A 115,343-nucleotide genomic window follows, 5' to 3' on the forward strand; every position below is an offset into this window, starting at 1 on the left:
TTTTTGTCTGCGATTCCGTGCCTGCCTGGGGGCAGCTTGGCCACAGCGCCTGCCCACAACGCGGGCACGGCACGCCGGCAGCGGTCGTACCTGTCTGTAGAGCGCGCCGCCGCGCGGGCGTATCGTCATGGCTGCTGATGAAGGACGCCCCCATGCCGCTGAACTGCGTGATTCTCGACGACTACCAAAGCGTGGCGACATCGTCCGCCGATTGGCACCGGCTCGGCGATGCGGTGCAGATACGTACGCTGACGGCATCCCACACGGGCGATGCGCTGGCGGCCGCACTGCAGGACGCCGACATACTGGTGGTGATGCGTGAGCGCACGCCGATCACCGCCGAGCTGCTGGCCAAGCTCCCATGCCTGCGTCTGCTGGTTACCAGCGGCATGCGCAACGCCGCAATCGACGTCGCCGCCGCGAAGGCGCGGGGCGTGGTCGTGTGCGGAACCGACAGCCATCCCGAACCGGCCGTGGAACTGACCTGGGCGCTGATCCTGGGGGTGATGCGGCACCTGGTGCCTGAGGCCAACGCGTCGCGCAGCGACGGGCCGTGGCAGCAGACGCTCGGCCGGGACCTGCATGGTGCCCGGCTGGGGCTGCTGGGATTGGGCAAGATCGGGCAGCGCGTGGCGCGGATCGGCCAGGCATTCGGGATGCAGGTCAGTGCGTGGAGTCCGAACCTGGATGCCGCCCGTGCGCAGGCCGCGGGCGTGCACTTGGCGGCGTCCAAGCAGGCATTGTTCGCTGACAGTGATGTGGTCTCGCTGCACCTGGTGCTGGGTGAGCGCACGCGGGGCATCGTTGATGCGGCCACGCTGGCCTGCCTGCCGGCACACGGCTACCTGATCAACACCGCACGTGCCGGCCTGATCGATCAACACGCGCTGATCGAGGCACTGGCGCAGAAACGCTTCGCTGGCGCCGGGCTGGATGTCTTCGACATCGAGCCCCTCCCGGTCGGGCACCCGTTCCGCACGCTGCCCAACGTACTGGCGACGCCGCACCTGGGTTATGTCACCGCGCGCAATTACCGGGATTATTTCGGCCAGGCGGTCGAGAATATCGCCGCCTGGCTGCAGGGCGCGCCGAGACGCGTGCTGGACTGACGCCGATCAGGCCACCGCGGCGGGGCGGTACGCCTGTTCCTGATGACGGAACACGGCGACTGCCTGGGTCAGGTCGGCAGCCTGCGCTTCCAACAGCCGTGCGGCTGCACTCGCCTCTTCGACCAACGCCGCATTCTGCTGGGTGGCATCGTCCATCTGCGCCACCGTCCGGTTGACCTGATCGATGCCGGCAGCCTGCTCCTGCGAGGCCGAAGAGATCTCGGCCATGATGCCGCTGACACCGGCCACGCTGCTCACGATCTCGCCCATGGTCTGCCCGGCGTCCTGGACCAGGCGCGCGCCGTCGGTGACCTGCACTACAGAGGCATCGATCAGCCCCTTGATCTCCTTGGCTGCCTCGGCCGACCGTTGTGCCAGGCTCCGTACCTCGCTGGCAACCACCGCGAAGCCGCGGCCCTGCTCGCCTGCGCGTGCTGCTTCCACGGCGGCGTTGAGGGCAAGAATATTGGTCTGGAAGGCGATCCCGTCGATCACCCGCGTGATGTCGCCGATGCGGTGAGAGGCGGTCTGGATGGCGTCCATGGTGGTCACGACCTCGCTCACCACCTGGCTGCCGCGGGTGGCGACATCATGCGCGCCGTGCGCCAACGCACTGGCCTGGCGCGCGTGTTCGGCGTTCTGGCGCACGGTGGAGGTCAGCTCCTCCATCGAGGCGGCGGTTTCCTCCAGATGGGCAGCCTGGCGTTCGGTACGCTCGGACAGATCATCGTTGCCACTGGCGATCTCACTGGCGGCCAGCGAAATCGAGCCGGTGCACTGCTTGATCCGTTCGACCATCGCGGTCAGTTGCTCCGCCGTCGCATTGGCATCGCGCTGCATGGCCTGGAACGACCCGTGGAAATCGCCCCGCATGCGCTGGTCCAGATCGCCATCGGCCAGCGCCGAGAGCACCCGGCGGATCTCACCGACCGTGCCACCCACGCTGTCCAGCAGCTGGTTAATGCCGCCGGTCAGGCCGTTGAGGAAGCTCGCGCCTCCGTCCGTGGCCTGCAGCCGGCGATCAAGATCGCCCTTGCTGGCCGCCTCGACGATATCGGCCACGGCGTGTTCCAGCAGCAGTTCGTGGGTACGGTCATGCCATTCCACCGCGAAGCCCTGGCGCTGGCCCTTCGCATCGAATACCGGCGTGACAACCTGGGCGAAATGCACCGGGCCGATCCGCACACGCCCGTGATGGGTGGCCATCAACGTATTGAGGATGGCGCGGATGCGGTCCGGATTCGCATGGAAACGGTGAATGCTGCTGCCGACCAGGCGCTCGGCATCGAAGTCGGGGAAGGCCTCACGCAGGCTGGCCTGCTGGTTGCGCAGCAGGGTCACCACCGACTGGTTCACGTAGCGGATCACGTGGTCGTTGTCGGCGATCATCATTGCGGTGCGGGAGACATCCAGCGCCTGCCGGACCTGGGCGTCGTGCGTGTGTTCGACGCGATCACGCGCCTGCGCGCGTGCTGCCTCCGCGGCCAGCGAGAGCGCCCGCGTCTGTGCCTGCCGCAGTGCATTGCCCTGCTGCCGCATACGCAGCGCGAGCAGGCCCAACAGTGCGGCTGCGATCGCGACGGGAACCAGCGCCCAGGGTTGCCGCTGCCCGATCGCAGCGATCACGGCGGCGGCGAGCAGTACCCCTGCGGTGACCAGACAGGCCGCGTCAGCGGACGGCCCGGACATGCGCGTGGGCAGCAGATCGGGCGGGCGGGAGGAGGCATCGGGAATGGCGGTCATGGCGGCTCCAGAATCATCAGAAAGCGGAAAGCCCGCGGCGTGATCGCGCGCAGGCGGATGCCACACCCGTCACCGGCGAAGCGGTGGGTGCGGCAGCGGAAAGAAGCAGGGAGGCGCGCAGAGAGCACGCAGCGGAAAACGCCGCGTCGGCGGTGGCAATCACCGCCGGCATGGCCCGGTCCTGTGGGCGATGGCACGGCCAATCCGGCATTGCGACGACGTTCCCTGGAAGCCTGGGTGATGCGCGGCTTCGCAACGGCGGAGCAAGCGACGACAGTGCGGCCAATGAAGATCGGCCTGCATCATCGGTATCGGTCGCTGCCGGGATAAGTTGAGTGCGACCGTGTGTCGCACCGTGCAGGGCTTACCCGGCGAGGAAGCCCTGGATCACCTCGGCCACCACCTGGGGATGCTCCATGTGCAGATGATGCGTGCCCGGGAACACGGCCAAGCGGCCTTCGCGCAGCAGCGAGATGCGCTGGCTGCGCAACGGCTCCGGGTAATACGACTGCGCTGGCGTGGCGTAGATCACCTGGGTCGGGCATTCGATCGCGGTGAGCAGGTCGTCGATCTGTGCTTCGCTCAGGCGCATCGCGGTGGGCAGCATCAGGCGCTGATCGCTGCACCAGCTGAAACCCCCTTCAACAGGCTTGACGCCGCGCTCGACCAGCAGGCGCGCACACCGCTCGCTGAGCTGGTTGGCCATCATGCGGGCGCGGATCGGCGCGGCCAGATCAGGGAACACGCGCAGTTTGCGGGTGGGCAGCGCCCGCGCGGCACGCACATGCTCACGCAGGCGCTGTGCGGTTTCATTCTCCGGGCCCCGCAGGCCGCCGAGGGCCTCGATCGCGATCAGGCGCTCGACGCGTTCGGGGGCGGCCGCCGCGGTAAGGCTGGCAATGCCGGCGCCCATCGAGTGGCCGAGCAGCACGAAGCGGTCCCAGCCCAGCGCATCGGCGACGTCGAGCACGTGGCAGATCGCACCGGGCGTGTTGTATTGCGTGCCGGGCGGCAGGTGCGCGCTGTGGCCGTGGCCGGGCAGATCGATCGCCACCAGCGCCAGCGCCGGCAGCTGCGCCGCCAACGGTACGAAGCTGGCGGCGTTGTCGAGCCAGCCATGCAGCGCCAGAACACGCGTGCCGCCGGTCTCAGCCGACCGCAGGCCGGCCACGGTGCTGCCGGCAACCGGCAGCGAGAACGGCTGCAGCGTCATGCCAGCGCCGCGATGCTCAGCCGCGACAGCGCCAGTGCATGCGCCTGCGCGTCGTTGAGGCAGGGGATGTAGCGCATTGTCGCGCCGCGCTCGGCAACGGTCTCGGTAAAGCCCATCGCCACCTCTTCCAGGGTTTCCAGGCAGTCGGTGGCAAAGCCGGGGCAGACCACGTCCATGCTGCGTACGCCCTTCTCGGCCATCGCCCACAGGGTGGGTTCGGCATAGGGCTGCAGCCATTTCTCACGGCCGAAACGCGATTGGTAGGTCAGCTGCCAGGCATCGTCGGCCAGCTCCAGCGCTTGGGCGATCGCGTGGGCGCTGGCTTCGCAGCGCTGCGGATACGGATCGCCGGCGTCGGCCAGGCGCTGCGGAATACCGTGGAAGGAGAACACCAGCTTCTCGCCACGGCCGTGCTGTTCCCACCACTGGCGGATGCTGCCGGCGACGGCGGCGACCCAGTCCGGATCGACCGCGTAATCGCGCACCAGGGTCACGGTGACGCCGGGATGTTTCGGCTGCCACTCGCGCACCTGGTCCTCGATCGAGGCGGTGGTGGTGGTCGAATACTGCGGATACAACGGCAGTACCACGATCCGTTTCATGCCTTCGGCGGCCAGCCGGTCCAGCTCGGCCGGCAGCGCCGGGGCGCCATAGCGCATCGCATGGCGCACCCGCAGGTCGGGCATCAGGCCCTGCATGGCCTCGGCCAGCCGGCGCGTGTAGACCATCAGCGGGGAGCCCTCCGGCAGCCAGACCTGGGCGTACTTGGCGGCCGAGCGACCACTGCGCAATGGCAGGATCAGCCCGAACAGCAAGGGTTTCCAGAACAGCGGCGGAATCGCGACCACGCGCGGGTCGCTGAGGAACTCAGCCAGGTAGCGACGCACCGCCGGGGCGGTTGACGTCTCGGGCGTGCCTAGATTGACCGCCAGCACGGCGGTGTCGGGTGCGTCGAGCATGCCGCCATTCTCGCAGGTCTGCGCGATTGGCGGGATGGATTTGGATGATGAACGCGATCTGGCAGGCATATCGATAGCCCGGAATACTCATTGCCGATTCATCGCCGGCCTTCTAACGTCGAGAAGCGTATCGACCCCGGTCGTACCTGCCGCTATCTTGTATGAATCGACTTTCTGGAGCCCACCCATGCGCCGCCTCAGCCTTGTTCTGCTGATCTCCGCCAGCCTGCTGTCGACCCAGGCCATGGCCGGGCCACAGGAGGACCAGCGCGCCCGCAATGCCGTGCGCGTCCTGAATGAAATCCAGGACATCCCCGAGCAGGGGATTCCCGACAAGCTGCTCGACGAAGGTCGCGCGGTCATTGTCATTCCCGACACGATCAAGGCCGGTCTGGTGATCGGCGGCCGTCGCGGCCACGGCTTGATGTCCGTCAAGACGCCGGATGGCAGCTGGTCCAACCCGGTGTTCGTCAAGCTCACCGGCGGCAGCATCGGCTTCCAGGCCGGTGTGCAGTCTTCCGATGTCGTGCTGGTATTCCGCAACGATCGCAGCCTGGACAATCTCGTCAACGGCAAGTTCACCCTGGGCGCCGATGCCGGCGTCGCCGCCGGTCCGGTTGGCCGCAACGCTGCCGCCGCCACCGATGGCCAGCTGAAGGCCGAAATCTGGTCCTGGTCGCGTGCCCGCGGGCTGTTCGCCGGTGTGGCACTGGATGGCGCCGTGCTGCAGATCGACGATGCCGCCAACCTGGATGCCTACGGCAGCAACACCACGCCGCGCATGGTCTTTGAAGGCCGTGTCGGCGAGCCGCCGTCGGTGGACGTGGTCGCCTTCCGTGATCGCCTGGAGGAAGCCACCTATACCGCCCGCGAGAAGCGCGGCACCGCGGGCACTGCCCCGGCGCCGGCCGCTGCGCCGCGCGCCGCTGCCGTGCCGGTTCGACCTGAACAGGCACCGGCCCCGGCCGCCGCTGGCGCGACCACCGCCCCGTTGCAGTCCGTGCCGGCGCAACCGGCCCCGCAGCAGGGCTTCCAGCCGGTCGGCGACGGTGAAGTCCGTACCGAATCGCTGGACGGCAACTGACTTTTGTCACGCGCGCCGGCTTACCGCCGGTGCGCTATGCTCAACCGTCTGATCACTACGTAACGAGCGAGTCATGGGCAGTTTCAGCATCTGGCATTGGTTGGTCGTGCTGGTCATCGTTCTGCTGGTGTTCGGCACCAAGAAACTGACCAGCGGCGCCAAGGACCTTGGCAGCGCCGTCAAGGAATTCAAGAAGGGCATGCGCGACGAGGACAAGCCGAACGCGCAGCTCAGCGACAGTTCGCGTCCGCAGGACTCGACGACGACGTCGCAGACCGAGCACGACCGCGACCCGCGCTGATCCGGGCGGCTTGGCGTGTTCGATATCGGTTTCAGTGAACTGCTGGTCATCGCGGTGGTGGCCCTAGTGGTGCTTGGCCCGGAGCGGTTGCCCAAGGCAGCCCGCTTCGCCGGGCTGTGGGTGCGCCGTGCCCGCAACCAGTGGGATTCGGTGAAGCAGGAACTCGAGCGTGAACTGCACGCCGAAGAGATCAAGCGGCAGTTCGATGATGTGAAAACCTCGATGCGCGATACCGAGTCGCAGCTGCGCGCCAGTGGCGAAGCGGTGCGCCGCGAAGCCGAGCAGATGCGCCAGGACGTGGCGCGGCACGGCGATGACGTCGCCGCGGCTGCCGAGGACGAGCCGGTGATGACCGGCCCCGCACCGGGTTCCCCGGCCAGCGTGGCCCAGCATGTGGTGGCCACCGAGGGGGCCGAGCCGCCGCGCGATGCGATGGCGCCGCCGGGCATTGATGGCAGCGCACCGCGTGCGGACGTCCCGGCGGCTCTGCCGCCGTCGACTGACACCGCGCCGCCTACGCCTGCGCCTGTGCCCACGCCGCCGAACCACGAGGCACCGCGATGAGCGAGCATGAAAGTAACGAGAGTTCGCTGGTCGAACACCTGATCGAGCTGCGTGCACGCCTGGTGCGCGCGTTGATCGGCCTGGGCGTGGTGTTGCTGGGCCTGATGCCGTTCTCGCGGCAGATCTACACGATGATCGCCGAACCGCTGATCTCGCAGCTGCCGAACGGGCAGACGATGATCGCGACCAATCCGGCCGGCGCGTTCTTCGCGCCGTTGAAACTGACGTTCTTCGTGGCGGTGTTCATCGCCGTGCCGTGGCTGCTGTTCCAGCTGTGGTCGTTCGTGGCGCCGGGTCTGTATGCCCGCGAAAAACGCCTGGCGGTGCCCTTGCTGGCCTCGTCGGTGCTGCTGTTCTATCTGGGCTGCGCGTTCGCGTATTTCCTGGTGTTGCCGGCGGTGTTCCACTTCCTCACCACGTTCCGCCCGGAGGTGATTGCGATCACCCCCGATGCGACGGCGTACCTGGATTTCGTGCTGGCGATCTTCTTCGCCTTCGGCACCAGTTTCGAGTTGCCGGTGGCGATGGTGATCCTGGTGCTGCTCGGCTGGATCACGCCGCAGCAGTTCAAGGAAGGTCGCGGCTATGCGATCGTGGGCATCTTCGTGCTGGCCGCGGTACTGACGCCGCCCGACGTGGTTTCGCAGCTGATGCTGGCCATCCCGATGTGCCTGCTCTACGAGCTGGGCATCCACGCCGCGCGCTGGCTGGTGCCACGCCCGGGCGGGAAAGAGCAGCCGGAGTAAGGCACAAACAAAAACCCCGGCCAAGGCCGGGGTTTTGTCTGGATCAGGCCGCGAACACGTTGTTCGGGCCCGGCATCGGCGGCGGGGTCTGCGGCCCCTGCTGGCCGAACATCTGCTTCCACGCGGTGTAGATGGCACCGGCGAAGACCGGCATCACCACGCCCATCAGCAGCAGCTGCGCCACGAACAGCGCGAGCATCGTGCCGCCGATCAACTGCGCGATCAGCGCCACCAGCATGACGCCGAAGTAGATCGCAAACACCGCAACGAAGGCGAGCAGGAAGAACACCAGCATCGCCAGCACGTTGTGCAGGCAGGCGCGCAGGCTCAGGCGCATCGCCTGCAGGCCGTTGCGGTGCTCGAACATCACCTGCGGCGGCAGGGTGAACAGCGCCAGCGCCATGGCCAGGAAGGTGACCACCACCAGTGCCAGCCAGAGCAGGATGCGCATCGCCGGCAGGCTCGCCATCAATTCTTCGATCTGCGCCGGGTCCGGCTGCGCGCCGGACTGGCTGATCGCGTTGAGCTGCACCATCACCTCGCTCAGGTGCTGCAGGCCACTGCTGCCGATCAGCACCAGCAACAACACGCCCAGGAACAGGCCGGCCACCAGCTGCGGCAGCAGCGAGGCGAGCAGGTTCAAGGCGCGGCCTTCCTGCAGGCCCTGCAGCAGGTGCGACGGCTGCGCGACACGACCTTGGTCGACTTCGCGCACGGCCCAGACCAGGCCGCCGAAGAACAGCGGGCCGGCCAGTGCCATCAACAGCTGCGCCAGCGTGCTCAGCGCCGGGCTCACCATCGCCAGCGACATCACCAGCAACGCGGCCACGGCCCAGATCACGCCGAGCAGGCCCAGCGCCAGCGGCGCCTTGCGCAGCAGGGTGAAACCCGACACCAGCCATTCCGCGCCGGCGGAGGCCGGCAGCTTGCGAATCTCGCTCATAACATTCCGGGACAGGGGAGAAGGCGCGAACGCCCGATTGCGGTCGATTATCCCTGTTTTCCCGGCGCGTGACCTGAAGGCCGCCCGGCGCGGCGCGGACGCTGCGTTGCGCCCGGATGACGTCCCCCGCGCGGGGCTCAGGCGTTGCGTGCCTGGCGGACGAAACGGCGCAGCAGCTGGCGGGCCAGCGGCGCGGCGCTGACGTCGCGGGCGACACTGCGCGCGCAACCACCGTGCTGGCGGATGCACTCGGCGCGGGCGCGGACGTAGCCGCGCATGTGGTGGGTGGCGAACTCCGGATGGAACTGCACGCCCCAGGCGTGTGCGCCCCAGCGGAAGGCGTGGCAGTTGTCCTGCGCCGAGCGTGCCAGGATCGCCGCGCCCTCGGGCGCGCGAAGCACCGTCTGCAGGTGGGTGGCGTGGGCCGGGAAGCGGGCCGGCAGGCCGCCGAACAGCGGATCGTCGACTGCGGAAGGATCCAGCGCCAGCTCGATCGTGCCGGACTCGCGCCCGGCCGGGTTGTAGGCGACTTCGCCGCCCAGCGCGTGGGCGAGCAGCTGGTGGCCGTAGCAGATACCGAACACCGGGCGGTCGTCGTGGGCGGCTTCGCGCAGCCACTGTGCGCTGCGTTCACTCCACTCGGCGCGGTCGGTGACGTAGGCGGCCGAACCGCTGACGATCACGCCGGCAAAATCGCGGTGGCTGGGCAGGGTGCCGCCATGTTCGACATCGACCACCACGGTCTCGTCGGCATCCAGCCCGGCCGCGACCCGGATCCAGTGCGAAAACCGCCCGTAGCGGCGCAGCGAGGCGACGGGTTGGCCGGTTTCAAGAATCAGGAACGGGGCGGAATTCATCCGGGGGAGGCAGGACCGAGAGGACTTCCTCGATTGTAGTCAGCCCTGCCGCTACCTTTTCAAGCCCCGCGCGGCGCAGGGTTCGTACCCCTTCAGCACGTGCGGCACGGTTGAAGGCGGCCAGATCCATGTCCGCGCGGATGTGCCGGCGCAGGCTGGAACCCAATGGCAGCAACTCATACAGGCCCACGCGACCGAGGAAACCGGTGCGCCGGCAGTCGATGCAGCCGACCGGTGCATATGGCGTGGGCGCCTCAGGTAATGCCGCATCGGCATCAGTCAGCACCGCCCATTGCTCGGCCGAGAGCGCCGTGGGCACTTTGCAGTGGGTGCACAGGGTGCGCACCAGGCGCTGGGCCAGCACCCCGTTGAGGGTGGAGGCGAGCAGGTAATGCGGCACCCCCAGGTCGAGCAGGCGGGTGATCGCCGAGGGCGCATCGTTGGTATGCAGGGTGGACAGCACCAGGTGGCCGGTGAGCGAGGCCTGGACCGCCATCTGCGCGGTTTCCAGGTCGCGGATCTCGCCGATCATGATGATGTCCGGGTCCTGCCGCAGCAGGGTGCGCACGCCGCTGGCGAAATCCAGGTCGATGTTGGTCTGCACCTGCATCTGGTTGAATTCCGGCGCGATCATTTCGATCGGGTCTTCCACCGTGCAGACGTTCACCTCCGGCGTGGCCAGCCGCTTCAGCGTGGAATACAGCGTGGTGGTCTTGCCCGAGCCGGTGGGCCCGGTCACCAGCACGATGCCGTGCGGGCGCTCGACCAGGGCGGTCCAGCCGTCCGCCTCCTGCGGGCTGAAGCCGAGCTGGTCGATGCTCTTGAACGCGGCATCCGGGTCGAAGATGCGCATCACACACTTTTCGCCGAATGCGGTGGGCATGGTCGACAGGCGCATTTCCACTTCGCGCCCGCCTGGCGAACGGGTCTTGATGCGGCCGTCCTGCGGACGCCGGCGCTCGGCCAGGTCCATCCGGCCCAGCACCTTGATCCGGCTGACCACGGCGGTCATCACCGCCGGCGGCACCTCGAACACCTTGTGCAGCACGCCATCGATGCGGAAGCGCATGCGCCCCATGTCGCGGCGCGGCTCCAGATGGATGTCCGAGGCGCGCTGCTCGTAGGCGTACTGCAGCAGCCAATCCACGATGTGCACGATGTGCTGGTCGTCGGCGTTGACGTCGCCAGCGCGGCCCAGTTCCACCAACTGCTCGAAGCTGGGCAGGGTGCTGCTGGTCTCGCCGCGGACATCGCCACGGGCGCCGCGCACCGAGCGCGTCACCCCGTAGAACTCCATGGTGTAGCGGTGCAGGTCGAGCGGGTTGACCATCGCCAGCTCGATCCGGCGGCGGCTCAGGTGCTGCAGGTCGCGCAGCCATTCCTGGGCCAGCGGCTCGCTGGTGGCGACCAGCACGCGCTCGCTGTCCACCGCCAGCGGCAGGAAGCGGTGGCGGCGGGCATAGGCGTGGGACACCAGGGCGGTGACCGCCGAGACGTCGACCCGGGTCGGGTCCACCCGCAGGTAGCGCACACCCGCGCGCTGGGCCAGCCATTCGCTCAGGCGCTCCAGACCGAGCTCACCGCCGCCGTTGGCGCCCAGCTTCAGGTTGGCCAGCAGCACCAGCGGATGGACCTCGCTGGCGTTGCGTGCGCCCGGGGCGGAGAAGCGGATGCGCTCCAGATCGGCGGCGGCGACCAGGCCATCGGCGACCAGGGCGGCGGCGACCTGGTCGAAATCCAGGCGGCCGTGCGGCAGGGAGACGCCCCCCGCAGGGACGCTGGCAGACGCCGCAGGCAGGCGTGGATCCATCCTCCATTTCCCCAGGCACGGAAGGCCCGTGCGGTCGGTCGCTATACTAGCGCACCCCTTCTGCAGGCAAGAATCCGCCGCATGTCCGCGATCCCGAACGTTCCGATCACTTTCCAGGGCCTGATCCAGACCCTCAACCAGTATTGGGCGCAGCAGGGCTGCGTGCTGATCCAGCCGCTGGACCTGGAGGTCGGTGCGGGCACCTTCCACCCGGCCACGTTCCTGCGCTCGATCGGTCCGGAAAGCTGGAATGCCGCGTACGTGCAGCCCTCGCGCCGCCCGACCGACGGCCGCTACGGCGAGAACCCCAACCGCCTGCAGCGCTACTACCAGTACCAGGTGGCGATGAAGCCGAGCCCGGACAACATCCAGCAGCTGTACCTGGATTCGCTCAAGGCGCTGGGCATCGATCCGCTGGTGCATGACCTGCGCTTCGTCGAGGACAACTGGGAATCGCCGACGCTGGGCGCCTGGGGCCTGGGCTGGGAAGTGTGGTTGAACGGGATGGAAGTCACCCAGTTCACCTATTTCCAGCAGGCCGGCGGCCTGGAGTGCAAGCCGGTACTCGGCGAGATCACCTATGGTCTGGAGCGCCTGTGCATGTACCTGCAGAACTGCGACAACGTCTATGACCTGATCTGGACCTACGGTCCGGATGGCACCCCGGTCACCTACGGCGATGTGTACCTGCAGAACGAGATCGAGCAGAGCACCTACAACTTCGAATACGCCGACGTGGACGAAATGTTCCATCGCTTCGATGCCTGCGAAAAAGAAGCGCAGACGCTGGTCGATGTCGGCCTGCCGCTGCCCGCGTATGAGCAGGTCTGCAAGGCCAGCCATGCGTTCAACCTGCTGGATGCGCGCCGCGCGATCAGCGTGACCGAGCGCCAGCGCTACATCCTGCGCGTGCGCGCGCTGGCCCAGGCGGTGGCCAGGCTGTACGAGGCCAAGCGCCTCGAAGCCGTCGCCGCCAAGGAGGTGCAGGAATGAGCACGATGCAGCCGCTGCTGATTGAACTGGGTACCGAAGAACTGCCGGTCAAGGCGCTGCCGGGCCTGGCCCAGGCCTTCTTCGATGGCATCGTCGACGGCCTGAGCAAGCGGGGCGTGGCCATCGAACGAGGCGATGCCAAGCCACTGTCGACGCCGCGCCGCCTGGCGGTGCTGCTGCCCGGCGTGGCGGTGGAACAACCGGAACAGCACAGCGAAGTGCTGGGCCCGTACCTGAACATCGCGCTTGACGCCGAGGGTCAGCCGACCAAGGCGCTGCAGGGTTTCGCGGCCAAGGCCGGGATCGAGTGGACCGCGCTGGAGCGCACCAGCGATGCCAAGGGCGAGCGCTTCGTGCACCGCTCCACCACGCCGGGCGCGCGCACCGCGACGCTGCTGCCGGAGATCCTGCGCGAGGCGATCGCCGCGATGCCGATCCCCAAGCCGATGCGCTGGGGCAGCCACACCTACGGCTTCGCCCGCCCGGTGCATTGGCTGGTGCTGCTGCATGGCCCGGACATCATCGAGGCCGAGGTGCTGGGCCTGAAGGCCGACCGCATGAGCCGCGGCCATCGCTTCATGCATGACAAGACCGTGTGGCTCAGCGCGCCGGAGGACTACGTCGCTTCGCTGCAGGCCGCCTATGTGCTGGTCGATGCCGACGCGCGACGCGCACGCATCGTCGAGCAGGTCAACGCCGCTGCCGCGCAGGCCGGTGGCCAGGCACGCATCACCCCGGACAACCTGGAGCAGGTGGTCAACCTGGTCGAGTGGCCGGCGCCGGTGCTGTGCAGTTTCGAGCGCGAGTTCCTGGCGGTGCCGCAGGAAGCGCTGATCGAGACGATGGAGATCAACCAGAAGTTCTTCCCGGTGCTCGATGCCAGCGGCAAGCTGACCGAGAAGTTCATCGGCATCGCCAACATCGAGTCCAAGGACGTGGCCGAAGTGGCCAAGGGCTACGAGCGCGTGATCCGTCCGCGCTTCTCCGATGCCAAGTTCTTCTTCGATGAAGATCTGAAGCAGGGTCTGGAAGCGATGGGTGATGGCCTGAAGACCGTCACCTACCAGGCCAAGCTGGGCTCGGTGGCCGAGAAGGTGACCCGTGTGGCCGCCCTCGCCGAGGCCATCGCGCCGCAGGTGGGCGTCGAGCCGGTGCTGGCCAAGCGTGCTGCGGTGCTGGCCAAGAACGACCTGCAGTCGCGCATGGTCAATGAATTCCCGGAACTGCAGGGCATTGCCGGCCGGCATTACGCCGTGGCCGGCGGGGAGTCGCCCGAGGTCGCGCTGGCCATCGACGAGGCGTACCAGCCGCGCTTCGGTGGGGATGACATCGCACTGTCGCCGCTGGGCAAGGTGCTGGCCATCGCCGAGCGTCTGGACACGCTGGTCGGTGGCTTCGCCGCGGGCCTGAAGCCGACCGGCAACAAGGATCCGTTCGCGCTGCGCCGCAACGCGCTTGGCCTTGCCCGTACGGTGATCGAAAGCGGGTTCGACCTGGATCTGCGCGCGCTGATCGGTACCGCCATCGCCGGCCTGCCGGCAGGCGTGCAGCCCAGTGCCGAACGCAAGACCGAGGCGCTGCCGCAGGAGCTGTACGACTTCATCATCGACCGCCTGCGCGGCTACTACGCCGACAAGGGCGTGCCGGCCACGCACTTCAACGCGGTCGCCGAGTTGAAGCCGGCCTCGCTGTACGATTTCGACCGCCGCATCGATGCCATCGGCACCTTCGCTGCGCTGCCCGAAGCCGAGGCGCTGGCCGCGGCCAACAAGCGCATCCGCAACATCCTGCGCAAGGCGGAGGGCGAGATCCCGGGGATGATCGACCCGGCGCTGCTGGCCGAGCCGGCCGAAAGCGAACTGGCCGAAGCGGTGGAAGCGGCCATCGATGACAGCAACGCCAGCCTGCACCAGAAGGACTACGTGAGCGTGTTGAACCGGTTGGCGCGCCTGCGCCCGCAGGTGGACGCGTTCTTTGATGCGGTAATGGTCAATGCCGAGGATCCCGCGCTGCGGGCCAATCGACTGGCCCTGCTCAAGCGCCTGGGCGACCGCCTGGGCAGCGTGGCGGCGATCGAACACCTGTCCAACTGACGCTGCGGGGCAGGACGCCCCGAGGCTCACCAGAAGGCGCGACGGCTTCGGCGGTTCGCGCCTTCTGCGTTTTCAGGCGTGGCGCGTGCAGCGCTTCGTTCGCGCTGGGTGCGTCATGGGGCGTCGCGGACGGTTCTGTCCGACACCGTGCTGTCATCGATCAGGGCCGACACGACGCTGACGACTTTCTCGCGGAATTTAACGGCTTCTTCACCGCCGTTCTGAAACGGCCACGCCGATTTCGCATGCTCGCGATGGCCCGTTATGCTGTCGCCATGCAGCCAACGAAATTCGCCCTTCCGCTGATGTTCCTGTCCCTTGCCACCGCCTCGGTGGCACATGCACGGGGGACCATCGAGAAAGTGGACATCAAAGGATTGGACAAGGGCGACGATGCCGAGATGATCGAGAACATCGAGGTCTCGCTGTCCCTGTACGACACCATCGGCAAGCCGCAGGGCGAGTCCCGGCTGGAGTATCTGCTGTCGCAGGCCGAGCGCCAGACCCGTGAGGCGCTGGAGCCGTTCGGGTATTACAACCCGACCATCACCGTGGAAAGCCCGCGCGAAGGCGAGAACCTGCGCGTGGTGATCCAGGTCGAGAAGGGACCGCCGACCCTGGTCCGCCGCGAGCACATCGACATCACCGGCCCGGCCCAGCTGGACCAGTACCTCCAGGAAGACCTGGAGAACTTCAAGCCGCGCAAAGGCCAGCGGTTCGAGCACACCGAGTACGAAGCCAGCAAGATCCGGGTGACCCGGCGCCTGGCCGAGCGCGGGTATTTCGATGCCGACTTCACCCAGCGCCAAGTGCAGATCACCCGCGCCGAGAACGCGGCCGACGTCGATCTGACCTGGGACAGTGGCCGCCGCTACAACATGGGCGAGATCCGCTTCCATCAGGATTACTTCGTCGACAAGCTGTTCGACCCGCTGGTGTACTGGGACGAAGGCAGTTACTTCCACGAAGGCAAACTGGACCGCCTGCGCGAATCGCTGACCAAGCTCGATTACTTCAGCGTGATCGACATCCAGCCGCGCCCGGACCAGGCCGATGACAACGGCGATGTGCCGGTGGACGTCAACCTGACCCGCGCCAAGCGCACGATCTATACCGCCGGCCTGAGCTACGGCAGTGAGAGCGGCGCCGGTGTGCGCGGTGGCCTGGAGCGGCGCTTCCTCAACAGCCTCGGCCACAAGATGAACACCCAGCTCGACTATGCGCAGAAGCGCAAGAGCCTGGTCACCAGCTACCGCATCCCGGGCTTTGCCTGGCTCGACGGCTGGTATGCGTTCACCGCCAGCGCCTATGACGAGCAGACCGATTACATCGACCTGCGCAACTTCAAACTCTCGGCCAGCCGCAGTGGCGAGATCAACGAGAACTGGACCGCGATCGCCTCGATCAACGCCCTGCGTGAGCGCTGGCGGTATGCCTCCGGCACCGAGTTCACCGATGCGGTCTATAACACCTCCACGCTGGTCTACCCGCAGCTGGTGGCCGACTACGTCAACGTGGATGATGAGATGTTCCCGCGCCGCGGCATCAGCGGCAGTGCAACGCTGCGTGGCGGCGTCGAAGGTGCCGGCTCGGACACCAGCTTCGTGCAGGCCAACATGGTGCTGCGCTGGTATGTGCCGATCGGCGACAGCGACCGCCTGATCCTGCGCGGCGAAGGTGGCACCATCTGGACCAGCGATCTGGTCGCGATGCCGCCGAGCCTGCGCTTCTTCGCCGGTGGCGACCGCAGCATCCGCGGCTATGCCTTCCGCGAAGTCGGCCCGCGTACTGCACCACCGGACAAATACGCGCTCGGCGCGAAGAACCTGGTGGTCGGCTCGGCCGAGTATGAGCATTACTTCAAGGGCGGGCCGTGGGGTGCGGCGGTGTTCGTCGACACCGGCAGCGCGTTCGACAACACCATCGACCTGCATACCGGCGTGGGCTTCGGCGTGCGCTGGAAATCGCCGGTGGGCCCGGTGCGCGTGGATATCGCGCATGGCCTGAACAACCCGGATTCGCAGTTCCAGCTGTACCTGAACATCGGAGCGGACCTGTGAGCACGCCGACGCCGTCCGCACCTGCCACGCCGCCGCCGCCGCGCGTGCGTTTCTACCGCAAGCGCCGCTTCTGGGCGTGGTCGGGCTTCACCGTGCTCGGCCTGGTGCTGCTGGCCCTGCTGCTGGTGTACTGGCTGCTGCAGACCGTGGCCGGCCGTGATGTGCTGCTGGCCCAGGTGGTCGCGCGGTTGCCGGTCGGCGCCTCGCTCACCTGGAGCAAGGTGGATGGCCCGGTCGCCGGGCCGCTGGTGCTGCACGACCTGGACTTCCGTTACGACGACATCCATTTCACCGCCGAACGCGCCTACCTGGATCCGGACATCCGGCCGCTGCTGGGGCGCAAGCTGCAGCTCGATGCGCTGCAGATCAAGAACGCCACGCTGAACCTGGCCAAGAGTGATGAACCGTTCGAGCTGCCGTCGTGGCCGGACTCGCTGCCGCAGATTGAAATGCCGCTGGCGATCCAGGCCGACACCATCATCATCGATGGCTTCCGGATCACCCAGGCGCAGCAGCCGCTGATCGACATCGCCAAGGTGCGCGGTGGCGTGGAAATCGCCAATGGCGAATTCCGCGCGACCCAGCTGAAGGTCGACAGCGACATGGGCGATTTCCGCGTGGATGGCCGGTACCTGCCGCGCAGCGATTACGACACCGATATCACCATCGGCGCGCTGATGCCGGCCCCGCGCGGGCGCACCCCGGCGCGGCTGGGCCTGGTCGCACGCGGCGACCTGGGGCATATGGAAGTGGCGATCGCCGGCAATGCACCGGCGCCGCTGCAGGCCAGCCTGGTGTTCGATGGCCGCATCGACCCGGTGTGGAAACTCGCTGCGCGCAGCAAGGAACTGGACCTGGCGCTGCTGGTGCCGGGGATGGACGCGAGCACCAGCACGCCGATGGCGCTGGATGTGCAGGCCGATGGCAAGGGTGGCCAGGCCAATCTGCAGGGCAGCTTCAAGCAGGGCGACATCGCGGTGGAACTGGCGCCCTCCAAGGTGGGTCTGGCCGACCAGGTGCTGACCGTGTCGCCGCTGCAGGTGAAGGGCTTTGGTGGCCAGGCGCGGCTGGAAGGCATCGCCGATTTCACCGACAAGGAAAACGCGAGCCTGCGCTTCTCCATCGTCGCCAACGACCTCACCTTCGTACCCGCCGCCGATACCACCACCCCGGGCGCCGCTGCGCCGGTGCCGGTGACGCTGAAAGAAGCGCGCATGGGCCTGGCCGGCACGCTGAAGGCGTGGGCGGCGGTTGGCCGTGCCTCGGTGGAACGCGAGAAACAGGTCGCCGAGCTGCAGTTCGACGTGCGCGGCAATGACCAGGCCGCCGTGATCAAGCAGCTCCAGGCCAGCACCCCGGGCGGTTCGCTGGATGTCACCGGCCAGGTGGCCTGGGCCCCGCAGCTGGATTGGGACGTGGCCGCCAAACTGGCCGGCTTTGATCCGGGCTACTTCGCACCGGGCTGGGACGGCAAGCTGTCCGGCTCGTTTGCATCGAAGGGCCGCCAGTTGCCGCCGCCGGCCGGCAGTCCGGCCGGTACCGCTGGCAGCTACGAAGCCACCGTCGATGTGCCCGGCATCAAGGGCACGCTGCGCAAGCGTGCGCTGGATGCACAGGGCAAGTTCGCGCTGCGCGGCGAGCAGGGCGAGGGCAACCTCCGGCTGGCGCTGGGCAACAGCCGCCTGACCGCCAAAGGCTCGGTGGGCGACCGCCTGGATATCGATGCGCAGCTGGAGCCGGTGCAGTTGGACGACCTGCTGCCCAACAGCAGCGGCAGCCTGCGCGGCCACGTGCTGATCAAGGGCGCGCGTACCGCACCGGACATCACCGCCGATCTGGTCGGCAGTGGCCTGCGCTGGGACGACTGGAGCGCCGAGGCGATCAGCATCCAGGGGCGCCTGCCGTGGCGGGGCGACAGCGGCACGCTGGCGGTGCAGGGCAGCAAGATCCAGGTCGGCATGCTGCTGGACACGCTCAACGTGAATGCCCGCGGCAGCCTCTCCCATCTGCGCCTGGATGCACAGACGAAAAACGAGCTGGGTACTGTCGCGCTGGAAGGCGGCGTGCGCCAGCAGGGCCAGGCCTGGCGCGGTGATCTGACCGCGCTGCGTATCGCACCGATCAAGGGCGATGCCTGGAGCCTGCGCGCGCCGGCCACCTTCAGCGTGCAGGGCACTACCTTCACCCTGAGCGATGCGTGCCTGGGTGCCGCCACGGGCGGCGCGCTGTGCGCCAGTGCGAACTGGCCCCGCGAAGGCCTGCTGGTGCGCGGCGATGCGCTGCCGCTGGCGCTGGTGCAGCCGTGGCTGCCACCGCAGTCCGGACGCCGCATCTTCCTGCGCGGTGAAGTGAATCTGGATGGGCGCATCCGGCCGCGCGGCAACGCGTGGGAAGGCAGCGCTTCGGTCACCTCGCGCGAAGGCGGGGTACGCCTGGGCGACAACGCGCGTGGCGAGCTGGTGCGCTATGACCAGTTCTCGGTGAACCTGGAGATGACCCCGCAGCAGATCAACGCCAAGCTCGGTGTCGGTTTCCAGGGTGACGGCTTCGTCGATGCCAAGGTGCAGACCGGCTGGGATGCCAACGCGCCGCTGACCGGCGAGCTGTACATGAACATCGCGCGGCTGTACTGGCTGGAACTGTTCTCGCCCGACATCGTGCGCCCGACCGGCCTGATCGAAGGTCACGTCAGTCTGCGCGGCACGCGTGGTACGCCGTCGTTGGGCGGTGAGGCGACGCTGAGCAAGTTCAACGGCGAGTTCCCCGCGCTCGGCCTGACCTTTGCCGAAGGCAAGGGCAGCTTCACCGCGCAGCCGGATGGCTCGGCCAAGATCAGCGCGCAGGCCAACTCCGGCAAAGGCACGCTGTACGTGGATGGCGGGCTGTCGTGGTTCGGCGATGCACAGCCACTGCAGCTGCATATCCACGGCGAAAACGTGCTGCTGGCCAACACCAGCGAGCTGCGCGTGATCGCCAACCCGAACCTGGACTTCACCCTGGCCGGCAGCGCGATGCAGCTGCGCGGGACCGTGCACGTGCCTGAAGCGGATCTGGACCTGGAGCGCCTGGACCGTGGTACCTCGGTCTCCGAAGACGTGGTGGTGCTGGATCCGGTCGATCCGGAAGAGGGCCCCAGCTCGCCGCTGGACATGGACCTGACCGTGAGCCTGGGCGACAAGGTCAAGATGGCCGGGTTCGGCCTGAAGGGGGCGCTGACCGGCAAGATGCAGGTGTGGGCACGCCCCGGGCGTGAGATGACCGCCAACGGCGGGCTGGAAGTCAGTGGGCGCTACAAGGCCTACGGCCAAGACCTGACCATCACCCGCGGCAACTTGAACTGGAACTACAACGCGGTCTCCGATCCGCGCATCAACATCCGTGCCCAGCGCGCCGTCGGCGATGTCACCGCCGGCATCGACGTGACCGGGCGGGCGCAGTCGCCACGTGTGGATGTGTGGTCGGAACCGGCGATGTCGCAGTCCGAAGCACTGGCCTATCTGGTGCTGGGACGCAGCCTCACCGGTGCCAGCAGCGACCAGGCCCAGCAGGTCAACGCGGCCTCGGCGGCGCTGTCGGCCGGCAGCGGCCTGCTCGCCTCGCAGCTGGGCGCCAAGCTCGGCCTGGACGACGCCGGCGTGAGCCAGTCGCGCGCGCTGGGTGGCTCGGTGATCGGCTTCGGCAAGTACATCTCGCCCAAGCTGTACATCGGCTACGGCGTCTCGCTGGTCGGCAGTGGTTCGGTGCTGACGCTGAAGTACCTGCTGCGCCGCGGTTTCGACGTGGAGCTGGAATCTAGCACGGTGGAGAACCGTGGATCGCTGAACTGGCGGCGGGAGAAGTAAGCCACGGCCGACGGTCCAGGCGCCCCTGACCATCGGCCGTTGCCCTGCCGGGCCTCAGTGGCTAAGGTCTCTGGCTGTTCTGACGTACCGGATGTGCCCATGTCTTCACGCAAACCCCTCACCGCCGCGCTGGCGCTTGGCCTGACCCTCGCCGCCGGCGCCCATGCCGACGAAGGCATGTGGATGCCGACCCAGCTGCCGGACCTGGCCAAACCGCTGAAGGCGGCCGGCTTCAAGGGCAACCCGGGCGACCTGGCCAACGTCACCGCGCCGCCGCTGAGTGCGGTCGTGCGTGCCGGTGGCGGCACCGGTTCGTTCGTCTCCGACGACGGCCTGCTGCTGACCAACCACCATGTGGCCATGGGCGTGATCCAGTACAACACCTCGCCCGAGCACAACCTGATCAACGAGGGCTTCATCGCCACCGGCCGCAGCGATGAGCGCGCGGCCAACCCCGATTTCCGCGTGCTGGTCACGGTCGGGTTCGACAAGGTCACCGATGAAGTGCTGCGCGATGCGCGCGGCAAGACCGGGCGAGCGTACTTCGATGCGGTGGACCGCGCCAGCAAGCAGCTGGTGGCTGACTGCGAGAAGGAAGGCAACATCCGCTGCAGCGTGGCGGACATGTACTACGGCACCGATTTCTATCGCATCCGCCAGCTTGAGCTGAGCGATGTGCGCCTGGTCTACGCGCCGCCGCGCGCGATCGGCAATTACGGCGATGAGATCGACAATTTCATGTGGCCGCGCCACACCGGCGATTTCACCCTGCTGCGTGCCTACGTGGGCAAGGACGGCAAGCCCGCGCCGTACAGCGTGGACAACGTGCCGTACCACCCGCCAGCACACCTGAAGATGGCGATCGACGGCCCCAAGACCGGCGATTACGCCATGCTGGCCGGCTATCCGGGCATCACCTACCGCCATCGTACCGCCGCGGAATTCGCCAGCCAGATCGATGCCGTGCTGCCGCGTCGCGTGGCGGTGTTCCAGCAGATGATCGACACCATCGAAGCGGCCAGTGCAAAGGACGCGCAGGCACGCACCCGCTACGCCTCGCAGCTGCAGTCGCTGAAGAACAACCGCAAGCGCGCCGCTGGCGAGCTGGAAGGCCTGCTGCGCAGCGATGCCAAGGCGCAGCGTGCCGCCGATGAGGCAGCGATGCTGCAGGCCACCGACGCGAAGTACCGGGGCGACATCCAGTCGCTGCTGACCTCGCTGTCCGGCGGTGCTTCGGTGGGCGAGCGCGATCTGCTGCTGGATCTGCTCGCGGCGCAGAGCCAGCTGCTGCGCTCGGCGCTGACCCTGGAGCGCCTGCGCATCGAATCGGCCAAGCCCGATGCCGAGCGTGACACGGGCTACCAGCAGCGCGATCTGGCCTTGATCGAGGGCGTGCTCAAGCAGGTCCAGCGCCGCTACGATCCGGCCATCGAAAAAGCCCTGCTGACCACGCTGCTGACCCGCTACCAGCAGTTGCCCGACGCGCAGCGCGTGCCCGCGTTCGACGCGGCCTTCGGCCGCACCCCGGCCGCGCTCGCCAAGACCTTGGACACGCTGTACGCCAACACGCACCTGGGCGAGGAAACCGAGCGCCTGTCGCGCTTTGCCGCGGCGAAAGAGGGCAAGGCGCTCGCACGCGATCCTTTGATCGATCTGGCTGGCCCGCTGGTCGCCGCGCAACTGCGCCTGGATGACGAGCGCAAGACCCGCGAAGGCGAGCAGCTGCGACTGCGCCCGGCGTACATGCAGGCGCTGTTCGCCTGGCGTGCCAAGCAGGGCCGCGCGGTCTACCCGGATGCGAACCGCACGCTGCGCATCAGCTACGGCAAGGTCGAGGCACTGTCGCGGCGTGATGCCGTGCATTTCGACCCGGTGACCACCGTGGCCGGCATCGTCGAGAAAAACACCAACGCCTATCCGTTCGATGCGCCCAAGCCGCTGCTGGACGCGATCGCCAAGGGTGATTTCGGTTCCACCGCCGATCCGGTGCTGAAGACCCAGACGGTCAACTTCCTGACCAACCTGGACACCACCGGTGGCAACTCCGGCTCGCCGGTGCTCAACGCCAAGGGCGAGCTGATCGGCCTGAACTTCGACAGCAACTGGGAGTCGGTCAGCGCCAGCTGGTGGTTCGACCCGCGCTTCAAGCGCGCGGTGCACGTGGACATGCGCTACCTGCGCTGGCTGCTGGCCAAGGTTTACCCGGCGCCGGAGCTGCTGAAGGAAATGGGCGTTCCGGCTGAGTAAAGGACAGGGCCGGTCACGATCCACGGTCGTGACCGGCAACAGCCGTTTCCAAGCGGTGGCATCCGTCGATCGGGGTGCGGCCGCTATCGCATTTGGCTCGTTTCCGGGGGGCAGCTAGACTGCAGGCCGGTGAAGGGAGGCAGCGGTCACGTGACGGCAGACCAGGACAACCGCGGCGGCGCGCAGCTGCCAGCGGCACACAAGGAACTGGACGGTTTGACCGTCTGGGTGGTCGAGGACGACCCGGAACTGCTGGCCCTGATGCTCGATGACCTGCAGTGGCGCGGTGCCGCGGTGCGGGGCCTGGGCAGTGCAGAGGCGCTCTACCGCGCGCTGTTGCATGATCGCTGCGATATCGTCGTGCTCGATGTCGGCCTGCCCGGCGAAGACGGGTATACGGTGGCCAGCCACCTGCGTCAGGCCGCCGATATCGGCATCGTGATGTTGACCGGGCGTGGCAGTCCGCACGACATGGCGCATGGCCTGACCCAGGGGGCCGATGTGTACCTGGTGAAACCGCTGGACCTGGACGTGCTGGCCGCCGGGCTGCTCAGCCTGCGTCGTCGCTTGTCCGCAGGGCGCCCGGCCGTGCAGACCGTCACGGAGGTGCAGCGGGCCTGGCAGCTCTCTGCCGATGGCTGGACGCTGCAGTCGCCCACGCAGCAGACGCTCGCCTTGACCGCCATGGAGCGTGCTGCACTCCAACTGTTGTTCGACGCGGCGGGTGAGCCGATCACCCGCGAGCGGCTGATCGAACGCATCACCGATACCCCTTGGGACTTCGACCCGCATCGGCTGGACGTGCTGGTGCATCGCCTGCGCGCGCGCGTGCGTGCGGCCACCGGCGCGGAACTGCCGATGCGCGCCCTGCGTGGACAGGGTTACCTGCTGACCGCCTGACCCGGCGTTTCCCCGTGTGAGCAAGTGTGAGCCAGCGTGAGCGGGCGGCACTGACTTGCCGATGCTGCACCACCACAATGCGCCCCGCCTGAGCGTGCCAATGACGACAGTCGTGCACGGTCAGGTCGCATCACGTCACGGGAGCGCAGTGCGTTCCCTCTGAAAGCAGCAGAGACCGGAACAGGGGAACAACGCATGTCCAGCCATAGCGATCGCGCAGCCATCTGCGCGGCGGTGACGCCGTTCGAGCGCGCAGACACATCCGCCCGCCTGGGCTGGTGGCGCGCCACCCTGGCGACCCTGTTGCTGGTCCTGCCGCTGTCTGCCCTGGCGATCGATCTGCAGATCACCGATTTCTCCGATACCGGTTACGACCCGGTACCGGCGGGCACCACGGTGATCTACAACATCAAGGTCGAAAACGGTGCCAACGACAATGCGGCCGGCAGCGTCACGATCATCGACCTGCCGGTCGGCACGGCGTTGGGCAGCCCGGCACCGGCCGGTTGCAGCGCCTCGCCCGGCAGTGCCGGCGCGACCCGCGTGGTGTGCACCAACCCCACCTTGACCGCGTCCGGCGCGCCGTACCAGTTCAAGCTGCCGGTCACCACGCTGCAGACCCAGCCGGCCACGATCAGCCTGCATGCAGCGATCGGCTTCGCCGCCGCACTGCCGCCGGCGACCACGCCGATCGTGACGCTGCCGGGCAATGACCCCTTCTTTGCCGGTGACACCAATACCGGCAACAACATCTCCAACCAGACCACGACGATCCAGGCCGCTGCCGATCTGGAACTGAGCAAGTCCGCCACGCCCGACCCGGTGATCGGTGGCGGCGAAATCACTTACACCCTCACCGTCAAGAACAACGGTCCCAGCACCACCACCGGCTTCCGGGTGGTGGACACGCTGCCACCCAACGTCACGCTGGTCGGTACGCCCAGCGGTGCGGACTGGAGCTTCAGTGCGCAGGACGGCACCTACAACGGCACCCTGGCCGTGGGCGCGAGCGCGAGCTATCAGTTCCGCGGCAAGGTCAACGTCGGCACCGGCAACATCGTCAATGCCGCCGTGGTCAATGCCGGCTCGGTACCCGATGCGGTGCCGGACAACAATGCCGCGCAGGTGACCACCGCGGTCACCGCCGGTGCCGACCTGGCGATGTCCAAGTCGGTCTCGCCGGCCCCGGCGGCAGCCGGTTCGGTGGTGACCTATACCCTGACCGCGCGCAACGATGGCCCGAGTGCGGCCACCGGCGTAGTGGTGACCGACGCGATGCCGGAAGGATTCGTGATCACTGGTGGCGTGGCGCCGGCCGGCTGGACCTGCATCAGCAATGCCGGAGCGAGCGTACGCACCTGCACCTTGGCCGGCAGCTTCGCGCCGGGTGCGCAGGCGATCATCACCATCACCGCGCAGGTGCCCTCGACCGGTACCAACAGCAGTGGGGTGGTCAGCAATACGGCAGAGATCCGTGCGGCCACGCCGGACCCGGTGCCGGGCAACAACAGTGGCACCGTCGGCCTGACCGTCATTCCCGATGGCGCCGACCTGCGCATGAGCAAGTCCAAGGCCCCGCTGCTGGTGCCGGTGTGGAACGGCACCGGCGTGCGCAGCGACAGCATGATGACGTCCACGTTGGGCGTGCAGAACCTGGGGCCGCGCACGGTGACCAGCAATCTGCAGGTGGTCGATACGCTGGCACCCGGCGAGGAGTGGGTGGATGCCAGCGGGCAGCCGATCCTGCCCGGCACCTCGGTGGTCGTGGGGCGGTGGAGCTGCAGCGTCGATCGTGTCTGGGCCGTCGGTCGGGCACAAACGGTGACCTGCACCCTGGCCACCGGCTACCCGGTGGCTGTCAATGCCAACGCGCCCGCACTGGCGCTGCAGACCCTGGCGCGCACCGCCGGGGCGCTGCGCAACGACGCCTGCACCGGTGGCAGCGGCGGCTCGCTCGAGCCGGGTACCGCCGGCGGCATTGATCGCGACCCGAACGACACCAATGACTGCGCCGGTGGCGAGAGCCGTGTCACCGACGACCGTGCCGACCTGTCGATCACCAAGCAGACCAACGCGACGGGCGAGGCCGACAACATCATCCGCAACAGCGACGCCTCGGTGAGCTACACGCTGACCATCCGCAACGGCGGCGCAGCCACGACTGGCGTGGTGGTGAACGATCCGATCCCGGGCTTCGTCAACGGGATCACCACGGTGACTGCGGACGCCACGCCGGCAGGCTGGACCTGCCGCCTGATTGGCAGCGCGTGGGTGTGCGATGCGGGTACCACGGTGCTGGGCCGCAACGAGACCGCGGTCGTAGGCTTTACCGTCAACCGCGGCCTGTTCGACAGTCAGAACCAGCCGGCCGGCACGTGCGGCGGTCAGCCGCTGCTGCCGGGTCGCTTCTGCAATACGGCCGGTGTCCGTATCAATCCGGCCATCCCCGGCGCGCTCGGCGAGATCGACCAGAGCAACAACACCGCCTCGGACTGGGTCCAGATCGATGCGGTGGCCAATGTCGCCACCACCCGAAAGGACATCACCTCGGGTACTCCCGGGCGCGCCGGCGTCAACACGATCTATCGCATCACCTACCAGAACATGGGGCCATCGACGGCACGCGGTGTGGTCTTCAGCGACCTGTTCACGCTGCCTGCCAACGATGCCGGCTTCGTGCTGCTTTCCGCCCTGCGCACCGGTTCGGACGCAGCGGAAAAGGCGTGCAAGGTCACCACGACCGACCCGTCGGTCAGCTCCGCACCGGCGCCCGGCGGCACCTCCTGGTTCAACACCGGTGGCGCACCGGCCACGCTGCGCCTGACCTGCACGCCCAAGGACATGGCCAACAACTCCACGGAAACGATGACGGTGGAGATCCGCCCGAACGTCAACAGTGGCAATACCGGACGCCAGTTCACCAACACCGGTGGCTTCCATTTCGACCTCAATGGCGATGGGACGCCGGACCCGTCCAGCGGCACCGATGCCAATGGCCGTACCTACGATTACAACAGCCGCACCGACGACGACACCAAGGACGCCACCTTGCCCTTCGACGCCGGTCGCGTGGATCTGATTGTCAACAAGATCGACCAGAACTTCATCGGCGCGGTGGACCCGCTGGGCTTCGACTCCCGCACCGGGATGGAAACCAACAACTACATCTACTACCAGATCAGCGTGCGCAACGCGGGGCCCTCGCTGGCCACGCATACGATGATCGATGACACCATCAGCCCGCCGCCCGGCGCCAGCGTGAGCCTGGTCGGCAGCAAAACCGGCAACATCGCCGGTCCGCAGGGTGCTCTGGAGCCGGTCGGCTCCCGCTGCTCGGTGGCTGCTGGCAGCACCAATCCCAGCACCGGGCCGCAGACCATTTCCTGCACCATGCCCAGCGCCGGTGTCCCCACGGCCGACCAAGGCGTCATCACCGCCAACCAGACCAGCTATCTGTATCTGGTCTACCAGTACATGACCGCGCCGCCGGCCACTGGCGAGACGCTGAAGAACTCGGTCACCGCACGGTCCTCTGAAGCAGAGAGCGACACCAGCAACAACACCGCCACCCAGGAAACCAGCATCCGCACCCGCGCGGACCTGGAAATGAAGAAGTCCAGCGTGGTGCTTGCCCCGAATGCCGACCCCGCCCAGGCCTTGCCGGCGGCGGCGGGCACCGTCAGCCTGCACCAGCCGTTCTGGTTCGTGCTGGACGTGATCAATCACGGCCCCGGGCACAGCCTCTCGCGCGATCGCAGCGGTACCAACCCGCTCAACGGCGATGGCGTGGTCGTCACCGATACCCTGCCCGAAGGGCTGGAAGTGCTCGGCGGCGCGGCTGCGATCACCTGGCAGAAGCGCGGCGCCACTGCGGACCCGGGCGTGCAGACCACCGGCCTCGGCAACTGCCTGCTGGTGGGCCGCACCGTCACCTGCCGCATGGGCGACCTGGCCCTGGACGGGCAGGTGCGCGTGCTGATTCCCGCGCGCTGGACCACGCTTCCGGCCAACGGTAATGGCCTCAATACCGCCAAGGCCACCAGCGACCAGCTCGATCCGGAGCCGGGCAACAACGAGGACACCACCACCCACACCGTGGTGCGTTCCTCGCTGGCCGGCGTGGTATTCCAGGACCGCGACCGCGACGGTGCCAACGGTGGCACGCTGCAGAGTGGTGAGCCGCTGATCTCCGGCGTCACCGTGCACCTCAGTGGTGAAGACGCGTACGGCAATGTTGTTTCGCTGGATGCCACCACCGACGCGCAGGGTGCCTACCGCTTCGAGAACCTGGCCCCGGCCGGTACCGCCGGTTACACCCTGACCCAGAGCCAGCCGACCGCCTACGTCAACGGTCCGGTTGCGCCGCCGTCAACGGGCGCGCAGGCGCCGTCGGCTGGTGGTGTCTTCGCCGCGGTAACGCCGGTCACCAGCGCCGATTCGGTCTACACCACGATCGCGCTGGGCGCGGGCGTGGATGCCGTGCGCTACAACTTCCCCGAAGTGCGTCGCCCGTCGTTGTCCGGGATCGTCTACGTGGACAGCAACTACAGCAATGTGCGCGATGCCGGTGATGCGCCGATCGCCAACGCCACCATCGAGCTGCTCGATGCTTCCGGCACCGTGCTGGACACCCGCACCACCGGCAATGACGGCAGCTACAGCTTCATCGGGCTGGACCCGCTGCAGGTCTATACGCTGCGCGAAGTGCTGCCGGATGGCAGCTATCGCAACCGCCCCAGCGCGATCAATCCCGGCCTGATCGGCGGCGTCGCCTGCACGAGTTGTACGGTGACCACCGGCGCGAGCGGCGATGCGCCCACGACGGACCGCATTGTCGGCATCGATCTGTCCAGTGGCGACGACGGTACCGCGTTCAACTTCGGCGAAGACGCGATCACGTCCATCTCCGGCCACGTCTACCTGGACCGCAACGGCAATGGCGACTTCGACGCCGGTGACGCCGGCGGCCGCGGCTCGCAGCCCAATGGTGGCCTGCTGGACGTCACCATCACCCTGACCGGCGCAGGCCCGGACGGCCTCTATGGCACCGCCGACGATCTGCCGCCGGTCACCGTGCAGACCGATGCACAGGGCCGTTACACCTTCGACAACCTGGTCGTGGGGCAGCACTACCGCATCACTGAAACGCAGCCGCAGGGCTACGCCGATGCGGCCGAGAACCCGAGCAACCAGATCGACATCACCGCGCTGCCGTTGACCGGTTCCAGCGGCAATGACTTCGGTGAGAAGCTCGGCTCGATCGCCGGCTCGGTCTACGAAGATTTCTCCAACGTGGCCGCCGGCAACAACAACGGCCTCCGCGACAGCGGCGAGAACCCGATCGCCAACGTGATCGTGACGCTCACCGGTACCGATGTGCTCGGCAATCCGGTCACCCTGACCGCGACCACCGACGCCGATGGCGCCTACCGCTTCAGCGATCTGCTGCCGGCCCAGGCGGGCACCGGCTACACGCTGACGGAAACCCAGCCGGCCACCTACCTGGACGGCAAGCACACCGCCGGCAACGCCGCCACGCCGGGCAGCACCGCCGTGCCCAACGTGATCTCCGGCATCGCCATCAACGCCGGACAGGACGCTACCGGCTACCTGTTCGGTGAGCTGGCCAACGCCCCGATCAGCGGCACGGTCTACCTGGACCGCAACGATGACGGCGACAACAACGCCGGCGACGTCGGCATCCCCGGCGTGCAGGTGATCATCGTGGGTGCAGGCCCGGACGGTGTGTTCGGCACCGCCGACGACACCACCGAAACGCTGGTGACCAATGCCGATGGCCATTACAGCTATCCCGGCGCCGTGGCCGGCCAGGATTACCGCATCACCGAGACCCAGCCGACCGGCTTGGCCGAGGGTCGCCAAACCCCGGCCAACCTGATCACGATCACCAACCTGCCCGCGGCCGGTTCCACCGGCAATGACTTCGGCGAGCGCGCTGCCGCGCTCTCCGGCACGGTCTACCTGGACCGCAACAACAACGGCGTGCAGGACGCTGGCGAACCGGGCCTGCCCAACGTGCAGGTGCAGCTGCCGGGCGGCACCGTGGATGTGCTGGGCCAGCCGGTCGCGGCGATCGCGACCGATGCCGACGGGCGCTACCGCTTCGACGACCTGCTGGCGGGCACCTATACGGTGACCCAGCAGGCTGCGCAGCCGGTGTTCAACGGTGTCGCCACGATCAATGGCATTACGGCCACCGGCACCATCGACGGCACCGCGGTCGGCACCGCCACCCCGGTGGCGAGCGTACCCAGTGCGATCAGCGCGGTCGTGCTGCCGGCAGGCAAGGCCTCCATCAACAACAATTTCGGTGAAGTGCTGCCGGTGTCGATCTCCGGCACGGTGTTCTTCGACGCCGACAACAATGGTGCGCAGAGCGGCGCCGCCGAAACCGGCATCGAAGGCGTCCCCATCGAGCTGATCGGCACCGACGACACCGGCGCCAGCGTCACGCGCAGCGTGCAGACCGACGCCGATGGCCGTTTCGCCTTCGCCGATCTGCGCCCGGGCACGTACACCCTGACCGAACCGCAGCAGCCGACCGGCACCAGCAACGGCATCACCACCGCGGGCACCGTCGACGGTGTCAGCAGTGGCACCGCCACGCCGGTGACCACCGTGCCCAGCCGCATCAGCACGATCGATCTGTCCACTCCGGGCATCGCCTCGGTGGACAACCTGTTCGGTGAGATTCCGCTCAACAGCGGCATCAGCGGCAAGGTCTGGATCGACCGCAACAACGATGGCGTGGTCGACCCCGGCGAAACCGGTCTGGCCAACGTCACCATCACCCTGACCGGCACCGACCTGGTGGGCAATCCGATCACCCGCGACACCGTGACCGATGCCGAGGGCAACTACAGCTTCAGCGACCTGCCGCCGGGCACCTACACGGTCACCGAGCCGGACCAGCCGGCGGGCACCCGTGACGGCCGTACCGTGGCCGGCAGCACCGGTGGCAGCGTGACCGCGCCGGGCAGCACGCCGTCGAAGATCACCGGCGTGGTGCTGGGCGTGAACCAGCAGTCGGTGAACAACAACTTCGGTGAGATCCCGACCGGCAGCATCGCCGGCCGGGTCTACAACGACAGCAACGACAACGGCGTGGTCGACGCAGGTGAGGGCGGCATCGCCAACGTCACCGTGGTGCTGACCGGCACCGATGATCTGGGCCAGGCGGTCTCGATCACGCTTACCACCGATGCCGAAGGCCGCTATCGCTTCGACGAGCTGCGTCCGGGCACCTATACGGTGACCGAGCCGACCCAGCCGCCGCAGACCCTCAACGGCATCACCAGTGCCGGCGCCGTGGACGGTGTCGTCACCGGCGTGGCCACCGGCCGCGACACGGTGCCCTCGGCGGTCAGCCAGATCGTGTTGCCGCTGGGCGGGGACTCGATCGACAACAATTTCGGTGAGATCGGCGATTCGCCGGACATGCTGGTCACCAAGACCGCGGGCAGCGCACGCTTCACCGTCAACAACATCGCCACGTACACCCTCCGGGTGCGCAATGGCGGCCAGCAGTCGTCGCGCGGCGAATACACCGTGCACGACCGGCTGCCGCAGGGGCTGACCCTGGCGGCGGCGCCGAGCGGGACCGGTTGGGTCTGCACCGGCGCAGTGGGCGACACCCGCTTCGATTGCCGCAGCCAGCAGGTGCTGGCCGCCGGCGCCACCTCGGTGGACACCATCGAGGTGCAGGTGCTGGTCGGTGCTGCCGCCGCGGAAGCGGGTACCGTGAACAATGCGGTGCTGGTCGAAGGCGGTGGCGAGAATGAATTCCGCGCACCGACCCCGGCCGAGCGCGGCGCGTTCGAGGGCGATGTGACCCAGCTGCCCGAGTGCGTGGAAACGATCCAGTTCAACGCCTGCCGCGTGCCCAATGCCGTCCAGCTGGCCGCCTCGGTCGGCGGTACGGTGTGGTACGACATCGGCAGCGATGACCAGCTGCTGGACGGCGGCGACAAGCGCCTGCCATCGTGGGTCGTCGAGCTGGTCGACCCGGCCAGCGGCCAGGTGGTGAAGACCACCACGACCGGTGCCGACGGCAGCTACCGCTTCGGCGACGTGGTGCCGGGCGTGACCTGGAACATCCGCTTCCGCGATCCGACCTCCAACATCCTGTGGCCGAATCCGGTCACCCGCGAAACCGTGGCCGGGATCCAGGAAGCCTGCGACGCACCGGCCGCCATCGCGCGCGCCGGGGTCAGCGCCTGCCGGATCAACGAGAACGGCACCAGCCAGCTGGAAGTCGTGCTCCGCCCGGGCCAGCACCTGCCGCAGCAGAGCCTGCCGGTGGATCCGTCGGGCGTGGTCTACGACGCCACCACCCGCGACCCGGTTCCGGGCTCGATCGTGACCCTGGCGCCGGTCGGCCTGTGTGCCGGCTACGACCCGCGCACCTCGGTGCTCAATGCCGGCAGCGGCGGCTATCGCCTGGAAGGCAGCGCGATCTCGATGACGGTGGGCAGCGAGGGCTTCTACCAGTTCGCCTTCGGCCCGGCCGCGCCGGCCCGCTGCGAATTCCAGCTCACCGTGACGCCGCCGGGCAGCTATCAGTTCGTCTCGTCGCTGATCCCACCGCAGGGCGGCTCGCTGTCGCCGGCCGGCAGCGCCGGTGCCAACCACTTGGTGCAGCCGAATCGTCTGGCACCGACCGGTGCGGTCGGCATGGCGACGCAGTACTACCTCGGCCTGTTCGCCGGCTCGGACACCGCGGCCATCATCAACAACCACCTGCCGCTGGACACCGCGGTAGCGACCGGCCTGGCGATCAGCAAGAACGGTGACCGCCAGACCGCGGAGATCGGCGACACCGTGCAGTACACGATCACCATCCGCCAGACCGCAGGCAGCGCGCTGCGCACGGTCAACGTGATCGATCGCCTGCCGCGCGGCTTCACCTACATCGACGGCACCGCGCGTGCCGATGGCCGCGCCGTCACCGATCCGTCCGGCAAGCCGGGCCCGTTGCTGGGCTTTGATGTCGGCCCGATCACGGTCGGTGGCCAGATCGTGCTGACCTACCGCGTGCGGGTCGGCGTGGGCGCGCAGCAGGGCGATGGCATCAACCGCGCACAGGCGTTCGGCTGTGCCTTCAGTGGCGGCTGCATCGACACCGGCAGCCTCACGCCGCTGCCGGGTGCACTGCCGTCCAACCGTGCCGAGTACCGCGTGCGCGTCACCGGCGGTGTATTCACCGACCAGGCCTGCGTGCTCGGCAAGGTGTTCGTGGACTGCAACAACAACCACGTGCAGGACCGCGAAGAACTGGGCATCCCCGGCGTGCGGCTGTACTTCTCCGACGGCACCTGGGTGATCAGCGATTCGGAGGGCAAGTACAGCTACTGCGGCCTGCCGCCGCAGAGCCACACGCTGAAGGTGGATGCCAGCACGTTGCCGCTCGGCGCGCGCCTGACCACCAGCAGCAACCGCAACCTGGGCGATGCCGACAGCCTGTTCCTGGACCTCAAGAACGGTGAGCTGCACCGTGCTGACTTCATCGAAGGCAGCTGTGCCAACCCGGTGCTGGAGCAGGTCAAGGCCCGCCGTACCCAGGGTGAGGTGCGTGCGCCGGAGACCGAGACCGGGCAGCCGCCGCTGCGTTTCGACAGCAAACCCGCGCGGGCGCCGCAACAGGCGACCGACTCGGCCAACCAGAGACCGATCGTGCAACCCAGAGCCCATCCGCCCGCTGCCGGCGCTTCGACGGAGGGCCAGCCATGAGCCGCGTCGCGACGTTGTCCCGCCTGCCGCGCCTGAGCCTGCTCGCCTGCGCCCTGGCTGCCGTGCCGGCCATGGCGCAGAGCGTCGGCAGCCCCGGCCGCTTCACGCCGGTGCTGGGCGATGCCAGCACCTTGTACCCGCGCAGCCCGGCCAGTACCGATGCTGCCCCGCGCGCGCTGGACAGCGCGGTGCCGGGCACGCTCGACCGGATCCTGGTCGAGTTGGACCGTGATGGCGTACCGGCCGATGGCCAGAGCGCCGTGCATGTGCGTGTGCAGCTGCTGGACGCCGCCGGCCGCGCGCTGGCCGGCACCACCTATGCCACGATCGAGACCAGTGGTGGCCGCATCCGCCTGCCCGGCTCGCGCACCGATGAACTCGGTCCGGGCGCGCTGGACGCCGACAAGGTCACTCCGGGCATCCAGCTGCAGGTGGTCGATGGCGTGGCCGAATTCGACCTGCTTGCCCCGCATGAGCCACAGGACGTGGTGCTGCGCATCACTGCCGGCGCCGAGACGGCGCAGGGCACGATCGGGTTCCTGCCGGAAATGCGTGAGCTGCTGGCCACCGGTCTGATCGAAGGCGTGGTCAACTTCCGCCGGCGCAGCAACGCCAGCCTGATCTCGCCGGTAGAGCATCACGATGCCTTCGACCGTGACATCCGCCGCTGGGAACGCCAGTTCAACAACGGCAAGGCCAACGCCGCCGCGCGCACCGCGTTCTTCGTCAAGGGCCGGATCAAGGGCGAGTACCTGCTCACCGCCGCCTACGACTCGGACAAGGACACCCGTGGTCGCCTGCTGCGCGATATCCAGCCTGAAGAGTTCTACCCGGTCTACGGGGATTCCTCGCTGCGCGGCTTCGATGCGCGTTCGGCCGAGCGTCTTTACGTGCGCATCGACAACCAGCGCAGCTACCTGCTGTACGGCGACTTCCAGACCGGCGATACGCTGGCCACCGCAACCGGTATCGGCGGCAGTGGTGCGATCCCGCAGCGCAGCCTGGGCACCTACAACCGCACCGCTACCGGCCTGGGCTGGCATTTCGAAAGCGAGCGCGTGCGCAGCAACGTGTTTGCGATGCAGGATTCGCTGCGCCAGGTGATCGAGGAGTTCCGCAGCCAGGGCAGTGGCCCGTATGCGCTGCGCAACAACGCCGTGCTGGAAGGCAGCGAGCGGGTGGAGGTGATCGTGCGCGATCGCAACCAGCCCACCCGCATCACCTCGGTGCGCTCGCTCGCGCGGTTGGTCGATTACAGCTTCGAACCGTTCTCCGGCCGCATCCTGCTCAATCAGTTCCTGCCGGCCTTCGACAGCGATCTCAATCCGGTGTCGCTGCGCATCACCTATGAGCTGGACCAGGGCACCGAGAAGTTCTGGGTGGTCGGCGCCGATGCGCAGGTCAAACTCACCGAGCAGCTCGAGGTCGGCGCGGCGGCGGTCGATGACCGCAATCCCTATGCCGCGTTCAAGATGGGCAGCGCGAACGCGAGCTACCGGTTCGGCGCCAACACGCTGCTGGTGGCCGAGTTCGCGCGCACCCGCAGCGAGGTCAACACCAACTCGATCAACCAGATCACCTCGCAGGGCCTGAAGGACATCACCGGGGAGGTCGAGGGCGATGCCTGGCGGGTGGAGTTCGCGCACAGCGCCGACAAGCTCGACGCCCGCGTATTCGCCGCACGTACCGATCCGGCCTTCAACAACCCGGCGGCGCCGCTGTACGGTGGCCGTGGCGAGTACAACGCGCGGTTGGCATACCGGGTGGGCCCGCGGCTGGAACTGTATGTGGAAGGCCTGCGCAGCGAGGACCGCAACCCCGATGGCGGCAAGCGCGATGCCGGCGGTGCCGGTGTACGCATCGGTGCTACCGAACGGCTGACCGTGGACCTGGGCGTGCGCAGCATCCGCGAGACCATCGGCGTGACCTCGCCGTGGTCGTCCGGGGTGCCGTTCGGCAATGCTGGCGGTCTCACCGGTGGGTTTGCGACCGGATCCGGTGGCGGCGCACTGGGCTACGGCCAGCAGGCGCTGGATCCGCTGACCGGCCTGATGGTCATCAACGGCAGCAGCAGTGGCAGCCCGATCACCAGCGACCTGCCGGTCGGCACCGAGCTGGAATCGGACAGTGCCCGGTTCGGCCTGGGCTACCGCCTGAGCGATCGCCTCAGCGCGGGTGCGGAAGTGGAGCACAGCGTCAGCGGCGAGGACCGCAAGCGGCTGGCGGCCGGCCTGGATTACCAGGTGTTCGAACGCAGCCGCGTGTATGGCCGGTATGAGAAGCAGACCGGCCTGACCAGCGCCTACGGCATCACCACCACCGACCGTGAAGCCGATGCGCTGGTGTTCGGTATCGACAGCAGCTACCTGCGCGATACCCAGACCTTCAGCGAGTACCGCCTGCGTGACTCGATCAGCGGCCGCGATGTGCAGGCCGCCTCGGGTATCCGCAACAACTGGGACATCCGCGAAGGCCTGCGCCTGGCCAGCTCGGCCGAGCACGTCAAGGTGATCGACGGCAGCACCGGGGACAGCACCGGCCTGGCACTGGCGCTGGACTACAGCGCCAACCCGCTGTGGCGCGGGGCGATCCGTGCCGAGCACCGCATCTCCGAAGACGTGCCCGATACCGAGGCCAACGAGGCGTTCAACACCACGCTGCTGCAGTTCATGCTCGCCCGCAAGCTCAGCCGTGACTGGACACTGCTGGCGCGCAACTATCTGCTCAGCACCCGCTACGAGGCCCGCGGCGATGTGCTGCAGGATCGTTTCCAGCTCGGCGTGGCCTACCGCGATACCGACCGCAACCGGATCAACGCGCTGGCCCGCTACGAGTACAAGCTGGAGCGCGATGAAAGCGGCCTGACCCTGTCCGACGGCAACACCATTGATGGCAGCAGCCAGGACGTACGCACCCGCGCGCATATCGCCTCGGCGCATGCCGACTGGCACCCGTCGCGACCGTGGTGGTTCACCGGCCGCGTGGCCGGCAAGTGGCAACAGGACCAGTTCGCCTACACCGATAGTGCACGGGTCAACAGCCGCTTCCGCGCGATGCTGTTCTCCGGCCGCGTGGTGTACGACATCACCGAGAACTGGGATATCGGCGTGCTGGGCTCCACCTTCCGTGGGCAGAGCGGTGCCAACCAGTACGCCTACGGCATGGAGGTCGGCCGCCTGCTGCGGCAGAACCTGTGGCTGTCGGCCGGCTACAACTGGAGCGGCTTCGCCGGCGATCGTGACCTGAACGGTTACGAGTACACCCAGCAGGGCGTGTTCCTGCGCCTGCGCTTCAAGTTCGATGAAGACCTTTTCCGGCCGGACCCCGTCCGCTACCGCGACCCGGCACGCTGAGGATGCCCTGATGACGACCCTTTCCCCGATTGACCGTATTGCTCCGTCGCTGCTTGCCGCGGCCCTTCTGGCTGCCGTGGCCGGTCCCGCCGGCGCGCAGCAGGCGCAGTTGGTGCCGCAGCAGCAGCGCATCACCGATGAGGCGATCCATGCCGACCATGGCACCTATGAGGCCACCCAGGGCCGCATCCAGGCGCTCAATGACGGTGGGCGGCCGATCCGCGACTACCACCTGTCCAAGGCGCAGTGCTGGCTGGACGTGTCCTTCCACGAGTACAGCCGCAACGATCGCAGTGCGTTCCCGCAGCAGGCGCTGACCGAATCGGAGAAGCTGATCATCGGCATGGAGCAGGGCGTCTCGCCGCTGCCCACCGATACGCCGCTGGTGAACAACGCCAAGTACCTGCGCGATGACCTGTGGCAGCGCCTGCGGGTACTGCACGGTGCGCCGGGCTTCGTGTGCGCGCAGCAGCAGGTCGCCTGTGGTGAGGTCGAGCTGGTGCATGCCGGCAATGAGTTCAACCAGCAGCAGTGGCGCCATTCCAAGCCGTATATCCAGATCGCCGAGGAACTGGTCAATGACGCCGAGGCGCTGGCCCGCCAGTGCGACGTCGCCCCGGCCATCGTCGCTGCGCCGGGGCCATTGGTGGCCAATGTGCTGTTCGAGTTCGACCGTGATGCGTACCGCGACATCCGCACCTACTCGCTGGAAAGCGTGGACCGCGCGCTGGCCAGCATCGCCGATGAGTCACTGCAGCTGGACGGTGTGACCCTGGTGGGTCATGCCGACCGCATGCAGGGGCGTGGCTTCGATGCCAACCAGGCGTTGTCCGAGCGGCGTGCCCGTACGGTGCGCGAGCTGCTGATCGGGCGGGGTATCGATCCGGACCGCATCCGCTATGAGTACAAGGGCGATACCCAGCAGGTGCAGCAATGCGATGGCGTGCGCCCGCGGGCCGCGCTGCTGGAATGCCTGTTGCCGAACCGGCGGGTGGAAGTGCGGTTCGAGGTGACGCGCTGATCCGCCTGCGCGATCAGCGCTGTCCGCGGCCGGTCTGCACGTCCTGATCCACTGCGGGACGTGCAGGCTCCTGGCGTGGCGGAAGCCAGGCCATCGGCCGGCTTCCGGCCAATGACACCCAGCCGCAGGCCATCGCCCGTGCGGGGTCGTGCAGCAGGCTGTACAGATCCACATCACGGCCAGCTTCTTCGCCCCAGAGCATGGCCCAGGCATTGTGGCCACCGCGGCGGGCACTCTGCAGCGCTCGATCGGCTGCGCGCAGGCTGTCCTCCAGCGTAGCCGGTGCAGTGGGGAACAGCGGCAGGGGGGCCACCCCGAGAGTGGCGGTGAGCGTCAGGTGCTGGCCCGGGCCGATATCCACCACCAGCCGTTCGATCGCCGCGCGCAGGCGATTGGCCAGCGCCTGGGCCGCTGCGGCGGCGGTATCGTGACGGACCACGAGGAAGGTGCCGCCCGCCCAGCGGGCGATCCGATCATGGCGGTCGCTGTGCTGGCGCAGGCATCGGGTCACCGCACGCAGCACGGCATCCCCCGCTGCCTGGCCATGCTGCTCGTTCAGCGCCTTGAACGCGTCCAGTTCCAGCAGCATCACCACGCTGCGCTGCGCTGCCCGCCTCCGGCCTTGGCCAACTCCAGGCTCAGCAGCCGCTCGGCCTCACGGCGGTTGACTGTACCGGTCACCCAGTCGGTACTGCTCAGCAGCGCCAATCGCTGCCGCTGCCGCCGCATGCGCAACAGGAGCACCGTGGCGACCGTGACGACCACCAGCAGGGCGATCAGCGCGCCGTTGCGAAGCACACGGACGCGGTCCAGATCCTGCACCGCATTCACCTCGGCCGGATCGATGCTGCGCTCGGCAGTGGCCTGCAGCTTGGCCAACTGGTTGAGGATGTCACCCTTGCTGCGCGCGCTGTCGATCGCCCGTGCCTGGCGCGCGTAGCCCAGGGCCTGTTCGCGGTGGCCCAGCAGGATATGGATGTCGCCCAGCAGGTCCAAGCCCTCGCGGATCTCATCGTTGAACTGACCGCGTTCGGCCTGCATCTGGGCCTGCTCGGCCAGCGGACGTGCGGCTTCGGCACCGTGCTGGTCGATGGTCAGCCGGGCAAGCCGCTGCAGTGTCACGATGTGGCCCTGGGGATCTTGCCTTGCCTGCCAGCTGAGCACGCTGCGGAACCGGGCCTCGGCGTCGGCCAACTGGCCGCGCAGACGCTGGACTTCAGCGCGATGGCTGGCGATGCGGTACAGGAACAACTCCTGCGCGCCCAGCCGCGTGCCGATCGCCTCGGCCCGGCTGAAGGCCGTGTTGGCTTCCTCATGCCGCTGCATCCGCAGCAGTGCGTAGCCATAGTTGTAATACAGGATGAGATCGCCCGGGTTGGGCGGCCGGCGCATGTGCTGGCTGAGTACCGTGGCTTTCTGCAGATACGTCAGCGCCCCCTGTGCGTCACCCATTGCATCGCCGCGGATCATGGCGATCTGCATCAGCGCGGCGATCTGGCCCTGCACGTCACGCTCGCGCACCGCGTCTTCAAGGAAGGTGTTGGTCAGCGTCAGGGCCTGGCTGTGCTCGCCACGCCAGAGCAGCAGGTGTGCGGCCATGGAGTGCGCCCGCAGCCTGTCTTCCTTGCCCGCATCGGCGCGCGCAGCGGCGGCCTGCAGCCTGTCAGGCAGATCGAGGGTCTGGCCCAGCTGGCCCTGCGAGCGCAGCGCGATGCCCAGGCAGCCCAGCGCACCGATCTCGATCGAGGCGGGCAGCGAGGGGGTGGCCAGCAGGCTGCGCGCCATGCTCAGCGACAGGCGTGGCTCACTGGTCAACAAGGCGTGACACTGTTCGACCTGCGCGGTCAGCGGCACCGTGTCGGCGGAACGCTGCGCCATCGCAGCGGACGGGGCCAATGCGAACAGGCAGACAAGCGCGGACAGTCCGCGACGGACCAGCGACAACGTACGCATAGGAGCAACGACTTCCCGGTCGAGTGCAGGCAGGCGGCAACGCATTTGGATGACCCCTCGGGGCCGGCTGCTGTCGCTTTCGGCCTGTATTCTGCCACACATGCCCATTCCGCCTCCCTCTCCCCGCGACGTGCCCGTCGCCGGCGTATCCCCCTCGCTGGGGCGCCGTACCGATGCCATGCTGCGCGGGCTGCTGCACATGGTGGGTCTGTTCCACCTGTGCATGGCTGTCTGGATAGCGCTGCGCATGGGCATCGGCTTGGATGTGATGGTGCCGTTGATCGCCGGCCTTCACGCCTTGCTGTGCCTGGTTTGCCTGCTGGAGCACCACGCAGGTCGCACGCTGCGGGCAGCCGCTGTGTTCGTGATCGGCGAGTTGCTGCTGGCGACCCTGGCCTACACGTACTGGGGGCTGGCGGCACAATCGCGGCTGCAGCTGGTGGTGATACTGCCGGTGCTGCTGGTCTCCGCCGTACTGGGGCGGCGGCCACTGGGGTGGGCCACCGCCTGGTTGAGCGGGTTGATGGTGGCGGGGGCGTGGGTGGATGCCTCCAGCCTGATGTTCCGTCCGGACCGTGTCCTGCTTGCGGTGAACGATCTGGCGATAGCTGTGTTCGGAACGTGGCTGGGAGCCTGGCTGTTGCACCACAGCGTGACCGGGCTGCGCGAGAGCCTGCAGGTGGCACGGCAGCGCAGCGCCGAGCTGGCCGGCAAGCGCGATGAACTGCAGTTGGAGATCCAGGAGAAAGAGCGCTCGCGCGAGCAGTTGGTGCACGCGATGAAGATGGAGAACGTCGGGCGCCTGGCCAGTGGCATCGCGCATGACTTCAATCACGTGCTGGCGCTGATCCAGGGATATCTCGCCAAGGCCCGCCGCAGTACCGGTGAGGACGCGCTGCAGGAGGCCCTGCAAGGCGCACAGTCGGCGACCCGCCGTGCCGCCACCGTCAGCCGGCGGCTGCTGGATTTCAGCCGGCTGGACCCGGGGCGCCCCCAGCTGCTGGATGCGGCCGGCACGGTCATGGCCATGGAGCCGATGCTCCAGCAGGTGTTCGGCGACCGCGTGCAGTGCCGCGTCGCCACCGACGGCGCCACCGGCCAGATCCACTTCGATCCGGCGCAGCTGGAGTCCATCCTGCTCAGCCTGGCGGTGAATGCCGAGCAGGCCATGCCCGATGGCGGCCGGTTCGATCTGACCCTGATCGACCTGCCCGCCAGTGGTGAGTTGTTGATCCGGGTCAGCGATACCGGCCAGGGCATGAGTGCGGAGGTCCGCGCCCACTGCCTGGAACCGTTCTTCACCACCAAGCCGATGGGTGAGGGCACCGGGCTCGGGTTGGCGGTGACCGCCAGCCTGGTCCGCGCGGCGGGCGGCGAGGTCGAGGTGGACAGTAAACCCGGGGCAGGGACCCGGATCGGGATCCGGCTTCCCGCCCGCCAGCGGGCCACGGCATGAGCACCACGACGGGCGTGGCCCAGCCGCTACACTGCGGGCTGCGCTCGCGGAAACAACCCTGTGGTTTCTAGCTGGATCCTGCTGTTGGTCTCGGTGGCCTACGCCGCGCTGCTGTTCGGCGTGGCGTGGTGGGGCGACCGTCGCCCGATGTACCCGGATCGCCCGTGGCTGCGCCCGGTGGTCTACAGCCTGGCGCTGGCGGTGTACTGCTCGTCATGGACGTTCTACGGTGCGGTCGGCACGGCGGTGCGCAATGGCATCGGCTACCTGCCGATCTACCTGGGGCCCCTGCTGCTGTGGGTGTTCGGCTGGCGCATCATCGAGCGCCTGGCGCTGATCGCACGCAGCCAGAACGTGGTCTCCATCGCCGATTTCATCTCCTCGCGGTTCGGCCGCTCGCGCCGCCTGGCCGCACTGGTGGCGGTGATCGCGCTGATCGGCATCGTGCCGTACCTGGCCCTGCAGTACAAAGCCGTCGCGATGAGCCTGCAGGTGCTGACCGGCAACGTCGGCCCGACCGGCTTCTTCACGGATCCCGCGCTGTACGTGGCGTTGCTGATGGCGCTGTTCGCCACGCTGTTCGGTACCCGCCAGGTGGATGCCACCGAGCACCACCACGGCATGATGCTGGCGATCGCGCTGGAATCGATGATCAAGCTGATCGCGATGGTCGCGCTGGGCCTGTTCGCCTACCTGTGGCTCAACGACCGCACCGATGCGGTGATCGAGTCGGCGCATACGCTGTTCACCGGCTTGCCACCGGTCGGCTTCATTTCCCAGACGCTGCTGAGTTTCCTGGCCATCATCTGCCTGCCGCGCCAGTTCCATGTGGCGGTGGTCGAATGTGGTGACGTGCGCGACATCCGCCGCGCGCGCTGGATGTTCGGTGCGTACCTGGTGATCATCTCGGCGATGGTGATTCCGATCGCCACCGCCGGCGTCACCCTGTTCGGCACCGGTGGCAGCGTCGCCGACGACAGCATGGTGCTGGCCCTGCCGCTGGCCGAGGGCCGCAAGTTCCTGGCGCTGGTCGCCTATGTCGGCGGCTTCTCGGCGGCGACCGGCATGGTGATCGTGGCCTCCATCGCCCTGGCCACCATGGTCAGCAACGATCTGGTGATGCCGGTCCTGCTGCGCCGCAGTGGCGATCATCAAGAAGCGGCGGATGTCGCTTCGCGCGTGTTGTGGATCCGCCGCACCGCCATCCTGCTGCTGGCGCTGGTGGCCTACAGCTATTACCGCGGCAGCAGCAACGACAGTACCCTGGCCTCCTACGGCCTGATGGCCTTCGCCGCGGTCGCGCAGTTCGCCCCGGGGCTGATCGGCGGGCTGTACTGGCGCGGTGCCAGCCGCCGCGGCGTGGAAGTGGGCATGCTGCTCGGCTTCGGCACCTGGGTATACACGCTGCTGTTGCCGGCGCTGACCCAGGCCGGCTGGATGTCGTCGGCGTGGCTGGTGCAGGGCCCGTTCGGGATCGGCTGGCTGCAGCCGCAGCACCTGTTCGGCATGAGCGGCTGGGATCCGTTGACCCACGGCACGTTCTGGTCGCTGCTGGTCAATGTCGCGGCGATGGTGCTGGTTTCGGTGCGCTGGCGCCCGGGCGTGGATGAACGGCTGCGTGCGGCGCCGTTCCTGGACCCCTACGCGCAGCGCCCGTCCGTGGCCGGTGCGTGGCCGGGCAACGTGCATGTCGGTGATCTGCTGGCGCTGGCCTCGCGCGTGGTGGGCGACCGCCACGCCCGTCGATCGTTCTTCGAGCAGGCGCAGTCCATGGACCGCGAGCTGCAGGCCTCCGCGCCGGCGGACCGTGCCTGGGTGCAGTTCACCGAGCGGCTGCTGGCGGCCTCGATCGGCGCGGCGTCGGCCCGCCTGCTGCTGACCAGTCTGCTGCGCGGTTCGGGCATGGATCTGGGCGAGGTGGTGGCGGTGCTCGACGAGGCAGGGCAGGAACTGCGCTTCAACCGCGAGATTCTCTCCACCACCCTGGAGAACATCAGCGCGGGGGTCAGCGTGGTCGATCCGGACATGCGCCTGACCGCCTGGAACCGCCGCTACCAGCAGATGTTCGGGTACCCCGACGGGATGCTCTACGTGGGCCGGCCGGTCGCCGACCTGATCCGCTACAACGCCGAGCGCGGTGAGCTCGGCGAGGGCGACATCGAGCTGCAGATCAACCGCCGCATCGGCTACATGCGTGCCGGCTCGCCGCACATCTTCGAGCGCACCCGCAGCGACGGCAAGGTGATCGAGATGCGCGGGCAGGCGCTGCCCGGCGGTGGCTACGTCACCAGTTACAACGACATCACCGACTACAAGCACGCCGAGCGCGCGCTGCTGGAGGCCAACGAAACGCTGGAACAGCGCGTGGCCGAGCGCTCGCATGAAGCCGAGGTGGCCCAGCAGTCCAAGACGCGCTTCCTGGCCGCGATCAGCCACGACGTGCTGCAGCCGCTCAATGCTGCCCGCCTGTTCGCTTCAGCGCTGCGTGAGAGTCACCACAACAACGAAGAGCAACGGCATCTGGCCGAGCGCGTGGATGCCTCGTTGCGTGCGGCCGAGGAACTGCTGGATGGCCTGCTGGATGTCTCCCGTCTGGATGCCGGTGGCCTGCATCCGGTGATCGGTGACTTCGACGTCAGCCTGCTGATGCGCGAGTTGGCAGCGCAGTACTCGCCCGTCGCGGCCGGCCGTGGGTTGCGTATGGATCTGTTCGCGCGGCCGGCCTGGGTACGCAGCGATCGCCGCCTGCTGCGCCGCGTGCTGCAGAACTTCCTGGCCAATGCGCTGCGCTACACGCGCCAGGGCCGCATCGTGCTGGCGGTCCGCCATCGCGGGCCGGAAGTGGAACTGCAGGTATGGGATACCGGCCCGGGCATTCCCGAACACCACATGCAGCAGATCTTCGATGAGTTCCATCGCTACCAGCAGCCGTTCGACTGGGGCGAGCAGGGCCTGGGGCTGGGTCTGTCGATCTGCCAGCGTATCTCGCGCCTGCTCGATCACCGCCTCAACGCCCGCAGCCGGGTCGGCAGCGGCAGCATGTTCTCGATCCTGCTGCCCCTCGTGGCGGCGCCGGCGTTGCCAACCGCAGAAGCACCGCCGGCACCGAGCCCGGTCACCCGCGCCGATTCCCTGGCGGGCATGCGCGTGCTGTGCGTGGACAACGACCAGGAGATCCTGGATGGCATGCGGGCGTTGCTGGGGCGTTGGCAGGTGCAGGTGATCACCGCCAGCACCGTCGACCAGGCACTGGAGAAAGTGGTTGAACGGCCGGATGTGATGCTGGTGGATTACCACCTGCATGACCGCCTGGATGGGCTGGACACGCTGGTGGCCCTGGGCCAGAAGGCCGGGCGCGCGATCCCCGGTGCGCTGCTGACCGCCGACGGCCGCGATGAGCTCAAGCGGATGGCACGTGACCGCGGTTACCGGTTGCTGACCAAGCCGATCAAGCCGGCCTCGCTGCGCGCGTTCCTGGCCGCCTTCCACGACACCCGCGGCGATCTCTAGCCGCGGGGCGGGCGTGACTGCCGATCAGGCCACGGCGCCGCTGAGGTGTTCGTACAGGATGGTGGAGCCGATGATGATCAGGATCACGCCGCCGACGATCTCCGCGCGCTTGCCGACCATCCCGCCCAATACGCGGCCGAGCATGATGCCGCAGGTCACCATGGTGAGCGTGCACAGGCCGATGACCAGCGCCATCACGCCGATATGCACGTCGAGGAAGGCCAGGCCGATGCCGACCGCCATCGCATCGATGCTGGTGGCGAAACCGGTCACCGCCAGGCGCCAGAAGCCGTGGTGTTTGCTGGTGTCTTCTTCCTCGGCGCCCTCGTCGGGGCGCAGGCCATTGATGATCATGTGCACGCCCAGCGCACCGAGCAGGCCGAACGCGATCCAGTGATCGAAGGCCTCCACATACTCCAGTGCAGCGCGGCCGAGCAGCCAGCCGATCACCGGCGTGATGCCTTCGATGACACCGAAAATCAGGCCGGCGCGCAAGGCGTCGGAAAAGCGCGGTTTGCGCATGGCCGCGCCTTTGCCGATCGCCGCGGCGAAGGCATCGGTGGACATGGCAAAGCCGATCAGCAGGATCGAAATGGGGGACATTGGGGTACGCGACAGGTCGGGCGAGAGCGAGCAACGGACCGCGGACGCGCCCAACCTGTCGTTGCGCACGCGGACCGCTGGTCTCGCCAACCAAGATGGTTGCCCGCACCACGGCGCACTGGCCGAGTATGTTGATACGGGCGATTCCTTCAGCAGGAATCCGGCTACTCCCCAAGGGGACGCGAAGCTTAGCACCGGGCCTGCGGCGTGGAGCGTTTGCCGCGAATTGCGCAGGTAACGCTGGAATTCATAGCTCCGGCTATAACGCCTACTCTTCTTCGGGCGGCAGCACGATCTGTTCGTCATCGATGGCCAGCTTGCCGGCCATCAGCACCGCCTGGGTGCGGTTGGTGACACCGAGCTTGCGCAGGATCGCGGTGACGTGGGCTTTGATCGTTGCTTCGGACACGTTGAGGTCGTAGGCGATCTGCTTGTTGAGGCGGCCGGCGCCGAGCATCTGCAGCACCCGGAACTGCTGTGGAGTCAGCTCGCGCAGGCGCTGGCCGATCTCGCGTTCCTCGCGCCCGGTCTGGGGCACGTTGTGCGCTTCCGGCGGTGCCCAGGTCTCGCCATCCAGGATGGTGCCCAGCGCATGGCCGATCGTGTCCGAATCGGCGGATTTGGGGATGAAGCCGAAGGCGCCATGGTCGAGCGCACGGCGCATCACGGTCGGCTCCTCGCGGGCGGACACCACCACCACCGGCAGCTGCGGGTGCAGGGCGCGCATATGCACGAGCGCGTTGAAGCCCTGTGCGCCGGGCATGTTGAGGTCCATCAGGACCAGGTCGGCGTCGGTGTGCTGGTCGGCCAGCTGGTACAGCGCTTCCACGCTGTCCGCTTCGTACAGCTGCACGCCGGGGATGACGCGTTGCACGGCACCGCGAAGGGCTTCGCGGAACAGCGGATGGTCATCGGCAATCAGGAGGGTCGTCATGGTGGGGGCCATGTTGCGGAGGAATGCAGCGACGCAACGAAAAAGTGTATCGAGATGACAGCCCCCTGAGTCAGGGGGCGGCCGCGAAGCGGCGGGGTATGGGTGCTGGTGAGGCGGGGCCCACGATCCACTGGCGGATCGTGGGAGCGACAGCGCGAATGCGACGGGGCGACCCTTACTTCACTTTCCGCTCTTCCACCAGCGAGGCCACGACCGACGGATCGGCCAGGGTCGAGGTGTCGCCAAGCTGGTCCGGGGCGTTCTCGGCGATCTTGCGCAGGATGCGGCGCATGATCTTGCCCGAGCGCGTTTTCGGCAGGCCCGGCGCCCACTGCAGATGGTCGGGCGCGGCGATCGGACCGATCTCCTTGCGCACCCAGGCCACCAGCTCCTTGTGCAGTTCATCGCTCGGCGTCTCGTCGGCAATCAGCGTCACGTAGGCATAGATGCCCTGGCCCTTGATGTCGTGCGGGAAGCCGACCACGGCAGCTTCGGCCACCTTGGGGTGCGAAACCAGCGCGCTTTCCACCTCGGCGGTACCGATGCGGTGCCCGGAGACGTTGATCACATCGTCCACGCGGCCGGTGATCCAGTAGTAGCCATCCTCGTCACGACGGCAACCATCACCGGTGAAATAGCTGCCCGGGTAGGTGCGGAAATACGTGTCGATGAAGCGCTGATGGTCGCCATAGACGGTGCGCATCTGGCCCGGCCACGAATCGCGGATGATCAGGTTGCCTTCGGTGGCCCCCTCCCGGATCTCGCCATCGGCATTGACCAGCGCCGGCTGCACGCCGAAGAAGGGCAGGGTGGCCGAGCCCGGCTTGAGATCGACCGCCCCGGCCAGCGGCGAGATCAGGATGCCGCCGGTTTCGGTCTGCCACCAGGTATCCACGATCGGGCAGCGGCTGTCGCCGACCACCTCGTAGTACCAGCGCCACGCTTCCGGATTGATCGGCTCGCCGACGCTGCCGAGCAGGCGCAGCGAACTGCGCGAGGTGCGCTTGACCGGTGCATCGCCTTCGCGCATCAACGCGCGGATCGCGGTGGGCGCGGTGTAGAAGATGGTGACCTGGTGCTTGTCGATCACCTCCCAGAATCGCGAGGTGTTCGGGAAGTTCGGCACGCCTTCGAACATCACCGAGGTCGCGCCATTGGCCAGCGGGCCGTACACGATGTAGCTGTGGCCGGTGACCCAGCCGACATCGGCGGTGCACCAGTAGATGTCGTCTTCGCGCAGGTCGAACACCGCTTCATGGGTGTAGGCCGCGTACAGCAGGTAGCCGCCGGTGGTGTGCAGCACGCCCTTGGGCTTGCCGGTGGAGCCGGAGGTATAGAGGATGAACAGCGGATCCTCGGCGTTCATGCGCTCGGGCTCGCACTGCGCCGGCTGCGGGTCCACCACATCGTGGAACCAGCGGTCGCGCGGGGCCTGCATGTCCACCGCGCCGCCGGTGTGGCGGACCACCAGCACGGTTTCCACGGTGGTGGTGCCGGGCAGCTTCAGCGCCGCATCGACATTGGCTTTGAGCGGAATCTTCTTGCCACCGCGCAGACCTTCGTCGGCGGTGATGATCAGCTTGCTGCCGCAGTCGATGACGCGGTCGGCGATCGAGTTCGGGGCGAAGCCGCCGAACACCACCGAGTGGATCGCACCGATGCGCGCGCAGGCCAGCATGGCCACGGCGGCGTCGACGATCATTGGCAGGTAGATGGTGACCCGGTCGCCCTTCTTGACGCCGAGGTTGCGCAGCGCGTTGCCGAGGCGGCAGGTGCGCTCATACAGCTCGCGATAGGTGACGCCCTGCGCCGGCGCATCGGGGCTGTCCGGTTCGAACAGCAGGGCGATCTTGTCGCCGCGTTTGTCGAGCTGGCGGTCCAGGCAGTTGACGCTGGCGTTGAGCTCGCCATCTTCGAACCACTTGATGCGGAAATCGTCGAGCTGGTAGCTGACGTTCTTGATGCGGGTCGGTTTCCTGAACCAGTCCAGGCGCTCGGCGGCCTTGCCCCAGAAGGCATCCGGATGCTCCACCGATTCACGGTAGAGCTGCTGGTACGTGTTCTTGTCGATCCGCGATGCCGCGGCGAACGCGGCGTCGACGGGGTAAAGATCAGCCATGGCACCCTCACTTGCACGTTGACTTGGGTTGTGCGGTCGCAGCATAAGCGGCGACATCTCCCCCTCAGTTTGCCGCATCCACCTGCCTGCGCGGTGTCGAGGTGGTTAGACCATGGTCGAACGCCGACCCGCCCGATATGACATGGCAGCCAACCCCGGTAGCTCACGACCGTTGGTCGTGAGGCAAGGCGTACCGACCAACGGTCGGTACCTGCGCGGTGCCTGCAGCACCTGCCGGTCGCCTGCCGGCGCCCGGGTCGTACTCGCCGCGTGGGGCGAGTACGACTAATGGCCAATAGCTTCGGTGCGTCAACGCGCCGCACCCTCGGCTCGACCGTGCCCCATGCGCGGCATCACCTTGCCACCCGGGAGAGAGGGCAACATGAGCCACCGTTTGCTGAGGACGACACGCCGGCCGTTGGCCGCCGCCATGTTCGTCGCATTGATCGCGCCAGGCATGGCGTTCGCCGAAACCGCAAAAGAAAGAGCGCTGGAAGCCCGCGTCGTCGAGCTGGAGCGCCAGGTCCAGCTGCTGCTGAACAACCAGCAGCAACAGCAGGTCCAGATCAGCCAGGCCCAGACCGATGTCACCGCGGTGCGCACCGTGCAGGCGCAGCAACCGGTGGCGGCCACGGTGCCGGCCGGCAAGCAGCCGATCCAGGTCACCACCATCACCCCGGGCGCCGCGCCGGGTACCACGGTCAAGATCGGCGGCTTCATCAAGGCCGATTTCCTCGCCACCCAGACCGGCGACGGTCAGCTGGCCGACGATGCCACCGGCCGCGCGCTGTATCTGCCGGGCCAGACCCCGGTGGCCGGTGCCGGCGGCAGCGGCAAGCGCTCGGACGTGGATTACAACGCCCACGCCAAGTTCTCGCGCTTCAATCTTGGCATCGACAATGTCAGCGAGGCCGGCAACAAGTCCGGTGCGTTCTTCGAGATGGACTTCTTCGGCAACTCGCTGGGCAACCAGACCGCGACCAATACCTACGGTGCGACCCTGCGTCACGCCTACATGTACTGGAACAACTGGATGGCCGGCCAGACCTGGTCGAACTTCATGGACGCCGCGTCGTTGCCGGAAGCGGCGGACTTCGTCGGCCCGACCGATGGCGTGATCTTCGTGCGCCAGGCACAGATCCGCTACACCCAGGGCGGCTTCAGCGTCGCGCTGGAAAACCCGGAAACCACGCTGCTCACCGGCACCCGCAACCCGGTCACCGGCGCGTGGACCAATGTATCCAGCAACTCCGATCGCGGCGCGCTGCCGGATCTGACCCTGCGTTATGGCTGGAAGGGTGACTGGGGCACCTTCGGTGTCGGCGGCGTGGTCCGTCAGCTGAAGGTCGACAACCAGACCACCGGTGCCGATGCGGATAAGATCGCCGGCGGCCTCACCCTGGGCGGCAAATGGGTGATGGGCCCGACCGATACGCTGCATTACCAGGTCACCGGTGGCGAAGGCATCGCACGTTACATCGGCCTGGGTGTCACCGCCGATACCGCGTATGACATCGCCCGCGACGAACTCAACCCGACCGGCGTGCTGGCCGGCTATGTGGGCTGGCGCCACGCCTTCACCCCGAAGTTGCGCACCAACCTGATCTACGCGCGCAGCGATTACGACAACGACGGCAGCCTCGGCCCGCTGGTCACCAAGAGCGTGCAGAGCATCCGCGGCAACGTGTTCTACACGCCGATGCCCAAGGTCGATGTCGGCGCCGAGCTGATGTACGGCGTGCGCGAGATCGAGGATGGCCGCAAGGGCGATATCAGCCGCCTGCAGTTCACGACGAAATACAGCTTCTAAAACAAAAAACGCGTGCCGGCGTACAGCCGGCACACCACAACGATTGCTTCGGAGGGGAAGCGTCTTATGTCCACCACACCCGCACCAACGAAAGCCCAACTTACCCAGGGACACAAGAAGGTCATCTTCGCGTCCAGCCTGGGTACCGTCTTCGAGTGGTACGACTTCTTCCTGTACGGCTCGCTCGCCGCGATCATCGCCAAGCAGTTCTTCAGCGGCGTCAATGAAACCACGGGCATGATTTTCGCCCTGCTGGCGTTCGCGGCCGGCTTCTTCGTGCGCCCGTTCGGTGCGGCCTTCTTCGGCAGCCTCGGTGACCGCATCGGCCGCAAGTACACCTTCCTGGTCACGATCCTGATCATGGGCATCTCGACCTTCCTGGTCGGCGTGCTGCCCAACTACGCCTCGATCGGTTTCGCCGCCCCGGTGATCCTGATCATCCTGCGTCTGGCCCAGGGCCTGGCGATGGGTGGCGAATACGGTGGTGCCGCGACCTATGTCGCCGAGCACGCGCCGGCCGACAAGCGTGGCCTGTACACCAGCTTCATCCAGTGCACCGCGACGCTCGGCCTGTTCATGTCGCTGCTGATCATCCTGGCCTGCCGCTACTTCCTGGGCAATGAAGCGTTCGAAGCCTGGGGCTGGCGTATCCCGTTCCTGGTCTCGATCGTGCTGCTGGGCATCTCGGTGTGGATCCGCCTGCAGCTGAGCGAATCCCCGCTGTTCCAGCAGATGAAGGCCGAAGGCAAGGGCTCCAAGACCCCGTTCCGCGACAGCCTCAAGGACGGCAACCTCAAGCTGATGCTGCTGGTCCTGCTCGGTGCCGCAGCCGGCCAGGCCGTGGTGTGGTACGGCGGCCAGTTCTACGCGCTGTTCTTCCTGAGCAGCATGCTCAAGGTCGACCCCACCACCTCCTACCTGCTGATCGCCGCCGCGCTGGCGCTGGGCGTGCCGTTCTTCATCTTCTTCGGCTGGCTGTCCGACCGTATCGGCCGCAAGAAGATCATCCTGGCCGGCTGTCTGCTGGCTGCCATCACCTACATCCCGATCTTCAAGGGCCTGACCCACTTCGCCAACCCGGCCATCGAAGAAGCCCGCACCAACTCGCCGGCGCTGGTCAATGCCGATCCGAACACCTGCTCGTTCCAGTTCGATCCGGTCGGCCTGCGCAAGTTCACCAGCTCCTGCGACGTGGCCACCGCGGCCCTGACCAAGGCAGGTGTGCCGTATGAAGTGAAGCCGGCACCGGCCGGTACGCTGGCGACGGTCAACGTCGGGACCACCGCCGTGACCTCCTACGAGGCCGCAGGCCTGACCAAGGAAGAACTCAAGGCCAAGGGCGATGCCTTCGGCGGAGAGCTCAAGGGTGCGTTGGGTGCCGCCGGTTACCCGGCCAAGGCTGACAATGCGCGCATCAACATCCCCGGCACGATCTTCATGCTTTGGCTGCTGGTGCTGTACGTGACCATGGTCTACGGCCCGATCGCCGCCTACCTGGTCGAGCTGTTCCCGACGCGTATCCGCTACACCTCGATGTCGCTGCCGTACCACATCGGCAACGGCTGGTTCGGTGGCTTCCTGCCGGCGATTTCCTTCGCGCTGGTGGCCGGTACCGGCAACCTCTACTACGGCCTGTGGTACCCGATCATCATCGCGTTGATGACGGTCGTGGTCGGCGGCCTGTTCCTGCATGAAACCAAGGGCGTGGACATCACCAAGTAACGGTGATCCACATGGCAAGACGAAGGGGCCGCGATGCGAATCGCGGCCCTTTCTGTGTCCGGGGTAGTGCCGGCCGCTGGCCGGCTCCCGATGAACCTACGGAGAAGCGTGTGAGGCTGCCGGCCAGCGGCCGGCACTACCCTGACCCGCTGTCACGCAGCCTGCCGCTATAGTCGGCCCATGAGCGATGCCCACACCGATCCCGCCGCGCTTCCCGCGATCCTGCAGACCCTGCGTACCGCCTGGCAGGCCAACCGCCCGACGCTGGAACAGCGCCGCGACGACCTGCAGCGCCTGCGCGCCGCCCTCAAGGCGCGCCTGCCGGAGATGGCCGCGGTGATCTCGGCCGATTTCGGCCACCGCTCCACCCACGAATCACTGATCGCCGACGGCATGACCGTGCTGGGCGATATCGATCACCTGTGCAGCCACCTGCGCGGCTGGATACGCCCGCGCCGGGTCGGCGTCGGCTGGCGGTTCTGGCCGGCGCGCGCCCAGACCCGGCCGGTGCCGCTGGGCGTGGTCGGGGTGATCTCGCCCTGGAACTACCCGGTCAACCTGGCCCTGATTCCGCTGGCGACCGCGATCGCCGCCGGCAACCACGTGATCCTCAAGCCGTCCGAGCACACGCCGCGCACCAGCGCCTTCCTGCAGTCGCTGCTGGCCGACGTGTTCCCCCCGGATCGGGTGGCGGTCGTGCAGGGCGATGGAGGCCTCGCCAGCGCCGTGGCCGGCTCGCCGCTGGACCACCTGGTGTTCACCGGCTCCACCACCATCGGCCGCAAGGTCATGGCGGCCGCCGCCGAGCACCTGACCCCGCTCACGCTGGAGCTGGGCGGCAAATCCCCGGCCATCGTCTGCAGCGATTACCCGCTGGAGAAGGCGGCCGCGCGCCTGGCCACCGGCAAATTCTTCAATGCCGGCCAGACCTGCATCGCCCCGGACTACGTGTTGATCGACGGCCATCGCCAGCGCGAACTGGTGCAGCAGCTGCAGACCCAGGTGCAGGCGCGCTATGGCGATTTCAGCGACGCCGCCGATTACACGCGCATCATCCACGACGGCCAGTACCAGCGCCTGCGTGGCTATCTCGATGAAGCCCGCGCGCGGGGCGTGCCGGTGATCGAACTGGCCACGGTCGATCCCGAGCGTGCGCAGCGCGAGCGGCTGATCGTGCCGACCATCGTGCTCGATCCGCCGGCCGATCTGGCCCTGATGCGCGAGGAGATCTTCGGTCCGATCCTGCCGGTCTGCGCATATCCCGATCTGGACGCCGCCATCGCGGACGTGCAGTCCCGTGACCGCCCGTTGGCGCTGTACGTCTTCAGTCACGAACGTACGCAGGTGGAACGGGTGCTGGCGCAGGTCGTGGCTGGCGGCGTCACCGTCAACGACACGCTGCTGCATTTCGCGGTCAATGGGCTGCCGTTCGGCGGCGTCGGCCCGAGTGGCATGGGCGCGTATCACGCGCGTGCCGGCTTCGATGCGATGAGCAAGCAGCTGCCGATCCTGTGGCAGTCGCGCTGGGCCGCCAGCGATCTGCTCAAGCCGCCGTATTCGAAGATCGCCGGGATGTTGAAGGCGATGGTGCGGTGAGGGCCGCCGGCATGGACGCCCGCTAAAGACGCCTGAGCGCGGCCAGGAACGCGTCGGGATCCTCCGGGGAGACCAGCAGCGTGTAACCGGCCGTCGTCGGCAGGATCACCACCCTGTCCGGATCCGTCACCGCGGCAAATGCCTTCCCGTTGCTGGTGCGGAACCACCCAAGTGAGAGGCCCGGCATGCCGATGCCATTGGTTCGCAAGGTCAGTGGGGTGTCGTTGCTGCCGGGCAGCCGTCGGCGTGCAGCGGAGAGATCAATCTGCGCCATCGGGACCGAAACGGTGTACGCGCCGCCCCCCACGGTCAGGGTCGTGGCGTCCGCCGTCAGTCGGATCGCGCTGAGTTGCCAGACGCCAAGCAGGCCGATGATGACGGCAAGTGAGGTGGCGCCGAGTGCGGCTATCTGGGAAATTCTGTCCTGCCCGAAGAAGTAGACCGCCATGCCGACCAACAGCAGCGGGACGACGCCGATCAGCAGCACCGCAGCGAGCGTTTTGTAGTTCAGCGCGTGGAAGGCGAATTCAATGGGCATGGGGTGTCGGAACTCCTTCGGGCATATGTTGCAGTCACGGGCGGCATGTCGAGAATCTTCCTCCGGTCGACAACGATACAAGTGGGGAAGCTCCTCGCCTTGATGTGCGAAAGCACCTACAGAAATCGAGGCAGCTGCGACATTTACAGCGTGATATCCCCTTGCCCACTGGACAATGTGTTGCGCCGCTGGCCCCGGCGCCTCCGCTGGCGAGTGACGCTGCGGGTCAATCACGTCATGTGGCGCAAAGCACCCTCAACGCCCCGCCTGCGACGACCGGCCGTCGTGGAACCACGCATAGGCCGCAGCTTCCAGCTCGCCTTCCTCGGCGATCACCGAACCGTCCTCGTCCAGCAGGGGGTAGTGGCGCTGGTCACCGCCCAGCGCGGCGCTGCCATCCAGCCCGAGCAGCAGGGTGTACAGCGCGTCGGTGGTGAACGCATCGAGCATCTCCCGCAACTGCCGGGTCTGCTCGGGCGACAGCTCCATCGCGGCGACCCTTGCCGCGGACGCCGTGCCTGGGGTCCATACAGCGGCCAGCAGGCGCACTTTCTCGGCGTACCACTTTGCTACGAAAGCATCTGCATCCATGGGATATCTGCGCTACTGGGGTGACTCACAGCCTAGCGGGGGACGCAGACGTGTGGCAAAAATCTGCGTGCCCCGAGCACGTGAGGCTGCCGGCCAGCGGCCGGGACTACCGTGGCTGCCCGGCACGCGCCACAGGTAGAATGCCCGCATGAAAATCGCCTCCTGGAACGTCAACTCGCTCAACGTGCGCCTGCCGCACCTGGAACAATGGCTCACGGCGTTCGCGCCGGACGTGGTCGGCATCCAGGAAACCAAGATGGAGGACCACAAGTTCCCCGACGCGGTGCTGGCCGGGCTGGGCTACCGCAGCGTGTTTGCCGGGCAGAAGACCTACAACGGCGTCGCGCTGCTCTCCCGCGAGCCGGCGCAGGACGTGCAGATCGGCATTCCCGGTTTCGAGGATGAGCAGAAGCGTGCCATCGCCGGCACCGTCAACGGCGTGCGCATCATCAACCTGTACGTGGTCAACGGCCAGGACGTGGGCACCGACAAGTACGCCTACAAGCTGCGCTGGCTTGAGGCCGTGCATGCCTGGGTCGAGGCCGAGCTGGCCAGGTACCCGGAGCTGGTGGTGATGGGTGACTTCAACATCGCGCCCGATGCCCGCGACGTGCACGACCCGCTGGTCTGGAACGAGAACCACATCCTGACCTCCACCGCCGAGCGCGGTGCCCTGAACAAGCTGCTGAATCTGGGCCTGCACGATGCCTTCCGCCTGCACAGCGAGGAAGAGGGCGTGTTCAGCTGGTGGGACTACCGGGCGGCCGGCTTCCGTCGCAACCTCGGCCTGCGCATCGACCTGACCCTGGTCTCCGACGCACTCAAGGCGCGCGCGCTGGGCTCGGGCATCGACCGTGAGCCGCGTACCTGGGAGCGCCCCAGCGACCACGCCCCGGCCTGGGTGCAGCTGGGCTGACGGCGGAAACAACAAGGCCCGGCAGTGCCGGGCCTTGTCGATCACACGTTGTACGTGCGTTCGTTACCGGACGCTTCGACGCGTAAACAGATTCACGATCGCGAGCAGGATCACGGCGCCGATCAACGAGTACAGGAAGGTGCGGATGGTGATCGCTTCATTGATGCCACCGCCGAAAAAGTAGCCGGCAATCAGCGCGCCGACGATGCCGACCACGATGTTCAGGATGATGCCCTGCTGTGCATCGCGCCGCATGATGATGCTCGCAAGCCAGCCCACGATACCGCCGACGATCAACCAGATGATGATGCCCATGACGTTGACTCCCAATAAGTGGATGGCACCGGGCCAGTTGACGGTACGTGCCGTGAAGTCACCGTGCAGTGCTCTTTTCGGGGTGTTCGCATGACCCTGCCGGCCACCCTGGACGGCCCGTGGCGCTTCGGCCCGGTCACGGTCTGGCGCCTGCCGCATGTGCCGGGCACCCGGGGCGAGCCTCAGGCCCGGGTGCTGCTGGCCGAGCAGCTGGGCGGGGCGCCGGAGGACCTGCCGCTGCAGCGCGACCCGCGCGGCCGGCCAGCGCTGCATGGCCCGTTGGCGCATGTCGGCACCGGCTGGAGCCACAGCCACGGGCAGCTGCTGGTCGCTCTCGGTGAAGGCGTCCGCCTCGGCGTTGACCTGGAACCCCTGCGCCCGCGCCCACGGATGCTGGACATCGTGCAGCGCTTCTTCCACCCGGCCGAGATCGCCTGGCTGGAATCGCTGGACGAGAACGCCCGCAACCATTGGTTCTTCCGCGTGTGGTGCGCCAAGGAAGCGCTGTTGAAGGCGCAGGGGCAGGGCATCTCCTTCGGTCTGCACCGGCTGCAGCTCGCGCCCGGCATCGACGGTGGCCTGCACCTGGCCTGGTGCGATCCGGAACTGGGCCCGGCCGAGCGCTGGCACCTGCACGAGTGGCAGGCGGCCGATGATTTCCGCGCCGCGCTGGCCTGGCATGCGATGTGAGATGGGCAGCCGACCAACGGTCGGCTCTACCGACCTGCGATAATGGTGCCATGACAGAACACACCCTCCCCGCTGGCGTGGCCGATGCGCTTGAGCGCGGCCTGGCCGCCATGCAGCTGGACGCCGCGCTGGCACCACCGCTGCTGACCTACCTGACCCTGCTCGACCGCTGGAACCGCACCTACAACCTGACCGCCATCCGCGATCCGCTGGAGATGGTGACCCGCCATCTGCTCGATTCGCTGGCGATGCAGCCGTACCTGGAGACCGGCACCCTGGCCGATCTGGGCACCGGCCCCGGGCTGCCGGGCATCCCGCTGGCGATCGCGCGCCCGCAGTTGCAGGTGACCCTGGTCGAGAGCAACGGCAAGAAAGCCCGCTTCATGCGCGAGGCCGTGCGCCAGCTGGGCCTGGGCAACGCCCGCGTGGCCGAGTCGCGTGCCGAGTCGCTGGCCGAACCGGCCGCCTACGACCATCTGACCGCCCGCGCGATGGATACCCTGGCCGGGATCATCCGGGTCGGTGGGCATCTGCTGCGCCCGGGCGGCCGCCTGCTGGCCATGAAAGGCGTGTACCCGCACGACGAGATCGCGCAGCTGCCGGCCGGCTGGTCGGTCGAGCAGGTGCTGCCCTTGAGCGTCCCTGGATTGACCGGCGAACGTCATCTGGTGGTGGTCATCGGCCCGTGAGCCGGTGACTTCGCTGCCCGCAGCGCCCGCCCCACGGTCGTCCCGCCCCTTCCCGCGATGGCCCCATGCGGCGTCGTCGGCGTGCCCGTGGGCGTCGCTGCGGCATTGCGGCGCGTGCCTGCCACGCATCTCACAGTGCATGACACGCCCCATATACGCATAATGACCAGTCCCACTCCCTGCCGATGAGGCTCACCCGCATGGCCCGCATCATCGCCATCGCCAACCAGAAAGGTGGCGTCGGCAAGACCACGACCGCCGTCAATCTGGCCGCCTCCCTGGCTGCTGCACCCAAGCGCGTGCTTCTTGTCGACCTCGATTCCCAAGGCAATGCGACCATGGGCAGCGGCGTGGACAAGCGCGAAGTCGCCGCCTCCACCTGTGACCTGCTGCTGGGCGAAAGCACCGCGGCCGAGGTCCGGGTCAAGACGCCGGAAGGTTTCGACCTGCTCCCGGGCAACATCGACCTGACCGCCGCCGAGATCCAGCTGATGGACCAGAGCGAGCGCGAGCAGCGCCTCAAGCGCGCGCTGGCCCCGATCCGTGACGAATACGACTACATCCTGATCGACTGCCCGCCGGCGCTGTCGCTGCTGACGCTCAACGCGCTGGCCGCCGCCGATTCGGTGATCGTGCCGATGCAGTGCGAGTACTACGCGCTGGAAGGCCTGAGCGCGCTGGTGGAAACCATCGAAGCGCTGCGTGCCAACCTCAATCCCGCGCTGGAGATCGAGGGGGTGCTGCGGACCATGTTCGATGTGCGCAACAACCTGGCCAACGCCGTGTCGGCCGAGCTGACCGAGCACTTCGGCGAGCAGGTGTTCCGCACCATCGTGCCGCGCAACGTGCGCCTGGCCGAGGCGCCCAGCCATGGCCAGAGCATCGTCGGGTACGACCGTGCCTCGCGCGGTGGCGTTGCCTATCTCGGCCTGGCCGGCGAGATCATCCGTCGCAACAACCAACGCAAGAAGGCCGACAAGGCCATGGAGACCGCCTGATGAGCACCAAGCCTGCCCTCGGCAAGAAACGCGGCCTCGGCCGTGGCCTCGACGCGCTGTTGGGGCCCAAGGGGGCGGTGACACAGGTGCAGGCGGCGGCCGTGGTCGAACCGCTGCCGGGTGAACGCCTGCGCAAGCTGCCGGTCGGTCATCTGCAGCCGGGCAAGTACCAGCCGCGCCGCGACATGGACGAGACCAAGCTTGCCGAGCTGGCCGAGTCGATCAAGGCGCAGGGCGTGATCCAGCCGATCCTGGTCCGCCAGCTTGGCGCGGACAGCTTCGAGATCGTGGCCGGCGAACGCCGTTGGCGCGCGTCGCAGCTGGCCGGTCTGGATGAAGTACCGGTGGTGGTGCGCGAGCTGGAAGACCGCACCGTCATCGCGATGGCGCTGATCGAGAACATCCAGCGCGAAGACCTCAATCCGCTCGAAGAAGCCGAAGCGCTGCAGCGGCTGATCAGCGAGTTCGCCCTCACCCATGCCGAAGCCGCCCAGGCCGTCGGCCGCTCGCGCGCGGCGGTGTCCAACCTGCTGCGCCTGCTGGAGCTGCCGATCGCGATCCGCCTGCTGCTGGAAACCCGCCGGCTGGAAATGGGCCATGCCCGCGCGCTGCTCACCCTGGCACCGGAACTGGCCAGCAAGCTGGCCCAGGAAGCGGCCGACCAGGGCTGGTCGGTGCGCGAAGTGGAACACCGCGCGCAGCAGTTCGCTGCTGGCAAAGTGCCCGGCGCGCTGCGCAAGAAGCCCACCGCCGCCGCGCCGCAGGCCGATATCGCTTCGCTGGAAACCGAGTTGTCCGAGTCGCTGGGCGCCCGCGTGGCGATCGCCCATGGCCGTGGCGGCAAGGGCAAGCTGATCATCCATTACACCGACCTGGACACGCTGGATGGCGTGCTCGACCGACTTCGCGCACAGAAGGGCTGAGTCCCCCGCAGGCGTCAGAGGATTTCCCCCAACCAATGAACCCCACCAAGGTCGACCGCAACCATCTGTTGCGTCTGACCGACCTGCCGAATGTCGGGCCGGCCTGTGAGAAAGATCTCCGTCTGATCGGCATCCGCGTGCCAGCACATCTGCGCGGTCGCGATGCCTACGACATGTACGCGCAGCTGTGTCTGCGCACCGGGGTGATGCACGACCCCTGTGTGATCGATGTATTTCTGTCGGTGCTGCGTTTCATGCAGGGCGAGGCGCCGCGGCCGTGGTGGGATTTCAGCAAGGAACGCAAGGCCACCCTGGCCAAGGAAGCGCCGCTCAGCCTCTGGTGAGGCGGGCCACCGGGATGCGCGGATCGCCACGCGTGCGTCCCGGCAAAACACTGTATTGATACGTGGCTGCATGACGGACAGACCCCATGACGATTCTCGTGACCGGCGCCGCCGGTTTCATCGGCGCCAACACCTGCAAGGCCCTGCTTGAGCGCGGTGAGCGCGTCGTCGGCCTGGACAACTACAACGATTACTACGATCCGCAGATCAAGCACGATCGCGTGGCTGCGCTGTGCCCGGAGGCGGACATCCGCGTGCTCGACCTGACCGACCGCGACGGCCTGGCCGCGCTGTTCGACGAGGTCCAGCCGACCCGCGTCATCCACCTGGCCGCACAGGCCGGCGTGCGCTATTCGCTGGAAAACCCGCATGCCTACGTCGACAGCAACCTGACCGGCTTCGTCAACATGCTGGAACTGTGCCGCCATCGCGGCGTGGCCCATCTGGTGTACGCCTCGAGCAGCTCGGTGTACGGCGATTCGGCGACCCCGCCGTTTTCCGAAGACCAGCGCATCGACAAGCCGCGCTCGCTGTACGCCGCGACCAAGGCCGCCAACGAGCTGATGGCCTACACCTATGCCCAGCTGTATGGCCTGCACGCCACCGGCCTGCGCTTCTTCACCGTGTACGGCCCGTGGGGCCGCCCGGACATGGCACCGCTGCTGTTCTCGCGCGCGGTCCTGGCCGGGCGGCCGATCGACGTGTTCAACGACGGAAAAATGCAGCGCGACTTCACACATGTCTCCGACATCGTGGATGGCATCCTCGGCGCGCTGGCGCATCCGTCCAGCGAAACGGTGCCGCACCGGGTGTTCAACCTCGGCAACCACACGCCGATCGAGCTGGAGCACTTCATCGGCGTCATCGAGGCGGCGGCCGGACGCCCGGCGCAGAAGGTCTACAAGCCGATGCAGCCCGGCGACATGGTCCGCACCATGGCCGATACCACGCGTGCGCATGACGCTTTCGGCTATGAACCGGCGATGCCGATCGAGCGCGGTCTGCCGCCGGTGGTGGCCTGGTGCCGCGAGTATTTCGGCGATCACGCCTGACACACACGCGCCGATTCATCTTCGGATAACCTCGGGTGCGGAAAATGCGCGCTCTTTTTCGATCCTGGCCATTCGCAGAGCCCGACCATGAGCCAACCCCAGTTGTCGGTCGTCGTCCCGGTCTTCAATGAACGCGACAACGTCACGCCCCTGATCCACGAGATCACCACCGCACTGCGCGGGCAGGTCGATTTTGAAATCGTCTATATCGACGACCACTCGCGCGACGACACCCTGGCGGTGCTGCAGGCCCTGAAGGCCACCACGCCGGAGCTGCGGGTGCTGCACCACGTCACCCAGAGCGGGCAGAGCACCGCGGTACGCAACGGCGTCAAGCACGCGCGCGCGCCGTGGATCGCCACCCTGGATGGTGACGGCCAGAACGACCCGGCCGACATCCCCAAGCTGCTTGCGGCCCGTGCCGCGGCCGCCACCGAGGTCAAACTGTTCGCCGGGTGGCGGGTGAATCGCCAGGATTCGGGTAGCAAGCGCTGGGCCAGCAAGTGGGCCAACGCGATCCGCGCGCGCATGCTGCGCGACGATACCCCCGATACCGGCTGCGGCATCAAGCTGTTCGAGCGCGCTGCGTTCCTGGAGTTGCCGTACTTCGACCACATGCACCGCTACCTGCCGGCGCTGATGCAGCGGGCCGGCTGGAAGACCACCAGCGTGCCGGTCAATCACCGGCACCGCACCGCCGGGGTCTCCAAGTACAACAACCTCGGCCGTGCCCTGGTCGGCATCCGTGATCTGCGCGGGGTGGCCTGGCTGATCACGCGCAGCAAGCGCACCGTCGTGGAAGAACGCTGATGGAACTGCACTGGCTCGATCAGCCGCTCACCTGGCTGTACTGGACCGGCCTGCATGTGACCGGCTGGAAGCTGATCGGCTACACCGGCGCGCTGATGTTCGGCGGCCGCTGGCTGGTCCAGTTCGTGGCCTCGCGCCGCGCCGGCAAGCCGGTGATCCCGCGCCTGTTCTGGTACATGAGCGTGGTCGGCAGCCTGATGACGCTGAGCTACTTCCTGTTCTCGGCCAAGCAGGACTCGGTGGGCGTGCTGCAGAATCTGTTCCCGGCCTTCACCGCGTTGTACAGCCTGAAGCTGGATATCGCGCACCGTGGTTGGAAGCGGGACAAGGCGACGCACTAGGGTCGGGCAGGACCTTTGATCCATGCACCGCCCGCCGGCTTGGTGCCATGATCGGGGTTTGCCGTCCCTCGGGAACCCTTGACCGTGAAATCACCGCTCGTTGCTGCGCTGCTGCTCGCCCTGGCCCTTCCCGCCGGCGCTGCCCTGGCTGCTCCTCCGGCTGCCCCGGCTGCCGCCCCGGCCAGCCTGGCCACTGAAAGCCCTGCCGATGCGCAGTTCCGCGCGATCTACGAGAAGGAATGGGCCTGGCGCGAAGCCGGCGGCGGTGAAGCCAGCGAAGACGGTGACGGCCCGGCCAATGCCACCCGCATGCCCGATGTCGGCGCCGCCGCGCAGCAGGGCCGGTTGAAGGTCTGGGACGACGTCCTGGCCCAGCTGGACAAGCTCGACACCCAGGCGCTCTCGGCCGAGAACCGCATCAACTACGCGATCTACCGCGACCAGGTGTTCAACCTGGCTGCCGAGGTGCGCCTGCGCGCCTACGAAATGCCGTTCAACGCGGACTCCTCGTTCTGGTCCAACCTGTCCTTCATGGCCCGGCGCGAGATGAAGACCGCGCAGGACTACCGCAACTACATCGCACGCCTGAACGATGTGCCGCGCTACTTCGAGCAGCAGACCGAGAACATGCGTGCCGGCCTCAAGCGCGGTTTCAGCGTGCCGCGTGCGGTGCTCGATGGCCGCGAGGTGTCCATCGCCACCGTGTCCGAACTGAAGGACCCGACCCAGTCGCCGCTGTACGCCCCGTTCAAGAAGCTGCCGGCCAGCATCCCGGCCGCCGAGCAGGCACAGCTGCAGGAACAGGCCCGCCAGGCCATCGGCGGCAGCGTGGTGCCGGCGTTCGCCAAGCTGCGCACCTTCTTCGTCAGCGAGTACGTGCCGCAGGCGCGCACCACCCTGGCCGCCGAGGCGATGCCGGGCGGCAAGGCGTACTACAAGCAGCAGATTCACGAATACACCACGCTGGACCTGACCCCGCAGCAGATCCACGAGATCGGGCTGAAGGAACTCGCGCGTATCCAGGCCGAGATGAACGGCATCATCCAGCAGGTCGAGTTCAAGGGCAGCTTCGCCGAGTTCCTGACCTTCCTGCGTACCGATCCGCAGTTCTACGCCAAGACCCCGGATGAGCTGCTGCATCGTGCTGCGTGGATCTCCAAGCGCGTGGATGGCGTGATCGGCAAGTACATGACGCTGCCGCGCGCGCGCTTCACCATCGTGCCGGTGCCGCCGGACATCGCCCCGTTCTGGACCGCCGGCCGCGGCGGCATGGGCACCTACTGGCTCAACACCTACAACCTGCCGGCGCGGCCGCTGTACAACCTGCCGGCGCTGACCCTGCATGAGTCCGATCCGGGCCATGCCCTGCAGGGCGCGCTGGCGGCAGAGCAGGGCGAGCAGCCCGCGTTCCGCCGCAACAACTACATCTCCGCCTATGGCGAAGGCTGGGGCCTGTACTGCGAGAAGCTCGGCGTGGAGATGGGCATCTACGAAACGCCGTACGAGGATTTCGGCCGCCTCACCTACGAGATGTGGCGCGCCGCGCGCCTGGTGATCGATACCGGCGTGCACCACAAGGGCTGGACCCGCGAGCAGGCGCTGTCCTACCTGCGCGACCACACCGCGCTGAGCGAGCACGAAGTGACCACCGAAGTGGATCGCTACATTTCCTGGCCGGGTCAGGCGCTGAGCTACAAGCTCGGTGAGATCGCGATCGTGCGCCTGCGCGCGCAGGCCGAGCAGGAGCTGGGCGACCGCTTCGACGTCAAGGCCTTCCACGACGCCGTGCTCAGCCAGGGCTCGGTGCCGCTGCCGGTGCTGGAGGCGCAGATCCAGGCCTTCATCGCCCAGCGCAAGGCCGCCGCCAGCTGAGGTGCGCGGGGCCGGCCATCGTGCCGGCCCCGGCCAACGTGAACCAAGCGGCCGGGCTGCGATTGTGTAACGGCTTCACGCCCGGCTACCCTGCGGGCCATGTTCCGTCGTGCCCGCCCGCGTCCGTCCCTGCTGCTCCGCCTGCTGATGCTGGTGGTGGTCGGTGTGGGCGTGTTCGGCAGCTCGCTGGCCTCGGCCCTGGCAGATATCCACCTGACCGTGCACGCAGACAGCAGCGAGCTGCACGGCACGGCCGATGACACGGCCGGCGCTGCATCCAGCGACGACGACGGCAACGAAGACTGGCTGCATGCCCTGGTGCATTGCGGCCACTGCCATGGCCATGGCGGCGTGCTGCCGATGGCCGCGATGGCCTGGAGTCTGCCGGCGGCCCCCAGCCATGGGGTCCCTGCCGGGTTGATCGCGCAACTGCGCACCCAACCGCCCGAGAACCTGCTGCGTCCTCCGATAGCGATCTGATGCCCTGCGGCCGCGCGCCGCCGTTTGCCCTCTGATCGCTTTCTGGAGACTCCCATGTGGATGCGTCTGGCAGCCTTGGCTGCCATTGCGTTCGTGCCGTGCGTGTACGCACAGGGCACGACACCTGCTGCACCGTTGACCCTCGACGACGCCATCGCGCGCGTCGCCCAGTACCACCCCGATCTGCGCCTGGCGCAGGCCCAGCGCCCGGTGTGGGAAGCCCGCCGTGACGCGGCCGGCCTGTCGCCCCCTTTGACCGTGGGCGTGGAGCTGGAGAACGCACTCGGCAGCGGTGATACCCGCGGCTTCGATGCCGCCGAAGTCACCGTCACCCTGGCCGGCGTGCTGGAACGCGGTGGCAAGCTGGATGCCCGCCGCGCCGTGGCCCAGGCCAACCTGGACAGCCTGGCCCCGCAGCGCGAAACCGCGCGCCTGGACCTGATGGCCGAGGTCGCCCGCCGCTACCTGGCAGTGACCGACGCGCGCCAGCAGCTGCGCATTGCCGAGACCGATATCGAGCAGCGCAGGCGCGCCGTCGCCGCCGCGCGGCTGCGCCTGCAGGCCGGCGCCTCGCCCGAATCGGTGCTGCTGACCGCGCAGGCGATGTTGGCCCAGGCCGAACTGGACCGCGATCGCGCCCAGCAGATGGATCAGTCCGCACGTGCGTCGCTGTCGGCGTTGTGGCGCCAGCGCGAGCCCGGTTTCGACGTGGTCACCGGCGATCCGATGCAGCTGCCCGCGCTGCAGGACTTCGCCGTGCTCGCCGAGGAACTGCAGCGCACCCCGGAACTGGCGGTGCTGGCCGGTGAGCGCCGCATCCGCGAAGCGCAGGTGCAGCTGGCCCGCACCCAGGCACGGCCCGATGTCAGCTGGCAGGTGGGCGTGCGCAACAGCCGCGATACCCGCGACACCTCCCTGGTGGCCGGTTTCAGCCTGCCGCTGGGCAGCGTGCGCCGTGCCGACCCGGAGATCCGCGCGGCCGAGGCCGAACTGGCACTCAACAGCGTGGAGCGCGACGCGCGCGCGCTGCAGCTGTACGCCACCCTCGCCGAAGCGCACGGCCGCTACCTGACCTCGCGGCTGGAAGTCACCCGCATGGCGCGCGACGTGCTGCCGCAGCTGCAGCGTGCCGAGAACGCTGCCGAGAAGGCCTGGCGTGCCGGCGCGATCAGTTACATGGAATGGGCGCAGCTGCAGGCGATGCGGATCGACGCACGCCAGCGCCAGCGTGAGGCGGCCATCGCTGCACAGACCGCCCTGATCGAACTCCAGCGCCTGACCGGCCAGAGCATGGTCGCCGCAACCGACACCGTGTCCACGGAGGACCGCCGATGACCCTTTTCCAGACCCGTACCGCGCTGGCCGCCAGCCTGTTGATCGCGCTGATGGCGCTCACCGGCTGCGGCAGCAGTGACCCCGCTGCGGCGCCGGCCGAGGCGGCCGCGACGGACGCCGGCCATGGCGAGGCCGGGCATGACGATGATCATGACGATCACGATGCACCGGAAAGCACCACCATCACCGCGGCCATGGCCGAGCAGGCGGGCATCCGCGTGGCACCTGTCGTCGCCGGCACCATTGCCGACGAGCACGACGTGCAGGGCCTGCTGACCCCGGTCGATGGCCGCGTCGCGCAGGTGATGGCGCGCTTCCCCGGTCCGATCCGTTCGCTACGCGCCAATGTCGGCGACCGCGTGCGCGCCGGTCAGGTGCTGGCCAGCATCGAGAGCAACCTGAGCCTGACCACCTACACCGTGACCGCACCGATCGGTGGCGTGGTGCTCGCGCGCCAAGCGCAGGTGGGTGGAGTGGCGGGCGAGGGCACGCCGTTGTTCGAGGTCGGCGATCTGTCCACGCTGTGGGTGGACCTGCATATCTTCGGCAACGACACCCAGCACATCACCGCCGGCGTGCCGGTCACTGTGTCACGCATGACCGACGGCGTGAGCCAGGCCACCACGCTGGAACGCGTGCTGCCCGGCACCGCCACCGCCAGCCAGAGCACGGTCGCCCGCGCCACGCTGCGCAACGATGACGGCCAATGGCGGCCCGGTGCCGCGGTCAAGGCGCGCATCGTGGTGGCCACCACGCCGGCCGCACAGGTGGTGCCGCTGAGCGCGTTGCAGACGATGGATGGCAAGGACGTGGTGTTCGTGCGCGAAGGAGATACCTACACCGCGCGTGCGGTGACCCTGGGTGCGCGCGATGCGGGCAGGGTCGAAGTACTCAGCGGCCTGACCGTCGGCGAAGACGTCGTGGTCGAGCAGAGCTACGTGGTCAAGGCCGACATCGGCAAGGCAGGGGCATCGCATGAACATTGACGTGCTGCCGCGCCCCGCATCCGGAGGGCGCCACCATGCTTGAGCGCATCATCCGCGCCGCCATCGCCCATCGCTGGTTGATGATGGCCCTGACGTTGGTGCTGATCGTCATCGGCAGCTGGAGTTTCACCCAGCTCCCAATCGACGCCACCCCGGACATCACCAACGTCCAGGTGCAGATCAATACCGCGGCCCCCGGCTACTCGCCGCTGGAAACCGAACAGCGCATCACCTACCCGGTGGAGACGGTGATGGCCGGCCTGCCGGCGATGGAGCAGGCACGCTCGCTGTCGCGCTACGGGCTCTCGCAGGTGACCGTGGTCTTCAAGGACGGCACCGACATCTACTTCGCCCGCCAGCAGGTCGCCGAACGCCTGCAGCAGGTCAAATCGCAGATTCCCGACGGCCTGGATCCGCAGCTGGGACCGATCTCGACCGGCCTCGGCGAGATCTTCATGTACACCATCGATGCCGATCCCAAGGCACGCAAGGCCGATGGCACGGCGTACACCGCCACCGACCTGCGCACCCTGCAGGACTGGGTGATCCGGCCGCAGCTGCGCAACGTGCCCGGCGTGACCGAGGTCAACACCATCGGTGGCTTCCAGCGCCAGGTGCACATCACCCCGGATCCGGCGCGGCTGCGCGCGCTGGGCTTCACGTTGGAGGACGTGGCGCAGGCGGTGGAGACCAACAACCAGAACGTCGGCGCCGGCTACATCGAACGCAACGGCCAGCAGTTCCTGGTGCGCATTCCCGGCCAGGTCGCCAACCTGGAGGAAATCGGCAACATCGTGCTGGCCCGCCGCGAAGGCGTGCCGATCCACGTGCACGACGTCGCCCAGGTGCAGGACGGACCGGAGCTGCGCAGTGGTGCGGCCACCCAGAACGGCCATGAAGTGGTGATGGGCACCGTAGTGATGCTGATCGGGGCCAACAGCCGCGACGTCGCCCAGGCCGCGGCGGCGCGTCTGCAGCAGGCGCAGGCCAGCCTGCCGGAGGGCGTCACCGTCACCGCCAGCTACGACCGCACCGCGCTGGTCGACCGCACCATCGCAACGGTCGCCAAGAACCTGATCGAAGGCGCCTTGCTGGTGATCGTGGTGCTGTTCCTGCTGCTCGGCAATTTCCGCGCGGCGTTGATCACGGCCGCGGTGATTCCGCTGGCGATGCTGTTCACGCTGACCGGCATGGCCCGTGGCGGCGTCTCGGCCAACCTGATGAGCCTGGGGGCGCTGGATTTCGGCCTGATCGTCGATGGGGCGGTGATCATCATCGAGAACTGCCTGCGCCGCTTCGGCGAACGCCAGCACGCGCTCGGCCGCGACATGACCCGCGATGAACGTTTCGGCGAAACCGCCAGCGCCACCGCCGAGGTGATCCGCCCGAGCCTGTTCGGGCTGGGCATCATCACCGCGGTGTACCTGCCGATCTTCGCGCTCACCGGCGTGGAAGGAAAAATGTTCCACCCGATGGCGATCACCGTGGTGCTGGCCCTGACCGGTGCGATGGTGCTGGCACTGACCTTCGTACCCGCCGCGATCGCGCTGTTCCTCGGCGGCCGCGTGCAGGAGAAGGAAAACCGCCTGATGGCCTGGGTGCGCCGGCGCTATGAACCGATGCTGGCCTTTGCCCTGCGGCGCGGCCGCTGGATGGTCGCCGGTGCGCTGGTGCTGGTGATCGGTTGTGGACTGCTGGCCACGCGGCTGGGCAGTGAGTTCGTGCCGAACCTGGACGAAGGCGATGTCGCCATGCACGCCATGCGCATCCCCGGGACCAGCCTGACCCAGTCCATCGAGATGCAGAAGCAGATCGAGAACCGGCTGGTGCAGTTCGCCGAGGTGGACAAGGTGTTCTCCAAGATCGGCACGCCGGAGGTCGCCTCCGACCCGATGCCGCCATCGGTCGCTGATACCTTCATCATGATGAAACCGCGCAAGGCCTGGCCGGATCCACGCAAATCGCGTGCGGCACTGCTGGCCGAGCTGGAGGAGGCGGTCGAGCAGCTCCCCGGCAACAACTACGAGTTCACCCAGCCGATCCAGATGCGCACCAACGAGTTGATCTCCGGCGTGCGTGCCGACGTGGCGGTGATGCTGTTCGGCGACGATCTGGACACGCTGCTGTCGGTCGGCAAGCGGATCGCGGCGGTGGCCGGCACGGTGCCGGGCGCGGCCGACGTGCGGGTGGAGGAAACCAGCGGCCTGCCGCTGCTGACCGTCACGCCGAATCGCACCGCGTTGGCCGGTTATGGGTTGAATCCAGGGCAGGTGCAGTCCACCGTGGCCACCGCGGTGGGCGGCCAGGTGGCAGGGCAGTTGTTCGAAGGCGACCGTCGTTTCGACATCGTGGTGCGCCTGCCTGAAGCACTGCGCCAGGATCCGGCCGCACTGGCGGACCTGCCGGTGTCGCTGGAACCCGCGCTTGCGGATGCGGCCGATGAATCCAGCAGAGCAGGCAGCTGGACCAGTGGCAGTGCACGCACGGTGCCGTTGCGTGAGCTGGCGACCTTGAGCAACAGCGAAGGGCCGAACCAGATCAACCGTGAGAACGGCAAGCGCCGGATCGTGGTCACCGCCAACGTGCGCGACCGCGACCTCGGCGGGTTCGTCGGCGAGCTGCAGCAGGCGATCGGGCGCGATGTGCAGGTGCCCAACGGCTACTGGATCGAGTACGGCGGCAGCTTCGAGCAGCTGATCTCGGCCAGCCAGCGCCTGTCGATCGTGGTGCCGGTGACGCTGGCGATCATTTTCGCACTGCTGTTCTGGGCGTTCGGCTCGGTCAAGGATGCGGCCATCGTGTTCAGTGGCGTGCCACTGGCGCTCACCGGCGGCGTGCTCGCGCTGGCCCTGCGGGGCATTCCGCTGTCGATCTCGGCCGGCGTGGGCTTCATCGCGCTGTCCGGTGTGGCGGTGCTCAACGGTCTGGTGATGATCAGCTTCGTGCGCAGCCTGCGCGAGCACGGCATGCCGTTGCCGCAGGCGGTGCGCGACGGTGCTCTGGGCCGGCTGCGCCCGGTGCTGATGACCGCGCTGGTGGCCTCGCTGGGCTTCGTGCCGATGGCCTTCAACGTCGGTGCCGGCTCGGAGGTGCAGCGTCCGCTGGCGACCGTGGTGATCGGCGGCATCGTCTCGTCGACGTTGCTGACGTTGTTGGTGTTGCCGGTGCTGTATCGGTGGCTGCATCGCAAGGACGCCGCCGTACCGGTCACGGGGTAGCACCGGGTCGTTGGGTAGCACCCGACCGTTGGTCGGGTAAACCCGCAGGCGGCACGGCAACCGCCGTGCCCACCATGGCCGCGGTCATCGAGGTGACAGATATGCCTCGATCGCCGCGACGCCAACGGCCACGCCATCTTCGACCGTCATCGCCCGGCCAAGCGCGACGGCACGCGAGCGCGTGTCGGCCCGCTCGGCAACGGCAATGGCACTGGCCAGCCGGGCGGCGTCCAACCGCTTCGGCGACAGTGCTGCCGGTGCCACGCCCAGCTGGTGCAGCCGATCTGCCCAGAAGAACTGGTCGGCGGCGAACGGCATCACCAGCGAGGGCACACCGGCCCGGCAGGCCGAATGCGTGGTGCCGCTGCCGCCGTGATGGATGATCAGCGCGCAGCGCGGGAACAACGCCTCGTGCGGGGTCGGCCCGATCACGAACACGTTGGGCGGCAGGGGAGCACTGGGCAGCCCGGCCCAGCCGGGGAACAGCAGCACCCGCCGCGGCGCCAAGGCCGCCAGCAGCGCGGGTAGCACCTGGTCGCGATCAAAGCCGGTCATGCTGCCGAAGCCGAGGTAGACCGGGGCGGGGCCGGCGTCCAGGAAGGCCTGCAGATCCGGCGGCGGCTGCCAGCCCCGCTCGGGCGCGCGCCACTGGCCGCAGATCTTGTGGTTGTCCGGCCAGTCCGGCGGCGGGGGAAGCAGGCTGGGCGAGATGCCGTACAGCATCGGCAGATCCCGCCAGGGGGAGGCGCGCCTCGGCATCCCCAGTGCCTTGCGGGCCGCGTTGATCGGGCGGCGGAAGGTACGCCACACCGCGTGGTTGACCAGGGTGTAGCTGAGCCGGTTGAGCACCCCCGGCAGGCGCAGCCGGGGCAGGAACGGGGAGGGGAAGCCGGCGGTCGGGGTCAGTGGGATCATCCCGGTGCCGATCACCGGCAGCCCGTGGTGCTCGGCCACGGTCAGGCCGACGAAAGCGGCCAGCCCGCCGGTCAGCACGGCATCGCATCCGGCGGCAGCGGCATCGGCCTGACGCATCCAGCCGGGCACGTGCCGTTGCGCCATCCGCGCCAGACCCCGCGAGGCGGCGAGACGGGCGTTACCGCGCGAGACCAGCGCCACCACCTCGTCATGGATGTCGCCCTCCAGCGCGGCATGCGGGACGCCCAGCTCGCGCGCGCTGCCCAGCGTGCCGCGCTCGGCCAGCAGCAGCACCTCATGGCCCGCGGCGATCAATCCATGGCAGAGCATCACCAGCGGGCGGGTGTCGCCTTCGGTGCCGTAGGTCAGGGCGAGCAGCTTCATGGGCGGTGCTTCGGGAAGACGGCATGCCAGGTCATTGCGGGGATCTTCATGCGGGCTGTCCTTCTCAGGTGCCCAGCCTAGCGCAGGCACCGGTGACGACCGCATCGTTCACGCGCGCATCGCATTGGAACGGCACGGCATCTCTGCTACTTTCCGCCTCGGAACGACCGCGCTCGCGGTGTCGCAGGAAGCAGGGAATGGCTCGCAATCTGTTGTTTGGCAAGGAGGCCGCTACCGCGGGCCTGTCTGTCGCCACGCGCTCTCAGGCACGCACCACCACGCTGGGTGCGGCCTCGCTCGACAGCCGCCTCCGGCAGAAGCGATCGCCCGCGTACGTGCAGGCCATGACCAGGGTCGATGTCGGCGGTCACGTGCACGATCGCGACGCATTGGCGGCGCTGAAGCAGCTGGTCGCCGCGGAGCTCGGCGAGATCGCCCTGGAGGATCGCCTGCTCGGCATCGTCAGCCGTTGCATGCTGGGTCATCCCTATGAGGTCCATACACTGGACATGACCGGGCAGATCATCGAGCACTTCAAGATCGGCCACACCCTGCCGCTAACGCTCGAACGGGCACGCGCGCTGGCCCTGCATCCGTCCTACGCCTTCATCGAGGTGTACGCGAACCGGATGGTCACCGTCAGCGACTCCGGCCAGACCGCCGTCATCGAAGGAACGACATGAGCACACAACGCATCATCCATATGGCGGACCTGTCCGCCATCAACAGCAGCCTGCGCTCGCTGGGGCAGGATCTGGACGCTTTGCATACCCAGGCCCACGCGATCCAGAGCGATGTGGGTGCCACCCGCAGCGAACTGGCGCGCCTGGAAAAGGCGTTCATGGATTTCGTCGCGGCGGACCTGAAAGCCAAGGAACTGTCGCTGGCCGAAACCCGGCAGGTGAAGATCCGCCAGGAGCTGGAAAACCGGTTCGGCCACTACGCCGAGGTCCGCCGCCAGACCACCGGCATCCTGCAGGCGGCCGACATCAGCCTGGTCCGGCAGGACACCATCCGTGCCGCCAGTGAGAACCTCATGCTGGCGGCGCCCGGCTACTGGCTGGCCCCGGCACTGGTGGCGCTGGCCGCGTGGCTCAATGACCAGCAGGATCTGGCGCAGCGTGCGCTGGCCGAGGCCATCCGTCGCGATGACGAGAAAACCAGCCTGCTGTTCTCTCTCGTCAGCCGCCGCGCGGGTCGCCTGTCGGCCGCCCAGCAGTGGATGGACCGTTATCTGGGCATGCAGAACCCGGTGGAACTGGACCGCCAGACCGTGGTGCTGATCGACGCGATCGCCGGCGGTGTGTTCGGCGTGGAGACCGCCCGCATCTGTGTGGCCCGCACCAATGAATGGATCGAAGAACTGGCCCAGCGGGCCGGCTTCGTGGAGGCCCAGCGCAGCCAGTGGATCGACGCGCTGCGCTCCAAGACCCCCAATGGCGACGACAGCGCCCGCTACCCGCACCTGCAGCGCTTCAGCCCGACCTGGCCGGCCCTGCAGGACTCGCTCAATGCCACGGCGACCCACGCGGCCGTCACCCGGCATTTCCAGAGTGTGTTCAGCGGCGATGTACGTGCCACGGCCGGGCTGGCGGCGGATGTGGATGCGCTGCTGACCAAGCTGGTCTCGCACTTCGATGCCGAAGAGCTGCCGCTGCGGCGCGATGAAGCCCTGTGCAAGCTGATCATCGATGAGAACGGTGACCGCCCCGCGGCCGACCGTCGCTTCCAGCTGCAGGACCCGGCACTGGAGCACCGCATCAGCTTCACCCAGTTGCTCACCAACGCCGCGATGCACCCGGAAACCTCGCAGGCTTCGCGCGCCACCCAGCGCTTTGCCACCGCCCAGTCGCGCAGCTGGATTCTGGAAGCGCACCACGATCTCACCGCCAGCATCCGCCAGGCGATCCCGACCGAGGTGGAGGTCACGCTGGATGCCTGGCAGGGCAGCACCCGCGATGGCAGCAACGAGGTTGAATTGGAAACCTCGCTCAATGCGCACGTTGACAACGGGCTGGCCCAGGCGCTGGCCGGCGTGAAGCTGCGCTTCCAGCACTGGGCTGTCCTGGTGCTGGGTGTCCTGCTGCTGGTGATGACCATTGGCAACGTCATCGGCATGGTGATCGCCGCGCTGATGCTGCTCTGGGTCGGCATGGCCTACAAGAATCTGGAAAAGACCCGTGAAACGGTCCGTGCCGACTTCGCGCGCCAGCGTGAGCAACTGCAGAACGCGCTCAAGGCCTGCATGGCCGAAGTCGTGGAAGTGCGGCGTGATCTTGCCGCGCGCGATGCCCAGTCTGCCGAGTTGACCGCGTTGCTGGAGTCGATCACGCCCGAGCAGTTCACCCTTGGCGGTCATGACACTACCCGCCGCATTCTTGCCGCCACCGCCTGAGGCCCGACCATGACCCGTTCCCTGCTCGATGCTTCCGCCGTGCCGCCGCCGTTGCCGGCCCAGGACGCCCTCCCGCCGCCGCTGAACGATGTCGCGGCGGCTACCCCGGTTGTTTCCGCCGCGCCGCTGGTCAATATTGCGGCCCCGGATGCGCTCGCCGGCGCCCTGCCTGGCTGGGACCTGCTGCCGAAGACCGGTTTCGTACGCCGCAAACGCGCCTCGCACGGATGACACTGCCGGTTCCGCGGACCTATGCCGAATGGAGCCAGGTCCTGGATGCGTTCAGCGAAGGGGGTCGCGAAGCCGAGGCGCTCGCGGCCATGGCAGCCGGGCGGCTGGACTGGACGCCCGGCGTGGCGCAGTTGTTCACCGACCGGGTGACCACGCTGCTCGACCTGCGGCTGAAGCACTGCAGCGCTCGTCTGCAGCGCGATCTGGGGGCTCGGGCCGATGAAGTGACCCTGGTGCGCGCGCTGCTGGACGCGCGTCGGCATTTCAGCGTGCTGCATCAGCTGGCCTCGCTGGCGACGCTGCCTGAATCGCTGCGCGCGTTCCTGCGCGATGAACTGGTCCGCATCACCGCCAGGATGCAGGCCGACCTGGAAGCCAACGCACGCACGCTGCGCTGCGACCGCACCCTGCGCGCGGTGCGCTACAACAGCCTGTGCCACTACCGGCCGGCCGCGCTGGATGCTGCCGCGCCGCCGCCACTCCCGTCTGCTTCACCTGCCGATGGCCCCGCTGTAGCGGGCCGCCGGCGAACCTTGATGATCTGAATCCATGAGCGATACCCGCGAGTTCCATGCCACGCTGACCCGCTACCTGAAAGCGCGCGTGCCCTTCATCTCCATCCGCAGCACCGAACGCGCGCGGGTGCTGGATATCCTGCGTGACGTCGCCGGTGCGCTGAGTGCGCCGTTCTATGTACACACGCTCTCGCAGGGAACGCGCGAGCTGGCGACAGGGCGGATCGTCAACGAAGACCGCTCGGTCATCGGCGCGGTCGACTTCGCCAGCCAGCAGATGGCGCAGCGGCAGAACCTCAGTTTCGTGTTGACTGAAGTGTCCGACCTGGAGGACGACACGCCCTCGGCGCGGCAACTGATCGATGTGGCGATGCTGGCGGCCGACCACGGCGGCTCGCTGGTCGTGGTCACCAGCAAACCGGTGTTCGGCCAGCTGCAGCGCCTGGGGATGTCGCTGGTGCTGTCGCCGCCCACCGAAGACGAGATGGCGGCGATCATCCACGAACAGATCGATCCGTACCGCAGCCAGTTCCAGATCGAGTGGGACGACGCCGACATCCGCCAGGCGGCGGCCATCCTGGCCGGCATCTCGCGGTTGGAGGCGGAGAACATCATCGCCACGCTGCTGGTCAACGGGCGTATCGACAAGAATGATCTGGTCGAGTTGATGCACGCCAAGGACCGCATCTTCGCCGACATTTCCGGCATCGAGCGCGTGCCGGTGCGCGGGGGCGATCTGAGTGTGGGTGGCCTGGGTGGCCTCAAGAGCTGGCTGGCACGCGAACGGCCGTTGCTGACCGCTGATCTGCGCGAGCGCGGCATCCGTCCGCCGCGAGGCGTGCTGCTGGTCGGCGTACCGGGCTGCGGCAAATCGCTGTCGGCCAAGGCCATTGCCCAGGACTGGCAGTTGCCGCTGTACCGCCTGGACCTGTCCACCATCCACGGCCAGTACCTGGGCCAGAGCGAAGGCCGCCTCAAGGAAGCGCTTGCCACGGCGGATCACGTGGCGCCCTGCGTGCTGTGGATCGACGAGATCGAAAAGGGCCTGGCCGGTGCCACCGGGGGCGGCGACGGCGGCACCTCGACCCGTCTGGTCGGCCAGTTCCTGTACTGGCTGCAGGAAGCCCGTACCCGCGTGTTCGTGGTGGCAACCGCCAACGATGTGTCCAAGCTGCCCCCGGAGCTGCTGCGCCGGGGCCGGTTCGACGAGCTCTTCTTCGTCGACCTGCCGACCGCGCCGGAACGCCGCGACATCATCGGCATCTACGCCCGCCGGGGCCTGCAGCAGCGCGAACTGGCGCCGGCGCTGCTCGACGAGCTGGTCGAACTGTCCGAGGGCTTTGCCGGCTCGGACCTGGAATCGGCGGTGCGTGAGGTGGTGAAAGAGGCCTACCTGAAGGGCGATGCCGTGGTCACCGATGCGCTGTTCCGGCGCAGTTTCCAGAACGTGGTGCCGTTGTCGCGGACCGCACCGGAGCAGATCGAGAACATCCGCGCCTGGGGCCGTGAACGGGCGGTGCCGGCCTCGGGCGAGCCGATCGCGGCCAGCACCCCGGCCGCCGGGCGGCCGCGCCGCGCCGTTCTGGCATGAGCGACCGGGCCGGCAGGCCCTGCCGGCCTCGGTTGCGCCATCAGGGCCAAGCGGGCATAATGCGCGGCTCGCTGTGTCCAAAAACCTTTGGATCGGCGGCCGGGAACACGTCATCCGGCCCGCCCTCGACAGCGTAACCCTTTGATTCTCATGACGTGTGGCGGGAAACCGCCGAGGCCGCCGTCGCCCGGGCTATGGGCTGACAACTACTTTTATCGAGGTGCGCAATGTCCCGCGTATGCCAAGTTTCCGGCAAGCGAGTGCAGACGGGTAACAACGTCTCGCACGCCAACAACAAGACCCGTCGTCGTTTCCTGCCCAACCTGCACGAGCGCCGCTTCTGGGTTGCCAGCGAAAACCGCTGGGTCAAGCTTCGTGTTTCCGCGCATGCCCTGCGCACCATCGACAAGAACGGTATCGACTCCGTTCTGGCTGAGCTGCGTTCGCGCGGCGAAAAGGTCTGAGGAGTAAACGATCATGGCAGGCAAGCGCGATAAGATCCGTCTGATTTCGACGGCCAACACTGGCCACTTCTACACGACGGACAAGAACAAGAAGAACACCCCCGGGAAGATGGAATTCCTGAAGTACGATCCGGTCGTGCGCAAGCACGTCCTGTACAAGGAAGGCAAGATCAAGTAATCCGCAAGGGTTCTTGAGCTTCCCGACGAAAAACCCGCCCTCGTGGCGGGTTTTTTGTTGCCCCGGCGACGCACGGTGCCGGGCCGCAGCGGCTGCACCGGTCACCCCGGCGGCACAGCCGCCCATGGCAGAATGCGGTTCCCCTCCCGACGGGCGACGCGATGCTGTTCGAGTGGCTGCTGGGTTCGTGGTTGTTGATGCTGGATTGGCTGATCCGGCTGGCCGCGCTGTTGTGGATTCCCAGCCGCACCACGCCCGGTGCCGCGCGCAGCTGGTTGCTGCTGGTCGGCTTCGTGCCGCTGCTCGGGTTGCCGCTGTATCTGCTGTTCGGCCACCCGTGGCTGTCGCGCCAGCGCGTGCAGCGCCAGGCCGAGGCCTCCCAGGTGATCCGCGAGGAGCAGGCCCTGCAGCCGCCGCTGCGCTGGACGCCCCCACCGGAGACGGCCACCGCCGAAATCGTGCCGCTGATCGAGCGCCAAGGCGATTTCATGCCCATCCACGGCAACGCGGTGGATCTGCTCAATGATTACGACGCCTCGCTGCAGGCCCTGATCGAAGACATCGACCAGGCACGCGAGCGTGTGCACCTGCTGTACTACCTGATGTTCGACGATGCCGTCGGCGAGGCCATCGTGCAGGCGCTGCAGCGGGCCGCCGCACGCGGGGTGCACTGCCGCGTGCTGCTGGATGCAGTGGGGGCCAAGCGTGGGCTGCGCCACTACCGCCACCGTCTCCAGGCCCTCGGCGTAGATGTGCGCGCGATGCTGCCCGGTGGGCTGCGCTGGCGCCGCAGTGGCCGCATGGACCTGCGCAACCACCGCAAGATCGCGGTGATCGACAACCGCGTCGGCTACATCGGCTCACAGAACCTGGCGCGCGCGCAGTTTGTCGCCGGGTTCCCGAACAAGGAGCTGGTCGCGCGCGTGCGCGGGCCGGTGGTGGCGCACCTGGAAGCGGTGTTCGCCAGCGACTGGTACATGGAAACCGGGCAGCGCCTGGATGTGCTCACCGCGGTGCCGGTGTGCTCGGCCGATGTGCCGACCCAACTGCTGCCCAGTGGCCCGGCGTACCCCTTCAGCAACGCGCGCGATGCGGTGAACGCGCTGATCCATCTGGCGCGCCGGCGCATCGTGCTGGTCACGCCGTACTTCGTGCCGGATGAGGCGACCCTGAGTGCGCTGCGCATCGCGGCGCTGTCCGGCGTGCAGGTGCAGCTGATCCTCTCGGCCAGTACCAACCAGCGGTTGACCTCCTGGGCGCAGGAGGCCTACTACGATGAGCTGCTGCGCAGCGGCGTGCGCATCGCGCTGTACGAGCCTCACTTCCTGCATGCCAAGCACCTGACCGTCGATGAAGACATCGCCCTGGTCGGCTCGATCAACCTGGATATCCGCTCGTTCGCGCTCAATGCCGAGATCGGCATGCTCTGTTACGACGCCGGCATGGTGCGCCAGCTGGCGCAGATCGAAGCGGACTATCTGGAACAGTCCCGTCCGCTCGATCTGGCGACGTGGCGCCAGCGGCCGGCGTGGAAGCGCAGCCGCGAAGGCATCGCACGGCTGGCCGATGCGTTGATGTAGCCCGCTGTGACGCACGTGGACGGCCGGTCCACACGCATCGCCTACAATCGATGCATGACTGCGTCCGATACCCACCGCCAGTGTGATCTGGCCATCGTCGGCGGCGGCGCTGCCGGCGTCCTCGTCGCGCTGCAGGCCCTGCGCCATGCTGCGCGACCGTCACGCATCGTGCTGTTCGAGCCGGCTTCGGCGCTGGCCGAAGGCATCGCCTACGCCACGCCTTGGCCTGAGCACCTGCTCAACGTGCCGGCCGGCAAGATGAGCGGGCTGCCCGATCAGCCTGCGGATTTCCTGGATTACCTGATCGACAGCCAGGCGATTGCCGAGGTGCCGCGCGAGGTGCTGGCGGACCAGTTCGTGCCGCGCCGCCATTTCGCCGCCTACCTGCGTGAGCGCCTGGAACAGGCGTGCGAGCGCAGCGTGGCGGCGCTGGAGGTGGTCGAGCAGCCGGTGTTCGCGCTGGAGCCGACCGGCCACGGCGTACAGCTGCGGCTCGACGATGACGTGACGTGGCGCGCGCAGCGCGTGGTGTTGGCCTGTGGCAACAGCATGCGTCCGCTGCCGGTACCCGGTGCCGACGCACTGCCGCCCGCGCAGGCGGTGGAGGCCTGGGACTACGACGGCGTGCGTGTGCTGGCCGGCGACGACGACCTGGCCATCGTCGGCTCGGGCCTGAGCATGGCCGACAGTGTGGTCGCCCTGGCCGCCGCCGGTCACCGCGGGCGCATCTACGTGCTGTCGCGCCATGCGCTGCTGCCGTTGCCACACGCCCACGGCGCGGCGGTCACCTTCGATCCGCAGCCGCTGCTGACGATGTCGCTGCGCCAGCGCGTGCGGGAGCTGCGCGCGCTGGCCGATGCCGCCGTGGCACAGGGCATCCCCTGGCAGAGCGTGATGGACCGCATCCGGCCGATGGGCCAAGCGTTGTGGCTGAGCCTGGGCGAGGCCGACCAGCGCCGTTTCCTGCGTCACGTGGTGCGCTATTGGGACGTGCACCGCCATCGCATCGCCGGATCGGTGCATGCCCAGGTCGCCGAACTGGAGCGCAGCGGCCAGCTGCAGCGCCACCGGGCCCGGCTGGATACGCTGCTGGTGCAGGAACGTGGGTTGCAGCTGCACGGCCGCAGCCCGGACGGTGGCCTGCCGCCCCTGACCGTGGGCGCGGTGATCAACGCCACCGGGGTGGAGACCCGCGCGCTGTCCATGCGCAATCCGCTGATCCAGCAGCTGCTGGCGGACGGGCACGCCCGCCCGGGCCCGCATGGCCTTGGGCTGGAGACCACCGTGGACGACGGTGCCCTGATCGATGGCCATGGCCAGCCGCAGCCTGCGATCCGGGTGGTCGGCAGCCTGCGCATCGGCACCCTGTGGGAGAGCCTGGCGATCCCGGAACTGCGCGTGCAGGCCGAACAGGCCGCGCGCGGCTGAACCCGTTCGATCCGGGTGCCGGGTAACGGCCCGGAGCGCCCCGCCCGAGGGTAAAATGGGGACATGGATGTTTCCCACTTGCTCGACGGGTTGAACCCCGCCCAGCGCGAAGCTGTGTCCGCCCCGCCCGGCCACCATCTGGTGCTTGCCGGTGCCGGTTCCGGCAAGACCCGCGTGCTTATCCACCGCATCGCCTGGCTCAATGAAGTCTGCGGCGTGCCGACCCATGGCATTTTTGCGGTGACCTTCACCAACAAGGCCGCCGGCGAGATGCGTCACCGCATCGACCTGCAGCTGTCGCAGGGCAGCCGCGGTGCCTGGATCGGCACCTTCCACGGCCTGGCCCATCGCCTGCTGCGCCTGCATTTCCAGGACGCCAAGCTGCCCGACAGCTTCCAGGTGATGGATTCGGACGACCAGCTGCGGCTGGTCAAGCGCGTGGTCCAGCAGCTGGAGATCGATGACGGCAAGTTCCCGCCGAAGCAGATCGCCTGGTGGATCAACGAGCAGAAGGACGAGGGCCGTCGCCCGCAGCATATCCAGCCCGAGCCGCATGACGCGTGGCTGGAAACCATGCGCCAGGCGTATATCGCCTATCAGGAGCGCTGCGACCGCGCCGGTCTGGTCGATTTCGCCGAGCTGCTGCTGCGCGCGCATGAACTGCTGCGCGACAACCCGGCGCTGCTGGCGCACTACCGCTCGCGCTTCCGCGAAATCCTGGTGGACGAGTTCCAGGACACCAACGCCATCCAGTACGCCTTCGTGCGCGTGCTGGCCGGCGATACCGGCCACGTGTTCGTGGTCGGCGACGACGACCAGGCCATCTACGGCTGGCGCGGCGCCAAGGTCGAGAACGTCCAGCGCTTCCTGAAGGATTTCCCGGGTGCGCAGACCGTCCGCCTGGAGCAGAACTACCGTTCCACCGCCAACATCCTCGGTGCGGCCAATGCGGTGATCGCGCACAACCCGGACCGTATCGGCAAGGAGTTGTGGACCGACAGCGGCGATGGCGATCCGATCGATCTGTACGCGGCCTACAACGAAATGGACGAGGCGCGTTACGTGGTCGAGCGCGCGCGGCAGTGGGTGCGCGATGGCGGCAGCTACGGCGACGTCGCCGTGCTCTACCGCAGCAATGCACAGTCGCGTGCCTTCGAAGAAGCGCTGCTCTCCGAGCAGGTGCCGTACCGCGTGTACGGCGGCATGCGCTTCTTCGAACGTGCCGAAATCAAGGATGCGCTGGCGTACCTGCGGTTGATGACCAACCGCAACGATGACGCCGCCTTCGAGCGTGCGGTCAACACGCCGACGCGTGGTATCGGCGACCGCACCCTGGATGAAGTGCGCCGCTTGGCCCGTACCCACGCGATCTCGCTGTGGGAGGCCACCATGCTGACCACCCAGGGTAATACGCTCGCTGCACGTGCACGCAACGCACTGGCCGGCTTCCTGGTGCTGGTCAACCAGCTCCAGGCCGAAGCCGACACGATGACCCTGGCCGAACGCATCGACCACGTGCTGATGCGCTCGGGCCTGCGCGAGCACTGGTCCAAGGAAAGCCGCAACGCGCTGGATTCGGAATCGCGCGCCGACAACCTGGACGAACTGGTGTCGGTGGCCTCGCGCTTCGTGCGTCGCGAAGACGATGTCGAAGAAACCCAGGACATGAGCGAGCTGGTCGCCTTCCTCGCCTACGCCTCGCTGGAAGCCGGCGAAGGCCAAGCCCAGGCCGGCGAAGAGGGCGTGCAGTTGATGACGCTGCATGCTGCCAAGGGCCTGGAGTTCCCACTGGTGTTCCTGGCGGGCATGGAAGACGGGCTGTTCCCGAGCGCGCGCTCGCTGGAAGAAAGCGGCCGGCTGGAAGAAGAACGTCGTCTGGCGTACGTGGGCATCACCCGCGCGCGCCAGAAGCTGGTGCTCTGCTATGCCGAATCACGTCGCATCCATGGCCAGGACAACTACAACGTGCCCTCGCGCTTCCTGCGCGAGATCCCGCGTGAGCTGGTGAACGAAGTGCGCCCCAAGGTGCAGGTCTCGCGCGGCACCTCGCTGGGCGCCAACCGGGTGATGGGCCACGCCGCGCTGGAAGCACCGCCACTCAAGCTCGGTGCGATGGTCAACCATCCCAAGTTCGGCGAAGGCATGGTCACCGACTACGAAGGCAGCGGCCAGCACGCCCGCGTGCAGGTCGAATTCATCGAGGCCGGCAGCAAGTGGCTGGTGATGGCGTATGCCAATTTGACGGTGCTCTGAGCAGCGCTCGTCATCCAGTAGTGCCGGCCGCTGGCCGGCTGCTCTTTGCCGCGGCGTTGTCGCGAGCCGGCCAGCGGCCGGCACTACAATGGGCGGCATACCTTGTCGGGAGCCGGCCAGCGGCCGGCACTACAATGGGCGGCATTCCTTGTCGGGAGCTGGCCCGCGGCCGGCACTACAATGGCGCCATCCTCTTCGAGCAGGCCCCCGCCATGACCGATTCGCCGCTGCACCTCACCGTCAAGTTGAACGCCAAGCTCCAGCCCGAGCATCGCCATGAGCTGTTCGAAGATCCGCTGGATGCGCTGCTGGGCAGTGCCGAGCTGGGCGAGATCACCGGCGGTGGCACCGCGCTGACCGAAGACGGCGAAGTGGACTACGGCGATATCGAGGTCGCGTTGAACGATCCGGCCTCGCTGCCTGGCGTGATCGAACTGCTGGAGCAGCTGGGTGCGCCGAATGGTTCGCTGATCCAGCGCGGCGGCGCTCCCGATCAGCCGTTCGGCGTCACGGAAGGCCTGGCGTTGTATCTCAACGGCACCGACCTGCCCGATGAGGTCTACGAACAGTGTGATTCGAACTATGTGTTCGAACAGATCGTCGAGCGCATCGACGGCCACGGCGAGATCTGCAGCTGGTGGCAGGGCCCGACCGAGACGGCGCTGTATCTGTATGGCGCCTCGTTCGACACCCTGCACGCGCGCATCGCCGATCTGCTGGCGAGCTACCCGCTGTGCCAGGGCGCGCGTGTGGTGCGTACCGCCTGATCAGCAGTCCGGCGCGTGGCCTGCTGCATAGCGCAGGCCACGGCGCAGCTGCGCCCGCACATCCGGATTGGCGTACACCGCAGCATCATGGCCCAGCCCGGTGTGCCAGCTGCGGCCGCCATCGAAGGGCCGGCACGGTGTCCGTCTCCGTCCTGCGCTGCAGCACGGGCATCCCAGCCAGCGCATGCCTGCGCTATCCGCGTTGTGGTGGGCCAGGGCGCCTCGCTTCATCCCCGATCGCCCCCGGCTCATCCCGGATTTCACACAGTTCGTCGCGTGGCGCTTGTCGCACCCCGGGCCTGCGCCCAGAGTCTGCCCCTGTCCGCTGGGAGCGCACTCGTGAACAAGGGAATTCCGTATCTGCTTGCTGCACTGGTTCTGCTGACATGGTCGGCAGGCTGGGCCGAGCCGGTGCTGGCCCTGTTCCAGCACGCGCAGACCTGCCTGGCCGACGGTGTCGACTTCGATCTGCTGCGCCTGCGCTGCCAGCCGCAGCCCAGTGGGGTGTGCATCGGCCAGGCAACACTGTGGTTCTGGCTGAGCGGCATCGTCTTCGCGGTAGTCGCGCTGCTGGGCACGCGTCGCCGCACGCGCTGACAGTCGAACACGCAACCGGCATCATCGGCCTCTGTCTGATGGAGGCCATATGAGTCCGATTGAAAAGGAAAAGATGCTGTCCGGGCTGCCATACCGCCCCGGGGATCCCGAGTTGCAGGCCGACATGGCCGCCGCCAAGGTCTGGATGGTCCGTTACAACGCCGCGCTGGCCGAAAGCCCGGCCGTGCGCCGCGCGCTGTTGCGCGAGCAGCTCGGTGCGGTGGGCGAGGGCGCGGTGATCCGGCCGCCATTCCATTGCGACTACGGCTACAACATCCGCCTGGGGCAGGGCGTGTTCCTCAACTACAACTGCGTGATCCTGGACGTGGCCGAGGTCAGCATCGGCGATGGCACCCAGATCGGTCCGGCAGTGCAGCTCTATGCCGCCGACCATCCGCGTGATCCGCAGGCGCGGGCTGAAGGCCTGGAGTCGGCCAAGCCGGTCCGGATCGGGCGCAATGTCTGGATCGGGGGCGGCGCGATCGTGTTGCCCGGGGTCACCATCGGCGATGATGCGGTGGTGGGCGCGGGCAGTGTGGTCACCCGCGATGTGCCGGCTGGCGCGACCGTCGTCGGCAACCCGGCGCGCGTGGTGCGTGCACGCGCCCACGGCGATTGATCCAGCTCAAGGCATTGCGTCCACACCGGGTGTGCAATGGTGATGTTCCCATTGCCCACCCCAAGGAGCTCTGCCATGTACAAGCGCATCCTGATTGCCACCGATGGTTCGGAGCTGGCCGAGAAAGGCTTGGCCAAGGGCCTGGAGCTGGCCAAGGACCTTGATGCCGAGGTCGATATCGTGACCGTCTCCGAGCCGTGGGCGGTCGGCATGTACGACGCGATGGGCTGGAGCGTGGGCTACATGAACACGCCCGAGTACAAAGCCGACCGCGAAGAGACCGCGCAGAAGGTGCTGCAGCCGGCCAAGGCTGCTGCGCAAGCGCAGGGCCTGCGTACGGCGACCGTGCACGTGTTGGACCGCTACGCCGCGGACGGCATCATCGATACCGCCACCGAACGCGGCAGCGACCTGATCGTGATGACCTCGCATGGCCGCCGTGGCGTCACCCGCGTGCTGCTCGGCAGCCAGACGGCCGAAGTGCTGGCACGCAGCACGGTACCGGTGCTGGTCATCCGATAACGGGAAAGCGGTAGTGCCGGCCGCTGGCCGGCAATGCCCCTCAATCGCGCAGTTTCAACGTCTGCGATTCATCCAGCGTGCCGTCGGGCTGCAGCACCACATAACGCTCGCCGCTGCGGTCGAACAGCACCGGGATCGGGTCGCGGAACAGCGGGCGGCGCACGAAGCGCAGCTGCCAGCCGAAATGCTCCAGCGTCTCCACTGCCTGGCGCTGCTCTGCAGTGAGGCCGGCGCGCAGTTCAGCCGGATTCGGATCGTGGCGGCGTTCGGGTGTCGTCATCGAGCGTGGGCAAGCGGGGACGGGGGGCAGCGCCTTGCCGGCCCCGTGCGGTCACGGGGCAGCAGTGCGGTCGACGCCCGGGATCACCAGCTGTAGAGCTTCCAGTACACCGGCGAGACGCCGTCCTTGTCGCTGTCCATGCGGCCATCGCCGTTCTGGTCGTACATGTAGAACGGGGCACCGCGCGACGGGGTCACCTTGACCATCCGCAACTGGCCGCCGACCCGGTATTCCTCGATGGTGTCGCCGTTGTCCTGCACCGTCTTGACCACATCGGCGCCAGTGACATCGACCGGGGGCCTGCCGCCACCACCGGTGGCACAGCCAGCCAGCGCGAGCACGCCTGCGAGCAACAGAATCTTCATGGGCCGGGAGTCCTTGGGCGAAGAGGGCCTGATTATGCCCGATGGATCGTGAGGCCGGTGCCGACGACGGTCAGGGCCGGGCGCGTAGAATCGTCATATGAGCCGATTAGTCCTGATTGACGGGTCCAGTTACCTGTATCGCGCGTTCCACGCGCTTCCGCCGCTGACCAACGCACACGGTGAACCCACCGGCGCGCTGTTCGGTGTGGTCAACATGCTGCGCGCCACCCTGAAGGAGCGCCCCGAGTACGTCGCCTTCGTGGTCGATGCGCCCGGCAAGACCTTCCGTGACGACCTGTATGCCGACTACAAGGCCAACCGCCCGCCGATGCCCGACGACCTGCGCCCGCAGATCGAGCCGATGTGCCGCATCGTCGAGGCGCTGGGCCTGAGCATCCTGCGCATCCCCGGCGTGGAAGCCGATGATGTGATCGGCACGCTGGCCCTGCAGGGTCACCGCGATGGCCTGCAGGTGACCATTTCCACCGGCGACAAGGACTTCGCCCAGCTGGTCCGCCCGGGTATCGAGCTGGTCAACACCATGACCGGCAGCCGCATGGATTCGGACGCGGCGGTGATGGAGAAGTTCGGCGTGCGCGCCGACCAGATCGTCGACCTGCTGGCACTGATGGGCGACGCTGTGGACAACGTGCCCGGCGTGGAAAAGTGCGGCCCCAAGACCGCCGCCAAGTGGTTGGCCGAATACCAGCACCTGGATGGCGTGATCGCCGCGGCCCCGACCATGAAGGGCAAGATCGGCGAGAACCTGCGCGCGGCGCTGGAGCGCCTGCCGCTCAACCGCGAGCTGGTCACGATCCGTACCGATGTGCCGCTGGAGGTAACGGCGCAGACCCTGCCGCTGCGCGAGCCGGACGTGCCGTCGCTGGGCGAGCTGTACCTGCGTTACGGCTTCACCCAGGCGCTCAAGGAGCTGGGCGGCCCCGTGCCGGCCCCGGCCGCTGCCAGCGATGCCCCGGTCAGCCTGCGTGGCACCGCGGCCGGCTACGCGCGTGCTACGCCGGATGAGGCGGTGGTGCCGGTCGACCCGGCGCTCTCCGCCCCCGGCGAGTACGAGATGGTGCTCACCAGCGAGCAGCTCGACGCCTGGGTGCAGCGCCTGGCCGATGCCGAGCTGATCTCCTTCGATACCGAGACCGACGCGCTGGACGCCATGCGCGCCAACCTGGTCGGCATCAGCCTGGCGGTCGAGCCGGGCCGGGCCGCCTATATCCCGGTCGGTCACGATTACCCCGGCGCGCCGGCCCAGCTGCCGCGTGAGCAGGTACTGGCGGCGTTGCGCCCGGCGCTGGAAGACCCCTCCAAGAAGAAGCTTGGCCAGCACGGCAAGTACGACCTGCACGTGCTGCGCCGCCACGGCGTGAACGTGCAGGGGTACCACGACGACACCATGCTGGAGAGCTTCGTGCTCAATTCCACCGCCACGCGCCATGACATGGACTCGCTGGCGATGCGCTATCTGGGCTACACCACCATCAAGTTCGAGGAGGTGGCCGGCAAGGGCGCCAAGCAGATTTCGTTCTCGCAGGTGGGCCTGGACGAAGCCTGCCGCTACGCCGCCGAAGATGCCGACGTGACCCTGCGCCTGCACCACGCGCTGCAGCCACAGCTGCGGGCCACGCCCTCGCTGGACAGCGTCTACCGCGACATCGAGATGCCGCTGGTGCCGGTGTTGACCCGCATCGAAGCCAATGGCGTGCACATCGACATGGCCGAACTGCGCCGGCAGAGCCAGGACCTGGGCTCACGCATGCTGGCCGCCCAGCAGAAAGCCACCGAGCTGGCCGGGCGCACCTTCAACCTGGATTCGCCCAAGCAGCTGCAGGCCGTGCTGTTCGACGAGCTGCAGCTGCCGGCGCTGGTGAAGACCCCCAAGGGCCAGCCCAGCACCAACGAAGAGGCACTGGAGGCGATCGCCGAGCAGCACGAGCTGCCGCGGGTGATCCTGGAGTACCGCGGGCTGGCCAAGCTGCGCAGCACCTACACCGACAAGCTGCCGGAGATGATCAACCAGGACACCGGGCGGGTACACACCAGCTACCACCAGTCCGGCGCCGCCACCGGCCGGCTGTCCTCCTCGGACCCGAACCTGCAGAACATCCCGATCCGCACCGAGGATGGCCGTCGCATCCGCCGCGCCTTCGTGGCCCCGCCGGGCCGCAAGATCCTGGCCTGCGACTACTCGCAGATCGAGCTGCGGATCATGGCCCACCTCTCCGAGGACCCCGGCCTGGTGCGGGCCTTCGAGCAGGGCGTGGACGTGCACCGGGCGACGGCGGCGGAAGTCTTCAGCCGCCCCCTGGAGGAGGTGACCTCCAACGAGCGCCGGGCCGCCAAGGCGATCAACTTCGGCCTGATGTACGGCATGAGCGCGTTCGGGCTGGCCCGCAACCTGGGCATCGACCGCGGCCAGGCCCAGGATTACGTGGCGCTGTACTTCAGCCGCTACCCGGGCGTGCGCGATTTCATGGAGCGGATGCGCCAGCAGGCCCGCGAACAGGGCTATGTGGAAACCCTGTTCGGCCGCCGCCTGTACCTGAACGACATCAACGCCCGCAACCAGGGCCTGCGGGCCGGTGCTGAACGGGCCGCGATCAACGCCCCGATGCAGGGCACCGCGGCGGACATCATCAAGCGCGCCATGGTGAAGGTGGACAGCTGGCTGGAGGATCACAGCGACCAGGCCAAGATGATTCTGCAGGTGCACGATGAACTCGTCTTTGAAACCGAAAGTAGTTTCCTCGATACCTTGCGTTTGAAAGTCGTGGAACTGATGTCCTCGGCCGCCGAACTGCGTGTGCCGCTGGTGGTGGATGCGGGCGTGGGCGACAACTGGGATGAGGCACATTGAGGCCTGAATCACAGTCAAAAGGCTGAATTGGTTCAGTGCGCCACGATAATCTGACTGTTGGATGAATGTTTCTGGGAAGAGGTCCGGATTAATTGGGCCCCTTCACGAACTATCAATGTTCGGAGTGCTTTTATAGACCTCGACAGGCGCAATGCCTGTTGTGGATCTCTCCCATCCCCTGGAGCAGATCTCGGAACGGGGGCTCCTCCCCAAGCGCCCGTTCCCCGGCCCCGCTAACCTCCCCCTGGTTGGCGGGGCTTTTTATTTGTGGCGCCGGAAAACGGCCATCCACGCCGTCAGGCCATTGCCTCGCGCCGGGTGCCGGCCCATGCTGGCCGGACCAGTTCGGGGAGAGGCAATGAGCGACCTGTTTGCATTGGCCATGCCGTGGTGGGAATTCATCCTGCGCGCGGTGGTGGTGTACGCGGTGGTACTGGGGATGGTCCGGCTCTCCGGCAAGCGTGCGCTGGGCCAGATCACCCCGTTCGACGTGTTGCTGATCGTGCTGCTGGGCAACGCGGTGCAGAACGCACTGCTGGGCCAGGACACGTCCCTGGGCGGCGGCCTGCTGCTCGCGGCGACGCTGATCTCGATCAACTACGGCGTGGGTTGGCTCAGCACGCGCAGCCGGCGCGTGGAAACCCTGGTCGAAGGCGAGCCGATCCTGATCGCCCGCGATGGCAAGGTGCTCGATTCCGTGCTCAAGCGTGAGCTGGTCACCCCGGCCGATCTGGACGCAGCGATGCGTCAGCAGGGCTGCCTGTCCATCGACGATGTCGCCCTGGCGGTGCTGGAGATCAACGGGCACATCACGATCGTGCCGAAGAAATAACGGGGACGGAGGTAGTTAAGCGCGAGAAATAACGGGGACAGAAATAACGGGGACGGAGGTAGTTAAGCGCGTGCGCTTAACTACCTCCGTCCCCGTTATAGCCTCCCCGTTATAGCCCTTAACTACCTCCGTCCCCGTTATAGCCGGTCCCCGTTATAGCCAGTCGCGCGGCACCAGGTAATCCGCCAAACGCGCCTCATCGCTGCCGGCCTCCGGCTGGAAGCCATACTCCCAGCGCACGCGCGGGGGCAGGCTCATCAGGATGCTTTCGCTGCGCCCACCGCTCTGCAGCCCGAACAGGGTGCCGCGGTCGTAGACCAGGTTGAACTCGACATAGCGGCCGCGCCGGTACAGCTGGAACTCGCGTTCGCGCTCGCCGTACGGCGTGTCCTTGCGGCGCTCGACCAGCGGCAGATAGGCATCCAGGAAACCATCGCCGACCGCACGCAGATAGGCGAAATCACGCTCGAAATCGCCATGCAGGTCGTCGAAGAACAACCCGCCCACGCCACGCGTCTCATTGCGGTGGCGCAGGAAGAAATACTCATCGCACCAGCGCTTGTGCGCCGCATAGCGCTCTTCGCCGAAGGGCGCGCACAGATCGTGCGCCACCTGATGCCAGTGCCGCACGTCGTCGTCGATCGGATAGAACGGGGTGAGGTCGAAGCCACCCCCGAACCACGAGGCCACCGCCACGCCATCGCGCTCGGCGCGGAAGTAGCGCACGTTGGCATGGGTGGTCGGGAGGTAGGGATTGGCCGGATGGAACACCAGCGAGACACCGGTCGCGCGCCAGGAAGCCCCGGCCAGCTCCGGACGGTTCGCCGAGGCCGACGGCGGCAGGCGCGTGCCGGCCACATCGGAGAACCCGATCCCGGCCTGCTCGAACACCGCGCCATCGCGCAGGATGCGGGTCCGGCCACCGCCGCCCTCCGCGCGCTGCCAGAGATCTTCGGTGAAGCGGGCCTGGCCGTCGGCGGTTTCAATCGCCGCACAGATGCGGTCCTGCAGGTCGGTCAGATACGCGCGGACGCGGTCGAAGTCGTTCATGGGCGCTACTTTACCGCAGGCCGGTGCACGGCCTGCGTGTGCTCACTGGCGCTCAGTGGCCGCTTTTGCGGGTGCTGCTCTTGCTGTTCTTCGCCGGGGCGGGCGCCTCGGCCGGTGCGTTGCCGTCTGCCTCGGCATCGGGCTCGGCCGCCATGCGCTCGGCGATCTGTTCCAGCCCGGCGCTGACCTGCATCAGCCCCCAGTTGCGGGTCGCGTGCACATCGCAGGCCACGTGGGTGCCTTTGCCATCCTTGGCACAGATCGAGGCCATCTGCGCGGGCAGCTGCTCGTCACCGGTGTGCTCGTAGACGGTGGCCAGGTTCTCGCAGCCTTCGCGTACGCCGGCGGTGCACAGCGTCCTGTAGAACGGCGCCGCCTCGGCCCAGCGATTGCGCAGCGCCAGCTGATGACCGGCGGCATTGCAGCCCTGCAGCTTGCCCGCCGCACAGCACGCCTGGGCACCGCCCTCGCGGCCCAGCGTCGGGCAATCCTGCGGCAGCGGGGTTTCGACGAAAACCACCGGTGCACTGCACTGCTGGGCTTCGCCGGTGCGCTCGTAGTAGCTGAAGCGGTTCCAGCTGTCCATGCCGATCAGGTTGCCGTTGGCCAGGCGCTTGAACACGAAGTCATCGCCCTGGTCATGGCGCACACGGATGTCGCCATCGACCAGCCGCGCGCGCAGCTTGCCGCCGAAGCCGCTGTCGATCATGCCGCCATCGCCGAACGGCAGATGGTCCATCAGGCCCTGGCTGGCGACATAGCTGCCGCAGGGCAGGGCGGTGGCTGCCACCGGGGTCAGTGCCCTGGCATCCAGCGTGGTCAGCGGCGCTGCACGCTCACAGGCGCGCGGGTCCTTGCCCACGGTGCACGCCCGCTGCAGTGCATCGCGGGCCGGGATCAGGCGGCCGGCGTCCCACAACGCCTCGGCAGCGTTGGCGCAGAACGTGCCGCCGGTCTGTACCCGGCACAGGGTCGTGACCTCATCGAGCTGCGCGGCCGGCAGCGGTGACGCCTTGGCTGCGCTGAGCCCGCCAAGCAGCGCCTTGGCCAAGGCTTGCCCCATGGCATCGCGCGCGGCCTCCAGACAGGCGGCCTGGTCGTACGCCGCGGACGCGGGTTTGCAGACCTCCGGCTCAGGCAGCTCCGGAGCATCGTCCTGGGTCGCCGCCAGCGTCCTGGCCTCGCGCGCCTCGGATTGGAAATTGGCCAGCAGACGCTTGCAGGCGGCCGGCACATCCTCACGGCACCACTGCCGCAGGCGGTCGTTGCTGGCGAAGAGCGTGTCGTTCAGGCAGGTACCGATCTCGGCCCGGCACGATCCGGGCCGGAACATCGCGGCGGGGCGACAGCTGGCGGCCTTCTGCAGGCGGTACGTATTGAAGCGATCGCTGAGCCGCCGACCGCTGTCTTCCAGGGTCAGCGAGCCGACGCCGCCGTTGTCCAGGTCGGCCAGCTTCAGCTCGTCGCCGAGGCGGCTGAGCACGTACGGCTCCGGTGCCCGCCCGGGAATCTGCCGCACGCCCTCGTTCGCGCTGTGCAGGGTCAGCGTGGTGCCGGTGTCCTCGGACACGAACATGCCGCACACCATCGTCTGCGTGGCCGCGGCCGCCGGCAGGCTGACCGCCGTGAGCAGGGTGAACAGGGTCGTGCGCCAGCCGTGGCGGCGCAGAAGGGGGAGGGAAACAGTCACACGATCATCCTTGCAGGTCGTGCAGCGCACCGTGGCGCTGCGGGAAACATCTCAGCGGCGGAACAGTGCACGTACATCGGGCGCGCACAGGCGCACGATCAGCCAGCCATGCAGCACGGCGAACGCTGCAGCGGTCAGGCCCATCAGTACGCCCCAGATCACGCGCAGCACCCGCAGGTCTCTGCGCAACTGCAGTATCTCCAGCGAATAGGTCTCCGCCGGAAGCTGCGCCAGCAGGTGGCGGAAGGTATCGTCGACGCCCCAGACCACCACCCCATTGAGCACGGCCGTGATGGCGAGCAGCGCCACGAACGATCCCCACGCCCAGCGCCAGCGCCGCAGCATGCCCCAGCACGCCAGGACGCCCGCCAGGCTCGATACGCACAGCAGCACGTTGGCGAGCACCGGGTGGGTGAGCAGCCAATGCACCCAGCCGGGCAGCCAGTGGAGGTTTTCATCGGTCAGCAGCGCCTGCAGCGCCTCCGAGCCCGACAGGCGTATCGCAATCAGTGCCAGCACCGCCCACAGCGCGGCCGTGACCAGGCAGACCAGCAGCACGGACTTGAGCAGGGGGGCGAGAAATCCAGGCGCACCCTCCCCGCTGGGGTGTGGCGTGCAGGAAGGCAATGGCGGGGGAAGCGACGCTGACATCCGGTGTCCTGGTTGGGCAGGCCGCGACGTCTAGGTCGCAGCCACCGCGGTCGCGGCCGCGGGCAGGATATGGTCTGCGCTCAACGGTGCCAAGCGCAGGCCATGCGGCGGGCGCAGCGGCACCCACGCAAGTTCGGCGATTTCCGCCTGCGCGCGCGGCGAACCGGTGACCGTCACCAGGTAAACATTGGCCCGCACGCGGTGCCCGGTTTCGTGCACCGCCCAGGCCTCGAACCGGCCCAGCGGCACGGCAGTGGCCGGGTCCAACATGACCCCGAGTTCCTCCTTGAGCTCGCGCGCCAAGGCAACCAACGGTGCTTCACCGGGCTCGGGCTTGCCGCCGGGTTGGATGAAGGTCTCCGAGCCCTGTTTGCGCACCACCAGCACGCGGCCCCCGGCATCGAAAACGACCGCGGCGACGATATCGATCGTCGCCGCGGCGTGCTGCACGTCAGTGGGGACCGACGTCATCGCTGGATTACTTCAGGTTCTCTTCGAACAGCTTGAGGATGCGCTTGTACTGGTCCAGCCAGGAATCGGCACGCACATAGCCGTGGCGTTCCAGCGGGTACGGCGCGATCGTCCAGTTGTCCTTGTGCAGCTCGATCAGTTTCTGGGTGAGGTTGACCGAGTCCTGGAAGAACACGTTGTCGTCCATCATCCCGTGCGCGATCAGCAGGTGATCCTGCAGGCCGTCGGCGTATTCGATCGGCGACGACTTGCGGTACGCCTCCGGGTCGATGTCCGGGGTGTTGAGGATGTTGGCGGTGTAGCCGTGGTTGTACTGGTGCCAGTCGACCACCGGGCGCAGCGCGGCGCCGGCCTTGAACGTGCCCGGCGAGCGGAACAGCGCCATGAAGGTCATGAAGCCGCCGTAGGAACCGCCGTAGATGCCGGCGTGGTCACGGTCGCCCTGCTTGGTGGCGACCAGCCAGTCCAGGCCGTCCTTGTAATCTTCCAGTTCCGGGTGGCCCATGTTGCGGTAGATCGCCGTGCGCCAGTCACGGCCGTAGCCGGCGCTGCCGCGGTAATCCATGTCCAGCACCACGTAGCCCTTCTGCACCAGCAGGTTGTGGAACATCTGCTCGCGGAAGTAGGCCGGGTACTGCTGGTGTACGTTCTGCAGATAGCCGGCGCCGTGCACGAACATGGCGATCGGGTACTGCTTGCCCGGCTCGAAGGTCTCCGGGCCGTAGTACTTGGCCCAGACCACGCCCGCGCCATGCTTGGACGGCACCTGCACCAGCTTGGGCTGGATCCACTCGCGCGCCTTGAACTCGGCGGTGCGGGTGTCGGTCAGCACCTTGGCCTGGCCACCGGCGGCGGGCACCACGGCCAGCTGGGTCGGCAGGTAGGCGCCGGAGTAACGCACCAGCAGCTGCTGGCCGTCCGGGGACAGCGAGAAGTCTTCCACGCCGTTGAGCGCGGTCAGCTCACGCACCTGCTTGCTGGCGGTGTCCACCGCGCACACTTCGTAATCGCCCGGCGATTGCTGGTTGCACAGGAAGTAGAAGCCGCGGCCGTCGGCGCTGGGCACCGGCATCGAGGTTTCCCACTTGCCACCGGTCAGTGCCTGCGGCTTGGCCGTGCCCTGCTGGGTGTACAGGTGCGAATAGCCGGATTCTTCGGACAGCAGCCACAGCGTACGGTTGTCGTTGGACCAGCCGAAATCGTTGAAGCTCCAGTTGATCCAGGCGCTGTCGGTCAGGCGATGACGCGTCTCCAGCTTGGCGCTGGACGGGGTCACGCTGGCGATCCAGCGGTCCTTGTTGTCGTTGGCGCGCAGCATGATCGCGGCCTGCTGGCCATCGGCGCTCCAGCGGATGCCGGGCGCGCCAGGGCCACCGAGTACTTCCACCGGGCGGTTGCCCTTCAGGGCGTCCTTGCCGGCGGCCTTGCGCAGCGCGGCCAGCGGGTCGGTGCCGATGCCCGGCAGGCCGTCCAGCGACAGCGGCCTGACCGTGCCGGCCACGGCATCGACCAGCCACAGCGCGTTCGGTTCCGGGTCGTTGCGGCCCACGCGGGTGCGGGTGTCCTCGAACTCTTCGTAACCCGATTCGGTCACGTACTTGGGCATCTTGCCGCCGCGGCCTTCATCGAAGCTCTTCGGCTTGGTGACCACGATCAAGGTGCGCGCATCGGGTGAGAGCACGCTGTCGACGATCTCCACATCCGCGCCCAGATACACCGGGCCCGGCGCGCGGGTGTCATCGGCGCGACGCCAGCTGGCTTCCTGCGCCTTGAGTGCCTCGCGCTGGGCGCGGTCGTTGCGCAGCGTGGCCAGGGTGCGCAGCTGCTGCTCGCGCAGGGTATCGGCCTTGGGCGCGTCGTCCGGATTCTTCTCGGCCTTCAGGCTGGCGACCTGCTGCACGCCGGCGGCGGCGGTCCAATGGAACCAGTTCTGGCCGGTGCGCCAGATCACGCCGCCGTCGCGGGCGAAATTGACCGCGCCGGACTTCTCGGTGCTGCGGGTCAGCTGGCTCAGCGCGCCGCTGCGCAGGTCGCGCACGAACACATCGCCATTGCGCACGAAGGCCGAGCGCTGGCGCGCGCTGTCGTAGACCGGGCTGTCCACATCCAGGGTGCCGCGCTGGTCATCGCCAACCTGTGCGGCCACACCGCCGGCGACCGGCTGGCGGAAGGTATCGCGCACCGGGCTGCCGTTGCGCTTGAGCTGGTACTCCACCTGCTGGCTGTTCCAGGACCACCACGCGCTCTCGACCGGCGGACCGATCCAGTCCGGGTCGGCCATGGCCTGCTCGATGGTGATCGGCGTCGGCGCCGCATGGGCAGCACCGCCGAGGGCGGCGAGCAGCAACAGGGACAACGGCAGCGTTCTGGGCATTGCGGGCGGCACCAATGAGGAAAACCCGGCAAGCGTAGCAGCCGCAAGGGGCGCGGGAAGGGGCCACAGGTCATGGCACCGGCCCATGGCCGGGATCGGCAAAGTCGTCCCGCCAGTGATGCTTCCACGCGCGGCGAAGGGCGATCCCGACCTGCGCCCGGACGGCGCAGGCCTTGCGCTGCCTTGCCCCGCCCCCGCAGGGCAGCAGCGCGTCGACAGCCCGGAACCGGCTCTACGGTGGCCATGAACCCCGGGGTTCACGGGAGACATCCCTTTCAAGGAGCGATTCGATGTTCAAGACGATCACGCGCGTGACCGTGCTGGCCGGTGCCGCCGCGCCTGCGACAAAGTGAAGCAGCGCGTCACCGGGTCGCATGTGCCTTTCACGGATACAGGCCCAGACTGGTGCGGATTTCAGAGCCAGTCGGAGGCGTCTCTTGGACGCGTTGTTGTTGTCCCGGATCCAGTTCGGGTTCGTCATCAGTTTCCATGTGCTGTTCCCGGCCTTCACGATCGGTACCGCCAGCTGGCTGGCCTTTGTCGAATCGCGCTGGCTGCGCACCGGCAATCCGGTCTGGCGCGAACTGTATTTCTTCTGGCAGAAGATCTTCGCGGTCTCCTTCGGCATGGGCGTGGTCAGCGGCATCGTCATGGCCTTCCAGTTCGGCACCAACTGGCCACGGCTGAGCGAGGTCGCCGGCACGGTGATCGGCCCGCTGCTGACCTATGAAGTGCTCACCGCGTTCTTCCTGGAAGCCAGCTTCCTGGGCGTGATGATGTTCGGCTGGGGCAAGGTCTCGCCGCGCCTGCATTTCTTCTCCACCTGCATGGTGGCGCTGGGCACACTGGTCTCCACATTCTGGATCCTGTCCTCCAACAGCTGGCTGCAGACGCCGGCCGGTTACGCGATGGTCGATGGCATCGTGCACCCGCAGAACTGGTGGCAGATCGTCTTCAACCCGTCCTTCCCGTACCGCTTGGCGCACATGGCCCTGGGCTCGTTCATCACCACCTGCTTCGTGATTGGCGGTGTGGGCGCGTGGTACCTGCGAAAGGACGTGCACCGTGAGGCTGGGCGCAAGATGCTGCTGGCGGCGGTGGGCTTCGCCGCGCTGACGGTGCCGGTACAGATCTTCGTCGGCGACATGCATGGCCTGAACACCCTCAAGCACCAGCCGATGAAGATCGCGGCGATGGAAGCGCACTGGCATTCCGAAGGCGAGGGCAAGGGCGTGCCGCTGGTGGTGTTCGCGGTGCCCAATGAAAAGGCCGAGCGCAACGACTATGAAATCGCGATCCCGCGCCTGGGCAGCCTGATCCTCACCCATTCGCTGGACGGCACCTTCGATCCGCTCACCTCGGTGCCTGCCAGCGACCGGCCGCCGGTGGTGCCGGTGTTCTTCGCGTTCCGGGTGATGGTCGGGCTGGGCACGCTGATGCTGCTGCTGGCCTGGGTCTCGGCGTTCCAGTGGTGGCGCGGCAAGCTGCTGCAGTCGCGCTGGTTGATCCGCGGCTGGAACTGGATGCTGCCCAGCGGCTTCATCGCGCTGATTTCCGGCTGGTTCGTGACCGAGATGGGCCGGCAACCGTGGGTGGTCTATGGTGTGCTGCGCACGGCCGACGCCGTGGGTCCGCAGAGTGCGTGGATGACGGCGCTCTCGCTGGGCGTGTACATCGTCGGCTATGCGTTCGTGTTCGGCTGGGGCGTCTGGTACCTGGTGAAGATCATCCGCACCGGTCCCAAGCCGCATGACCCGGCCCCGGCGCTGGATGCCGGCAGCCACACCCCGGCGCGGCCGCTGTCCGGTGCCGATGAACCGCTGGAGGAGCGCTGAGATGGAGATGACGATCTGGCTGCCGGTGGCATGGTTCGCGGTGATCGGCTTTGGTGTGTTGATGTACGTGGTGCTGGATGGCTTCGTGCTCGGCATCGGGATCCTCGCGCCGATGGCCGAGGATGAGGAGCAGCTCGACATCATGATGAATACCGCCGCCCCCATCTGGGACGGCAACGAAACCTGGCTGGTGCTGGGCGGGGCCGGGCTGATGGCCGCCTTCCCGAAGGCCTACGCCGCGCTGCTGTCGGCGCTGTACCTGCCGGTCCTGTTGCTGGTGGTCGCGCTGGTGTTCCGCGGCGTGGCTTTCGAGTTCCGCTTCAAGGCGCACCGCTCGCGCAAGCTGTGGAGCGTGGCCTTCGGCCTGGGTTCGCTGCTGGCCGCCTTCGCGCAGGGCGTGATCCTCGGCGCACTCGTGCAGGGCCTGCAGGTCGTGGATGGCCGTTATGTGGGCGGCGCGTTCAGCTGGTTCAGCCCGTTCTCGATGTTGACCGGCGCAGCCGTGGTATTCGGCTACGCGCTGCTCGGCAGTACCTGGTTGATCCTCAAGACCGAGGGCCGCGAGCAGGCCTTCGCACGCACCTTGACCCGCCCGCTGGTGGTGGCGGTGATCGTGTTCATGGGCCTGGTGAGCGCATGGTTGCCGTTCCTGGATTCGCGCTTGATGGCGCGCTGGTTCAGCGATGGCAACTTCTGGTGGCTCTCGCCGGTGCCCTTGCTGACGTTGGCCGTGGCCACCGCGCTGTGGCGCAGCGCGATGCACCCCAAGCGCGATCTGCCGCCGTTCCTGTTGACGCTGGCCCTGTTCGTGCTCGGCTTCATCGGCCTGGTGCTGGGCATGTGGCCGTACCTGCTGCCGCCGAGCATGACGTTGTGGCAGGCCGCTGCGCCGGCCTCGTCGCTGAGCTTCAGCCTGGTCGGGCTGGTGATCCTGCTGCCGGTGATCCTGGGCTATACGGCGTGGTCGTACCGGGTGTTCCGCGGCAAGGTGCGGGCGGATGTGGGGTATCACTGAGGAAAGCGCGGTGGCTATTCCCGGTTCCGTGTGGGCGAGGGCGGTCAGACCCTGCCCGGACGCGCCGTAAACCCATCCATGGGGGCTCGTGAGCGGCATCCATGCCGCTCCAACGGTCCCGGCAGGGTCTGACCGCCCTCGCCCTGAAAGGTCTGCGTCGTCGGTTGGAAAAAGCCAACCGTAAAAGAAGGGTCAAAGGCAGCCGACCAGCGGTCGGCACTACAGGGGCCTGCAGCCGGCGAAGGGAACGACAGCCGCCGCGAACTCAGCCGTGCAGCCCCTCGATCTCCACCAGCAGCTCCGCACGGCACACTTCGGCGTGCAACACCACGAACGGCGGCGCCGTCGGCAGCGCCGCCATCTGCGCCGTCACCGCCGCCATATCCTCCGCGCGCCGCACATACACCTTCAGCACCGAGGTCGAACCCAACGCCGGCGACAGCGACGGCCGCTGACCGCGCGCCGTATCCACCAGACTCTGCAGATTCCTCAGCGTCTCCCGCAACTGCTCATCCACCGCCCCCGTGTGCTGCGACACATGCCCCACGATCGCCGCCGTCCCCGACTGCAGCAACGGCAGGCCTGTGGCCAACGGCGGCAGCAACGCCCGCGAAAAACTCGGCGACTGCGGCCCGTACTGGCGTGGATAACGGAACGCGCTCACCTGGCGCGGATTCTCCAGCGGCAGGCCCGGCTCGCGCGCCGCCAGCCAATACACCTGCAGCCGGCGCTCACCGTCGAAACGACCAATGCAGGTCGCCGCCGGCAGTGCGGCTTCATCCAGTTCACGCAGGCCCCGCACGCGGCCCACGCAGAAACGTCGGTACCGTTCATCGTCGCCATCGCCCTCGGTCACCGCGTCCAGATAGTTCCAGGTGCGCAGCAGATGCGGATAGCCACAGCGTGACAGGAACGCGCTCATCCGCGCATAGGCCTCGGCCGCGGCCGACTCGATATCGCTGTCGACCTCGTCGATCTCCAGCACCCCGAACAGCAGGCTGTCGGTGTGCGACCAGCGCACCCCATCGGTGGTGCCGTGCGCGACCGGCGTGCCGCCACGCCAGACCTCGATCCGCGCCGGGCCCTGCTCGGCCAGCGGTACCTGCAGCCAGCGCGGGTCATCCAGCGCGGCGTGGCGCGGGCCGAAGCCGAACACGGCCAGCGTCTGCGGGTCGGCCAGCGCGGCATCGCGCTGCGCGGCCGGGACGTAGGCCACATGGAACAACGCAGGTCCGGAGGAGGGAATAGCGACTGCCGGAGCTGTTGCGTTGTCGATCATGTTGCTCATTTCAGGATGTGAATGCTGCCAGTGCCGAGAGTGTCATGATAGCGTGCGCTCCTTTCTCGGTACCGCCACCGGTGCCAGGCGATGTCGACGGCCTTCTCTTGGTACCCATCCATCACGTTGGCGGGAATGATTGAGTTTTCTGTAATTGATTGGGCGGCGTGGGCGCCGGGCATCACCACCCGCGAGCAGTGGCAGGCGTGGGCGAACGCCCCCTGGCTGCCAACCGGTGAGGACACCCCGGCACTGTCCGAAGTGCCGGCCATGCAGCGTCGCCGCATCGAGCGGCTGGGCCGCATGGCGATCCAGACCGCCTGCTGGTGCGAGCAACCCGGTGACGGTGGCCAGGTGCCACTGGTGTTCGCCTCGCGGCATGGCGACGTGGCCCGCTCGATGGAACTGCTCAATACCCTGAGCGCGGACCAGCCGATGTCGCCGACCGGCTTTGGTCTGTCGGTGCACAACGCGATCGGCGCCCTGTATTCGATCGCCCGTGGGCATCGGGGAAACTATCTGGCCCTCGCCGCCGGCCGCGCCACCGTCGAGACCGCCTGCATCGAGGCGTTCGGGCTGCTGGCCGATGGCGCGCCGGAGGTGCGTCTGGTGATCTATGAATCCGCCTTGCCGCCGGTCTACGCGGGTTTCGCCGACGAACCCGACCCGTTCTTCGCGTGGTGCTGGCGGCTGGGGCCGGCCGACGGTCCGGGCACCCGGCTGTCGCTGGGCTGGGGCGGCGGTGGTGAAGACCGCCCCTCCGAGGCGCTGCCGCATGGCCTGGACGTGCTGCGCTTCCTGCTGGCCGGTGAACGGGCGCTGGCGCTGGACGCCGATGGCCAACGCTGGGCCTGGCAACGCCATGGCTGAGCGCTGGCCGGCCCGGATCAACCATGCCTGGCGGGTGCTGGGGACAGGGCTGAGCTTTGCCGCCTTCGGGATCGGGGGGCTGGTGCTGGGCGGCCTGTTGTTCCTGTCGTTGCTGCTGATCCGCGAGCCGGTGCGCCGGCGCGTGTTGGCGCGCCGCCTGGTCCAAGGCAGCTTCGCCACCCACGTCGGCCTGATGCACCGGCTGGGGCTGATGACCTACGAGATCCGCGGGGGCGAACGCCTGCAGCGCAACGGCCTGCTCATCCTGGCCAACCACCCGACCCTGATCGACGTGGTGCTGCTGATCGCCCAGCTTCCCAATGCCGATTGCGTGGTCAAGCAGGCCGTGGCGCGCAATCCGTTCATGCGCGGCCCGGTCCGGGCCGCCGGCTACGTCTCCAATGATGACGGGGCAGGGCTGGTGGATGACTGCATCGCCGCGGTCCATGCCGGCGGCAACCTGGTGATCTTCCCGGAGGGCACGCGCACCGTGCCGGGCCAGCCGCTGCGCCTGCAGCGCGGGGCGGCCAACATCGCGGTGCGGGGCCGGCTGGACATCACGCCGGTCCGGATCACCTGCACCCCGCCGACCCTGACCAAGGGCCAGAAATGGTATCGTGTGCCATCACGGCGATTTCACGTTCAGCTGGAAGTCGGGGAGGATCTCCCGATTGCCCCGTTTCTGAACGAGATCGGCGATGCGCCCAGGGGGGATGCCTTGGCCGCCCGGCGTGTGACCGATCATCTTGCCCATTACTTCGACTTCGCTGGAGACCCGACCCGTGCAAGCACTTGAGCACGAGATCAAGGAATTGATCATTTCATCGCTTTCACTGGAAGACATCACTCCCGAAGACATCGATTCCGCCGCGCCCCTGTTCGTTGAAGGGCTGGGCCTGGATTCCATCGACGCGCTGGAACTTGGATTGGCCCTGCAGAAAAAGTACGGTGTCAGCCTGTCAGCCGATTCGGAAGAGACCCGTCGCCATTTCTCCAGCGTGCGTGCCCTGAGCGAGTTTGTCGCCGCACGCCAGCCGTCCTAACGGCGCGTCAGGATTTACCCATGACCAAGAACGAACTTTTCGAGCGCATCGTCAAGATCCTCAAGGACAGCTTTGAGATCGAGCCGAGCCGTATCACGCCCGCGGCGCGGCTGTATGACGACCTGGACATCGACAGCATCGACGCGGTCGACCTGATCGTGCAGCTCAAGCCGCTGCTCGGCCGCAATCTGCAGCCGGAAGCGTTCAAACAGGTGCGCACCGTGCAGGACATCGTGGATGTGGTGCACGGGCTGTTGCCCGGTCAAGCGGCCGCCTGACGGCCATCGCTGAAGACTGACCATGGTCCGGGTACGCGTCGCGGCGTTTGCGTTGCTGTCGCTGGCATACCCGCTGGTGGTCTACCTGTCGCTGGGCCGGTTCGAGCCGCGCTGGTTGTCGCTGCTGCTGTTCACCCTGGCCGCGCTGCGCGCGCTGACCACCCGCCAGGCGGTGTGGTGGGTGGCCGCACTCGGCACCGGTGTACTCGCCCTGGTGGCCACGGCCTTCAACGAGGCGCTGCCGCTGAAGCTGTACCCGGCGCTGGTGAACGCGGTGATGCTGGTGATCTTCGCCACCAGCCTGCGCTTCGGGCCGAGTGCCGTGGAGCGCCTGGCGCGGCTGAGCGAGCCGGATCTGCCGCCGTTCGCCGTGATCTACACCCGCCGCGTGACCTGGATCTGGTGCGGGTTCTTTGTTCTCAACGGAAGTCTGGCCCTGGCCACGGCGCTGTGGGCGTCCAACCAAGTGTGGGCGTTCTACAACGGAGTGTTGGCGTACGTGATGATGGGTGCTCTGTTTGGCGGGGAATGGCTGGTCCGGCGACGGGTCAAGGCGGCGCATGCCCATGGCTGAGTGGATCGCACTGGACCGGCTGGCGCTGGCCCCGCGGCCGGGCCGCATCGTCGGCATCGCCGGCGACACCGTGGTGGAGCACCCGCAGTTCCGCGCGCAGGTGCTCGGCTGGCAGCAGGCGTTCGCGCGTGCGCCCGGCACCGACTGGGCCCTGTATTTCGATGACACGCTGAGCTTCGCCGCCGCTCTGCTGGGTGCCTGGCATGCCGGCAAGCGGGTGTTCCTGGGCGGCGACAACCTGCCGGCCACGCTGGAAGGGCTGAGCCCGTGCGTGGCCGGGTTCGCCGGCGACGTGCCGGCCCGGTATGCGCCGCTGCAGCCCGATGCGGCGGCCGATCCGGATCAGGTGCTGCAGCCGTTGGACGAAGCGGTGCTGGAGCTGGTGGTGTTCACCTCCGGCAGCACCGGCGCGCCGAGCGCCATCGTCAAACGCATGCGCCAGCTGACCCGCGAGGTGGATGCGCTGCAGGCCGCCTTCGGCGAGCAGCTCGACGGTGCGCAGGTGCAGGGCACGGTCTCCCACCAGCACATCTACGGGCTGCTGTTCCGGGTGCTGTGGCCGCTGGTGGCCGGGCGCGCGATCCAGCCGCGCCGGTTCTTCCACGAAGACCTGATCAGCGCGCTGGGCGGCCAGCCATCAGTGCTGGTGGCCACCCCGGCCCATCTCAAACGCCTGCCCGAGCAGCTGGACTGGTCCTCGCTGGACGGTCAGCTGCGCGCGGTGTTCTCCTCTGGGGGTCCGTTGCCGACCGAGGCGGCGCTGCAGGTGCGCGCCTTGATGGGCGTGGCCCCGACTGAAGTCTTCGGCAGCAGCGAGACCGGTGGCGTTGCGTGGCGGCGCTGGAGTGCAGCGCGGCCGCAGTGGCATCCGTTGCCCGGCGTCGCCTGGCGGATCGACGAGGGCTGCCTGGCGGTCCGCTCGCCGCACCTGGCGAGCGAGGACTGGTGGCTGACCCAGGACCGTGCCGTGGCCGACGACGGCCACAGCTTCCGCCTGCTCGGGCGCGCCGATCGCATCGTCAAGATCGAAGAGCGCCGCGTCTCGCTGGATGCCCTGGAGCAGCAGCTGCGTGCGCACCCGGCGGTGCAGGACGTGCGGGTGCTGGTGCTGCCGGGCGCGCGCGAGCAGCTGGCCGCCGTGGTGGTGCCGCAGGCGACCGGGGTCGCGCAGTGGGACGACGCCGAGCGCCGCCGCCAGGCGCAGCAGCTCAGCGCGCATCTGGCCCGCAGCCATGACGCCGTGACCCGGCCGCGCCGCTGGCGCTTCATCGACGACCTCCCCGTCAACGCGCAGGGCAAGGTCACCGCCGCGGCACTGGCGGCGCTGTTCCGCCCGTTGATGCCGACGGCCGAGTGGCAGCAGCGCGATGACACCATCGCGTCGCTGCAGTTTGTTCTGGATCCTGACCTGGTAGCGTTCGACGGGCATTTCCCGCAGGCGAAGATCCTGCCCGGCGTGGTTCAGCTGGACTGGGCGATCCACTACGGCCGCAGCGCCTTCACGATGCCGCCGCGGTTCGTACGCATGGACGCGGTGAAGTTCCAGCATGTGGCGCGCCCCGGCGACTGCCTGCAGTTGAGCCTGGGCTGGGATGCGGCGAAATCGGCAATGAGCTTCCGCTATGTCTCCGACCATGGCGTGCATGCCAGCGGCCGGGTGGTGTTCGGCGATGCGTGATGACACGGGCAGTGGCATGAGCAGGCCTGCCTTCGCCCCGTTGGTGGTGATTCCGGTCTACGACCACGCGCACGCGATCGGCGCGGTGGTGCAGGGCGTGCTGGCCAGTGGCCTGCCATGCCTGCTGGTGGACGATGGTTCGCATCTGGACTGCGCGCAGGTGCTCGATGCCCTGGCGCGCGCGCACGCACCGCAGGTGACGCTGCTGCGGCTGGCGGTCAACCAGGGCAAGGGCGGCGCGATGCTGGCCGGGTTCGCGGAGGCCGCGCGTCTGGACTACAGCCATGTGCTGCAGATCGATGCCGATGGCCAGCACGACACCGGCGATATCCCGCGCTTCGTCGCGCTGTCGCAGGCGCAGCCGGAGGCGGTGATCTGTGGCACGCCCGCCTACGATGCCAGCGTGCCCAAGGCGCGCCTGTACGGCCGCTATGCCACGCACATCTGGGTCTGGATCAACACGCTGTCGCTGCAGATCCGCGATTCGATGTGCGGCTTCCGCCTGTATCCGCTGGCACCGGTGACGCGCCTGATCGGTGAGGAAACCATCGGCCGGCGCATGGATTTCGACAGTGAGATCCTGGTGCGGCTGTTCTGGCGTGGGGTGAAGGTGATCAATGTGCCGACCGCGGTGACCTATCCCAGCGATGGCGTCTCGCACTTCGATGTGTGGCGCGACAACGTGCGCATCAGCCGCATGCACGCGCGCCTGTTCTTCGGGATGCTGTGGCGCGCGCCGCGGCTGCTGTGGCAGCGCATCGCAGGTCCTCGCGCATGACCACGCCTGCACCTGAGAGCGCGCCGCACTGGGCCGACATCGGCGAGTCGACCTCGGCCGCCGGCGTGCTGTTTCTGTGCTGGGTGCACCGCTGGTTCGGGCGCTGGCCGTTCCGCCTGTGCGTCTACCCGGTGGTGCTCTGCCACTGGTTGACCAACCGGGTTGCACGCCAATCCTCGCTGCAGTACCTGCAGCGTCTACAGGCGCATACCGGCGTGTTTTCCGCACCGCCGGGCCGCTGGCAGAGCCTGAAGCACTTCGCGCTGTTTGCCGACACCATGCTCGACAAGCTGCTGGGCCTGGGCGGTCGCTACCCACCCGAGCGCATCTATCTGCAGCGCGACCTGGTGCTGGACAAGATCGCGCGCCGTGAAGGCGGCCTGATCCTCACCGCGCACATCGGGTGCCTGGAGTTGTGCCAGGTGCTGGCTGAGCAGGTGCCCGGCTTCCACATCACCGTGCTGGTGCACACCGCGCACGCGCAGCGTTTCAACCGGCTGATGCAGCGGCTCGATCCGCTGGCCTCGGTGGAACTGCTGCAGGTCACGGACATGGGCCCGGCCACCGCGGTCGAGCTGCAGCGCCGGGTCGAGGCGGGTGGCTTCGTGGCCATCGTCGGCGATCGCGTGCCGCTGCGCGGCGGTCGCACGGTACCGGCTTCGTTCCTCGGCCACACCGCGCAGTTCCCGATCGGCGCCTACGTGCTGGCTGCGGCGCTGGCGTGCCCGGTCTACACCATGGCCTGCCTGCACCACGGCGCAGGCTACCGCGTGCGTTTTGAGCACTTCACCGAGCGCATCGTATTGCCGCGCGGTTCGCGTGACGCCGCGCTGACTGCCCAGGCTGAAGATTTCGCCCGGTGGCTGGAAGTTCAGGTCACCCAGGCACCCTTGGACTGGTTCAATTTCTTCCCCTTCTGGGATCAGGCATCGCATGGCAAGTAAGGCCGATCAGACACCCTCCGTCCGCTTCGGCGATGCGCCGCTGACCATCGAAGACGTGGTCGCGCTCTCGCAGCGGCAGGCACAGGCCGTCGTCACCGACGATGCGGCATTCACCGCGCGCATCCAGCGCGGCGCGGATTTCCTTGATCGCCTGCTGCGCGAAGATGGCGTCATCTACGGGGTGACCACCGGCTACGGCGATTCGTGCACGGTGAACATCCCGCCGGCGCTGGTGGCCGAGCTGCCGCATCACCTGTTCACCTACCACGGCTGTGGCCTGGGCCGTTTCCTGGATCCGCAGGAGACGCGCGCGGTGATCGCTGCACGCCTGGCCTCGCTGGTGCGTGGCATGTCCGGCGTCAGCCACCCGCTGCTGCAGGGCCTGGCCACCCTGCTGCGCCACGACGTGCTGCCGCTGATTCCGGCCGAGGGTTCGGTCGGTGCCAGTGGCGATCTGACCCCGCTGTCCTACGTGGCCGCGGTGCTGTGCGGCGAGCGCGAGGTGATGTACCAGGGGGCTCGCCGCCCGGCCGCCGAGGTGCTGGCCGAGATTGGCATGGCCCCGCTGCGGCTGCGCCCCAAGGAAGGCCTGGCGATCATGAACGGCACCGCCGTGATGACGGCGCTGGCCTGCCTGGCGTATGACCGCGCCGACTACCTGACCAGGCTCGCCACGCGCCTGACCGCGTTCAACGTGCTGGCCAGCGACGGCAACGCACATCACTTCGATGAGATGCTGTTTGCCGCCAAGCCGCACCCGGGCCAGATGCAGATCGCCGCGCGCCTGCGCCAGGACCTGCACAGCGACCGCCCGCCGCGCAACGAACAGCGCCTGCAGGACCGTTACTCGCTGCGCTGCGCGCCGCATGTGATCGGCGTGGTGCAGGACGCGTTGCCGTTCTTCCGCCAGCTGATCGAAACCGAACTCAACAGCGCCAACGACAACCCGCTGATCGACGTCGAGGGCGAGCGCATCCTGCATGGCGGGCACTTCTATGGCGGCCACATCGCCTTTGCGATGGATGCGCTGAAGAACACCATTGCCAACCTGGCCGATCTGCTCGACCGGCAGATGGCGCTGGTGGTGGACGCGCGCTTCAACCACGGCCTGCCGGCCAATCTGTCGGCCGCCACCGGTGAGCGTGCAGCGATCAATCATGGCCTGAAGGCGCTGCAGATCAGCGTGTCGGCCTGGACCGCCGAAGCCCTCAAGCAGACCATGCCGGCCTCGGTGTTCTCGCGGTCCACCGAATGCCACAACCAGGACAAGGTCAGCATGGGCACCATCGCCGCGCGCGATTGCCTGCGCGTGATCGAACTGACCGAACAGGTTGTCGCCGCGCTGCTGATCACTGCCCGCCAGGGCGTGGCGCTGCGCGAGCGCGTCGGCATGAAGGCGACGTTGCACGGCGATCTGGCTGCGATGTACCAGGACCTGTCCGAGCGCATCGCCCTGATCGAGGAAGACCGCGCGCTGGATGGCGAGCTGCGCGCCCTGCTGGATGACATCCGCGCACAGCGCTGGGAGTTGTATGTCGACGCCTGATCTGAGCTTCGAGGTAACGCTGTCGCCGGCGTTCCATGACTGCGACGCCATGGAAGTGGTCTGGCATGGCAATTACTTCAAGTACTTCGAGATCGCGCGCTGCGCACTGCTGCAGCGTCACGATTACGACTATCCGCAGATGCGCGATTCCGGCTACCTGTGGCCGGTGGTTGATGCGCGGGTCAAGTACATCCGGCCGCTGCTGTACGGCCAGGCGCTGCGCGTGCGCGCCACGATCACCGAGTGGGAAAACCGCCTGAAGATCGCCTACGACATCCTGGATGCGGACAGCGGTACCACGCTGACCCGCGCCCATACCATCCAGGTCGCGGTCGACGCGGCCACCAATGAAATGCTCTACCTGTGCCCGCCGGTGCTGTGGGAGCGTCTGGGAGTGCAACCGCAATGAACCGTTTCCTGCGCACGCTGTGCGTGCTGGCGATGCTGGCCGTGGTCGCCCCGGCGCTGGCCGCCACCGATGTGGAGGCCGTCAAACAGCGCGTGGCCAAGGTCGACGTGCTGCGTGGCGAGTTCTCCCAGGAGAAGCAGGTCGCCGGCTTCAAGAACCCGCTTCGCTCGCAGGGCCGCTTCGTGCTGGCCCAGGATCACGGCGTGATCTGGACCACGCTCAAGCCGTTCCCGTCCGAGGTGGTGGTCACCCGGGACCGCATCCTCAGCCGGCAAAGCGATGGCAGCAGCCGGGTCGAACTGGATGGCCGTCAGCAACCGGCGATGCGCTCGGTCAACGCGATCATGTTCGCGCTGATGAGTGGCGATGCGCAGGCGCTCTCGGCGCAGTTCACGGTCAAGGTCGAGGTGCTGCCCGGCAACGCCTGGAAAATGCAGCTGACCCCGCGCTCGGCGATGCTCGGCAAGGTGTTCGCGCAGCTCACCCTGAGCGGCGACCGTTACGTGCGCGAGGTCCAGATCAACGAGGCCAACCAGGATGTCACCCGCATCCATTTTGTTGGCATGAGCGATACGCCGGCCACGCTCAGCACCGACGAGGGTCGCAGGTTTGAATGACGTGCTGACCTCGAACGGCCGACTGCAGCGCATCTGGCGCTGGCTGGCCATCGCCTGGTTGCTGGTGCTGGTCGGCCTGGGCGTGCAGCAGTGGCAGCTGTGGAAGAGCGAATCGCGGATCGACACCGACATCCTCGCGCTGTTGCCGCAGGACGCGCATGACCGTCTGTTGTCCGATGTTACCCGGCGCATCGCCGATGCCAATGCGCGCCAGATCGTGGTGCTGCTGGGCAGCACCGATGCCGCGCAGACCAAGGCGGCCGAGGCCGCGTTCCGCGCCACCCTGCGCGACAGCGCCGACGGCAAGGCCCTGCTCCAGGAGAGCGGCTCGATCGAGGGCTGGTTCGATCAGGCCCGCGCGTTCTACGCACCGTATCGCGATCGTCTGCTGACCAGCGCACAGCGCGAGCGGCTGCAGAACGAACCCACCCAAGGCCTGGCCGAGTCGGCGCTGGCGGCGCTGTACGGCCCGATGGGGGCACCGCGCCTGACCGAGTGGCGCCAGGATCCGCTGTCGCTGTGGCCGCAGTGGTGGCAGGAACGCGCGCTGGGCTCGGGCCTGCAGATGGGCGACGACGGCCTGCTGGAGGCCGATGGCAAGCACTGGTCGATCGTGCAGTACGACACGGTCGGCTCGGCGTTCCAGCTCGATGGCGAGCGCCATATCGATCTGCTGCTGGACACCGCCGCCGAGGCCGCCGCCAGGCAGGCGCCGGGGCTGGAGGTGCTGCGTGCCGGTGTGCCGCTGCATGCCGAGGCCGCTGCGGTGCAGGCCAACTGGGAAATCAACACGATCGGCTGGGGCTCGCTGGCCGCGGTGCTGCTGCTGGTGTGGCTGGCATTCCGCTCGCTGCGCCCGATCCTGCTGGTGGCCGCCTCGCTGCTGATCGGCTGCGGTGTCGCGCTGGCGGTGACGGTGCTGGTGTTCGGCAAGGTGCACGTGCTCACGTTGGTGTTTGGTGCGTCACTGGTCGGTGTTGCCGAGGACTACGGCATCCACTGGTTCGCCTCGCGCCAGGCCGAGCCGGCCGACCGTCGCTGGAAACTGCTGCGGCATCTGCTGCCGGGCCTGTGGCTGGCGTTGCTGACCAGCGCGCTGGCGTATCTCGCGCTGGGCCTGGCCCCGTTCCCGGGGCTGCGCCAGATGGCGCTGTTCTCGGTGGTGGGCCTGGCGGCCGCGTTCCTGACCGTGATCTTCTGGTTCCCGTGGCTGGATGGCGGCGAAATCCGTCGCACCGGCTTTGCCCGCTGGCTTGGCGCCACGCTGGAGCGCTGGCCGCGCCTGCATGGGCGCAAGGCGGCGATGTTCCTGGGCGTGGTGACGTTGCTGTCGGCCATCGGCATCGCGCGCCTGCAGACCAACGATGACCTGCGCAGCCTGCAGTCCTCGCCACCGGCGCTGATCGCCCAGCAGATCCGCATCAGCCAGATGCTGGGCATGCCCAGCCCGGCGCAGTTCTATCTGGTCCAGGGTGACACCGCCGAGCAGGTGCTCGAGCGCGAAGAAGCGCTGATCGACCGCTTGCGCGTGCTGGAAGCAGACAAGCAGATCGGCGGCTACCGCGCGATCAGCGATTGGCTGCCTTCGCAGAAGCGCCAGCATGCCGATGCCGCGCTGACGGCCAAGGTCGAGCCGCAGGTGCTGGCCCAGGTCGGTGAGGCCGTGGGTGAGCCGCTGCTGCGCCCCGCCTATGCCGCGCAGGATCTGCAGGCCGAGGCCTTCCTCGCATCGCCGGCGGCCATGCCGTTCCGCCACCTGTGGCTGGGCACGGTCGGGCAGGGCGTGGCGTCGGTGGTGATGGTCGATGACCTCTCCCGCGCCGATGCACTGGCCCTGCTGGAAGCACAGGCCAAGGGCATCGATGGTGTGCGCTGGGTCGACCGTACCGCCGATTTCTCGCAGCTGCTCAAGCACTACCGCAAGCTGATGAGCGGCCTGCTGCTGATCGGTATCGCGCTGGTGTTCGCGGTGATGTACTGGCGCTACCGCGGGCAGGCCTGGCGCGTGCTCGCCCCGACCCTGGTTGCCGGTGCGCTGACGCTGGCCCTGCTGGGGCTGTTCGGGCAACCGCTGCAGCTGTTCAACGTGCTCGCGCTCATGCTGCTGCTTGGCATGGGCATCGACTACGGGATCTTCCTGATCGAGCACCGCGGCGATGCCAGTGCCTGGTTGGCCGTGTGCGTTGGCGCGGCCAGCACCTGGCTGTCGTTCGGCCTGCTCGGGCTGTCGGCCACGCCGGCGCTGCGCGCGTTCGGCTTGACCCTGCTGTTCGGCATCGGCCTGGTCTGGCTGATTTCGCCGCTGTTCCGTCCCCCGCCGCACGACGCCCCACACTGAGCGACCGCGTTTTCCTCACCTGATCTGATCAAGGATGTACCGATGAATCCGCACGTGGAACGTACTGAAATCCTGGTCATCGGCGCTGGTCCGGCCGGTTCCGTGGCCGCTGCGATGCTGCGCCAGCAGGGCCGCCAGGTGCTGATCCTGGAGCGCCAGCAGTTCCCGCGGTTCTCGATCGGCGAGAGCCTGCTGCCGCAGAGCATGGAGTACATCGAGGCCGCCGGGCTGCTGCAGGACGTGGTGCAGGCCGGGTTCCAGTACAAGAACGGTGCCGCGTTCGTGCGCGGCGCAGCGACCACCGAGTTCGATTTCCGCGACAAGTTCTCGCCGGGCTGGGGCACCACCTACCAGGTGCAGCGCGCCGACTTCGATGATGTGCTGGCGCGCGGTGCCGAGCGCATGGGCGCCACGCTGCGCTTCGGTGATGAAGTGCTCTCGGTACAGCCTGGCCGCCCGGCACAGGTGCAGGTGCGCCGCCCGGATGGCAGCGAATACACCATCGAGGCCGGTTTCATCCTCGACGCCAGTGGTTTCGCCCGGCTGCTGCCGCGCCTGCTGAAACTGGAGTCGCCGTCGAACTTCCCGGTGCGCGGCGCGATCTTCTGCCACGTGCGCGACCACATTCCGGCCGGCGCGGGGTTTGACCGCAACAAGATCCTGATCACCACCCATCCTGAGCACGTGGACGTGTGGTACTGGACGATTCCGTTCTCCAACGGCTGCTGCTCGCTGGGCGTGGTCGCCGAGCCGAGCTTCTTCGAGCGCTACGCCGGTACCGATCTGGAGAAGCTGCAGGCCATCGTCGGCGAAGACCCGAACCTGACCCGCCTGCTCAGGAACGCCGAATGGGCGGTGCTGCCGGTGCGCACCATCACCGGGTATTCGGCCAACGTCTCCTCCTTGTGGGGTGAGGGCTATGCGCTGCTGGGCAATGCCGGCGAGTTCCTGGACCCGGTGTTCTCCTCGGGCGTGACGATTGCCTTCAAGTCGGCGCAGCTGGCCAGCACATGCCTGGCGCGCGAGCATGCCGGTGAGACGGTGGATTGGGAGCAGGCGTTCTCGGTGCCGCTGCGTGCCGGGGTGAAAACCTTCCGTCGTTTTGTCGAAGCCTGGTACGCCGGTGGCTTCCAGAAGATCATCTACCATCCCGATCCGCAGCCGGAGGTGCGGCGCATGATCTCCTCGATCCTGGCCGGCTACGCCTGGGATACGCAGAACCCGTATGTCGCCGATGCCACGGGCCGGCGCCTGCGCGTGCTGGAGGAACTGTGCAGCGCCTGATCCTGACCCTGTTGCTGAGCCTGCTGCTGGCCGCGTGTGCCAGCACCCGCATGCCCACACCGCTGGTGCAGCTGCCCACGCTGCAGCTGGCGCCATCGGCATTGCCGCAACCGGTGCAACTGCAGCAGCGCCTGCAGTTCCGCTTCGGCAGCCACGCGCGCGAGCTGGATGCGCTGCTGGAAGTGGACGCCGAGCAGGTGCGGCTGGCCGTGCAGGCGATGGGCCAGACCGGCGTGCGCATGGTCTGGGACGGGCAGCACCTGGAGCAGACGCGCGCGCCATGGCTGCCACCGCAGGTGCGCGGCGAACGCGTGCTGGACGACCTGCAGTTCGCGTTGTGGCCGGCGGCGGCGATCCGCGCCGCGCTGCCCGCCGGCTGGACCCTGCAGGAGACCGATGGCGTGCGCAGCCTGGTGCAGGGCGGCACGCCTTGGCTGGTGCGCGACACGCTGCCCGATGGCCGCGTGCGCCTGCGCAACCTGGCCGAGGGCTATGAACTGGTGATCGAATCGATGGACATGGGGCAGGGCCAAGAGTGAGCAGTAGCGCGGTCTATCTGAACGAGCTGGGCGTGATCTGCGCGCTGGGTGCCGACCGCGCCCAGGTGCGCGACGGCCTGTTCGCGGCGCAGCCGGGTGGCCTGCGCGACAACGCTGCGATCCTCCCCGGGCGCACGCTGGCGCTCGGCGAAGTGCATGCGCCGCTGTCGGACCTGTCCGCCCTGCCGGTGGCCCTGCGTGGCCGTAACAACGGCCTGCTGGACGCGGCGCTGGAGCAGATCCGCGCGGGCGTGGCTGCTGCGGTGGCGCGCTTTGGTGCCGCGCGTGTGGCGGTGATCATCGGCACCAGCACCTCGGGCATCGGCGAATCGGAGAACGCACTGCGTACGCATCACCGCGACGGCGTGTGGCCGGCCGATTTCCATTACGCCCAGCAGGAAATGGGCACCGCCGCGCGCTTCGTGCGCGAGCGGATCGGCAGCACCGGCCCGGCGTGGACGATCTCCACCGCCTGTTCGTCCAGCGCCAAGGCGCTGATGTCGGCCGCGCGCCTGCTGCAGGCCGGCGCGGTCGATGCCGTAGTGGCCGGTGGCGCCGATTCGATGTGCCGGTTCACCGTGGCGGGTTTCAGCGCATTGGAGTCGGTCTCGGCGGCGCGCTGCAATCCGTTCTCCGTCAACCGCAACGGCATCAACATCGGCGAAGGCGCGGCGCTGTTCCTGATGACCCGTGAGCCGGGCCCGGTGCGGCTCTCCGGCTGGGGGGAATCCTCCGATGCGCACCACATGTCCGCGCCGGATCCGCAGGCACGCGGGGCGATCGATGCGATGCAGCAGGCGCTGGAACGGGCCGGCCTGACGGCCGCGCAGATCGACTACGTGAACCTGCACGGCACCGCCACCGGCCACAACGATGCGATGGAAAGCCAGGCGGTCGCCGCTGTGCTCGGCACGCAGGTGCCGGCCAGCTCGACCAAGCCGTTGACCGGGCACACGCTGGGTGCGTCCGGCGCGATCGAAGCGGCCCTGTGCTGGATGACACTGGCCGACAACCCCGACCAGCAGTTGCCCACCCACTGGTGGGATGGGCAGGCCGATGACGCGTTGCCGGCACTGGCGCTGGTGGCACCGGGGACGCGTGCCGCGCAGCCGCTGCAGCACGTGCTCAGTCACTCATTCGCCTTCGGCGGCAGCAATGCCGTGCTGGCACTGGCCAAGGGATGAGCATGCCGCTGCCCCCCGACATCAACGCCGTGCTTCCGCACCGCGACAGCATGCGCCTGATCCACCGCGTCGTGGCCTGGCAGGACGAGTCCATCGCGGTCGAGGTGGACGTCCCGACGCAGGGTCTGTTCTGCACCCCCGACGGCGTGCCCGCCTGGGTCGGGGTCGAATACATGGCCCAGGCGATCGCCGCCTGGGCTGGGTGCCGCGCCTGGCAGACCGGTGCGGAACCCTCGATCGGCTTCCTGCTCGGCAGCCGTCGTTACACCGCCCACCAGCCGTACTTTGCCGCCGGCAGCTGCCTGCGGGTGGAGGCGAACTGCGAGCTGTTGGGCGAGAATGGCCTGGGCATGTTCGCCTGCCGGATCCTGGCGGGCGATATCGAAGTGGCAGTTGCCAACGTTTCCGTGTTCCAACCTACGGATGCAGCGGCTTATCTGGAGAGTGGAGAGGCATGACAGGGAATTTGACCGTGCTGGTGACCGGCGCCAGCCGTGGCATCGGCCGTGCCGTGGCGCTGCGTTGCGCGCGCGACGGCTTCGACGTGGTGGTGCATTGCCGCAGCCGCATCGAAGACGCGCAGGCTGTGGTGACCGAGATCCAGGCGCTGGGCCGGCAGGCCCGGGTGCTGATGTTCGACGTGAGCGACCGCGATGCCGCGCGCACTGCGCTGGAAGCGGACATCGCCGAGCACGGTACGTATTACGGGGTGGTCTGCAACGCCGGCATCGCCCGCGACGGCGCCTTCCCGGCGATGCCGGCCGAGGATTGGGATGCGGTCATCCACACCAACCTGGACAGCTTCTACAACGTGCTGCACCCCCTGGTGATGCCGCTGGTGCGCCGGCGCAAACCGGGCCGCATCGTGACCTTGTCCTCGGTGTCCGGCCTGGTCGGCAACCGCGGCCAGACCAACTACAGTGCGGCCAAGGCCGGCATCATCGGTGCCACCAAGGCGCTGGCGCTGGAGCTGGCCAGCCGCGCGATCACCGTCAACTGCGTGGCCCCCGGGCTGATCGAGACCGAGATGGTCAATGAAGAAGTGGTCGAGCACGCGCTCAAGCTGATTCCCGCCAATCGCCTGGGCCAGCCAGAAGAGGTCGCTGCGGCGGTGTCCTTCCTGCTCTCCGAATCGGCCGGCTACATCACCCGCCAGGTGATTTCGGTCAACGGAGGCATGGTCTGATGGCCCGCCCCGATCGTCGTGTCGTGGTCACCGGCGCCGCTGCCATCAGCCCGCTCGGGCAGGATTGGGCGAGCATCCGCGCGCGCCTCCAGGCGCGGACCAATGCGGTGCGCTACATCCCCGAGTGGGAGGTCTTCGATGGCCTCAACACGCGCCTGGCTGCACCGGCTGAAGATTTCGAACTGCCCGCCAACTACAACCGCAAGACCACCCGCAGCATGGGCAAGGTGGCGGTGATGTCGGTGCGCGCCACCGAGCTGGCGCTGGAGGCAGCCGGTCTGCTCGGCCATCCGGTGCTGCGCAGTGGCATGGCCGGCGTGGCCTACGGCTCGTCCTCGGGCAGCCACGAGGCCACCGCCGAGTTCGGCCGCATGCTCCATGAGCACACCACCGAAGGCATCAGCGCCACCACCTACCTGAAGATGATGAGCCACACCTCGCCGGTGAACATCGGCGTGTTCTTCGGCTTGTCCGGCCGCGTCTACACCACCTCCAGCGCCTGTACATCGGGCAGCCAGGGCGTGGGTTCGGGCTATGAAGCGATCCGCAGCGGCAAGCAGACGGTGATGGTCACCGGCGGTGCCGAGCAGCTCGACGCCACCGCCGCGGCGGTGTTCGACACCCTGTTCGCCACCAGCGTGCGCAATGATGCGCCGCAGACCACGCCCAGCCCGTTCGATGCGCACCGCGATGGCCTGGTGCTGGGCGAGGGCGCCTGCACGCTGATCCTGGAAGAGCTGGAGCATGCACAGGCACGCGGTGCCACGATCCTGGCCGAAGTGGTCGGCTATGGCACCAACAGCGACGGCCAGCACGTCACCCAGCCCAGCGCCGGCACCATGGCCCAGGCGATGCGGCTGGCGCTGGAAGATGCTGACCTGGCTGCCGATCGGATCGGCTACGTCAACGCGCACGGCACCGCCACCGAGCACGGCGACATCGCTGAAACCCAGGCCACCCACCAGGTGTTCGGCCCGGGCATGCCGATCAGCTCGCTCAAGAGCTACGTCGGGCACATGCTCGGGGCCTGCGGCGCCTTCGAGGCCTGGCTCAGCATCGAGATGATGCGCGACGGCTGGTTCGCCCCGACCCTGAACCTGCACGAGGTCGATCCGCGCTGCGGCGCGCTGGACTACATCGACGGCGAAGGGCGCGCATTGCAGACCGACCACGTCATGAGCAACAACTTCGCCTTCGGTGGCATCAACACCTCGTTGATCTTCCGCCGCTGGCAGGACTGACCGCTGTTTCCGGCCTGCCGTGCGGGCCGGCCGTTTCCGTAAACCCCTCGCGTCCCCAACAAGGAGAAAGTTGAATGCGTCGTTTTACCCTGATGGCCGCCACCGCCCTGCTGGCTGTCGCCAGCACCGCCCAGGCCCGCGATACCCGCGTGGAGCAGTCGCTGCATGAGCTGGTCAATTCCGCCGAAGCCCGCAATGTGGGCATCGACGGCAGCGTGAAGTTCTATCTGGCCGGCGAGAACGTCAGTGTGCTGCAGCGCCTGGGCGAGGATGTCACCAACAAGAAGACCAACGC

General features: G+C 67.8%; 93 protein-coding genes (1 of these 93 running past the window's edge). 70 read left to right on the plus strand and 23 right to left on the minus strand.

Annotated features, from left to right (window positions below):
• On the plus strand, positions 1–1,109 hold a 1,109-nt coding region (locus tag ACW6W5_RS00005), incomplete at its 5' end, for a D-2-hydroxyacid dehydrogenase family protein (RefSeq protein ID WP_458233612.1).
• Between the two features lie 6 nt (positions 1,110–1,115).
• Here ACW6W5_RS00005 and ACW6W5_RS00010 read toward each other — a convergent pair.
• From ACW6W5_RS00010 to hemH, 3 genes are all read right to left on the minus strand, one after another.
• On the minus strand, positions 1,116–2,852 hold the full coding sequence (locus tag ACW6W5_RS00010; RefSeq protein ID WP_152152021.1) for a methyl-accepting chemotaxis protein: 1,737 nt from the start codon (positions 2,850–2,852) through the stop codon (positions 1,116–1,118).
• Between the two features lie 364 nt (positions 2,853–3,216).
• Entirely contained in the window at positions 3,217–4,065 is an 849-nt protein-coding gene (locus ACW6W5_RS00015) for an alpha/beta fold hydrolase (RefSeq protein ID WP_152152023.1), read from the minus strand.
• Positions 4,062–5,024 carry a ferrochelatase gene (gene hemH / locus ACW6W5_RS00020; protein WP_152152025.1) on the minus strand — a complete coding sequence of 321 codons (963 nt, stop codon included), beginning with the start codon at positions 5,022–5,024 and terminating at the stop codon, positions 4,062–4,064. The genes ACW6W5_RS00015 and hemH overlap by 4 nt, the downstream gene beginning before the upstream one ends.
• A 187-nt stretch (positions 5,025–5,211) precedes the next feature.
• Between hemH and ACW6W5_RS00025 the strand changes: the two genes are divergently transcribed.
• From ACW6W5_RS00025 to tatC, 4 genes are all read left to right on the plus strand, one after another.
• Positions 5,212–6,108 (plus strand): lipid-binding SYLF domain-containing protein, encoded by an 897-nt coding sequence (locus ACW6W5_RS00025; RefSeq protein ID WP_152152027.1) that lies wholly within the window; start codon positions 5,212–5,214, stop codon positions 6,106–6,108.
• A gap of 73 nt (positions 6,109–6,181) precedes the next feature.
• A complete protein-coding gene (tatA, locus tag ACW6W5_RS00030; protein WP_019185586.1) occupies positions 6,182–6,409 on the plus strand; it encodes a Sec-independent protein translocase subunit TatA in 228 nt (75 codons plus the stop codon).
• A 15-nt stretch (positions 6,410–6,424) separates the two neighbouring features.
• Positions 6,425–6,973, plus strand: a complete 549-nt coding sequence (gene tatB / locus ACW6W5_RS00035; protein ID WP_121041008.1) for a Sec-independent protein translocase protein TatB — start codon at positions 6,425–6,427, stop codon at positions 6,971–6,973.
• Positions 6,970–7,719 carry a twin-arginine translocase subunit TatC gene (gene tatC / locus ACW6W5_RS00040; RefSeq protein WP_102788725.1) on the plus strand — a complete coding sequence of 250 codons (750 nt, stop codon included), beginning with the start codon at positions 6,970–6,972 and terminating at the stop codon, positions 7,717–7,719. Before tatB ends, tatC begins: the two co-directional genes overlap by 4 nt.
• A gap of 43 nt (positions 7,720–7,762) precedes the next feature.
• On the opposite strand, the gene ACW6W5_RS00045 is transcribed toward tatC, so the two are convergent.
• The 3 genes from ACW6W5_RS00045 to ACW6W5_RS00055 form a co-directional block, all read right to left on the minus strand.
• On the minus strand, positions 7,763–8,662 hold the full coding sequence (locus ACW6W5_RS00045; RefSeq protein WP_152152029.1) for a BPSS1780 family membrane protein: 900 nt from the start codon (positions 8,660–8,662) through the stop codon (positions 7,763–7,765).
• 137 nt (positions 8,663–8,799) lie between these two features.
• Positions 8,800–9,519, minus strand: a complete 720-nt coding sequence (locus tag ACW6W5_RS00050) for a glutamine amidotransferase (RefSeq protein WP_121041006.1) — start codon at positions 9,517–9,519, stop codon at positions 8,800–8,802.
• A complete protein-coding gene (locus tag ACW6W5_RS00055) occupies positions 9,491–11,329 on the minus strand; it encodes a GspE/PulE family protein (protein ID WP_152152031.1) in 1,839 nt (612 codons plus the stop codon). Before ACW6W5_RS00055 ends, ACW6W5_RS00050 begins: the two co-directional genes overlap by 29 nt.
• 81 nt (positions 11,330–11,410) lie before the next feature.
• Between ACW6W5_RS00055 and glyQ the strand changes: the two genes are divergently transcribed.
• The 9 genes from glyQ (at position 11,411) to ACW6W5_RS00100 (ending at position 37,588) form a co-directional block, all read left to right on the plus strand.
• On the plus strand, positions 11,411–12,322 hold the full coding sequence (gene glyQ, locus ACW6W5_RS00060) for a glycine--tRNA ligase subunit alpha (protein WP_152152032.1): 912 nt from the start codon (positions 11,411–11,413) through the stop codon (positions 12,320–12,322).
• Positions 12,319–14,415 carry a glycine--tRNA ligase subunit beta gene (glyS, locus tag ACW6W5_RS00065; RefSeq protein WP_152152035.1) on the plus strand — a complete coding sequence of 699 codons (2,097 nt, stop codon included), beginning with the start codon at positions 12,319–12,321 and terminating at the stop codon, positions 14,413–14,415. Before glyQ ends, glyS begins: the two co-directional genes overlap by 4 nt.
• 254 nt (positions 14,416–14,669) lie before the next feature.
• On the plus strand, positions 14,670–16,475 hold the full coding sequence (locus ACW6W5_RS00070; RefSeq protein WP_152152037.1) for an autotransporter assembly complex protein TamA: 1,806 nt from the start codon (positions 14,670–14,672) through the stop codon (positions 16,473–16,475).
• The gene (locus ACW6W5_RS00075) at positions 16,472–20,317 is read left to right on the plus strand and encodes a translocation/assembly module TamB domain-containing protein (protein ID WP_152152039.1); all 3,846 of its coding nucleotides are present in this window, start codon (positions 16,472–16,474) and stop codon (positions 20,315–20,317) included. The genes ACW6W5_RS00070 and ACW6W5_RS00075 overlap by 4 nt, the downstream gene beginning before the upstream one ends.
• 99 nt (positions 20,318–20,416) lie before the next feature.
• Positions 20,417–22,564: a S46 family peptidase gene (locus ACW6W5_RS00080; RefSeq protein WP_152152041.1), complete on the plus strand. Its 2,148-nt coding sequence runs from the start codon at positions 20,417–20,419 to the stop codon at positions 22,562–22,564.
• Between the two features lie 150 nt (positions 22,565–22,714).
• A complete protein-coding gene (locus ACW6W5_RS00085) occupies positions 22,715–23,464 on the plus strand; it encodes a response regulator transcription factor (protein ID WP_121040994.1) in 750 nt (249 codons plus the stop codon).
• A gap of 195 nt (positions 23,465–23,659) precedes the next feature.
• The gene (locus tag ACW6W5_RS00090) at positions 23,660–33,214 is read left to right on the plus strand and encodes an SdrD B-like domain-containing protein (protein WP_152152044.1); all 9,555 of its coding nucleotides are present in this window, start codon (positions 23,660–23,662) and stop codon (positions 33,212–33,214) included.
• Positions 33,211–36,567 (plus strand): Ig-like domain-containing protein, encoded by a 3,357-nt coding sequence (locus ACW6W5_RS00095; protein ID WP_152152046.1) that lies wholly within the window; start codon positions 33,211–33,213, stop codon positions 36,565–36,567. The genes ACW6W5_RS00090 and ACW6W5_RS00095 overlap by 4 nt, the downstream gene beginning before the upstream one ends.
• Positions 36,568–36,577: 10 nt before the next feature.
• Positions 36,578–37,588, plus strand: coding sequence for an OmpA family protein (locus ACW6W5_RS00100; protein ID WP_183073730.1), 1,011 nt, complete (start codon positions 36,578–36,580; stop codon positions 37,586–37,588).
• Between the two features lie 13 nt (positions 37,589–37,601).
• Here the strand turns inward: ACW6W5_RS00100 and ACW6W5_RS00105 are convergent, their stop codons facing one another.
• Together ACW6W5_RS00105 and ACW6W5_RS00110 are read right to left on the minus strand one after the other, a co-directional pair.
• On the minus strand, positions 37,602–38,177 hold the full coding sequence (locus ACW6W5_RS00105; RefSeq protein ID WP_152152048.1) for a GGDEF domain-containing protein: 576 nt from the start codon (positions 38,175–38,177) through the stop codon (positions 37,602–37,604).
• On the minus strand, positions 38,177–39,541 hold the full coding sequence (locus ACW6W5_RS00110; RefSeq protein ID WP_152152050.1) for a tetratricopeptide repeat protein: 1,365 nt from the start codon (positions 39,539–39,541) through the stop codon (positions 38,177–38,179). Before ACW6W5_RS00110 ends, ACW6W5_RS00105 begins: the two co-directional genes overlap by 1 nt.
• Positions 39,542–39,641: 100 nt before the next feature.
• Here ACW6W5_RS00110 and ACW6W5_RS00115 point away from each other — a divergent pair, with 100 nt between their 5' ends.
• Together ACW6W5_RS00115 and ACW6W5_RS00120 are read left to right on the plus strand one after the other, a co-directional pair.
• Positions 39,642–40,997, plus strand: coding sequence for a sensor histidine kinase (locus ACW6W5_RS00115; RefSeq protein WP_193222772.1), 1,356 nt, complete (start codon positions 39,642–39,644; stop codon positions 40,995–40,997).
• 60 nt (positions 40,998–41,057) lie between these two features.
• On the plus strand, positions 41,058–44,507 hold the full coding sequence (locus ACW6W5_RS00120; protein ID WP_152152054.1) for a hybrid sensor histidine kinase/response regulator: 3,450 nt from the start codon (positions 41,058–41,060) through the stop codon (positions 44,505–44,507).
• Between the two features lie 24 nt (positions 44,508–44,531).
• Here the strand turns inward: ACW6W5_RS00120 and ACW6W5_RS00125 are convergent, their stop codons facing one another.
• From ACW6W5_RS00125 to acs, 3 genes are all read right to left on the minus strand, one after another.
• A complete protein-coding gene (locus ACW6W5_RS00125; RefSeq protein WP_121040980.1) occupies positions 44,532–45,110 on the minus strand; it encodes a manganese efflux pump MntP in 579 nt (192 codons plus the stop codon).
• Positions 45,111–45,378: 268 nt separating this feature from the next.
• Positions 45,379–46,044, minus strand: coding sequence for a response regulator transcription factor (locus tag ACW6W5_RS00130; protein WP_121040978.1), 666 nt, complete (start codon positions 46,042–46,044; stop codon positions 45,379–45,381).
• A gap of 175 nt (positions 46,045–46,219) precedes the next feature.
• A complete protein-coding gene (gene acs / locus ACW6W5_RS00135; protein WP_152152056.1) occupies positions 46,220–48,163 on the minus strand; it encodes an acetate--CoA ligase in 1,944 nt (647 codons plus the stop codon).
• A 382-nt stretch (positions 48,164–48,545) separates the two neighbouring features.
• On the opposite strand from acs, the gene ACW6W5_RS00140 reads away from it, so the two are divergent.
• The 3 genes from ACW6W5_RS00140 (at position 48,546) to ACW6W5_RS00150 (ending at position 53,291) form a co-directional block, all read left to right on the plus strand.
• Positions 48,546–49,973, plus strand: a complete 1,428-nt coding sequence (locus ACW6W5_RS00140; protein WP_152152057.1) for a DcaP family trimeric outer membrane transporter — start codon at positions 48,546–48,548, stop codon at positions 49,971–49,973.
• 66 nt (positions 49,974–50,039) lie between these two features.
• On the plus strand, positions 50,040–51,695 hold the full coding sequence (locus ACW6W5_RS00145) for an MFS transporter (protein WP_152152059.1): 1,656 nt from the start codon (positions 50,040–50,042) through the stop codon (positions 51,693–51,695).
• A 180-nt stretch (positions 51,696–51,875) separates the two neighbouring features.
• Positions 51,876–53,291: a coniferyl aldehyde dehydrogenase gene (locus ACW6W5_RS00150; RefSeq protein WP_152152061.1), complete on the plus strand. Its 1,416-nt coding sequence runs from the start codon at positions 51,876–51,878 to the stop codon at positions 53,289–53,291.
• A gap of 22 nt (positions 53,292–53,313) precedes the next feature.
• On the opposite strand, the gene ACW6W5_RS00155 is transcribed toward ACW6W5_RS00150, so the two are convergent.
• Together ACW6W5_RS00155 and ACW6W5_RS00160 are read right to left on the minus strand one after the other, a co-directional pair.
• The gene (locus ACW6W5_RS00155) at positions 53,314–53,829 is read right to left on the minus strand and encodes a PH domain-containing protein (protein ID WP_121040968.1); all 516 of its coding nucleotides are present in this window, start codon (positions 53,827–53,829) and stop codon (positions 53,314–53,316) included.
• 255 nt (positions 53,830–54,084) lie between these two features.
• Complete coding sequence (locus tag ACW6W5_RS00160; protein ID WP_152152063.1) at positions 54,085–54,420, minus strand: hypothetical protein; 336 nt, start codon at positions 54,418–54,420, stop codon at positions 54,085–54,087.
• 148 nt (positions 54,421–54,568) lie between these two features.
• Between ACW6W5_RS00160 and xth the strand changes: the two genes are divergently transcribed.
• A complete protein-coding gene (xth, locus tag ACW6W5_RS00165; RefSeq protein ID WP_121040964.1) occupies positions 54,569–55,336 on the plus strand; it encodes an exodeoxyribonuclease III in 768 nt (255 codons plus the stop codon).
• Between the two features lie 63 nt (positions 55,337–55,399).
• Here xth and ACW6W5_RS00170 read toward each other — a convergent pair whose 3' ends face one another.
• The gene (locus tag ACW6W5_RS00170; protein ID WP_121040962.1) at positions 55,400–55,651 is read right to left on the minus strand and encodes a GlsB/YeaQ/YmgE family stress response membrane protein; all 252 of its coding nucleotides are present in this window, start codon (positions 55,649–55,651) and stop codon (positions 55,400–55,402) included.
• A gap of 90 nt (positions 55,652–55,741) precedes the next feature.
• Here ACW6W5_RS00170 and ACW6W5_RS00175 point away from each other — a divergent pair, with 90 nt between their 5' ends.
• The 13 genes from ACW6W5_RS00175 to ACW6W5_RS00235 all read left to right on the plus strand — a co-directional run bounded on the left by ACW6W5_RS00175 (position 55,742) and on the right by ACW6W5_RS00235 (position 69,389).
• A complete protein-coding gene (locus ACW6W5_RS00175) occupies positions 55,742–56,341 on the plus strand; it encodes a 4'-phosphopantetheinyl transferase family protein (RefSeq protein WP_152152065.1) in 600 nt (199 codons plus the stop codon).
• Positions 56,342–56,391: 50 nt separating this feature from the next.
• Complete coding sequence (gene rsmG, locus ACW6W5_RS00180) at positions 56,392–57,030, plus strand: 16S rRNA (guanine(527)-N(7))-methyltransferase RsmG (protein WP_121040958.1); 639 nt, start codon at positions 56,392–56,394, stop codon at positions 57,028–57,030.
• Positions 57,031–57,230: 200 nt separating this feature from the next.
• Positions 57,231–58,028, plus strand: a complete 798-nt coding sequence (locus ACW6W5_RS00185) for a ParA family protein (protein ID WP_019185613.1) — start codon at positions 57,231–57,233, stop codon at positions 58,026–58,028.
• Positions 58,028–58,951, plus strand: a complete 924-nt coding sequence (locus ACW6W5_RS00190; protein ID WP_121040956.1) for a ParB/RepB/Spo0J family partition protein — start codon at positions 58,028–58,030, stop codon at positions 58,949–58,951. The genes ACW6W5_RS00185 and ACW6W5_RS00190 overlap by 1 nt, the downstream gene beginning before the upstream one ends.
• Before the next feature lie 35 nt (positions 58,952–58,986).
• Positions 58,987–59,295 (plus strand): helix-hairpin-helix domain-containing protein, encoded by a 309-nt coding sequence (locus ACW6W5_RS00195; protein ID WP_019185615.1) that lies wholly within the window; start codon positions 58,987–58,989, stop codon positions 59,293–59,295.
• A gap of 86 nt (positions 59,296–59,381) precedes the next feature.
• Positions 59,382–60,347, plus strand: a complete 966-nt coding sequence (locus tag ACW6W5_RS00200) for an SDR family NAD(P)-dependent oxidoreductase (protein ID WP_152152067.1) — start codon at positions 59,382–59,384, stop codon at positions 60,345–60,347.
• An 87-nt stretch (positions 60,348–60,434) separates the two neighbouring features.
• On the plus strand, positions 60,435–61,157 hold the full coding sequence (locus ACW6W5_RS00205; protein ID WP_152152068.1) for a glycosyltransferase family 2 protein: 723 nt from the start codon (positions 60,435–60,437) through the stop codon (positions 61,155–61,157).
• Positions 61,157–61,498, plus strand: coding sequence for a lipid-A-disaccharide synthase N-terminal domain-containing protein (locus tag ACW6W5_RS00210; RefSeq protein WP_121040949.1), 342 nt, complete (start codon positions 61,157–61,159; stop codon positions 61,496–61,498). Before ACW6W5_RS00205 ends, ACW6W5_RS00210 begins: the two co-directional genes overlap by 1 nt.
• Positions 61,499–61,582: 84 nt before the next feature.
• The gene (locus ACW6W5_RS00215; RefSeq protein WP_152152070.1) at positions 61,583–63,370 is read left to right on the plus strand and encodes a DUF885 domain-containing protein; all 1,788 of its coding nucleotides are present in this window, start codon (positions 61,583–61,585) and stop codon (positions 63,368–63,370) included.
• Positions 63,371–63,469: 99 nt separating this feature from the next.
• Positions 63,470–63,850 (plus strand): DUF2946 family protein, encoded by a 381-nt coding sequence (locus ACW6W5_RS00220; RefSeq protein ID WP_121040947.1) that lies wholly within the window; start codon positions 63,470–63,472, stop codon positions 63,848–63,850.
• 54 nt (positions 63,851–63,904) lie between these two features.
• Positions 63,905–65,185, plus strand: a complete 1,281-nt coding sequence (locus tag ACW6W5_RS00225) for a TolC family protein (protein WP_121040945.1) — start codon at positions 63,905–63,907, stop codon at positions 65,183–65,185.
• Positions 65,182–66,171, plus strand: coding sequence for an efflux RND transporter periplasmic adaptor subunit (locus ACW6W5_RS00230; protein ID WP_121040943.1), 990 nt, complete (start codon positions 65,182–65,184; stop codon positions 66,169–66,171). The genes ACW6W5_RS00225 and ACW6W5_RS00230 overlap by 4 nt, the downstream gene beginning before the upstream one ends.
• A 35-nt stretch (positions 66,172–66,206) precedes the next feature.
• Positions 66,207–69,389: an efflux RND transporter permease subunit gene (locus ACW6W5_RS00235; protein ID WP_152152072.1), complete on the plus strand. Its 3,183-nt coding sequence runs from the start codon at positions 66,207–66,209 to the stop codon at positions 69,387–69,389.
• Between the two features lie 84 nt (positions 69,390–69,473).
• On the opposite strand, the gene ACW6W5_RS00240 is transcribed toward ACW6W5_RS00235, so the two are convergent.
• Positions 69,474–70,688 carry a glycosyltransferase gene (locus ACW6W5_RS00240; RefSeq protein ID WP_152152074.1) on the minus strand — a complete coding sequence of 405 codons (1,215 nt, stop codon included), beginning with the start codon at positions 70,686–70,688 and terminating at the stop codon, positions 69,474–69,476.
• A 197-nt stretch (positions 70,689–70,885) separates the two neighbouring features.
• Between ACW6W5_RS00240 and ACW6W5_RS00245 the strand changes: the two genes are divergently transcribed.
• The 14 genes from ACW6W5_RS00245 to ACW6W5_RS00310 all read left to right on the plus strand — a co-directional run bounded on the left by ACW6W5_RS00245 (position 70,886) and on the right by ACW6W5_RS00310 (position 83,828).
• The gene (locus tag ACW6W5_RS00245; RefSeq protein ID WP_121040937.1) at positions 70,886–71,371 is read left to right on the plus strand and encodes a hypothetical protein; all 486 of its coding nucleotides are present in this window, start codon (positions 70,886–70,888) and stop codon (positions 71,369–71,371) included.
• Entirely contained in the window at positions 71,368–73,083 is a 1,716-nt protein-coding gene (locus ACW6W5_RS00250; RefSeq protein ID WP_152152076.1) for a hypothetical protein, read from the plus strand. Before ACW6W5_RS00245 ends, ACW6W5_RS00250 begins: the two co-directional genes overlap by 4 nt.
• Before the next feature lie 9 nt (positions 73,084–73,092).
• On the plus strand, positions 73,093–73,314 hold the full coding sequence (locus tag ACW6W5_RS00255; protein ID WP_152152078.1) for a hypothetical protein: 222 nt from the start codon (positions 73,093–73,095) through the stop codon (positions 73,312–73,314).
• The gene (locus ACW6W5_RS00260; protein WP_152152080.1) at positions 73,311–73,859 is read left to right on the plus strand and encodes a hypothetical protein; all 549 of its coding nucleotides are present in this window, start codon (positions 73,311–73,313) and stop codon (positions 73,857–73,859) included. The genes ACW6W5_RS00255 and ACW6W5_RS00260 overlap by 4 nt, the downstream gene beginning before the upstream one ends.
• A gap of 4 nt (positions 73,860–73,863) precedes the next feature.
• Entirely contained in the window at positions 73,864–75,420 is a 1,557-nt protein-coding gene (locus ACW6W5_RS00265; RefSeq protein WP_121040929.1) for an AAA family ATPase, read from the plus strand.
• A 227-nt stretch (positions 75,421–75,647) separates the two neighbouring features.
• Positions 75,648–75,884, plus strand: coding sequence for a 50S ribosomal protein L28 (rpmB, locus tag ACW6W5_RS00270; RefSeq protein ID WP_019185625.1), 237 nt, complete (start codon positions 75,648–75,650; stop codon positions 75,882–75,884).
• 10 nt (positions 75,885–75,894) lie between these two features.
• Positions 75,895–76,062, plus strand: coding sequence for a 50S ribosomal protein L33 (rpmG, locus tag ACW6W5_RS00275; protein WP_172407465.1), 168 nt, complete (start codon positions 75,895–75,897; stop codon positions 76,060–76,062).
• 161 nt (positions 76,063–76,223) lie between these two features.
• On the plus strand, positions 76,224–77,642 hold the full coding sequence (gene cls, locus ACW6W5_RS00280) for a cardiolipin synthase (RefSeq protein WP_121040927.1): 1,419 nt from the start codon (positions 76,224–76,226) through the stop codon (positions 77,640–77,642).
• A gap of 36 nt (positions 77,643–77,678) precedes the next feature.
• Positions 77,679–79,070, plus strand: coding sequence for an FAD/NAD(P)-binding protein (locus ACW6W5_RS00285; RefSeq protein WP_152152182.1), 1,392 nt, complete (start codon positions 77,679–77,681; stop codon positions 79,068–79,070).
• A gap of 63 nt (positions 79,071–79,133) precedes the next feature.
• On the plus strand, positions 79,134–81,323 hold the full coding sequence (gene uvrD / locus ACW6W5_RS00290) for a DNA helicase II (protein ID WP_152152082.1): 2,190 nt from the start codon (positions 79,134–79,136) through the stop codon (positions 81,321–81,323).
• 212 nt (positions 81,324–81,535) lie between these two features.
• Complete coding sequence (locus tag ACW6W5_RS00295; protein ID WP_152152084.1) at positions 81,536–82,090, plus strand: hypothetical protein; 555 nt, start codon at positions 81,536–81,538, stop codon at positions 82,088–82,090.
• Between the two features lie 339 nt (positions 82,091–82,429).
• Positions 82,430–82,687 (plus strand): hypothetical protein, encoded by a 258-nt coding sequence (locus tag ACW6W5_RS00300; RefSeq protein ID WP_152152086.1) that lies wholly within the window; start codon positions 82,430–82,432, stop codon positions 82,685–82,687.
• Between the two features lie 49 nt (positions 82,688–82,736).
• Positions 82,737–83,306, plus strand: coding sequence for a sugar O-acetyltransferase (locus tag ACW6W5_RS00305; protein ID WP_152152088.1), 570 nt, complete (start codon positions 82,737–82,739; stop codon positions 83,304–83,306).
• A gap of 75 nt (positions 83,307–83,381) precedes the next feature.
• The gene (locus tag ACW6W5_RS00310; protein WP_152152090.1) at positions 83,382–83,828 is read left to right on the plus strand and encodes a universal stress protein; all 447 of its coding nucleotides are present in this window, start codon (positions 83,382–83,384) and stop codon (positions 83,826–83,828) included.
• A 40-nt stretch (positions 83,829–83,868) separates the two neighbouring features.
• Here the strand turns inward: ACW6W5_RS00310 and ACW6W5_RS00315 are convergent, their stop codons facing one another.
• Together ACW6W5_RS00315 and ACW6W5_RS00320 are read right to left on the minus strand one after the other, a co-directional pair.
• Complete coding sequence (locus tag ACW6W5_RS00315; RefSeq protein WP_121040913.1) at positions 83,869–84,108, minus strand: hypothetical protein; 240 nt, start codon at positions 84,106–84,108, stop codon at positions 83,869–83,871.
• Between the two features lie 83 nt (positions 84,109–84,191).
• Entirely contained in the window at positions 84,192–84,473 is a 282-nt protein-coding gene (locus tag ACW6W5_RS00320) for a DUF2782 domain-containing protein (RefSeq protein ID WP_070470027.1), read from the minus strand.
• Positions 84,474–84,570: 97 nt separating this feature from the next.
• Between ACW6W5_RS00320 and polA the strand changes: the two genes are divergently transcribed.
• Positions 84,571–87,342, plus strand: a complete 2,772-nt coding sequence (gene polA, locus ACW6W5_RS00325; RefSeq protein ID WP_152152092.1) for a DNA polymerase I — start codon at positions 84,571–84,573, stop codon at positions 87,340–87,342.
• A 358-nt stretch (positions 87,343–87,700) separates the two neighbouring features.
• Complete coding sequence (locus ACW6W5_RS00330; protein ID WP_152152095.1) at positions 87,701–88,174, plus strand: DUF421 domain-containing protein; 474 nt, start codon at positions 87,701–87,703, stop codon at positions 88,172–88,174.
• Between the two features lie 153 nt (positions 88,175–88,327).
• On the opposite strand, the gene hemF is transcribed toward ACW6W5_RS00330, so the two are convergent.
• Genes hemF through ACW6W5_RS00355 form a run of 5 tightly spaced genes read right to left on the minus strand, consistent with a single transcriptional unit; the run spans position 88,328 to position 94,410 of the window.
• Positions 88,328–89,224: an oxygen-dependent coproporphyrinogen oxidase gene (gene hemF / locus ACW6W5_RS00335; RefSeq protein WP_121040905.1), complete on the minus strand. Its 897-nt coding sequence runs from the start codon at positions 89,222–89,224 to the stop codon at positions 88,328–88,330.
• Between the two features lie 52 nt (positions 89,225–89,276).
• Positions 89,277–90,914, minus strand: a complete 1,638-nt coding sequence (locus ACW6W5_RS00340; RefSeq protein WP_152152097.1) for a hypothetical protein — start codon at positions 90,912–90,914, stop codon at positions 89,277–89,279.
• A gap of 51 nt (positions 90,915–90,965) precedes the next feature.
• On the minus strand, positions 90,966–91,565 hold the full coding sequence (locus tag ACW6W5_RS00345; protein WP_458233613.1) for a hypothetical protein: 600 nt from the start codon (positions 91,563–91,565) through the stop codon (positions 90,966–90,968).
• A gap of 30 nt (positions 91,566–91,595) precedes the next feature.
• Positions 91,596–92,015 (minus strand): NUDIX hydrolase, encoded by a 420-nt coding sequence (locus tag ACW6W5_RS00350; protein WP_152152183.1) that lies wholly within the window; start codon positions 92,013–92,015, stop codon positions 91,596–91,598.
• Positions 92,016–92,043: 28 nt separating this feature from the next.
• Positions 92,044–94,410, minus strand: a complete 2,367-nt coding sequence (locus tag ACW6W5_RS00355) for a S9 family peptidase (protein WP_193222773.1) — start codon at positions 94,408–94,410, stop codon at positions 92,044–92,046.
• A gap of 437 nt (positions 94,411–94,847) precedes the next feature.
• On the opposite strand from ACW6W5_RS00355, the gene ACW6W5_RS00360 reads away from it, so the two are divergent.
• Positions 94,848–96,245 carry a cytochrome ubiquinol oxidase subunit I gene (locus ACW6W5_RS00360; RefSeq protein ID WP_152152101.1) on the plus strand — a complete coding sequence of 466 codons (1,398 nt, stop codon included), beginning with the start codon at positions 94,848–94,850 and terminating at the stop codon, positions 96,243–96,245.
• Position 96,246: 1 nt separating this feature from the next.
• A complete protein-coding gene (cydB, locus tag ACW6W5_RS00365; RefSeq protein WP_152152103.1) occupies positions 96,247–97,260 on the plus strand; it encodes a cytochrome d ubiquinol oxidase subunit II in 1,014 nt (337 codons plus the stop codon).
• A 265-nt stretch (positions 97,261–97,525) separates the two neighbouring features.
• On the opposite strand, the gene ACW6W5_RS00370 is transcribed toward cydB, so the two are convergent.
• Positions 97,526–98,539, minus strand: coding sequence for a chorismate transformation enzyme, FkbO/Hyg5 family (locus ACW6W5_RS00370; protein WP_428999824.1), 1,014 nt, complete (start codon positions 98,537–98,539; stop codon positions 97,526–97,528).
• A 135-nt stretch (positions 98,540–98,674) separates the two neighbouring features.
• On the opposite strand from ACW6W5_RS00370, the gene ACW6W5_RS00375 reads away from it, so the two are divergent.
• From ACW6W5_RS00375 to ACW6W5_RS00465, 19 genes are all read left to right on the plus strand, one after another.
• Positions 98,675–99,409, plus strand: a complete 735-nt coding sequence (locus ACW6W5_RS00375; RefSeq protein ID WP_152152105.1) for a beta-ketoacyl synthase chain length factor — start codon at positions 98,675–98,677, stop codon at positions 99,407–99,409.
• Positions 99,402–100,205, plus strand: a complete 804-nt coding sequence (locus ACW6W5_RS00380; protein ID WP_152152107.1) for a lysophospholipid acyltransferase family protein — start codon at positions 99,402–99,404, stop codon at positions 100,203–100,205. Before ACW6W5_RS00375 ends, ACW6W5_RS00380 begins: the two co-directional genes overlap by 8 nt.
• On the plus strand, positions 100,192–100,452 hold the full coding sequence (locus ACW6W5_RS00385) for a phosphopantetheine-binding protein (RefSeq protein WP_019185497.1): 261 nt from the start codon (positions 100,192–100,194) through the stop codon (positions 100,450–100,452). Before ACW6W5_RS00380 ends, ACW6W5_RS00385 begins: the two co-directional genes overlap by 14 nt.
• Positions 100,453–100,472: 20 nt before the next feature.
• The gene (locus ACW6W5_RS00390; RefSeq protein ID WP_019185496.1) at positions 100,473–100,730 is read left to right on the plus strand and encodes an acyl carrier protein; all 258 of its coding nucleotides are present in this window, start codon (positions 100,473–100,475) and stop codon (positions 100,728–100,730) included.
• 22 nt (positions 100,731–100,752) lie between these two features.
• On the plus strand, positions 100,753–101,304 hold the full coding sequence (locus ACW6W5_RS00395; protein ID WP_152152108.1) for a COG4648 family protein: 552 nt from the start codon (positions 100,753–100,755) through the stop codon (positions 101,302–101,304).
• On the plus strand, positions 101,297–102,982 hold the full coding sequence (locus ACW6W5_RS00400) for an ApeI family dehydratase (protein WP_121040887.1): 1,686 nt from the start codon (positions 101,297–101,299) through the stop codon (positions 102,980–102,982). The genes ACW6W5_RS00395 and ACW6W5_RS00400 overlap by 8 nt, the downstream gene beginning before the upstream one ends.
• Positions 102,975–103,760 (plus strand): glycosyltransferase family 2 protein, encoded by a 786-nt coding sequence (locus tag ACW6W5_RS00405; protein WP_152152110.1) that lies wholly within the window; start codon positions 102,975–102,977, stop codon positions 103,758–103,760. The genes ACW6W5_RS00400 and ACW6W5_RS00405 overlap by 8 nt, the downstream gene beginning before the upstream one ends.
• Positions 103,757–104,704: an LpxL/LpxP family acyltransferase gene (locus tag ACW6W5_RS00410; RefSeq protein ID WP_121040883.1), complete on the plus strand. Its 948-nt coding sequence runs from the start codon at positions 103,757–103,759 to the stop codon at positions 104,702–104,704. The genes ACW6W5_RS00405 and ACW6W5_RS00410 overlap by 4 nt, the downstream gene beginning before the upstream one ends.
• A complete protein-coding gene (locus ACW6W5_RS00415) occupies positions 104,694–106,250 on the plus strand; it encodes an HAL/PAL/TAL family ammonia-lyase (RefSeq protein WP_152152112.1) in 1,557 nt (518 codons plus the stop codon). The genes ACW6W5_RS00410 and ACW6W5_RS00415 overlap by 11 nt, the downstream gene beginning before the upstream one ends.
• Positions 106,237–106,659, plus strand: coding sequence for an acyl-CoA thioesterase (locus ACW6W5_RS00420; protein ID WP_121040879.1), 423 nt, complete (start codon positions 106,237–106,239; stop codon positions 106,657–106,659). The genes ACW6W5_RS00415 and ACW6W5_RS00420 overlap by 14 nt, the downstream gene beginning before the upstream one ends.
• Positions 106,656–107,276, plus strand: a complete 621-nt coding sequence (locus ACW6W5_RS00425) for an outer membrane lipoprotein carrier protein LolA (RefSeq protein ID WP_152152114.1) — start codon at positions 106,656–106,658, stop codon at positions 107,274–107,276. Before ACW6W5_RS00420 ends, ACW6W5_RS00425 begins: the two co-directional genes overlap by 4 nt.
• Positions 107,269–109,614 (plus strand): MMPL family transporter, encoded by a 2,346-nt coding sequence (locus ACW6W5_RS00430; RefSeq protein WP_152152115.1) that lies wholly within the window; start codon positions 107,269–107,271, stop codon positions 109,612–109,614. The genes ACW6W5_RS00425 and ACW6W5_RS00430 overlap by 8 nt, the downstream gene beginning before the upstream one ends.
• 42 nt (positions 109,615–109,656) lie before the next feature.
• Complete coding sequence (locus ACW6W5_RS00435; RefSeq protein WP_152152117.1) at positions 109,657–110,898, plus strand: NAD(P)/FAD-dependent oxidoreductase; 1,242 nt, start codon at positions 109,657–109,659, stop codon at positions 110,896–110,898.
• Positions 110,886–111,437, plus strand: coding sequence for a DUF3261 domain-containing protein (locus tag ACW6W5_RS00440; protein WP_121040871.1), 552 nt, complete (start codon positions 110,886–110,888; stop codon positions 111,435–111,437). Before ACW6W5_RS00435 ends, ACW6W5_RS00440 begins: the two co-directional genes overlap by 13 nt.
• Positions 111,434–112,621, plus strand: a complete 1,188-nt coding sequence (locus tag ACW6W5_RS00445; protein ID WP_121040869.1) for a beta-ketoacyl-ACP synthase — start codon at positions 111,434–111,436, stop codon at positions 112,619–112,621. The genes ACW6W5_RS00440 and ACW6W5_RS00445 overlap by 4 nt, the downstream gene beginning before the upstream one ends.
• A 2-nt stretch (positions 112,622–112,623) precedes the next feature.
• Positions 112,624–113,079 (plus strand): ApeP family dehydratase, encoded by a 456-nt coding sequence (locus ACW6W5_RS00450; RefSeq protein WP_226956608.1) that lies wholly within the window; start codon positions 112,624–112,626, stop codon positions 113,077–113,079.
• Positions 113,076–113,807 carry a 3-ketoacyl-ACP reductase FabG2 gene (locus ACW6W5_RS00455; RefSeq protein WP_121040865.1) on the plus strand — a complete coding sequence of 244 codons (732 nt, stop codon included), beginning with the start codon at positions 113,076–113,078 and terminating at the stop codon, positions 113,805–113,807. Before ACW6W5_RS00450 ends, ACW6W5_RS00455 begins: the two co-directional genes overlap by 4 nt.
• Positions 113,807–115,048: a beta-ketoacyl-ACP synthase gene (locus ACW6W5_RS00460; protein ID WP_121040863.1), complete on the plus strand. Its 1,242-nt coding sequence runs from the start codon at positions 113,807–113,809 to the stop codon at positions 115,046–115,048. Before ACW6W5_RS00455 ends, ACW6W5_RS00460 begins: the two co-directional genes overlap by 1 nt.
• Before the next feature lie 74 nt (positions 115,049–115,122).
• Positions 115,123–115,343, plus strand: partial view of an excinuclease ATPase subunit gene (locus tag ACW6W5_RS00465; protein ID WP_121040861.1) — the 5' portion only. Its footprint extends 217 nt past the window's final position; only the first 221 of its 438 coding nucleotides appear in the window; the start codon lies at positions 115,123–115,125; its stop codon lies beyond the right edge, outside the window.

It is taken from the genome of Stenotrophomonas sp. IS26, assembly GCF_054188265.1.

Coding starts and splice junctions, on each gene's coding strand:
- ACW6W5_RS00010 (WP_152152021.1), bottom strand. CDS start 2,852: ATGACCGCCATTCCCGATGCCTCCTCCCGCCCGCCCGATCTGCTGCCC.
- ACW6W5_RS00015 (WP_152152023.1), bottom strand. CDS start 4,065: ATGACGCTGCAGCCGTTCTCGCTGCCGGTTGCCGGCAGCACCGTGGCC.
- hemH (WP_152152025.1), bottom strand. CDS start 5,024: ATGCTCGACGCACCCGACACCGCCGTGCTGGCGGTCAATCTAGGCACG.
- ACW6W5_RS00025 (WP_152152027.1), top strand. CDS start 5,212: ATGCGCCGCCTCAGCCTTGTTCTGCTGATCTCCGCCAGCCTGCTGTCG.
- tatA (WP_019185586.1), top strand. CDS start 6,182: ATGGGCAGTTTCAGCATCTGGCATTGGTTGGTCGTGCTGGTCATCGTT.
- tatC (WP_102788725.1), top strand. CDS start 6,970: ATGAGCGAGCATGAAAGTAACGAGAGTTCGCTGGTCGAACACCTGATC.
- ACW6W5_RS00045 (WP_152152029.1), bottom strand. CDS start 8,662: ATGAGCGAGATTCGCAAGCTGCCGGCCTCCGCCGGCGCGGAATGGCTG.
- ACW6W5_RS00050 (WP_121041006.1), bottom strand. CDS start 9,519: ATGAATTCCGCCCCGTTCCTGATTCTTGAAACCGGCCAACCCGTCGCC.
- ACW6W5_RS00055 (WP_152152031.1), bottom strand. CDS start 11,329: ATGGATCCACGCCTGCCTGCGGCGTCTGCCAGCGTCCCTGCGGGGGGC.
- glyQ (WP_152152032.1), top strand. CDS start 11,411: ATGTCCGCGATCCCGAACGTTCCGATCACTTTCCAGGGCCTGATCCAG.
- glyS (WP_152152035.1), top strand. CDS start 12,319: ATGAGCACGATGCAGCCGCTGCTGATTGAACTGGGTACCGAAGAACTG.
- ACW6W5_RS00070 (WP_152152037.1), top strand. CDS start 14,670: ATGGCCCGTTATGCTGTCGCCATGCAGCCAACGAAATTCGCCCTTCCG.
- ACW6W5_RS00080 (WP_152152041.1), top strand. CDS start 20,417: ATGTCTTCACGCAAACCCCTCACCGCCGCGCTGGCGCTTGGCCTGACC.
- ACW6W5_RS00090 (WP_152152044.1), top strand. CDS start 23,660: ATGTCCAGCCATAGCGATCGCGCAGCCATCTGCGCGGCGGTGACGCCG.
- ACW6W5_RS00095 (WP_152152046.1), top strand. CDS start 33,211: ATGAGCCGCGTCGCGACGTTGTCCCGCCTGCCGCGCCTGAGCCTGCTC.
- ACW6W5_RS00100 (WP_183073730.1), top strand. CDS start 36,578: ATGACGACCCTTTCCCCGATTGACCGTATTGCTCCGTCGCTGCTTGCC.
- ACW6W5_RS00105 (WP_152152048.1), bottom strand. CDS start 38,177: ATGCTGCTGGAACTGGACGCGTTCAAGGCGCTGAACGAGCAGCATGGC.
- ACW6W5_RS00110 (WP_152152050.1), bottom strand. CDS start 39,541: ATGCGTACGTTGTCGCTGGTCCGTCGCGGACTGTCCGCGCTTGTCTGC.
- ACW6W5_RS00115 (WP_193222772.1), top strand. CDS start 39,642: ATGCCCATTCCGCCTCCCTCTCCCCGCGACGTGCCCGTCGCCGGCGTA.
- ACW6W5_RS00125 (WP_121040980.1), bottom strand. CDS start 45,110: ATGTCCCCCATTTCGATCCTGCTGATCGGCTTTGCCATGTCCACCGAT.
- ACW6W5_RS00130 (WP_121040978.1), bottom strand. CDS start 46,044: ATGACGACCCTCCTGATTGCCGATGACCATCCGCTGTTCCGCGAAGCC.
- acs (WP_152152056.1), bottom strand. CDS start 48,163: ATGGCTGATCTTTACCCCGTCGACGCCGCGTTCGCCGCGGCATCGCGG.
- ACW6W5_RS00140 (WP_152152057.1), top strand. CDS start 48,546: ATGAGCCACCGTTTGCTGAGGACGACACGCCGGCCGTTGGCCGCCGCC.
- ACW6W5_RS00145 (WP_152152059.1), top strand. CDS start 50,040: ATGTCCACCACACCCGCACCAACGAAAGCCCAACTTACCCAGGGACAC.
- ACW6W5_RS00150 (WP_152152061.1), top strand. CDS start 51,876: ATGAGCGATGCCCACACCGATCCCGCCGCGCTTCCCGCGATCCTGCAG.
- ACW6W5_RS00155 (WP_121040968.1), bottom strand. CDS start 53,829: ATGCCCATTGAATTCGCCTTCCACGCGCTGAACTACAAAACGCTCGCT.
- ACW6W5_RS00160 (WP_152152063.1), bottom strand. CDS start 54,420: ATGGATGCAGATGCTTTCGTAGCAAAGTGGTACGCCGAGAAAGTGCGC.
- xth (WP_121040964.1), top strand. CDS start 54,569: ATGAAAATCGCCTCCTGGAACGTCAACTCGCTCAACGTGCGCCTGCCG.
- ACW6W5_RS00170 (WP_121040962.1), bottom strand. CDS start 55,651: ATGGGCATCATCATCTGGTTGATCGTCGGCGGTATCGTGGGCTGGCTT.
- ACW6W5_RS00175 (WP_152152065.1), top strand. CDS start 55,742: ATGACCCTGCCGGCCACCCTGGACGGCCCGTGGCGCTTCGGCCCGGTC.
- rsmG (WP_121040958.1), top strand. CDS start 56,392: ATGACAGAACACACCCTCCCCGCTGGCGTGGCCGATGCGCTTGAGCGC.
- ACW6W5_RS00185 (WP_019185613.1), top strand. CDS start 57,231: ATGGCCCGCATCATCGCCATCGCCAACCAGAAAGGTGGCGTCGGCAAG.
- ACW6W5_RS00190 (WP_121040956.1), top strand. CDS start 58,028: ATGAGCACCAAGCCTGCCCTCGGCAAGAAACGCGGCCTCGGCCGTGGC.
- ACW6W5_RS00195 (WP_019185615.1), top strand. CDS start 58,987: ATGAACCCCACCAAGGTCGACCGCAACCATCTGTTGCGTCTGACCGAC.
- ACW6W5_RS00200 (WP_152152067.1), top strand. CDS start 59,382: ATGACGATTCTCGTGACCGGCGCCGCCGGTTTCATCGGCGCCAACACC.
- ACW6W5_RS00205 (WP_152152068.1), top strand. CDS start 60,435: ATGAGCCAACCCCAGTTGTCGGTCGTCGTCCCGGTCTTCAATGAACGC.
- ACW6W5_RS00210 (WP_121040949.1), top strand. CDS start 61,157: ATGGAACTGCACTGGCTCGATCAGCCGCTCACCTGGCTGTACTGGACC.
- ACW6W5_RS00220 (WP_121040947.1), top strand. CDS start 63,470: ATGTTCCGTCGTGCCCGCCCGCGTCCGTCCCTGCTGCTCCGCCTGCTG.
- ACW6W5_RS00225 (WP_121040945.1), top strand. CDS start 63,905: ATGTGGATGCGTCTGGCAGCCTTGGCTGCCATTGCGTTCGTGCCGTGC.
- ACW6W5_RS00230 (WP_121040943.1), top strand. CDS start 65,182: ATGACCCTTTTCCAGACCCGTACCGCGCTGGCCGCCAGCCTGTTGATC.
- ACW6W5_RS00235 (WP_152152072.1), top strand. CDS start 66,207: ATGCTTGAGCGCATCATCCGCGCCGCCATCGCCCATCGCTGGTTGATG.
- ACW6W5_RS00240 (WP_152152074.1), bottom strand. CDS start 70,688: ATGAAGCTGCTCGCCCTGACCTACGGCACCGAAGGCGACACCCGCCCG.
- ACW6W5_RS00245 (WP_121040937.1), top strand. CDS start 70,886: ATGGCTCGCAATCTGTTGTTTGGCAAGGAGGCCGCTACCGCGGGCCTG.
- ACW6W5_RS00250 (WP_152152076.1), top strand. CDS start 71,368: ATGAGCACACAACGCATCATCCATATGGCGGACCTGTCCGCCATCAAC.
- ACW6W5_RS00255 (WP_152152078.1), top strand. CDS start 73,093: ATGACCCGTTCCCTGCTCGATGCTTCCGCCGTGCCGCCGCCGTTGCCG.
- ACW6W5_RS00260 (WP_152152080.1), top strand. CDS start 73,311: ATGACACTGCCGGTTCCGCGGACCTATGCCGAATGGAGCCAGGTCCTG.
- ACW6W5_RS00265 (WP_121040929.1), top strand. CDS start 73,864: ATGAGCGATACCCGCGAGTTCCATGCCACGCTGACCCGCTACCTGAAA.
- rpmB (WP_019185625.1), top strand. CDS start 75,648: ATGTCCCGCGTATGCCAAGTTTCCGGCAAGCGAGTGCAGACGGGTAAC.
- cls (WP_121040927.1), top strand. CDS start 76,224: ATGCTGTTCGAGTGGCTGCTGGGTTCGTGGTTGTTGATGCTGGATTGG.
- uvrD (WP_152152082.1), top strand. CDS start 79,134: ATGGATGTTTCCCACTTGCTCGACGGGTTGAACCCCGCCCAGCGCGAA.
- ACW6W5_RS00295 (WP_152152084.1), top strand. CDS start 81,536: ATGACCGATTCGCCGCTGCACCTCACCGTCAAGTTGAACGCCAAGCTC.
- ACW6W5_RS00305 (WP_152152088.1), top strand. CDS start 82,737: ATGAGTCCGATTGAAAAGGAAAAGATGCTGTCCGGGCTGCCATACCGC.
- ACW6W5_RS00310 (WP_152152090.1), top strand. CDS start 83,382: ATGTACAAGCGCATCCTGATTGCCACCGATGGTTCGGAGCTGGCCGAG.
- ACW6W5_RS00315 (WP_121040913.1), bottom strand. CDS start 84,108: ATGACGACACCCGAACGCCGCCACGATCCGAATCCGGCTGAACTGCGC.
- ACW6W5_RS00320 (WP_070470027.1), bottom strand. CDS start 84,473: ATGAAGATTCTGTTGCTCGCAGGCGTGCTCGCGCTGGCTGGCTGTGCC.
- polA (WP_152152092.1), top strand. CDS start 84,571: ATGAGCCGATTAGTCCTGATTGACGGGTCCAGTTACCTGTATCGCGCG.
- ACW6W5_RS00330 (WP_152152095.1), top strand. CDS start 87,701: ATGAGCGACCTGTTTGCATTGGCCATGCCGTGGTGGGAATTCATCCTG.
- hemF (WP_121040905.1), bottom strand. CDS start 89,224: ATGAACGACTTCGACCGCGTCCGCGCGTATCTGACCGACCTGCAGGAC.
- ACW6W5_RS00345 (WP_458233613.1), bottom strand. CDS start 91,565: ATGTCAGCGTCGCTTCCCCCGCCATTGCCTTCCTGCACGCCACACCCC.
- ACW6W5_RS00355 (WP_193222773.1), bottom strand. CDS start 94,410: ATGCCCAGAACGCTGCCGTTGTCCCTGTTGCTGCTCGCCGCCCTCGGC.
- cydB (WP_152152103.1), top strand. CDS start 96,247: ATGGAGATGACGATCTGGCTGCCGGTGGCATGGTTCGCGGTGATCGGC.
- ACW6W5_RS00370 (WP_428999824.1), bottom strand. CDS start 98,539: ATGATCGACAACGCAACAGCTCCGGCAGTCGCTATTCCCTCCTCCGGA.
- ACW6W5_RS00375 (WP_152152105.1), top strand. CDS start 98,675: ATGATTGAGTTTTCTGTAATTGATTGGGCGGCGTGGGCGCCGGGCATC.
- ACW6W5_RS00380 (WP_152152107.1), top strand. CDS start 99,402: ATGGCTGAGCGCTGGCCGGCCCGGATCAACCATGCCTGGCGGGTGCTG.
- ACW6W5_RS00390 (WP_019185496.1), top strand. CDS start 100,473: ATGACCAAGAACGAACTTTTCGAGCGCATCGTCAAGATCCTCAAGGAC.
- ACW6W5_RS00395 (WP_152152108.1), top strand. CDS start 100,753: ATGGTCCGGGTACGCGTCGCGGCGTTTGCGTTGCTGTCGCTGGCATAC.
- ACW6W5_RS00400 (WP_121040887.1), top strand. CDS start 101,297: ATGGCTGAGTGGATCGCACTGGACCGGCTGGCGCTGGCCCCGCGGCCG.
- ACW6W5_RS00405 (WP_152152110.1), top strand. CDS start 102,975: ATGCGTGATGACACGGGCAGTGGCATGAGCAGGCCTGCCTTCGCCCCG.
- ACW6W5_RS00410 (WP_121040883.1), top strand. CDS start 103,757: ATGACCACGCCTGCACCTGAGAGCGCGCCGCACTGGGCCGACATCGGC.
- ACW6W5_RS00415 (WP_152152112.1), top strand. CDS start 104,694: ATGGCAAGTAAGGCCGATCAGACACCCTCCGTCCGCTTCGGCGATGCG.
- ACW6W5_RS00420 (WP_121040879.1), top strand. CDS start 106,237: ATGTCGACGCCTGATCTGAGCTTCGAGGTAACGCTGTCGCCGGCGTTC.
- ACW6W5_RS00425 (WP_152152114.1), top strand. CDS start 106,656: ATGAACCGTTTCCTGCGCACGCTGTGCGTGCTGGCGATGCTGGCCGTG.
- ACW6W5_RS00435 (WP_152152117.1), top strand. CDS start 109,657: ATGAATCCGCACGTGGAACGTACTGAAATCCTGGTCATCGGCGCTGGT.
- ACW6W5_RS00450 (WP_226956608.1), top strand. CDS start 112,624: ATGCCGCTGCCCCCCGACATCAACGCCGTGCTTCCGCACCGCGACAGC.
- ACW6W5_RS00455 (WP_121040865.1), top strand. CDS start 113,076: ATGACAGGGAATTTGACCGTGCTGGTGACCGGCGCCAGCCGTGGCATC.
- ACW6W5_RS00460 (WP_121040863.1), top strand. CDS start 113,807: ATGGCCCGCCCCGATCGTCGTGTCGTGGTCACCGGCGCCGCTGCCATC.